The 110,467-nt window shown below is 72.3% G+C and carries 113 protein-coding genes (1 of these 113 cut by a window edge); 59 read left to right on the top strand and 54 right to left on the bottom strand.

Features of this window, described 5'->3' with window-relative positions:
• On the top strand, positions 1-259 hold the 3' portion of the coding sequence (locus ACZ63E_RS29205; protein WP_465339462.1) for a cytochrome P450. It extends 1,046 nt beyond the left edge of the window; only the last 259 of its 1,305 coding nucleotides appear in the window; the start codon falls outside the window, past its left edge; the stop codon is at positions 257-259.
• Positions 256-909 carry a TetR/AcrR family transcriptional regulator C-terminal domain-containing protein gene (locus tag ACZ63E_RS29200; RefSeq protein ID WP_465339311.1) on the top strand — a complete coding sequence of 218 codons (654 nt, stop codon included), beginning with the start codon at positions 256-258 and terminating at the stop codon, positions 907-909. Before ACZ63E_RS29205 ends, ACZ63E_RS29200 begins: the two co-directional genes overlap by 4 nt.
• A gap of 7 nt (positions 910-916) precedes the next feature.
• Here the strand turns inward: ACZ63E_RS29200 and ACZ63E_RS29195 are convergent, their stop codons facing one another.
• The 8 genes from ACZ63E_RS29195 to ACZ63E_RS29160 form a co-directional block, all read right to left on the bottom strand.
• Complete coding sequence (locus ACZ63E_RS29195) at positions 917-1,570, bottom strand: GTP pyrophosphokinase (protein WP_465312298.1); 654 nt, start codon at positions 1,568-1,570, stop codon at positions 917-919.
• A 280-nt stretch (positions 1,571-1,850) separates the two neighbouring features.
• Positions 1,851-3,143 carry a hypothetical protein gene (locus ACZ63E_RS29190; RefSeq protein WP_465339310.1) on the bottom strand — a complete coding sequence of 431 codons (1,293 nt, stop codon included), beginning with the start codon at positions 3,141-3,143 and terminating at the stop codon, positions 1,851-1,853.
• A gap of 191 nt (positions 3,144-3,334) precedes the next feature.
• Entirely contained in the window at positions 3,335-4,210 is an 876-nt protein-coding gene (locus tag ACZ63E_RS29185) for an LLM class F420-dependent oxidoreductase (protein ID WP_465339309.1), read from the bottom strand.
• A 74-nt stretch (positions 4,211-4,284) separates the two neighbouring features.
• Entirely contained in the window at positions 4,285-5,421 is a 1,137-nt protein-coding gene (locus tag ACZ63E_RS29180; protein ID WP_465339308.1) for an adenosylhomocysteinase, read from the bottom strand.
• Between the two features lie 129 nt (positions 5,422-5,550).
• On the bottom strand, positions 5,551-5,913 hold the full coding sequence (locus tag ACZ63E_RS29175; protein WP_465339307.1) for an Imm8 family immunity protein: 363 nt from the start codon (positions 5,911-5,913) through the stop codon (positions 5,551-5,553).
• Positions 5,914-5,929: 16 nt separating this feature from the next.
• A complete protein-coding gene (locus ACZ63E_RS29170) occupies positions 5,930-7,216 on the bottom strand; it encodes an alpha/beta hydrolase fold domain-containing protein (protein WP_465339306.1) in 1,287 nt (428 codons plus the stop codon).
• Positions 7,217-7,274: 58 nt separating this feature from the next.
• Positions 7,275-7,754 carry a hypothetical protein gene (locus ACZ63E_RS29165; protein ID WP_465339305.1) on the bottom strand — a complete coding sequence of 160 codons (480 nt, stop codon included), beginning with the start codon at positions 7,752-7,754 and terminating at the stop codon, positions 7,275-7,277.
• A gap of 350 nt (positions 7,755-8,104) precedes the next feature.
• On the bottom strand, positions 8,105-9,112 hold the full coding sequence (locus tag ACZ63E_RS29160) for a hypothetical protein (RefSeq protein ID WP_465339304.1): 1,008 nt from the start codon (positions 9,110-9,112) through the stop codon (positions 8,105-8,107).
• 61 nt (positions 9,113-9,173) lie between these two features.
• Here ACZ63E_RS29160 and ACZ63E_RS29155 point away from each other — a divergent pair, with 61 nt between their 5' ends.
• A complete protein-coding gene (locus ACZ63E_RS29155) occupies positions 9,174-9,752 on the top strand; it encodes a TetR/AcrR family transcriptional regulator (protein ID WP_465339303.1) in 579 nt (192 codons plus the stop codon).
• Here ACZ63E_RS29155 and ACZ63E_RS29150 read toward each other — a convergent pair.
• Positions 9,728-10,507 (bottom strand): helix-turn-helix transcriptional regulator, encoded by a 780-nt coding sequence (locus ACZ63E_RS29150; RefSeq protein ID WP_465339302.1) that lies wholly within the window; start codon positions 10,505-10,507, stop codon positions 9,728-9,730. The genes ACZ63E_RS29155 and ACZ63E_RS29150 overlap by 25 nt on opposite strands.
• A 79-nt stretch (positions 10,508-10,586) precedes the next feature.
• On the opposite strand from ACZ63E_RS29150, the gene ACZ63E_RS29145 reads away from it, so the two are divergent.
• Positions 10,587-11,660 carry an alcohol dehydrogenase catalytic domain-containing protein gene (locus ACZ63E_RS29145; protein WP_465339301.1) on the top strand — a complete coding sequence of 358 codons (1,074 nt, stop codon included), beginning with the start codon at positions 10,587-10,589 and terminating at the stop codon, positions 11,658-11,660.
• Between the two features lie 13 nt (positions 11,661-11,673).
• The gene (locus ACZ63E_RS29140; RefSeq protein ID WP_465339300.1) at positions 11,674-12,660 is read left to right on the top strand and encodes a hypothetical protein; all 987 of its coding nucleotides are present in this window, start codon (positions 11,674-11,676) and stop codon (positions 12,658-12,660) included.
• Between the two features lie 756 nt (positions 12,661-13,416).
• Here ACZ63E_RS29140 and ACZ63E_RS29135 read toward each other — a convergent pair.
• On the bottom strand, positions 13,417-14,304 hold the full coding sequence (locus tag ACZ63E_RS29135) for a LysR family transcriptional regulator (RefSeq protein ID WP_465339299.1): 888 nt from the start codon (positions 14,302-14,304) through the stop codon (positions 13,417-13,419).
• Between the two features lie 148 nt (positions 14,305-14,452).
• On the opposite strand from ACZ63E_RS29135, the gene ACZ63E_RS29130 reads away from it, so the two are divergent.
• Positions 14,453-15,316 carry an LLM class flavin-dependent oxidoreductase gene (locus ACZ63E_RS29130; protein ID WP_465339298.1) on the top strand — a complete coding sequence of 288 codons (864 nt, stop codon included), beginning with the start codon at positions 14,453-14,455 and terminating at the stop codon, positions 15,314-15,316.
• Between the two features lie 31 nt (positions 15,317-15,347).
• Here the strand turns inward: ACZ63E_RS29130 and katG are convergent, their stop codons facing one another.
• The 3 genes from katG to ACZ63E_RS29115 all read right to left on the bottom strand — a co-directional run bounded on the left by katG (position 15,348) and on the right by ACZ63E_RS29115 (position 18,591).
• Positions 15,348-17,576, bottom strand: coding sequence for a catalase/peroxidase HPI (gene katG / locus ACZ63E_RS29125; protein WP_465339297.1), 2,229 nt, complete (start codon positions 17,574-17,576; stop codon positions 15,348-15,350).
• A 28-nt stretch (positions 17,577-17,604) separates the two neighbouring features.
• Entirely contained in the window at positions 17,605-18,036 is a 432-nt protein-coding gene (locus ACZ63E_RS29120) for a Fur family transcriptional regulator (protein WP_465312314.1), read from the bottom strand.
• Positions 18,037-18,105: 69 nt separating this feature from the next.
• Positions 18,106-18,591: a pyridoxamine 5'-phosphate oxidase family protein gene (locus ACZ63E_RS29115; protein WP_465339296.1), complete on the bottom strand. Its 486-nt coding sequence runs from the start codon at positions 18,589-18,591 to the stop codon at positions 18,106-18,108.
• A gap of 128 nt (positions 18,592-18,719) precedes the next feature.
• Between ACZ63E_RS29115 and ACZ63E_RS29110 the strand changes: the two genes are divergently transcribed.
• From ACZ63E_RS29110 to ACZ63E_RS29095, 4 genes are all read left to right on the top strand, one after another.
• The gene (locus tag ACZ63E_RS29110; protein WP_465339295.1) at positions 18,720-19,043 is read left to right on the top strand and encodes a hypothetical protein; all 324 of its coding nucleotides are present in this window, start codon (positions 18,720-18,722) and stop codon (positions 19,041-19,043) included.
• Positions 19,040-19,162, top strand: a complete 123-nt coding sequence (locus ACZ63E_RS29105) for a hypothetical protein (protein WP_465312317.1) — start codon at positions 19,040-19,042, stop codon at positions 19,160-19,162. Before ACZ63E_RS29110 ends, ACZ63E_RS29105 begins: the two co-directional genes overlap by 4 nt.
• A 76-nt stretch (positions 19,163-19,238) precedes the next feature.
• On the top strand, positions 19,239-19,868 hold the full coding sequence (locus tag ACZ63E_RS29100) for a TetR/AcrR family transcriptional regulator (protein WP_465339294.1): 630 nt from the start codon (positions 19,239-19,241) through the stop codon (positions 19,866-19,868).
• A gap of 77 nt (positions 19,869-19,945) precedes the next feature.
• Positions 19,946-20,791, top strand: coding sequence for a S1 family peptidase (locus tag ACZ63E_RS29095; RefSeq protein ID WP_465339293.1), 846 nt, complete (start codon positions 19,946-19,948; stop codon positions 20,789-20,791).
• On the opposite strand, the gene ACZ63E_RS29090 is transcribed toward ACZ63E_RS29095, so the two are convergent.
• Positions 20,792-21,664, bottom strand: coding sequence for an AraC family transcriptional regulator (locus tag ACZ63E_RS29090; protein WP_465339292.1), 873 nt, complete (start codon positions 21,662-21,664; stop codon positions 20,792-20,794).
• Between the two features lie 87 nt (positions 21,665-21,751).
• On the opposite strand from ACZ63E_RS29090, the gene ACZ63E_RS29085 reads away from it, so the two are divergent.
• The 4 genes from ACZ63E_RS29085 to ACZ63E_RS29070 are packed head-to-tail and all read left to right on the top strand — an operon-like array spanning position 21,752 to position 25,597.
• Positions 21,752-22,684 carry an MBL fold metallo-hydrolase gene (locus ACZ63E_RS29085; protein WP_465339291.1) on the top strand — a complete coding sequence of 311 codons (933 nt, stop codon included), beginning with the start codon at positions 21,752-21,754 and terminating at the stop codon, positions 22,682-22,684.
• Positions 22,685-22,689: 5 nt separating this feature from the next.
• Positions 22,690-23,571, top strand: coding sequence for a LysR family transcriptional regulator (locus ACZ63E_RS29080; RefSeq protein ID WP_465339290.1), 882 nt, complete (start codon positions 22,690-22,692; stop codon positions 23,569-23,571).
• Between the two features lie 57 nt (positions 23,572-23,628).
• Positions 23,629-24,690, top strand: coding sequence for a tartrate dehydrogenase (locus ACZ63E_RS29075; protein WP_465339289.1), 1,062 nt, complete (start codon positions 23,629-23,631; stop codon positions 24,688-24,690).
• Positions 24,691-24,706: 16 nt separating this feature from the next.
• Complete coding sequence (locus ACZ63E_RS29070) at positions 24,707-25,597, top strand: alpha/beta fold hydrolase (RefSeq protein ID WP_465339288.1); 891 nt, start codon at positions 24,707-24,709, stop codon at positions 25,595-25,597.
• Here the strand turns inward: ACZ63E_RS29070 and ACZ63E_RS29065 are convergent.
• The gene (locus ACZ63E_RS29065) at positions 25,587-26,402 is read right to left on the bottom strand and encodes a hypothetical protein (protein ID WP_465339287.1); all 816 of its coding nucleotides are present in this window, start codon (positions 26,400-26,402) and stop codon (positions 25,587-25,589) included. The two genes, ACZ63E_RS29070 and ACZ63E_RS29065, sit on opposite strands and share 11 nt — an antisense overlap.
• Before the next feature lie 243 nt (positions 26,403-26,645).
• Between ACZ63E_RS29065 and ACZ63E_RS29060 the strand changes: the two genes are divergently transcribed.
• Positions 26,646-27,053: an STAS domain-containing protein gene (locus tag ACZ63E_RS29060; RefSeq protein ID WP_465339286.1), complete on the top strand. Its 408-nt coding sequence runs from the start codon at positions 26,646-26,648 to the stop codon at positions 27,051-27,053.
• Here the strand turns inward: ACZ63E_RS29060 and ACZ63E_RS29055 are convergent.
• From ACZ63E_RS29055 to ACZ63E_RS29045, 3 genes are read right to left on the bottom strand one after another with little or no spacing between them, the layout of a single operon-like run.
• The gene (locus ACZ63E_RS29055) at positions 27,050-27,190 is read right to left on the bottom strand and encodes a hypothetical protein (protein ID WP_465339285.1); all 141 of its coding nucleotides are present in this window, start codon (positions 27,188-27,190) and stop codon (positions 27,050-27,052) included. The genes ACZ63E_RS29060 and ACZ63E_RS29055 overlap by 4 nt on opposite strands.
• A 35-nt stretch (positions 27,191-27,225) precedes the next feature.
• Entirely contained in the window at positions 27,226-28,050 is an 825-nt protein-coding gene (locus ACZ63E_RS29050) for an alpha/beta hydrolase (protein WP_465339284.1), read from the bottom strand.
• Between the two features lie 45 nt (positions 28,051-28,095).
• Positions 28,096-29,331, bottom strand: coding sequence for an NAD(P)/FAD-dependent oxidoreductase (locus ACZ63E_RS29045; protein ID WP_465339283.1), 1,236 nt, complete (start codon positions 29,329-29,331; stop codon positions 28,096-28,098).
• Positions 29,332-29,507: 176 nt separating this feature from the next.
• Between ACZ63E_RS29045 and ACZ63E_RS29040 the strand changes: the two genes are divergently transcribed.
• Positions 29,508-29,831: a hypothetical protein gene (locus tag ACZ63E_RS29040; protein WP_465339282.1), complete on the top strand. Its 324-nt coding sequence runs from the start codon at positions 29,508-29,510 to the stop codon at positions 29,829-29,831.
• On the opposite strand, the gene ACZ63E_RS29035 is transcribed toward ACZ63E_RS29040, so the two are convergent.
• The gene (locus ACZ63E_RS29035) at positions 29,727-33,020 is read right to left on the bottom strand and encodes a TM0106 family RecB-like putative nuclease (protein ID WP_465339461.1); all 3,294 of its coding nucleotides are present in this window, start codon (positions 33,018-33,020) and stop codon (positions 29,727-29,729) included. The two genes, ACZ63E_RS29040 and ACZ63E_RS29035, sit on opposite strands and share 105 nt — an antisense overlap.
• A 116-nt stretch (positions 33,021-33,136) precedes the next feature.
• Here ACZ63E_RS29035 and ACZ63E_RS29030 point away from each other — a divergent pair, with 116 nt between their 5' ends.
• The gene (locus ACZ63E_RS29030) at positions 33,137-34,294 is read left to right on the top strand and encodes an NAD(P)/FAD-dependent oxidoreductase (protein ID WP_465339281.1); all 1,158 of its coding nucleotides are present in this window, start codon (positions 33,137-33,139) and stop codon (positions 34,292-34,294) included.
• 25 nt (positions 34,295-34,319) lie between these two features.
• On the opposite strand, the gene ACZ63E_RS29025 is transcribed toward ACZ63E_RS29030, so the two are convergent.
• From ACZ63E_RS29025 to ACZ63E_RS29015, 3 genes are read right to left on the bottom strand one after another with little or no spacing between them, the layout of a single operon-like run.
• Positions 34,320-34,766, bottom strand: coding sequence for a VOC family protein (locus ACZ63E_RS29025; protein WP_465339280.1), 447 nt, complete (start codon positions 34,764-34,766; stop codon positions 34,320-34,322).
• Entirely contained in the window at positions 34,750-35,463 is a 714-nt protein-coding gene (locus ACZ63E_RS29020; protein ID WP_465339279.1) for an SDR family oxidoreductase, read from the bottom strand. The genes ACZ63E_RS29025 and ACZ63E_RS29020 overlap by 17 nt, the downstream gene beginning before the upstream one ends.
• Before the next feature lies 1 nt (position 35,464).
• Positions 35,465-36,334, bottom strand: a complete 870-nt coding sequence (locus ACZ63E_RS29015; RefSeq protein WP_465339278.1) for a DUF427 domain-containing protein — start codon at positions 36,332-36,334, stop codon at positions 35,465-35,467.
• A gap of 94 nt (positions 36,335-36,428) precedes the next feature.
• Here ACZ63E_RS29015 and ACZ63E_RS29010 point away from each other — a divergent pair, with 94 nt between their 5' ends.
• From ACZ63E_RS29010 to ACZ63E_RS29000, 3 genes are all read left to right on the top strand, one after another.
• On the top strand, positions 36,429-36,932 hold the full coding sequence (locus ACZ63E_RS29010; protein WP_465339277.1) for a CGNR zinc finger domain-containing protein: 504 nt from the start codon (positions 36,429-36,431) through the stop codon (positions 36,930-36,932).
• A gap of 11 nt (positions 36,933-36,943) precedes the next feature.
• The gene (locus tag ACZ63E_RS29005; RefSeq protein WP_465339276.1) at positions 36,944-38,650 is read left to right on the top strand and encodes an MOSC domain-containing protein; all 1,707 of its coding nucleotides are present in this window, start codon (positions 36,944-36,946) and stop codon (positions 38,648-38,650) included.
• A 72-nt stretch (positions 38,651-38,722) separates the two neighbouring features.
• Complete coding sequence (locus ACZ63E_RS29000) at positions 38,723-39,847, top strand: glycosyltransferase (protein ID WP_465339275.1); 1,125 nt, start codon at positions 38,723-38,725, stop codon at positions 39,845-39,847.
• On the opposite strand, the gene ACZ63E_RS28995 is transcribed toward ACZ63E_RS29000, so the two are convergent.
• Entirely contained in the window at positions 39,822-40,820 is a 999-nt protein-coding gene (locus tag ACZ63E_RS28995; RefSeq protein WP_465339274.1) for an alpha/beta hydrolase, read from the bottom strand. The two genes, ACZ63E_RS29000 and ACZ63E_RS28995, sit on opposite strands and share 26 nt — an antisense overlap.
• Before the next feature lie 64 nt (positions 40,821-40,884).
• On the opposite strand from ACZ63E_RS28995, the gene ACZ63E_RS28990 reads away from it, so the two are divergent.
• A complete protein-coding gene (locus ACZ63E_RS28990; RefSeq protein ID WP_465339273.1) occupies positions 40,885-41,439 on the top strand; it encodes a TetR/AcrR family transcriptional regulator in 555 nt (184 codons plus the stop codon).
• 12 nt (positions 41,440-41,451) lie between these two features.
• Here ACZ63E_RS28990 and ACZ63E_RS28985 read toward each other — a convergent pair whose 3' ends face one another.
• Positions 41,452-42,042 carry a hypothetical protein gene (locus tag ACZ63E_RS28985; RefSeq protein WP_465339272.1) on the bottom strand — a complete coding sequence of 197 codons (591 nt, stop codon included), beginning with the start codon at positions 42,040-42,042 and terminating at the stop codon, positions 41,452-41,454.
• A 101-nt stretch (positions 42,043-42,143) separates the two neighbouring features.
• Here ACZ63E_RS28985 and ACZ63E_RS28980 point away from each other — a divergent pair, with 101 nt between their 5' ends.
• Complete coding sequence (locus ACZ63E_RS28980) at positions 42,144-42,275, top strand: hypothetical protein (RefSeq protein WP_465312340.1); 132 nt, start codon at positions 42,144-42,146, stop codon at positions 42,273-42,275.
• 50 nt (positions 42,276-42,325) lie between these two features.
• On the opposite strand, the gene ACZ63E_RS28975 is transcribed toward ACZ63E_RS28980, so the two are convergent.
• Entirely contained in the window at positions 42,326-43,807 is a 1,482-nt protein-coding gene (locus ACZ63E_RS28975; protein WP_465339271.1) for a TetR family transcriptional regulator C-terminal domain-containing protein, read from the bottom strand.
• Positions 43,808-43,918: 111 nt separating this feature from the next.
• Between ACZ63E_RS28975 and ACZ63E_RS28970 the strand changes: the two genes are divergently transcribed.
• Entirely contained in the window at positions 43,919-45,799 is a 1,881-nt protein-coding gene (locus ACZ63E_RS28970) for a primary-amine oxidase (RefSeq protein WP_465339270.1), read from the top strand.
• Here ACZ63E_RS28970 and ACZ63E_RS28965 read toward each other — a convergent pair.
• Positions 45,796-47,223, bottom strand: coding sequence for a DNA alkylation repair protein (locus ACZ63E_RS28965; protein ID WP_465339269.1), 1,428 nt, complete (start codon positions 47,221-47,223; stop codon positions 45,796-45,798). The genes ACZ63E_RS28970 and ACZ63E_RS28965 overlap by 4 nt on opposite strands.
• Before the next feature lie 56 nt (positions 47,224-47,279).
• Between ACZ63E_RS28965 and ACZ63E_RS28960 the strand changes: the two genes are divergently transcribed.
• A complete protein-coding gene (locus ACZ63E_RS28960) occupies positions 47,280-47,507 on the top strand; it encodes a hypothetical protein (protein WP_465339268.1) in 228 nt (75 codons plus the stop codon).
• Positions 47,508-47,513: 6 nt separating this feature from the next.
• On the opposite strand, the gene ACZ63E_RS28955 is transcribed toward ACZ63E_RS28960, so the two are convergent.
• The 4 genes from ACZ63E_RS28955 to ACZ63E_RS28940 form a co-directional block, all read right to left on the bottom strand.
• Positions 47,514-48,470, bottom strand: a complete 957-nt coding sequence (locus ACZ63E_RS28955) for a catechol 2,3-dioxygenase (protein WP_465339267.1) — start codon at positions 48,468-48,470, stop codon at positions 47,514-47,516.
• A gap of 10 nt (positions 48,471-48,480) precedes the next feature.
• Positions 48,481-49,533, bottom strand: coding sequence for a 4-oxalomesaconate tautomerase (locus tag ACZ63E_RS28950; RefSeq protein WP_465339266.1), 1,053 nt, complete (start codon positions 49,531-49,533; stop codon positions 48,481-48,483).
• On the bottom strand, positions 49,530-50,234 hold the full coding sequence (locus ACZ63E_RS28945) for a 4-carboxy-4-hydroxy-2-oxoadipate aldolase/oxaloacetate decarboxylase (protein WP_465339265.1): 705 nt from the start codon (positions 50,232-50,234) through the stop codon (positions 49,530-49,532). The genes ACZ63E_RS28950 and ACZ63E_RS28945 overlap by 4 nt, the downstream gene beginning before the upstream one ends.
• 202 nt (positions 50,235-50,436) lie before the next feature.
• The gene (locus ACZ63E_RS28940; RefSeq protein WP_465312349.1) at positions 50,437-51,111 is read right to left on the bottom strand and encodes a GntR family transcriptional regulator; all 675 of its coding nucleotides are present in this window, start codon (positions 51,109-51,111) and stop codon (positions 50,437-50,439) included.
• Between the two features lie 75 nt (positions 51,112-51,186).
• Here ACZ63E_RS28940 and ACZ63E_RS28935 point away from each other — a divergent pair, with 75 nt between their 5' ends.
• Together ACZ63E_RS28935 and ACZ63E_RS28930 are read left to right on the top strand one after the other, a co-directional pair.
• Positions 51,187-51,963, top strand: a complete 777-nt coding sequence (locus tag ACZ63E_RS28935; RefSeq protein WP_465339264.1) for a DUF1932 domain-containing protein — start codon at positions 51,187-51,189, stop codon at positions 51,961-51,963.
• An 83-nt stretch (positions 51,964-52,046) separates the two neighbouring features.
• Positions 52,047-53,360, top strand: coding sequence for an MFS transporter (locus ACZ63E_RS28930; RefSeq protein ID WP_465339263.1), 1,314 nt, complete (start codon positions 52,047-52,049; stop codon positions 53,358-53,360).
• Between the two features lie 12 nt (positions 53,361-53,372).
• Here ACZ63E_RS28930 and ACZ63E_RS28925 read toward each other — a convergent pair whose 3' ends face one another.
• Entirely contained in the window at positions 53,373-53,861 is a 489-nt protein-coding gene (locus ACZ63E_RS28925) for a MarR family winged helix-turn-helix transcriptional regulator (RefSeq protein WP_465339262.1), read from the bottom strand.
• Between the two features lie 62 nt (positions 53,862-53,923).
• Between ACZ63E_RS28925 and ACZ63E_RS28920 the strand changes: the two genes are divergently transcribed.
• Positions 53,924-54,301, top strand: a complete 378-nt coding sequence (locus ACZ63E_RS28920) for a DUF6069 family protein (protein ID WP_465339261.1) — start codon at positions 53,924-53,926, stop codon at positions 54,299-54,301.
• Here ACZ63E_RS28920 and ACZ63E_RS28915 read toward each other — a convergent pair.
• Positions 54,298-54,939, bottom strand: a complete 642-nt coding sequence (locus ACZ63E_RS28915; RefSeq protein ID WP_465339260.1) for a TetR/AcrR family transcriptional regulator — start codon at positions 54,937-54,939, stop codon at positions 54,298-54,300. The two genes, ACZ63E_RS28920 and ACZ63E_RS28915, sit on opposite strands and share 4 nt — an antisense overlap.
• Before the next feature lie 148 nt (positions 54,940-55,087).
• On the opposite strand from ACZ63E_RS28915, the gene ACZ63E_RS28910 reads away from it, so the two are divergent.
• Together ACZ63E_RS28910 and ACZ63E_RS28905 are read left to right on the top strand one after the other, a co-directional pair.
• Entirely contained in the window at positions 55,088-56,320 is a 1,233-nt protein-coding gene (locus ACZ63E_RS28910; RefSeq protein ID WP_465339259.1) for an oxygenase MpaB family protein, read from the top strand.
• A 185-nt stretch (positions 56,321-56,505) separates the two neighbouring features.
• Positions 56,506-57,414 (top strand): hypothetical protein, encoded by a 909-nt coding sequence (locus ACZ63E_RS28905; RefSeq protein ID WP_465339258.1) that lies wholly within the window; start codon positions 56,506-56,508, stop codon positions 57,412-57,414.
• A 46-nt stretch (positions 57,415-57,460) separates the two neighbouring features.
• Here the strand turns inward: ACZ63E_RS28905 and ACZ63E_RS28900 are convergent, their stop codons facing one another.
• From ACZ63E_RS28900 to ACZ63E_RS28890, 3 genes are read right to left on the bottom strand one after another with little or no spacing between them, the layout of a single operon-like run.
• Positions 57,461-58,819, bottom strand: a complete 1,359-nt coding sequence (locus ACZ63E_RS28900) for an MFS transporter (RefSeq protein WP_465339257.1) — start codon at positions 58,817-58,819, stop codon at positions 57,461-57,463.
• Between the two features lie 28 nt (positions 58,820-58,847).
• Entirely contained in the window at positions 58,848-59,756 is a 909-nt protein-coding gene (locus ACZ63E_RS28895; protein ID WP_465339256.1) for an amidohydrolase family protein, read from the bottom strand.
• Positions 59,753-60,778, bottom strand: coding sequence for an amidohydrolase family protein (locus ACZ63E_RS28890; RefSeq protein WP_465339255.1), 1,026 nt, complete (start codon positions 60,776-60,778; stop codon positions 59,753-59,755). Before ACZ63E_RS28890 ends, ACZ63E_RS28895 begins: the two co-directional genes overlap by 4 nt.
• A gap of 696 nt (positions 60,779-61,474) precedes the next feature.
• Between ACZ63E_RS28890 and ACZ63E_RS28885 the strand changes: the two genes are divergently transcribed.
• The 9 genes from ACZ63E_RS28885 (at position 61,475) to ACZ63E_RS28845 (ending at position 72,399) form a co-directional block, all read left to right on the top strand.
• Positions 61,475-61,921 carry a peptidase inhibitor family I36 protein gene (locus ACZ63E_RS28885; protein WP_465339254.1) on the top strand — a complete coding sequence of 149 codons (447 nt, stop codon included), beginning with the start codon at positions 61,475-61,477 and terminating at the stop codon, positions 61,919-61,921.
• Positions 61,922-61,931: 10 nt separating this feature from the next.
• Positions 61,932-62,807 carry a hypothetical protein gene (locus ACZ63E_RS28880; protein ID WP_465339253.1) on the top strand — a complete coding sequence of 292 codons (876 nt, stop codon included), beginning with the start codon at positions 61,932-61,934 and terminating at the stop codon, positions 62,805-62,807.
• A gap of 286 nt (positions 62,808-63,093) precedes the next feature.
• Positions 63,094-64,254 (top strand): carbohydrate-binding protein, encoded by a 1,161-nt coding sequence (locus tag ACZ63E_RS28875; RefSeq protein ID WP_465339252.1) that lies wholly within the window; start codon positions 63,094-63,096, stop codon positions 64,252-64,254.
• Positions 64,255-64,342: 88 nt separating this feature from the next.
• Positions 64,343-65,632, top strand: coding sequence for an extracellular solute-binding protein (locus tag ACZ63E_RS28870; protein ID WP_465339251.1), 1,290 nt, complete (start codon positions 64,343-64,345; stop codon positions 65,630-65,632).
• Positions 65,633-65,725: 93 nt separating this feature from the next.
• Positions 65,726-66,646 carry a carbohydrate ABC transporter permease gene (locus tag ACZ63E_RS28865; protein ID WP_465339250.1) on the top strand — a complete coding sequence of 307 codons (921 nt, stop codon included), beginning with the start codon at positions 65,726-65,728 and terminating at the stop codon, positions 66,644-66,646.
• On the top strand, positions 66,643-67,461 hold the full coding sequence (locus tag ACZ63E_RS28860; RefSeq protein ID WP_465339249.1) for a carbohydrate ABC transporter permease: 819 nt from the start codon (positions 66,643-66,645) through the stop codon (positions 67,459-67,461). The genes ACZ63E_RS28865 and ACZ63E_RS28860 overlap by 4 nt, the downstream gene beginning before the upstream one ends.
• A complete protein-coding gene (locus tag ACZ63E_RS28855; RefSeq protein ID WP_465339248.1) occupies positions 67,461-68,960 on the top strand; it encodes a beta-N-acetylhexosaminidase in 1,500 nt (499 codons plus the stop codon). Before ACZ63E_RS28860 ends, ACZ63E_RS28855 begins: the two co-directional genes overlap by 1 nt.
• Positions 68,961-69,013: 53 nt before the next feature.
• A complete protein-coding gene (locus tag ACZ63E_RS28850) occupies positions 69,014-69,712 on the top strand; it encodes a GntR family transcriptional regulator (RefSeq protein WP_465339247.1) in 699 nt (232 codons plus the stop codon).
• 302 nt (positions 69,713-70,014) lie between these two features.
• The gene (locus ACZ63E_RS28845; RefSeq protein ID WP_465339246.1) at positions 70,015-72,399 is read left to right on the top strand and encodes a DUF7617 domain-containing protein; all 2,385 of its coding nucleotides are present in this window, start codon (positions 70,015-70,017) and stop codon (positions 72,397-72,399) included.
• An 82-nt stretch (positions 72,400-72,481) separates the two neighbouring features.
• On the opposite strand, the gene ACZ63E_RS28840 is transcribed toward ACZ63E_RS28845, so the two are convergent.
• The 4 genes from ACZ63E_RS28840 to ACZ63E_RS28825 are packed head-to-tail and all read right to left on the bottom strand — an operon-like array spanning position 72,482 to position 77,128.
• Positions 72,482-73,255, bottom strand: coding sequence for an MHYT domain-containing protein (locus ACZ63E_RS28840; RefSeq protein WP_465339245.1), 774 nt, complete (start codon positions 73,253-73,255; stop codon positions 72,482-72,484).
• 11 nt (positions 73,256-73,266) lie between these two features.
• The gene (locus tag ACZ63E_RS28835) at positions 73,267-73,659 is read right to left on the bottom strand and encodes a DUF742 domain-containing protein (protein WP_465314576.1); all 393 of its coding nucleotides are present in this window, start codon (positions 73,657-73,659) and stop codon (positions 73,267-73,269) included.
• Entirely contained in the window at positions 73,656-74,153 is a 498-nt protein-coding gene (locus ACZ63E_RS28830) for a roadblock/LC7 domain-containing protein (protein WP_465339244.1), read from the bottom strand. The genes ACZ63E_RS28835 and ACZ63E_RS28830 overlap by 4 nt, the downstream gene beginning before the upstream one ends.
• Positions 74,150-77,128, bottom strand: a complete 2,979-nt coding sequence (locus tag ACZ63E_RS28825; protein ID WP_465339243.1) for a sensor histidine kinase — start codon at positions 77,126-77,128, stop codon at positions 74,150-74,152. Before ACZ63E_RS28825 ends, ACZ63E_RS28830 begins: the two co-directional genes overlap by 4 nt.
• 482 nt (positions 77,129-77,610) lie before the next feature.
• Here ACZ63E_RS28825 and ACZ63E_RS28820 point away from each other — a divergent pair, with 482 nt between their 5' ends.
• Positions 77,611-78,873: a low temperature requirement protein A gene (locus ACZ63E_RS28820; protein WP_465339242.1), complete on the top strand. Its 1,263-nt coding sequence runs from the start codon at positions 77,611-77,613 to the stop codon at positions 78,871-78,873.
• Positions 78,874-78,886: 13 nt separating this feature from the next.
• On the opposite strand, the gene ACZ63E_RS28815 is transcribed toward ACZ63E_RS28820, so the two are convergent.
• Positions 78,887-79,252, bottom strand: a complete 366-nt coding sequence (locus ACZ63E_RS28815) for a WHG domain-containing protein (protein WP_465339241.1) — start codon at positions 79,250-79,252, stop codon at positions 78,887-78,889.
• Between the two features lie 427 nt (positions 79,253-79,679).
• Between ACZ63E_RS28815 and ACZ63E_RS28810 the strand changes: the two genes are divergently transcribed.
• A complete protein-coding gene (locus ACZ63E_RS28810) occupies positions 79,680-79,931 on the top strand; it encodes a hypothetical protein (protein WP_465339240.1) in 252 nt (83 codons plus the stop codon).
• Here the strand turns inward: ACZ63E_RS28810 and ACZ63E_RS28805 are convergent.
• Positions 79,876-80,301 (bottom strand): STAS domain-containing protein, encoded by a 426-nt coding sequence (locus ACZ63E_RS28805; protein WP_465339239.1) that lies wholly within the window; start codon positions 80,299-80,301, stop codon positions 79,876-79,878. The two genes, ACZ63E_RS28810 and ACZ63E_RS28805, sit on opposite strands and share 56 nt — an antisense overlap.
• Before the next feature lie 364 nt (positions 80,302-80,665).
• Here ACZ63E_RS28805 and ACZ63E_RS28800 point away from each other — a divergent pair, with 364 nt between their 5' ends.
• The 6 genes from ACZ63E_RS28800 to ACZ63E_RS28775 are packed head-to-tail and all read left to right on the top strand — an operon-like array spanning position 80,666 to position 86,876.
• Positions 80,666-82,222, top strand: a complete 1,557-nt coding sequence (locus ACZ63E_RS28800; protein WP_465339238.1) for an acyl-CoA synthetase — start codon at positions 80,666-80,668, stop codon at positions 82,220-82,222.
• Entirely contained in the window at positions 82,219-82,995 is a 777-nt protein-coding gene (locus ACZ63E_RS28795) for a crotonase/enoyl-CoA hydratase family protein (protein WP_465339237.1), read from the top strand. Before ACZ63E_RS28800 ends, ACZ63E_RS28795 begins: the two co-directional genes overlap by 4 nt.
• Positions 82,992-84,875, top strand: a complete 1,884-nt coding sequence (locus tag ACZ63E_RS28790; RefSeq protein WP_465339236.1) for an acetoacetate--CoA ligase — start codon at positions 82,992-82,994, stop codon at positions 84,873-84,875. Before ACZ63E_RS28795 ends, ACZ63E_RS28790 begins: the two co-directional genes overlap by 4 nt.
• Positions 84,872-85,759 carry a 3-hydroxyacyl-CoA dehydrogenase NAD-binding domain-containing protein gene (locus ACZ63E_RS28785; RefSeq protein WP_465339235.1) on the top strand — a complete coding sequence of 296 codons (888 nt, stop codon included), beginning with the start codon at positions 84,872-84,874 and terminating at the stop codon, positions 85,757-85,759. Before ACZ63E_RS28790 ends, ACZ63E_RS28785 begins: the two co-directional genes overlap by 4 nt.
• 13 nt (positions 85,760-85,772) lie before the next feature.
• Entirely contained in the window at positions 85,773-86,639 is an 867-nt protein-coding gene (couO, locus tag ACZ63E_RS28780; protein WP_465339234.1) for a 4-hydroxyphenyl-beta-ketoacyl-CoA hydrolase, read from the top strand.
• Between the two features lie 36 nt (positions 86,640-86,675).
• The gene (locus ACZ63E_RS28775; protein WP_465339233.1) at positions 86,676-86,876 is read left to right on the top strand and encodes a DUF2188 domain-containing protein; all 201 of its coding nucleotides are present in this window, start codon (positions 86,676-86,678) and stop codon (positions 86,874-86,876) included.
• Here the strand turns inward: ACZ63E_RS28775 and ACZ63E_RS28770 are convergent.
• The 4 genes from ACZ63E_RS28770 to ACZ63E_RS28755 form a co-directional block, all read right to left on the bottom strand.
• Positions 86,867-87,280, bottom strand: a complete 414-nt coding sequence (locus tag ACZ63E_RS28770; protein WP_465339232.1) for a hypothetical protein — start codon at positions 87,278-87,280, stop codon at positions 86,867-86,869. The two genes, ACZ63E_RS28775 and ACZ63E_RS28770, sit on opposite strands and share 10 nt — an antisense overlap.
• A gap of 178 nt (positions 87,281-87,458) precedes the next feature.
• A complete protein-coding gene (locus tag ACZ63E_RS28765; protein ID WP_465339231.1) occupies positions 87,459-88,181 on the bottom strand; it encodes an ATP-binding protein in 723 nt (240 codons plus the stop codon).
• Between the two features lie 198 nt (positions 88,182-88,379).
• Complete coding sequence (locus tag ACZ63E_RS28760; RefSeq protein ID WP_465339230.1) at positions 88,380-88,997, bottom strand: class I SAM-dependent methyltransferase; 618 nt, start codon at positions 88,995-88,997, stop codon at positions 88,380-88,382.
• Positions 88,998-89,026: 29 nt separating this feature from the next.
• Entirely contained in the window at positions 89,027-89,500 is a 474-nt protein-coding gene (locus ACZ63E_RS28755) for a carboxymuconolactone decarboxylase family protein (RefSeq protein ID WP_465339229.1), read from the bottom strand.
• A gap of 140 nt (positions 89,501-89,640) precedes the next feature.
• On the opposite strand from ACZ63E_RS28755, the gene ACZ63E_RS28750 reads away from it, so the two are divergent.
• Positions 89,641-90,519 (top strand): RNA polymerase sigma-70 factor, encoded by an 879-nt coding sequence (locus ACZ63E_RS28750; protein WP_465339228.1) that lies wholly within the window; start codon positions 89,641-89,643, stop codon positions 90,517-90,519.
• Here ACZ63E_RS28750 and ACZ63E_RS28745 read toward each other — a convergent pair.
• Both ACZ63E_RS28745 and ACZ63E_RS28740 read right to left on the bottom strand, forming a co-directional pair.
• The gene (locus ACZ63E_RS28745) at positions 90,508-91,572 is read right to left on the bottom strand and encodes a WD40 repeat domain-containing protein (RefSeq protein ID WP_465339227.1); all 1,065 of its coding nucleotides are present in this window, start codon (positions 91,570-91,572) and stop codon (positions 90,508-90,510) included. The two genes, ACZ63E_RS28750 and ACZ63E_RS28745, sit on opposite strands and share 12 nt — an antisense overlap.
• Positions 91,573-91,581: 9 nt before the next feature.
• The gene (locus tag ACZ63E_RS28740) at positions 91,582-91,716 is read right to left on the bottom strand and encodes a hypothetical protein (RefSeq protein ID WP_465339226.1); all 135 of its coding nucleotides are present in this window, start codon (positions 91,714-91,716) and stop codon (positions 91,582-91,584) included.
• Between the two features lie 38 nt (positions 91,717-91,754).
• Here ACZ63E_RS28740 and ACZ63E_RS28735 point away from each other — a divergent pair, with 38 nt between their 5' ends.
• Both ACZ63E_RS28735 and ACZ63E_RS28730 read left to right on the top strand, forming a co-directional pair.
• Entirely contained in the window at positions 91,755-92,582 is an 828-nt protein-coding gene (locus ACZ63E_RS28735; RefSeq protein ID WP_465339225.1) for an NAD(P)H-dependent flavin oxidoreductase, read from the top strand.
• A 112-nt stretch (positions 92,583-92,694) separates the two neighbouring features.
• Positions 92,695-93,102 carry a DUF6892 domain-containing protein gene (locus ACZ63E_RS28730; protein WP_465339224.1) on the top strand — a complete coding sequence of 136 codons (408 nt, stop codon included), beginning with the start codon at positions 92,695-92,697 and terminating at the stop codon, positions 93,100-93,102.
• A 6-nt stretch (positions 93,103-93,108) separates the two neighbouring features.
• On the opposite strand, the gene ACZ63E_RS28725 is transcribed toward ACZ63E_RS28730, so the two are convergent.
• The gene (locus tag ACZ63E_RS28725) at positions 93,109-93,813 is read right to left on the bottom strand and encodes an alpha/beta fold hydrolase (RefSeq protein ID WP_465339223.1); all 705 of its coding nucleotides are present in this window, start codon (positions 93,811-93,813) and stop codon (positions 93,109-93,111) included.
• 121 nt (positions 93,814-93,934) lie between these two features.
• Here ACZ63E_RS28725 and ACZ63E_RS28720 point away from each other — a divergent pair, with 121 nt between their 5' ends.
• The 8 genes from ACZ63E_RS28720 (at position 93,935) to ACZ63E_RS28685 (ending at position 103,616) form a co-directional block, all read left to right on the top strand.
• Positions 93,935-94,504: a TetR/AcrR family transcriptional regulator gene (locus ACZ63E_RS28720; protein WP_465339222.1), complete on the top strand. Its 570-nt coding sequence runs from the start codon at positions 93,935-93,937 to the stop codon at positions 94,502-94,504.
• 52 nt (positions 94,505-94,556) lie between these two features.
• Positions 94,557-96,536, top strand: a complete 1,980-nt coding sequence (ligD, locus tag ACZ63E_RS28715; RefSeq protein WP_465339221.1) for a DNA ligase D — start codon at positions 94,557-94,559, stop codon at positions 96,534-96,536.
• 75 nt (positions 96,537-96,611) lie between these two features.
• A complete protein-coding gene (locus ACZ63E_RS28710; RefSeq protein ID WP_465339220.1) occupies positions 96,612-97,004 on the top strand; it encodes a hypothetical protein in 393 nt (130 codons plus the stop codon).
• The gene (locus tag ACZ63E_RS28705) at positions 96,997-98,544 is read left to right on the top strand and encodes a multicopper oxidase family protein (protein ID WP_465339219.1); all 1,548 of its coding nucleotides are present in this window, start codon (positions 96,997-96,999) and stop codon (positions 98,542-98,544) included. Before ACZ63E_RS28710 ends, ACZ63E_RS28705 begins: the two co-directional genes overlap by 8 nt.
• 241 nt (positions 98,545-98,785) lie before the next feature.
• On the top strand, positions 98,786-99,637 hold the full coding sequence (locus ACZ63E_RS28700) for a geranyl diphosphate 2-C-methyltransferase (protein WP_465314551.1): 852 nt from the start codon (positions 98,786-98,788) through the stop codon (positions 99,635-99,637).
• Positions 99,638-99,666: 29 nt separating this feature from the next.
• A complete protein-coding gene (locus ACZ63E_RS28695) occupies positions 99,667-100,782 on the top strand; it encodes a family 2 encapsulin nanocompartment cargo protein terpene cyclase (RefSeq protein ID WP_465339218.1) in 1,116 nt (371 codons plus the stop codon).
• A 39-nt stretch (positions 100,783-100,821) separates the two neighbouring features.
• Positions 100,822-102,225 carry a family 2B encapsulin nanocompartment shell protein gene (locus tag ACZ63E_RS28690; protein WP_465339217.1) on the top strand — a complete coding sequence of 468 codons (1,404 nt, stop codon included), beginning with the start codon at positions 100,822-100,824 and terminating at the stop codon, positions 102,223-102,225.
• A 5-nt stretch (positions 102,226-102,230) separates the two neighbouring features.
• Positions 102,231-103,616: a family 2B encapsulin nanocompartment shell protein gene (locus ACZ63E_RS28685; RefSeq protein ID WP_465339216.1), complete on the top strand. Its 1,386-nt coding sequence runs from the start codon at positions 102,231-102,233 to the stop codon at positions 103,614-103,616.
• Here the strand turns inward: ACZ63E_RS28685 and ACZ63E_RS28680 are convergent.
• Positions 103,547-104,383, bottom strand: coding sequence for a methyltransferase (locus ACZ63E_RS28680; RefSeq protein ID WP_465339215.1), 837 nt, complete (start codon positions 104,381-104,383; stop codon positions 103,547-103,549). The two genes, ACZ63E_RS28685 and ACZ63E_RS28680, sit on opposite strands and share 70 nt — an antisense overlap.
• A 133-nt stretch (positions 104,384-104,516) precedes the next feature.
• Between ACZ63E_RS28680 and ACZ63E_RS28675 the strand changes: the two genes are divergently transcribed.
• Positions 104,517-105,407, top strand: a complete 891-nt coding sequence (locus ACZ63E_RS28675) for an NAD-dependent epimerase/dehydratase family protein (RefSeq protein WP_465339214.1) — start codon at positions 104,517-104,519, stop codon at positions 105,405-105,407.
• Positions 105,404-105,754: a darcynin family protein gene (locus ACZ63E_RS28670; protein ID WP_465339213.1), complete on the top strand. Its 351-nt coding sequence runs from the start codon at positions 105,404-105,406 to the stop codon at positions 105,752-105,754. Before ACZ63E_RS28675 ends, ACZ63E_RS28670 begins: the two co-directional genes overlap by 4 nt.
• Here the strand turns inward: ACZ63E_RS28670 and ACZ63E_RS28665 are convergent.
• The 5 genes from ACZ63E_RS28665 to ACZ63E_RS28645 are packed head-to-tail and all read right to left on the bottom strand — an operon-like array spanning position 105,751 to position 110,425.
• Complete coding sequence (locus ACZ63E_RS28665; RefSeq protein WP_465339212.1) at positions 105,751-106,752, bottom strand: proline racemase family protein; 1,002 nt, start codon at positions 106,750-106,752, stop codon at positions 105,751-105,753. The two genes, ACZ63E_RS28670 and ACZ63E_RS28665, sit on opposite strands and share 4 nt — an antisense overlap.
• Positions 106,752-107,663 carry a dihydrodipicolinate synthase family protein gene (locus ACZ63E_RS28660; protein WP_465339211.1) on the bottom strand — a complete coding sequence of 304 codons (912 nt, stop codon included), beginning with the start codon at positions 107,661-107,663 and terminating at the stop codon, positions 106,752-106,754. The genes ACZ63E_RS28665 and ACZ63E_RS28660 overlap by 1 nt, the downstream gene beginning before the upstream one ends.
• Positions 107,660-108,946, bottom strand: a complete 1,287-nt coding sequence (locus ACZ63E_RS28655; protein WP_465339210.1) for an FAD/NAD(P)-dependent oxidoreductase — start codon at positions 108,944-108,946, stop codon at positions 107,660-107,662. Before ACZ63E_RS28655 ends, ACZ63E_RS28660 begins: the two co-directional genes overlap by 4 nt.
• A complete protein-coding gene (locus ACZ63E_RS28650; RefSeq protein WP_465311771.1) occupies positions 108,943-109,218 on the bottom strand; it encodes a (2Fe-2S)-binding protein in 276 nt (91 codons plus the stop codon). The genes ACZ63E_RS28655 and ACZ63E_RS28650 overlap by 4 nt, the downstream gene beginning before the upstream one ends.
• Positions 109,219-109,273: 55 nt before the next feature.
• Positions 109,274-110,425 (bottom strand): NAD(P)/FAD-dependent oxidoreductase, encoded by a 1,152-nt coding sequence (locus ACZ63E_RS28645; protein ID WP_465339209.1) that lies wholly within the window; start codon positions 110,423-110,425, stop codon positions 109,274-109,276.
• Positions 110,426-110,467: the final 42 nt, after the last annotated feature.

The raw sequence follows: 110,467 nt of genomic DNA, 5'->3' as shown, positions 1-110,467 counted from the left end.
CGGCGCGAACCGCGACCCCGGCGTGTTCGCCGACCCGGCCGTCTTCGACGTCACCCGCGCGGGCGCCCGCGACCACGTGTCGTTCGGCGCCGGGCGCCACCACTGCCTGGGCGCGTCGCTGGCCCGGATGGAGGGCGAGATCGGGCTGCGGACGATCTTCGGCCGCTTTCCCGGCCTGCGGGTGCTGCCCGGCGGCCGTCGTCGTCAGACGCGCATCCTCCGCGGGTACGAATACCTGCCCGCGGTGCTCGCCGCGTGACGGGCCGGCGTGGCCGTCCGCCCAAGGACGCCGACGGCGCCCTGTCGCGGGAGCGGATCCTGCGGGAGGCGCTCGCGCTCGTCGACGCCGACGGGCTCGAGGCCGTCAGCATGCGCAAGCTCGCGCGCCGGCTCGGCGTCGACCCGATGAGCCTCTACAACCACGTCGACGGCAAGGACGCCCTGCTGGACGGGGTCGCCGAGGTCCTGCTCGCCGCGATCCCCGCGCCGGTTCCCGGGCGCGACCTGCGGGCGACGATGTCCGAGCTCGCCCACGGTTTCCGCGCGGCGATGCTCGGCCACCCGCGCGCGGCGCCGCTCGTGCTGACCCGCCAGCTCGCGTCGATGACCGCGCTCGCCCCGGTGGAGGCCGTGCTCGGCCCGCTGCTGGCGGCGGGGTATCCCCCGGACCGCGCGGTGCACGGGCTGCGCGCGGTGCTGGCGTTCCTGATCGGGACGCTGATGCGCGAGGTCGACGCGGCGCCGACGTTCAGCGGCGCCGACCCACCGGGCGCCCAGGACCGGCTCGCGGACCTGACGGGATCAGGGTTGCCGGCGGTTTCCGCGGCGGCGCCGTACCTCGCGGTGTGCGACCACGAAGCGGAGTTCGAGTTCGGGCTGGGCATCCTGCTGGACGCGCTCGCGCCGTGACGGCTCGTCAGCGGATGCGTTCGTACAACGCCGCCATCCGCGAATCGAGGTCCGCGGCCGTCCGGGCCGCGGCAGCGAGCTCACCGGCGAAGTCCGGCGGGACGCTGTCGCGGTATTTGTAGGACAGCTTGTGCTCCACCGCGGCCCAGAAGTCCATCGCGATGGTGCGCAGCTGGACCTCGACCTTGACCTTTTCGACGCGGTCGGACAGGAACACCGGGATGCGCACGATCAGGTGCAGGCTGCGGTAGCCGTTCGCCTTCGGCTTTTCGATGTAGTCCTTGGTGCGCAGGAGTTCGACGTCGTCCTGGGCGGTGAGCATGCGGGCGACCGCGAAGACGTCGTCGACGAACGGGCAGACAACGCGGATCCCGGCGATGTCGTCGAGGGCGCCGGCCGCGGAGACCCAGTCGTCACCAAGACCGCGACGGTGCACTTTTTCCTTGATGGCCTCCGGCCGCTTCACGCGGCTCGTGATGTGCTCGATCGGGTCGTGCCGGTGGACGAAGTCGAACTCCTCGCTGAGGATCCGCAGCTTCGTCATCAGCTCTTCGATGGCGAACTTGTACATCAGGAGGAACCGCGGGAGCTGCCCGGCCACGGCGAGCTCGTCGGCCGCCTCGCGCAGGGAAGTCTCGTCGGCCGCCGGGTCGGTGGTCACTGAAGCCTCGTGCTGTTGTCGGTCGTGGGTCCGAGCTCCAGGTTACTGGGCTCCCTCGGGATAACGATCGGCGACGGGCCGGGGTTCCCGCTGGTCACCGGATCGGGGTGGAAAAGGTGCTGTTCGGGGGGTGGTGTCGCCTCAGTTGCGGTCGGGCGCGGGCCGAGGTGCTGGTGCCACCTCGGCCGGGCCCGGCTGTCCTGGGAGCCGGTGTCACCTCGGCCCGGACCAGGTGCGGTCCGGGCCGAGGCGGGCTTGCGGTTTTCGGTTGTCGGTGAAGTCAGCGCCCCATGGGGACGGTTGCGGCCGTGACGGACGCAACGCACTTGGCGGCGATGGCGCCCGCTTGCTCGATCGCGGCCTGGTCGTTCGCGGCCTGGTCGCCGGCGCCTTGGTCGGCGGTGGCCATGCCGTCGGCTGCTGCGCTTTCGTCGGCCGCCTTGCCGGTCGCTGACTTGCCCGCGGCCTTGCCTGCCGCGGCCTTGCCTGCCGCGCCCTGGTCGGCCGCCTTCTTGCCGGTGCTCTCTTCGGCGGCCATGCCCTGCTGGCCGGCCGCTGCGGCGGGATCGGCCTGGGCGACACACTCGAGGAGGGCCGCGCAGTCCTGGGCGGAGACCGCGGCTTGAGCCGCGTTCTCCTGCTGGTCCACCATGCCGTTCTGGGCTGCGGCCTGGTCCTGGGCATTCATGCCGTTCTGGTCGGCCATGCCGTTCTGGTCGGCAGCCTGGTTCTTCGCGGCCTTGCCGCCACCAGTCATGCCGTTCTGGTCAGCCATGCCACCCTGGTCGGCCGCCTGGTCCTTGGCGGCCTTGCCGCCACCGGCCATGCCGTTCTGGTCGGCCATGCCGTTCTGCTGGTCAGCGGCCTTGCCGTTCTGGTTCGCCATTCCGTTGGCGTCCGCCGTCCCGGTTGCCTGGGTCAGGCATTGCTGGACCACCTGGCAGGCCTGCTCGCCCGCCGCGTTCTGGTCGGCCGCGTCCGCTGCCGCCGCGCCCTGGTCGGCGGCCATGCCGTTCTCGTCGGCCGCGCCCTGCTGAGCAGCCTTGCCCTTCTGCTTGGCCTGGCCGGCGGCCATGCCGTTCTCGTCCGACGCGCCCTGGTCGGCGGCCATCCCGTTCTCATCCGCCGCACCCTGCTCAGCGGCCTTCTTCTTCGCCTTACCGGCGCCCATCCCGTTCTCATCCGCCGCCGCGCCCTGGTCGGCCGCGTCGTTCTTGGCGGCCGCCTGGTCCGCCAGCCCGGCCACCTCCGTGCACGCCGCCAGCGTCGCGTTCGCCGCCACCGCTCCGTCGCAGCCCGCCGCCGTGCGGCGTTGCTGGATCTGGTCGACCACCGCCTGGCGGTTGGCTGTCCGGGCCTCGGACTGGGCGTCCGGGGCGGCCTGCTGACCTGCGATGAAAGCGAGATTGTTCTGCAGGGCCGTGTCCAGCCCTCCGCAGTCTTCGGTGGCCGCGTTGCCGGCCGGGCTGCTCAACGCGATTGCCGTCGCGGTCGCTCCCGCGATTCCCAGCAGTGCGGCGAGTCCGATCGTCGCCGGTTTGCGGTGTCGTCCGGTAGTGCGCACTTGGGGCATCAAGCCCCTCCTCTCTGGTCGCCACCTCACCCCGGCACACGGGCGGGACGACCAGAGCGGTTCATCCGGATTTTCCCGTTACCACCAAGGAAAATCCACTGTGGACAGGACGAACCCCGAACCGGCGGTCCACCGGTTCGGGGCCCTGCCTACCAGAGCCGGAGTAAGCGCGGTGTCAACGCGCGCCCCCGTCAGCCGAGGTCCGCCAGCTGCGGCACGGCCGGCGCCATGCCGTCGATCCACGCCGCCGGCGACCCCGTCGTCGGGGTGACGATCACCGTTCCGACCCCCAGCTTCGCGAAACCCGCCATCGCGCGGACGAACTCGTCGCGCGTGTCCGGGCCCGGCCGCGGGTTGTTGGCCAGGATCGTCTTGCGGATGTCGTCGTAGTCGCGGCCGACGTCGTCGCAGTGGCGCCGCAGCACGTCCAGCTTGTGCGCGACGTCCTCGGGCGAGGTGCCGAAGAGGTTGCACGCGTCGCCGTACTGCGCGACGAGCCGCAGCGTCTTGCGCTCGCCGCTGCCGCCGATCATCACCTTCGGCTGGTTGATCGGCTGCGGCGAGCAGAGCGTCTCGGCCAGCTGGTAGTGCTTGCCGTCGAACGGGCCGTTGTCCGCCGGGTCCCACATCTGCCCGCAGATGCGCAGCGTCTCCTCCAGCCGCTCGAACCGTTCGGCGATCGGCGGGTACGGCACCCCGAGCCCGGCGTGCTCACGCTCGAACCACGCCGCTCCGACACCGAGCACCGCGCGCCCGCCCGAGAGGACGTCGAGGGTCGTGACGATCTTCGCGAGCAGCCCGGGGTGCCGGTAGGTCACCCCGGTGACGAGCAGGCCGAGGTCGATCCGGGACGTGTGCGCGGCGAGGAAGCCGAGCGTCGTGTACCCCTCCAGCATGTTCGCCTCGGCGGGGAGGCCGGTGGGCTCGATCTGGAAGTAGTGGTCCATGAAGGACAGCCACGTCGCCCCGGCCTCCTCCGCCGCGGCGCCCACGCGCGCGAGCTCACCGGCGATGGCGGTGGTCCCGCCCTCGATGTCGAAGATGGGGAGGTGGAAACCCAGGTCCATGAGACGTTCTCCTGACGTGCGGTCGGCGTGCCCGCCACGCTAGGACCTGGAGCGCGCTCCAGGGCAAGCCCCGGCTACCGCAGCCGCGCCACCAGGTCGGTGGCGATCCGCCGTTCGACCGGCCCGGGCACCGCCTGCACCCCGGCGGCGAGCCCGCCCGCGGCCACCGCCGCCAGGCTGCGGACCTGCAGCGTGAGGCCGAGATCCATGGCCTGGATGGAGTTGCCGTTGGCGGCGGTCAGGTTGAGCATCCGGCCGTGGTCGAGGACGACGACCTCGCGGCCGTCGGCCAGCACGTGCCCGGTCCGGCGGCCGGGCTCGCCGTACTCGACGGTGCGGACGGTCGCCGCGCGCAGGGCGTCCGCGTCGATCTCCCACGCGAAGTGGCCGACCCCGGCGAGCAGCGCGCCGTCGGCCAGGACCGCCAGCTCGGCCTCGCCGACCACCCCGGGGGCGCCGGTCGCGGTGAAGACCGCCTGCGCGCCGGGCAGGACCTCGAGGGCCGGGCCGACGCGGTGACCGTCCAAAATGGCCTGCAGCGCGCGCATCGGATCCGTGTCGCACACCGAAACCCGCGCGCCGAGCCGCGACAGGGTGTCCGCGACGCCCTTGCCGCACGGCCCGTAACCGAGCACGGCGGCGCGCATGCCCGGCACCATCAGGTTGGTGGCGTTGAGGAATCCCTGAACGACGCTCTGCCCGACGCCGAACTCGTTCTCCACCAGCAGTTTCAGCCGCGAGTCGTTGATCACGACAACCGGGTGTCCGACCTGCTTCTCCCGCAGCCGGATCCCGCCGGTGGTCGTCTCCTCGGTGCCGCCGAGGTAGCCCGCGGGGACGCCGGACCCGAGCAGCGACAGGGTGAGGTCGGCGCCGTTGTCGAGGGTGAGGTCCGGCTCGCACTCGAGGACCTTCGCGACGTTCCGGGCGTGGGCGGCGTTGTCGTCGGCGCGGCGCGTGTGCACCCGCGCCCCGAGCGCCCGCAGCGCGCCGGCGACGTCGTCGTGGGTGGTGCCGGGTGACCCGGTCAGCGTGACTTCGACGCCGGCGCGGGCCAGCAGGGTGACCAGGGCCGCGGTCTTGGGCTCGACGTGCAGGCACATGGCGAGCCGCCGCCCGGCGAGCACCGGCGCGGTCTCTTCGACGGCGGCGGTGGTCAGGGGCATGTGCTTGAGCGCCCACTGGGTTCCGGCGTGCACAAAAGAAGGCATGGCTTTCCTAGCGGTTGAATGAGAAAGGGGACCCGGAAGCGGGGCCGGTCAACCGTAGAAGTCGCAGCGGTACGAGTGGTCGCCGAAGATCGGCGCCACCAGACCTCGTCCGCTCATGGCCTCAAGCTATCAGGGCGTGTGGTCCTCGAACTCCCAGCACCCGTACCGGGCCAGCCGCTCGGCGGCCTCGTGCCAGTTCGCGCCGACGCACCCGGCCACCAGGCCCTCGAAGTACGCCACCAGCGCGGGCCAGTCGTAGTGGTGGACGATCACGTGGTGGCGAAGCGAGATCGGCCCGCTCGCCACCTCCTCGCGCAGCCACCCCGGCGTGCACACGACGAACTGGAACGACTCCTCGCCCGGTTCCCCCTCCGGGCCCGCGATCAGCTGGACCAGGACCATGAACCGCTCCGGGTCCGCCGGGACGAACGACTCGGGCGGATCGGCGTCGGGGGTCATCAGGTACTTGATCTCGGGACGCACCGTGGGCATGCGGCCAGTGTGCCCCTCAGCCGGCCGCGGCGGCCAAGAAGCCGGCGACGTCCGGGTTCGTCGTGACCGGGACGCCCGCCGCGCGCAGGTGGTCCGCGAACTCCGCCGACTTCCGGCCGCCTTCGGCGATCAGGAACGGCGGGGCGCCCACCGCCGGGTACGCCAGGGGGCTCGCCGCCCGCAATGTCGACGGTGAGCGGCCGAGTGCCACCAGTACCGACGCCCGGGTCACCGGGTCGAGGCCCGTGAGGTCGAACTCGGCCGGGGCCGCCAGCGCGGCCACCGCGCGGACCTTGCTGTCCTGCCCCGGGTACTGGCCGGTGTCCGGCCCGGGCGCGACGCCGAGCAGGGAGGCCAGTGTGCCGCCCGCGCCGGCGCCGACCGCCGTGACGCGGGCCGGGTCGATGTTCAGCGCCGCCGCGTTCGCCTTGAGGAACCGGACGGCGCAGCGGGTGTCGGTGAGCGCCGCCGGCCAGGGTGCGGCGGGCGCGAGGCGGTAGTCGATCGACGCGACGGTGAAGCCGCGGGCCGTCAGCTCGTCCCGCAGCGGGGTGAGCCGGGACCCGGCGAGCTCCGCGCCCGGTCCGGCGGGCCTGCGGTCGCCCGAGATCAGCCCGCCGCCGTGCAGGAAGAGCGCCACCGGCGCCGGCGGCCCGCCCGGCCGCGGCCGGGCGACGTCCATCGCCAGCGGCACGCCGGCGGGGCGGCAGTACTCGACCGTGGCGCCGTCGAGCAGCGTCGACGCGGTGGGCGCCGTGATGCCCGCTCCGGCGGCGACGGTCCCGGCCGCGCCCGTCGCGAACACCACCAGCAGCACCGGGAACAGCACGATCCACGCCGACACGCGCCGCAGCGCCGACGGCCGCGGGTGCGCCCGGCGCCGGGCCACGACGAGGAAGCCGAACACCGCCACGACCTGCAGCCCGGCCGCGACGTAGTCGGTGAAGCCGACCACCGCGTCGGCGGGCTGCCAGGGGTCGAGGCGCACCAGCAGCCCGAGCGGCCGGCTCGCCACCCACACCGCCAGCGACGTCGTCGCGGCGAGCGCGGCGGCGTGGGCCGTCCTGCGGGTCGGCCACCCCAGCACCGCGAAGACGGCCACCAGCTCGAGGGTCGCGACCAGGGCGAACAACATGGCGTACAGCTGCCAGACCCGCCACAGCGCGGGCACCGAGACGGCCGGGATCAGCGCCCCGCCCAGCGCGGCAAAAGCGGCCGTGACCAGCACCGGACCGCGTCGCAGGAGGGGCACGGCGGTCGTCGACGGGTGGTGGACGCCCCGCTGCCCGTCGACGACCTTCATACCGCCAGTGTCACCCGGTACCGGCCGGCACCGCCACGGCTCCGGCGGCGCAGCGCGGTTACTTCCGCGACGCCGTGTAGTTCCGGAACAGCAGATACGTGTCGAGGATGTCGGAAGAGGCGCTCTGCACCGAGCGGTAGATCCCCCACTTCGGGCGGACGTAGTCACCCTGGTCGGGGACGTTGACGCTGCTCATGCTGCCCTGCGCGGCCACCGGGGCGCCGGTGCCCGTGCCGTTGCGGATGACGGCCGACGCCTTGCCCTTCGAGCCCGGCGTGAACGTCCATTCGATCGTGATCCACTTGTCGCGCAGCGGCGCGAAGTCGGTGGCCGCGATGCTCGGCGAGCCCGAGTTGGCGTAGGCGCGCGCGTTGAGCATCTCCTTGCCGCCGCTGCGGGTCAGGTCGAGCGTCACCCACGGGCCGCCGTTGGTCGACGGTGTCTTGGTCTGGAAGATGTGGGTGAACTTGCTGGTGCCGTGCAGCGAGCCCGGGATGTACATCTCGTAGGAGAGCGTCCAGGTCTCGCCGTCGTGCATCGGTCGCCCTCGACCACGACGTACTTGCGGTCGGGGTGGTGGTTGCCGCGGTCGGCTTCGATGCCCTCGAAGGCCTTCAGGCCGTCGGTGGCGGGGTTCGGGTGCCACAACGGCGCGGCTTCGGCGATCGGGCTAACAGAAGCGGCACGGTGAGGGCGGCGACGGCGAGCGCCGTCCTGCGGGGGAATTCCGGCATCGTCGGTGTGTCCTTCCTGACGACAAGTTCGGCAGGGGTGCACATCGGTCGGCGGACGGACCCGGAAACCGGGCTGGACATCCGATGTCTTACCTCGCGAAGCTAGCGCCTTCCGGTGTTCGTTGGCAAGATGCTCGCCCAATTGGTTGATGATTCATCTGATGGATGTGGAATAGCAGTCCGCCAGCGCGCCGAACGCCGCCTTCGGCGCCCACGGCACGCCCGGGTACGTCTCCCCCGCGCCGTCTTCCAGCAGCTTCACCACTCCCCAGCTCGCCATGTCCAGGTCCGTCCGCGGGTCCGCGCGGTGCACTAGGCCATAACAGACGAACGTGCACGCGAAAGCCGCGTCGACGCCCTCCGCCGCGAAGATCTCCAGCAGCTCCCGGAGGTACTGCGCCTGCTCTTCCTCGTCCCGGACGTACTCGCCCTTCAACCGCACCGGGACGTCACCTTCGTACTCCAGGATTTCGCCGCACCGCGCGCCGAGGTCGGCCGCGCCGCGGTAGGGCGTCACGCCGAACTCCGTGATCGCCACCGGTTTGCCCGACGCCACCAGCGCGCGGACGCCCTCGCGGTAGCCGTGCGCGACCTCCTTCGAGCGGTGCGCGTCCACCGAGACGATGTCGAACGGCGTCCAGTCGACCCGCTCCAGCGGAACCGCCGCGTACGTAACGCGCCCACCGAACCGCTCGCGGACCGCAGGGACCGCGCGGGCCAGGAAGGCGTTCACCCGCCCGGACAACCCGGCGATGAGCTCCCGCGACGCGAGCAGCCCGGCCAGCCGCTCCCCGATCCCGTCCCCCGGCAGGAAACCGTGGTTGAACAGGCTCAGCTCGGCCCCGGTCACGAACACGATCTCCGCCCCGGCCGTCCGGAGGCGTTCGGCTCGTGACGCGCCGTCGGCGAGCAGCGCGAGGATCTCCTCCGGCGTCCGGTCCATCGGGAACGGCGAGAACCACACCTCCAGCCCCAGCGCGGCCGCCTCGCGCGCGGCGAACTCGATCCGGTCGAGGTCGGTGCCGATCAGCCGGACCGCCGTGCAGTGCAGGTCGTCGCGGATGACCGCCAGCTCACGCCGGACCAGCTCGGCGTCGAAGGGCCGGTTGAACCGCCCGTTCAGCTCCAGCCCGGTGTCGTAGCCGATGCCTTTGGCTCTCACTGTTCCTCCCGGAATTTAGGGTACGGTCCGTACCGTACCCTAGGACGGTAGAGTGACGCCCATGGCCGAGAAGACCCGGCGCCGCGGCGCCGAGCTGGAAGAGGCGATCCTGCGCGCCACCGCGGACGAGCTCGCCGAGGCCGGCTACCCCGGCCTCACCATCGAGCGGGTGGCGCAGCGGGCCGGCACCAACAAGAACACGATCTACCGCCGCTGGCCGAACCGCGCCGCGCTCGGCGTCGCCGCTTACCGGCTCCTGGCCGAGGACACCCTGAAGCCACCCGACACCGGCAACCTCCGCGAAGACGCGCTGACGCTGTTGCGGACGATCAACTGCGGCCAGACCTCGCCCGCCGCGCGGATCCTGCGCGGTCTCCTGACCGGCGTCGGCGAGGAGCCCGAACTCCGCGAGCAGCTCTACGAACAGGCCGCCGAGGGAGGCGCGAAGACCTGGCTCACGATCGTCGAGCGGGCCGTCGCGCGCGGCGAGGCACGGCCTGAAGCCCGGCACCCGAGGGTTGCGACGGTCGCGCTCGTGTTGCTGCGCAACGAACTCCTGACGCGCGGACTGACCACAGTGGACGACGGCGTGCTCGTCGAGATCGTCGACGAGGTCTACCTGCCGCTGGTGGGCGCGTAGATCGTGACCCGCAGCTCCGGGTCCTCGGCGGCCTGGAAGACCGCGTAGTCGAACACCGCGGGCCCGGGCACGAACAACGTCTTCCGGCCGGGTCCGCTGCGGCCGACGTCGTGGCGGTCCCACCACGTCGCGAACTCCGGGCAGCCGGCCCGCAGCCGCGCCGCGAGCCCGGTGAACGCCGGGTCGCCGGCCCACAGGTCGTGCGCGGCGCGGAACTGCGCCACGGCGTGCTCGGCCTGCGCCGCCCAGCCGTCGCCGAACAGCCGCCGGCCGCGCGTGCCGAGCAGCAGGAAGACCAGCACGTTCCGGTCGGCTTCCGGTGCCGCGCCGAAATCGGTGAACAGCTCGGCCGCGGCGGGGTTCCAGGCCAGGACGTCCCAGCGGCGGCCCGTCACGTACGCGGGCTCGCTCAGTCCTTCGACGAGCCGGCGGGTCGCTTCGGGCACCTGCTCGCGGCGAAACGGGGTCCGGGCCGGGTTCCGGGCCAGCGCCCGCAGGTGCGCGCGCTCGGCGTCGTCCAGCCGCAGGGCGCCGGCGAGCGCCTCGACCGTCTCGGACGACGGGCTGACCGTGCGGCCCTGCTCGAGCCGGATGTACCAGTCGACGCCGATGCCGGCCAGCTCGGCGACCTCTTCGCGGCGCAGCCCCGGGGTCCGGCGACGGCGGCGGTCTGGCAGCCCGAGCGCCGCCGGGTTCAGCCGTTCGCGCCGCGACCGCAGGAACTCCCCCAGCCCGGCGCGGGCCACCTCCGGCATGACAACCTCCGTGGCACTCGGCAGTCCCAGGATGATACCAGGCCTGGATAGCCGGCCCCGGTTCGCCGACGATCGAGGCATGAGAGCCGCGATCCTCGAAGAGTTCGGCAAACCCCTGTCCGTGCAAGACATTCCCGCGCCGGCGCTCGGCACCGGCGAAGTGCTGGTCGACGTCGTCGCGGCGGGCGTGCTGCCCTACGCGGCGGAGGTGTTCCGCGGCGAGCGGAACTACCAGCTGACGCTGCCCGTCGTGCCCGGCGCCGGCGCGGTCGGCCGGGTGCGCGCGACCGGCCCCGACGCGACCCGCCTGGCACCCGGCGACTGGGTGCTGTGCGACCCGGCGATCCGGTCGCGCGACGACGCGCTGACCCCGGACATCACACTCCAGGGCCTGAGCGCGCGCGGGGACGGCGGCCTGTTCCTGCAGCGCCACTTCGGGCACGGCGCGTACGCCGAGCAGGTGCTCGTCCCGACCGAGAACGCGGTGCCGCTCGGGCCGGTCGACCCCGCCGACGCCGGCCGGTGGACCGCGCTCCTGCTCTGCCTGGTGCCCTACGGCGGCTGGCTCGCGGCCGACCTGCGGCCGGGCGAGACGGTGCTGGTCAGTGGCGCCACCGGGAACTTCGGGAGCGCGGCCGTCGCCGTCGCGCTCGCCATGGGCGCGGCGTGCGTGGTGGCGCCGGGCCGCGACGAAGCCGTCTTGGCCGACCTGGAGCGCCGGTTCGGCGCCCGCGTCCGGACGGTCCGGCTCACCGGCGACGGCGACACGGACCGCCTGCGCCGGGCGGCCCCGGGCCCGATCGACGTTGTGCTCGACCTGCTGCCGCCGTCGGCGAGCACCGCGCCGGTGCGGGCCGCGGCGATGGCGGTCCGCGAGGGCGGCCGGGTGGTGCTGATGGGCGGTGTCGGCATGCTCGGCGGCGCCGACCTCGCCCTGCCGTACCCGTGGCTCATGCGCAACGGCATCACGGTGCGTGGCCAGTGGCTGGCCCCGCGGACGGCGACCACGAGCCTGATCGCGCTGGCCCGCGCCGGCCTGCTGGACCTCGGCCAGTTCGCCGTCACGGAGTTCGGCCTCGACGACATCGCGCGTGCCCTCGACCACGCGGCAAGCGGCCGCACTCGCTTCGCCCTCACGGTGATCCGGCCGTGAGTACGGTCGAAGGATGACCCGGCTCGCCCGCCACGAGAAGCTCGCCGCAGCGCTCGAAGACTCGCCCGACGACCTCCTCGCCGGCGCGCGACCGCTCGGCACCGGGATCGGCGGGTCGGCCTGGCAGCTGAGCGTGGCGGGCGAACCGGTCTTCGTGAAGCGGGTCCCCCTCACCGACGTCGAGCTGGCGAACCCCCGCTCGACGGCCGACCTCTACGGGCTGCCGCCGTGGTCGCACTACGGCGTCGGTTCCGCGGGCGGCGGGGCCTGGCGCGAGCTGGAAGCGCAGCTGATGGCGACCGCGTGGGTCCGCGACGGCGCGTGCGAGAACTTCCCGCTCCTGCACCACTGGCGGCTCCTGCCCGGCCTCCCGCGGCCCCGCACCGACATCGAGGCGGACGTCGCGTTCTGGCACGGCGACCCGGGCGTCCGGCGCCGGCTGGAAGCACTCGCCGGAGCCACCACCGACCTCGTGCTGTTCCTCGAGCACCTGCCGCACAGCCTCGCCCACCGGGACGGCGACGACCTGCCGCTGGAGCGGGACCTCCGGCAGGTCACGGAGTTCCTGGCCGGGCAGGGTGTCCAGCACTTCGACGCGCACTTCGCCAACTTCGTCACCGACGGCGAGCGGCTTTACCTCACCGACTTCGGCCTCACGGTGTCACCGCGGTTCGAGCTTTCGGACACCGAGGCCGCGTTCCTGGCCGAGCACGCCGACCACGACCGGGCCTACGTCCTGACCCATCTGGTCAACCGGGTCGTCCGGGGCCTCGGCGAGTGGCCGGATGCCCGTGCCCGCAACACTTTCGTCCGCGACCACGCGGCGGAGCACCCATCGCCGCTCCTGCGCCGGTACGCCCCGCTCGCGGCGGTCGTCAACGACTTCTACTTCGCCCTGCACACCGAAGACCGGCGGACGCCGTACCCCGCCGGGGAGATCGCCCGGCAGCTGGAACGCGCCGGTTTGCCCGTGATTGCCGGGCTCACTACTCGCGAGTAAGGTCCGGGGCCATGCGCGCTGGGCGACCGTCCCCGACCGCACGGCACTCGCGCTCGCCGTCGCCGCGCACCATCTCGCGGCGTTCAAGAACCAGGCGCGGGACCAGGAGTCGTTCCGCGAACTGCTGGGCGGGTCCTCGCGATGCAGGCCCGGCGGCGCCCGCTCGTCCGGCTGTTCCGCGAGCTTCCGGAACGCAGCCGGCGCCAGTACACCCACGCCTTGATCGCGTTGCTGCGCCCGGCTTTCGAAGAGGCTCAGCGCACGGGCCGGGTCCGGGCGGACCTCGAGCCCGCGGATCTGGCGCTGCTGTTCGAAATGCACGAAGCGGCCTTGGTGGCGGGCCCGGCGCCACGGACTGAGGCGACGCACATCGACACTGCGAGCAGGAAAACGCTTCCCGCGCACGAGAAGTGCGCCCGCCGAACCGCGGCGAGCCGGGGCACGGGCCCACCCGCGTCCCGGCTTCACCCTGGTGGAGCACACAAAAGGGGGTTGACCGGCGAGTGTCGTGGGTATCTCTACCCCACGGCACCGGCAGTCGATCACCGGCCCGGCCGCCTCCTCCCACCCGTCACATCCGGTCCCGCGGAGCACATCATGACGAACGATTCAGGAGCCTGGCACGACAAGTTGCAGCGCGCGCAGGAAGCGATCCAGCGCAAGCGGGCGGAACAGACCCGCAGCACGGCGGGCGCGTCCGCCGCGTCCCGATGACCCTTCGAGTATCCACAAAGGACACACGGCACCCCGCACCCTTCAGCCGGGCGTTCCGGTGAGCAGCGCCTCCGCGTACTTGCGGAACGCCGCCACGAGCCCGTTCCGGTCGTCCGCGCGCGACGCCACCGCCACGTGGGCCGGTTCGACGTCCTCCAGCGGCACCGTCGTCAGGTCCGGGCGCAGGCTGCCGACGGTGCCCGGGCCGGCCGGCACGATCGCCACCGCCTGACCGCTCGCCACCAGCTCGAACTTGTCGTCCAGCTCGGCCAGGCGCGGCCCGTCCGGGGCCGGGCGCCCGTCGGGGCGGGGGTCGATGCGCCAGAACGCGTCCCACGCCGCGTCGGCCGCACGGGGCAGCGGCTCGTCCGCGATGTCGTCGAGCGTCACCGACTCCTTGCCCGCCAGGCGGTGGTCACGCGGGAGCAGCAGCACCCTCGGCTCGTCGTAGAGAACCGTCACGTGCAGCCGCGCCGAGGGCAGCGGCAGCCGGACCACCGCCACGTCGACGCGGTGCTCCAGCAGCGCCGCGCGGGCGTCGTCCCACCGCAGGTGCTGGGTGCGCACCTCGGCGTCGGGGTGCTGGCGGCGCAGCTCCCGCACGGCCGGGGTGACGACCAGGTTCGCGATGTAGCCGACAGTAATCCGGCGTGGCCGGGCGGCCGACCGCGCATGCGCCGCCGCCGCGGCCGCCGACCGCAGCACCTCGAGGGCCAGCGGCAGGAAGGCTTCGCCGGCTTCGGTCAGCCGGGTGCCCTGCGGGGTCCGGTCCAGCAGCCGCGCGCCCACCTGCTGCTCCAGCCGGATGATCTGACGGCTCAGCGACGACTGCGTCAGGTGCAGCTCGGCGGCGGCGCGGCCGAAGTGGCACCGCTCGGCGAGCACGGTGAAGCCGCGCACCAGCCGCAGGTCCAGATCCGGGTCGGGCATGTCCTCAGCGTAACCCGGCGCGCCAGTCGGCCCGAAGCCCACGACCTGCGGTGATGCGCGAATCGCGTCACGCTGCGCGAAACGCTCATTGGACCTGGCACGCTCCGTGACCCCACGGTGGAAGGAGACACTTCGCGGAGGACACTTGATGAAGGACCTGGGACCGATCGGCGTCTACCTGCCGATCTCGTTCACCAAAACCCCGTCGGCCGACGCGCAGCGCGACGGCGCCCGGCGGCTCGAAGACGCCGGCTACCGGACCGTGTGGACGAACGAGGTCGTCGGCGGCAAGGACGCCCTCGTGCAGCTGGCGCTCCTGCTGGCCGCCACCGAGCACCTCACCTTCGGCACCGGGATCGCGAACATCTGGGCCCGCGAACCGCAGGTGCTGCACGCCGCCGCGGCGCAGCTCGCGGACGCCTTCCCGGACCGGCTGGTGCTCGGGATCGGGGCCGGCCACCCGGCGCAGGCCGCCGCCGCGGGCCGGGACTACGGCCGCCCGCTGGAGACCGTGCGCGGTTACCTGACGCGGATGGACGAGCAGACCTGGCCGCCCGCGCCCGCCGCGGCCTACCCGCGGATCCTCGGCGCCAACGGCCCGAAGATGCTGGCCCTGGCCGCCGAACTGACCGACGGCGCCTTCCCGGCGAACCTGCCGCCGGAGCTCACCGCCGAGGCTCGGGCGGCACTCGGGCCGGGCAAGCTGCTGGTGGTCGGCCTGCCCGTCGTCACCGGCGGCGCCGAGGCGGCGCGCGAGAAGGTAACCGGGAGCCTCGGCATGGACTGGTACCGCAAAGCCGTGGAACGGCTGGGGTATTCGGCCGGCGACGTCGACACGCTCGCCGGCGCGGTGGTCGCCGAGAGCGAGCCGGACGCCATCGCGGCCAAGGCGCGCGCCCACCTCGCGGCAGGCGCGGACCACGTGGTCCTCATGCCCCCGACGACCGACGACTTCACCGCCGACGTCGAGACCCTGGAACGCCTCGCGCCCGCGACCGGCGCCCTCGGGTGAGGGGCCGGCCGCGGGCGCGGCGTGCGGGAACTCAGACCAGGTCGTACCGGTCGGCGTCCATGACCTTCGTCCACGCGGCGGCGAAGTCGCGGACGAACTTCTCCTTCGCGTCGTCGCTGGCGTAGACCTCGGCCACGGCGCGCAGCTCGGAGTTCGAGCCGAACACCAGGTCGGCGCGGGAGCCGGTCCACTTGACCTCGCCGGTGGCGCGGTCACGGCCCTCGAAGGTCTCCTGGTCCTCCGAGGTGGACTTCCACTCGGTCTCCATGTCGAGGAGGTTCGCGAAGAAGTCGTTGGTCAGCTTGCCCGGCGTCCCGGTGAACACGCCCAGCGCGGACTGCTGGTGGTTCGCGCCCAGCACCCGCAGACCGCCGATGAGCACGGTCAGCTCGGGCGCGCTCAGGTTCAGCAGGTTCGCGCGGTCGACCAGCAGGAACTCCGACGGCAGGCGGTGGCCCTTGCCGCGGTAGTTGCGGAAGCCGTCGATCGTCGGCTCCAGCGGCGCGAAGGACTCCGCGTCGGTCTGTTCCTGGGTGGCGTCGGTGCGGCCCGCGGTGAACGGCACCGTGATCGTGACGCCGGCGTCCGCGGCGGCCTTCTCGACCGCGGCGGCGCCGCCCAGCACGATCAGGTCGGCCAGCGAGACCTTCTTGCCGCCGGACTGGGCGGAGTTGAAGGACTCCTGGACGCCTTCCAGCGTGTGCAGGACCTGCGCGAGCTGGTCGGGCTCGTTGACCTCCCAGCCGCGCTGCGGCTCGAGGCGGATGCGGGCGCCGTTCGCGCCACCGCGCTTGTCACTGCCGCGGAACGTCGAGGCCGACGCCCACGCGGTCGAGACGAGCTGGCCGACGGTCAGGCCCGAGTCCAGCAGCTTCGCCTTGAGGTCCGCGACGTCGGCGTCGGAGACCAGTTCGTGGTCGACGGCGGGGACGCGGTCCTGCCAGATCAGTTCTTCGGCCGGCACCAGCGGGCCGAGGTAACGCTGGATCGGGCCCATGTCGCGGTGGGTCAGCTTGTACCAGGCGCGGGCGAACGCGTCGGCGAACTGGTCCGGGTTCTCGTGGAAGCGCTTGGAGATCTGCTCGTAGACCGGGTCGACGCGCAGCGACAGGTCGGTGGTCAGCATCGTCGGCTTGCGGGCCGGGTCGCCGGCCTCCGGGCCGGGGATGGTGTCCTCGGCGTCCTTCGCCACCCACTGGTGGGCGCCGGCCGGGCTCTTCGACAGCTCCCACTCGTAGCCGAACAGGTTGTCGAAGAACTGGTTGCTCCACTGCGTCGGCGTGGAGGTCCAGGTGACCTCGAGACCGCTCGTGATCGCGTCCCGGCCCTTGCCGCTGTTGAAGGTGTTCTTCCAGCCGAGGCCCTGCTCTTCGATGCCCGCGCCCTCGGGCTCGGCGCCGACGTACTGGTCGGGGTCGGCCGCGCCGTGGGTCTTGCCGAAGGTGTGGCCACCGGCGATGAGGGCGACGGTCTCCTCGTCGTTCATCGCCATCCGGCCGAACGTCTCGCGGATGTCGCGGGCCGCGGCCAGCGGGTCCGGGTTGCCGTTCGGGCCTTCGGGGTTGACGTAGATGAGGCCCATCTGGACCGCGGCGAGCGGGTTCTCCAGGTCGCGGTCACCGGTGTAGCGCTCGTCGCCCAGCCAGGTGCGCTCCGGGCCCCAGTACACGTCCTCGTCCGGCTCCCACACGTCGGCGCGGCCGCCGGCGAAGCCGAAGGTCTTGAAGCCCATGGTCTCCAGGGCGCGGTTGCCCGTGAAGATCATCAGGTCGGCCCAGGAGACCTTCTGGCCCCACTTCTTCTTGACGGGCCAGAGCAGCCGGCGTGCCTTGTCGAGGTTCCCGTTGTCCGGCCAGCTGTTCAGCGGCGCGAAGCGCTGCATGCCGGCGCCCGCTCCCCCGCGGCCGTCGTCGATGCGGTAGGTGCCGGCGCTGTGCCACGCCATGCGGATCATGAACGGCCCGTAGTGCCCGAAGTCGGCGGGCCACCACTCCTTCGAGGTGGTCAGCACCGCGTCGACGTCGCGCGCCAGCTCGTCGAGGTCGACGGTCTCGAACGCGGCGGCGTAGTCGAAGTCCTCGCCCATCGGGTTCGCGACGGCGGGGTGCTTGCGCAGGATCTTCAGGTTGAGCTGGTTCGGCCACCAGTCGCGGTTGTCCGCGCCTTCGGTCGGGTGGTTGCGACGCCCGGCCGAAACCGGGCAGCCGCCGGCGGCCTCTTCGTTCAGCTCGCCAACCTTGGCGTCAGCACTGTCAGACACAGGAATCCTTCCGGGACGGGAACAACGTTCAGGAACTCGGCGCGGTGGAGCAGTCGGGGCACAGGCCCCGGTAGACGACCTCGGCTTCGTCGATCACGAAGCCGTGGGCGTCCGACGCGGTCAGGCAAGGCGCGTGGCCGACGGCGCAGTCGACGTCGGCGATGGCCCCGCAGGACCGGCACACGACGTGGTGGTGGTTGTCCCCCACGCGGGCCTCGTACCGGGCGACGGAGCCGGGCGGCTGGATGCGCCGCAGCAGCCCCGCTCCGGTGAGTGCCCGCAGGACGTCGTAGACGGCCTGGTGGGACACTTCCCCGAGACCTTCGCGCACGGCCCCGATGATCGAGTCGGTGTCGGCGTGCGGGTGCCCGTGCACCACGGACAGCACCGCCAGCCGTGGACGCGTGACGCGCAGGGACACCTCGCGCAGCATCCGCTCGAACTCCGTGGTCGTGGGCACAAGGGCGAGTCTGCCGCATTTTCTGGAATGAATCAAGAATAGCCACCCGGCCGTGTCGCGACGCTCCCGCTACAGCCGGGCCCGGTGGTCCTTCGCCAGGCCGTGCAGCGCGCACGGCTGCCCGGGAGCACGCGGGCACAGCACCCACGACTCCGTCGGCGTCGCCACGTAGAGCCGGTACGGCGACGACCCGGTGACGTCGTCCCGGGCCAGCTCCGACGCGCCGTCGTCGTCACGCCGGGGGTAGCACCCGAGCAAGCGGTCGAGCTCGGCGTCCGCCGCCTCCCGGGCTTCACCCACCGCGTACACGGCCCGGCCGTGGTACGGCGCGACCGTCGAGTCGAAGACGACCAGGCTCACCCGCGGACGCTGCGCGAGGTTGCGGGAGTGGCGGGCATCGGACTCCGAAACCCACACGAAGGTCCGGTCGTCGGCCGGGGCGAAGTACACCGGAGACGTCCACGGGCCGCCGTCGGGGTCGGTCGTGCCCAAGGTCAGGTAGCGGTTGGCCGCGAGGAGGGCGCGAGCGTGCGCCGCGAGCGTGTCGTCCGTCATCAGGGCCCGGATTCTGCCACCGATCCGGTGAGACGGAGATCACGAGCCACCGGGTTTACCCGAGATCGCAAGGGGTAAACGTCGGACGTCCAGGGTTCTCTCAGCTGCTTCCGACCAGGAGTCGTTCGATGACCAGCGTCCTCACGGACTTGGAGAGCACCGGCCCGGTCCCGCGCCCGCGCCGCACCGACGCGCTCGCCGAGCTCGCCCGCCTCGCGGCGCTGGCCGAGCTCGCGAAGCGCTCGTCGCCGTCGCTGATGCACCACGCGATTCTCGCCGGCACGAGCGCCGCGGCGGTGGCCGCGGCCGCGAAGCTCGACGTCGCCGAAGCCCACGTCCGCTGGCACCAGTGGGCGGACACGGCGGTCGGCGTCGACGAGTACCTCCGCGTGCACGCCGCGTTCGCCGAAGCCGTCATCGCCCGCCACGCCGCCCTCGAGGAGCTGACATGACCGCGCCCGCCGCGCCGGAGACCCACGTGACCCTGGCCGACCTGGCCGCGCTCGGCACCGCCGCGACCGAGCTGCTGGCGGAGATCACCGAGCAGCTGGCGGCCGTGACGCTGAAGTAGTCGAGGACGTCGCGGGGCTCGGCGATCGTCGTTGCGTAACGACCACTGCTCGTAACGGATCGGCTAGGGTCGGGCCATGGCGGAAGCAACCGAGGAAGCCGGGCCGCGCCCCGGCGGCCGTCCCCGGGACGCGGCGCTCGACGAGGCGATCATCCTGGCCACCCGGGACCGGCTGGTCCGCGACGGGTATTCGCTGATGACCATCGGCGACATCGCGGCGGACGCGAAGGTCAGCCGCCCGACGCTCTACCGCCGGTGGGCGACGAAGTTCGAGCTGGTTGTCGACGCGCTGGACTACGGTTTCCGCCGGCAGCGGGGCCTGTACACGGTGGACCTGGCGTGGCTGGAGCCGCGGGAGGCGTTCACCGAGGCCGTGCGCCGGCTGGACCCCGCGTACTTCAACCCGGACGCGATGGTGCTCATGGGCAACTTCGCCGGCGAGGCGATCCGCACCCCGGAGCTGCTCGGCATCCTCCGCGAGCACGCCGTCGAACCGCGGGTCACGCTGGTCGAGAACGTGCTGACGCAGCTGCAGGAAAGCGGCGCGGTCCAGGACGGCGTCGACAAGCACACGATCGCGACGATGTGCTTCGGCAGCTACTTCGCCGCCTTCCACCGCGGCGAGCCGACGGACGGGATCCCCGAGGCGGTCGTCTCGGTGCTGTGGCCGGCGATTGCCGCAAAACCGGCCCGCCGGCGGCGGTGAGGTCTGCGTCACACAGCCTGAGCGGGGCAAACGCGGTCCACTCAACCAAACCGGCGTCCCGCACGTGTATTCGAGGTGTGAGGCGAACTTCGGATCGACGACGGCTGTTCCGGCCGGGGGTCACCGCGGTCGCGGTGCTGGCGGGGGCCGGCGTCGCGTTCGCGCACACGGCTTTGGCCGCGGCGCCCCCGCTGCCCGCTTTGGCGGCGTCACCCCACGCACACAGCCTGCCGGATCCCGAGGCGACGTCCGCTCCCCCCGCGCCGGTGCTGCCGTTCAACGCCAAGCTGACGTCGGCGGACATCCCGGTCCCGGGCGGCGGCGTCCGCGACGGCGCGTGCAGCGGAGCGCTGGTGGCGCCGCAGTGGGTGGTCACGGCCGGGCACTGCTTCCACGACCTGAAGGACGCCCGCATCGGCGGCCGGCCGCGCTACACGATGACGGTGACGGTCGGCCGGCTCAAGGACAGCGACCCGGGCGGCCACACGGCGGAGGTCGTCGACGTCCGGCAGTCACCGCTCAACGACCTGGCGGTGGCGAAGCTCAGCGCGCCGGTCGAGGGCATCACCCCGGTGACGCTGGCGGAGCAGCGCCCCGCGGTCGGCGAGGAGCTGCAGTTCGCGGGCTGGGGTTCCCACTCGGCGACCGTGCTCGGCCCGTCCGACCACCTCAAACGCGGGCACTTCCGGGTGTCGGGCATCGACCGGACAACGTTGGAGGCGCAGCCGATCGGCACCCGCACGGTCGACAACGGCCCCTGCCCGGAGGATTCGGGCGGCCCGTTCTTCGTCTCGGACGACGACGACCGGACGGGCACCCTGGTGGCGATCGTGAACACCGGGCCGCCGTGCCCCCAGCCGGGTCCGGAGACGATCGCGAGGGTCGACGTCGTGGCGGACTGGATCCGCGAGCAGATCGGCTGACTAGCGAGCCGTGCGGTAGGCGCCCGGCGCGACGCCGAACTGCCGCTTGAAGGCGTGCGACAGCGCAAAAGGCGACGCATACCCGACTTTCGCGGCGATCGACGGCAGTGGCAGGTCCGTCTCCCGCACCAGCCGCGCCGCCGTCGTCAGCCGCCACCAGGTCAGGTAAGTCATCGGTGGCCGGCCCGTCAACGCCGTGAAGCGGCGGGCCAGCGTCGCGCGGGAAAGGCCGACCCGGGCCGCCAGGTCCTCGACGCGCCACGGGGCCGCCGGGTTCGTGTGCAGCTCCTCCAGTGCCGCCGCGACTTCGCGGTCGCGCAACGCCTGGGGCCAGCCCGCCGCCGGGTTGCCGTCGAGCCACGCCCGGATCAGGTACACCAGCAGCAGGTCCAGCAACCCCGTCAGCACCGTCGTGTGGCCCGGCCGCCGGTCGGTCACCTCCGCGCCGAGCAGGTCGATCGCCGCGCGGAGCTCGGGGTGGCCGCCGACGCGGGCGGGCAGGTGGACGACCTCGGGCAGCGTCGCCAGCAGCGGGTGCCGCCGGGCGTGGTCCAGCCGGTACTTGCCGCACAGGAACTCCGTGCGGCCGCCCGGCTCCGGGACCGCCGTCTCGAACGGGACCGCGCCGGCCGTGTCCGGGGTGGCGGACAGCGTGTGCGCGCCGCCGTGCGGGACGAGGACCGCGTCGCCCGGGCCGAGCGGCACCGGCTCGCCGCCGTCCGGCACCAGCCAGCCGCTGCCGCGCAGCAGCACGTGGAAGCCCGCCCCCTCGTACGGCGCGAAGCGGTAGCACCAGCCGTCGCCGGCGCGCAGCCGGTTCGACGTCGGCTGCCCGATCCGCACCGCGGCGATCGCGTCGCTCAGGAGGTCCACGCCGTCATCGTAACTGTGAGACGTTCACGTATCAGAGCGAGCAAATAGAGCATGGGAACGCTCATTGCGTCATGGCAGCGTGGAGTCATGCACATCGGTGAAGTCGAAGTCCTGAAGGTCCTCGAGTGGCAGGGCGAGATCGCCCCGGCGCGGACCATCGTCGCGGGCAGCCCGGACGGACTCTGGCAGGACAACGCGGGCTGGCTCGCGCCCGACCACTGGAACCCCGCCACCGGCGGTTACCGCGGCGCGGTGCAGACCTGGGTGCTCCGCAGCGAAGGCCGGGTCGTGCTCGTCGACACCGGTGTCGGCAACGACCGCGACCGGCCGCAGATCCCCCTGTTCGACCACCTGGCGACGCCGTTCCTCGACCGGCTCGCCGCCGCCGGCGTCCGCCCGGAGGACGTCGACGTCGTGGTGAACACCCACATCCACTACGACCATGTCGGCTGGAACACCGAGCGCCGCAACGGCGACTGGGTGCCGGCCTTCCCGAACGCCACCTACCTCATCCCCCGCGCCGACCAGGTCTACTTCGACCCCCGCAACGCCCACCGCCGGCCCGCGCCCCGCGACGAACGCGAGCGGCTGCGCCGGGACGGCAGCCTGCTCGTCTACGCCGACAGCGTCGCGCCGGTGCTCGGCCGGGCCGTGCTGTGGGAAGGCAGCCACCGCATCGACGGCAACCTCACGCTCGCGGCCGCGCCCGGCCACACGCCCGGCTCGTCGGTGCTGCGCCTGGCCTCCGGTTCCGGCCGCGCGGTGTTCGTCGGCGACCTGCTGCACAGCCCGGTGCAGATCCTCGCGCCGGAGCACAGCAGCTGCTTCTGCGAAGACCCGCGCCAGGCCGCGGAAACCCGGCGAAGCGTCCTGGAACGCGCGGCGGACACCGGAGAGCTCGTCGTGCCGGCGCACTTCGCGGGTCCCGGCGCGGCCGAGGTCCGCCGGGACGGCAGCCGGTTCACCATCCACCGATGGGCTCCTTCGGAAGGATCACCGGCGGTTCCTCTGCGAGACTGACCACCATGGACGCCCGGCAGCTGCGCTACTTCCTCGCGGTGGTCGACCACGGCAGCGCGAACAAGGCCGCCGCGGCGCTGTACGTCGCGCAGCCGTCGTTGTCCCAGGCCGTCCGCGCGCTCGAACGCGACCTCGGGCTCGAGCTGTTCCACCGCGTCGGACGCCGGCTCGTGCTCACCGACGCCGGCACGGCGCTGATCGAGCCCGCGCGCCAGGTCGTCCGCGGCCTGGCGACGGCCCGGTCGAGCGTCGAATCCGTGGCCGGCCTGCGGGTCGGCCGGGTGGAGATCGCGGCGATGCCGTCGCAGGCCGTCGAGCCGCTGGCCCGGATGATCAAGGCCGTGACCGACGAGCACCCCGGCCTGTCCGTGGCCGTGCGGGCCGCGTTCACCGCGGCCGAAGTCGTCCACCAGGTCCGAAGTGGACAGACCGAGCTGGGACTGCTGGCCGCCGCCGACCCGCCCGCCGCCGCGGGGGTCGAGCTGCGGCCGCTCGGCCGGCAGCGCTTCGTGCTCGTCGCCCCCGCCGACGGGCCGTTCGCGCCGGAAACCTTGGTGCGCCACGAAGATCTCACCGGGCAGCGGCTGATCGTCGGCCAGCCGGGCACCGGGATGCGGCGCTTCGTCGACGAGATCCGCGCCGCCGGCGTGGAGCTGACCGAGGTCGTCGAGACCGAGCACCGCGAGGCCGTCCTGCCGCTCGTGCTGGGCGGCGTCGGGGTCGCGGTGCTCGCCGACTCCTGGGCGCCGCTGGCGCGCCAGGCGGGTGCCCTGGTCCTCGACCTCGAACCGGCACGCCACCTCCACCTCGCCCTGGTCAGCCGGACCGGCGAGCTGAGCCCGGCGGCGAGCGCGTTCCTCGCGGTCGCTTATAAGCCGGGCCGATAACGCCGGGTGGAACCCGGTCTTGGACGCGGGCGGTGCCGGGGTGATGCGATCAGCGGCATGGTCACCCACCGCATCGCGCTCATCCCCGGGGACGGCATCGGCCCGGAGGTCACGCCCGCCGCCTGCCGGGTGCTCGACGTCGTCGGCAAGCGGCACGGCGTCACGTTCACCTACGACGAGTTCGACTGGTCGTGCCGGCGCCACCTCGAAGCCGGGGCGATGATGCCCGCCGACGGGCTCGACCGGATCCGCCACCACGACGCGATCTTCCTCGGCGCCGTCGGCGACCCGGCGGTGCCCGACCACGTCTCCCTGTGGGGCCTGCTGATCCCGATCCGCCGCGGCTTCCGCCAGTACGTCAACCTGCGGCCGGTGAAGGTCTTCGAGGGGCTCGAGAGCCCGGTGCGGCGGGCCCGGCCCGGCGAGGTCGACCTCGTGGTCGTGCGGGAGAACGTCGAAGGCGAGTACAGCGAGATCGGCGGCCGGCTCGGCCGGGGCTTCCCGGACGAGATGGCCGTGCAGGAAGCCGTGTTCACCCGGGCCGGCACGACCCGCGTCGCCGATTTCGCCTTCCGGCTCGCCGGTGCGCGCCGGGGGCGGCTGACGTCGGCGACCAAGTCGAACGGCATCGTGCACACCATGCCGTTCTGGGACGAGCTCGTCGCCGAGACCGCCCGCGCCCACCCGGACGTCACGTGGGACTCCGAGCACATCGACGCCTTGTGCGCCAAGCTGGTCCTCGACCCCGGGCGCTTCGACGTCCTGGTCGCGTCCAACCTCTTCGGCGACATCCTCAGCGACCTGACCGCCGCCGTCGCGGGCGGTATCGGCCTGGCGCCGGCGGCGAACATCAACCCCGAGCGCGAGTTCCCGTCGATGTTCGAGCCGGTGCACGGCTCCGCGCCGGACATCGCGGGCCGCGGGATCGCCAACCCCCTCGGCGCCATCTGGACCGCGGCGCTGCTGCTGGAGCACCTCGGCCACGGCGAGGCCGCCGCCGAGGTCGAGCGGGCCATCACCGACGTCCTCGCGAAGACGCCGGTGCGCACCCCCGACCTCGGCGGCACGGCGACCACCGAGACCTTCACCCGAGCCGTCCTGGACTTCACCGCCGCCTGAAAACCGGAGCCCGTCCATGAGTGTCCCGCTGCCCGCCTCCTTCACCACCCACCAGGTCGACGCCGACGGCGTGCGGATCCACTGCGCCGTCGGCGGCGCCGGGCCGCCGCTCCTGCTGCTGCACGGGTATCCGCAGACGCACCTCATCTGGCACCACGTCGCCCCGCTGCTGGCCGCGACGCACACCGTGGTGCTCGCCGACCTGCGTGGGTACGGCGACAGCGCGAAGCCGCCGCCGACCCCGGGTGACGCCGAATACGCCAAGCGGGCGATGGCCCGCGACCAGCTCCTGGTGATGAACGCGCTGGGGTTCGGGCGCTTCGGCGTCGCGGGCCACGACCGCGGCGGCCGCGTCGGGCACCGGCTCGCCCTCGACGCGCCGGACGCGGTGTCGGCGCTGGCCGTGCTGGACATCGTCCCGACCCGGCACGCCTTCGAGCACGCCGACACCGCGTTCGGGCTCGGGTACTTCCACTGGTTCTTCCTCGCCGCGGGCCACGGGATCCCGGAACACCTGATCGGCGCCGACCCGGAGTTCTGGGTCACCGCGCGGATGACCGCCCGCCACCACGGCGGCACGCCCTTCGACCCGGCCGCGGTCCGGGAGTACGTCCGGTGCTTCGCGGACCCGGCCGCGATCGCGGCGTCCTGTGCGGACTACCGCGCAGCCGCCGGCGTCGACCTCGAGCACGACCGCGCCGACGCCGGGCGCCGGATCCCGATGCCGCTGCTCGCGCTGTGGGGAGAACACAGCTTCGTCGGCCGGAGCTACGACGTCCTGGACGTGTGGCGGGAGTACGCGGCCGACGTCCGCGGGCACGCGCTGCCGAGTGACCACTACCTGCCGGAGGAACAACCCGAACGGGTGGCCGCCGCGCTCGGGGACTTCTTCGCCGTCACCGGCTGAGGACGGTGCGGGCGGTCAACCGGCCCTTCTCCGGCTCCCGCGCGACCTCCCCGGCCGCCACCGCGGCGGTCAGCGCGCCGGCGGTGTCCTCGGCGCGGTAGATCCTCTCCAGCAAGGTGAACCGCTGCAGCTCCGCGACGGTGCACCGGACCCGGCGGTCCACTTCGGACAGCAGGGCGCGGCGCAGCGGGAGCAGCTGCGGGGTCAGCGAGATGTCCACCAGGGTGTGCTCGGTGTCGCGCGGGTCGCGGTAGCGGATGCCGGCGAACTCGTCGACGGCCCACAGCTCATTCTTGAAGGTCGCGAGGTGCTTGCTGTCCGCCGTGGCGAACACGAGCACGTGCGCGCCGCCGTCGCCGGCCACCAGCTCCACCACCACCGCGCACCCGAGCCCGGCCGCCCGCAGCCGGTCACGGTGCTCCTCCCCCGCCTCGGCCGTCGTCAGCACGACCTCGTGCGCCTTGCCGCGCAGGAGCGCCGGTGGCCACCCGGCGCCGGACAGGTGCGCGAGCATCGGCCCGGCGACTTCGACGTCGTCGAGCGCGGCGACCGTCCGGACGCTCAACCCGGCGGGCGCGGCCGGCGCCTCCTGGCCGACGAGGACGGCTTCCAGGTGGTGGTCACCGAGGCGGTCGGTGAACTCGCCGAACACCCGGAACGCGTCGGCCGCGAAGCCGCCGCATTCGACGTAGGTGCCGCCGCGCTGCGAGCGCAGGACGGTCGCGGTCCAGGCGTCGAGGTACCGCACCAGCACGTCCCGCTCGACGATGACGTGCGGGTCGGGGCGCCGCGCGCGCTCGGCCACGCTTCCGGTTCTACCGCACCCGCCGGTGGCGCACCAGAGCGCCGGCTCAGCCGCGGCGCAGCCCGAACCAAAGGTAAATCGTTGACGCCGGAGAGAAGGCAACCGTCGACCAAGGCGTAGGCTGAGGGAATCGCGGTTCAACCGGTAGCCGCCCGTTCCCCGCGCGCGTCGTCCGCGGGGCTCCGGGAGACGGGCACCCGTTGTGCCGGCTTCCCGGCCTTACCTCGCCTCGAGGAGGCCTGCGTGCTCGACCAGCTCACCGCTCCGCACTCCCGGGTGGACGTTCCCGCCGCGCTCGCGCTGCGCGTGACCGCCACCGCGGAGACCACCACCGTGACCGCCCGGGGAGAAATCGACCTGGCCGCCGTCGCCCGCCTGAGAACCTGCCTGGCCGAAGAGACCGGACTGGCGCCGCGAGCGCTGCTCCTCGACCTCTCGGGCGTGACCTTCTGCAGTGCCCGGGGCGTCACCGAGCTGCTGGTCGCCGCGTCGGAAGCGCACGTCAGCGGGGTGCCGTTCGCGATCGTCGCGGCGCACCGCGCGGTGCTCCGGCCGCTCGCCGTGCTCGGGCTCGAACGGACTCTGCCGGTCCACCGCAGCGTCGACGACGCGCTGGGCTGGCTGGCCGTCCTGCCCCGCCTGCGTTCCTAGAGGTGGATCGCCAGCCAGAGCGCCATCCACGCGAGACACCCGAGGGCGCCGCCGACCCCGAACGCCAAAAGCACTCGCCGCAACGCCGCGATCGTCCCGGCCCGGCCCGTCATTTCGGTGATTCCCGCATCAGCCATGCCCAAAAGATTCCCGGGTCCCGGACGGGCAAACGTCACTTCCGGGGATAGCCGCGCTCCACGAGCGACGTCACGGCGTCGACCACCTGCGGACCTTCGACCAGCACCGGGTCGTTGTGGTCGGCGCCGGGCACCTCGACCAGCCGGGCGGACGCCGCGGCGGCCACCTCCCGGCTCTGGGCGGGCGCGACGAGCGAGTCGCGGTCGCCGAGGACGACCACCGTCGGCACCCGCAGGCCCGCGACCGTGTCCCGGACCGGGAACCGGTCGCGCAGCAGCAGCCGCACGGGCAGGAACGGGTAGGCCTCGGCGCCCACCGCGGCCAGGTCGGCGAACGGTGAGCGCAGGACCAGTCCGGCCGGCGGGAACTCGCGCGCCAGCTCCGTGACCACGGCGCAGCCCAGGCTCTCGCCGTAGAAGACGAGCCGTTCGCGCGACACCCGCCGGTCCTCGACCAGGAAGCGGTGGGCCGCGCGGGCGTCGAGCGCCAGGCCGGCTTCGCTCGGGTCACCCGGGTTGCCGCCGTAGCCGCGGTAGTCGAACAGCAGCACGGCCAATCCCGCGTCGGCGAGCTTCGCGGCCAGCGAGGCGCGCCCGGCCCGATTGCCGCCGTTGCCGTTGGCCACCAGCACGGTCGCGGCCGGGTCCCGGCCCGGCGGGTGGACGAACCAGGCGCCCAGCTCCAGGCCGTCGGCTGTGTGCAGGCGGACGTCTTCGGCACCGGGCAGCGCCTTCGCGGCGGCAGGCGGCGGTGTGGTGTCCGGCAGGTAGATCAGCCGCCGCTGGAACGCCCAGAAGAGCGCGAGCACCACCACGACGACCACCAGGATCACCAGCAGCACCTGCACGGCGACGGCCATCGGGCCAGGCTACTGCGGCGGCACGGCGAGCGAGGCGCACGCGCCTTACGACCCCCGCGGCCGGAGAGTGTCCAGGTCGGCCAGCAACGCCGTGGCCGCGCGCCGGCCCGACACCAGCGCGCCCTGCACCGACGGCGTGTCCCGGTGGTCACCGCAGACGTACCGGCCCGGCGCCACCCGCACCGGCCGCCGCACCGGCGCGCCCGGCCCGAACACCGGCAGGGCCCGGGGTATTGCGTAAGTGCCGACCAGTCCCCAGTCGCGCGTGTCGACGCCGTAGAGGTGCGCCAGCCGCGCCCGCACCCGCGGCTCCAGGCCCGCGTCGGCGTGGCCGGGCACCGACGCCGTGATCAGCGCCGACCCCGCCGGGGCGTACCCGGGAGCCACTTCGCTGAGCACCGCGGTGTTGATCAGCAGCTCGTCGAGCCCGTCGACGAGCAGGGTCGGCGACCGCAGCGGCGATTCCGCGGCGGAGTAGTAGAACGTCGTCACGGCGTGCCAGCCGGGCGCCTCGACCCCGGGCAGCAGCCGCGCCGCGGTGTCGCCTTCCGTCGCCACGACGACCGCCCGCGCGGGCAGCTCACCCGCGCTCGTGCGCACGCCGTCCGCGGTGACTTCGGTGACCTCGACACCGGTGCGGACCACGTCCGTCGGCAGCATCGCCGCCAGCTGCCGCGGCAGCGCCTGCATGCCGTCCGTCGGCAGCACCCCGCCCCCGCGCAGGAAGCTGCGCCAGATCAGGTGGAACATCCGCGCGGAGGTGTCCAGCGCCGGATCGAGGAAGACCCCGGCGAGGAACGGCCGCAGCACCTGCTCGACCGTGTCCGGTGACAGGCTCCGCAGCTCCTCGGCGGTGCTGCGGCCGCCGTCGTCCCCGGCGACCTTCAGCACGTCCCGGGCGGCCAGCACCGCCAGCCGCACGCTGTCGCCGGGGTGCCTCGCGGCGAACCCGGCGACCCCGCGCAGCGCGGACACCCCGTGCCCCGGCCCGGCCAGCAGACGCCGTCCGCTCGGCGTCATCGCGATCGTGCCGCGGGTGAACGGGCGCGGCCGCAGCGCCGCGACGTCGGCCAGCCGCCGCAGCGCCGGGTAGGCGGGCAGCAGCACCTGGAACCCGCGGTCGAGCCGGAACCCGTCGACGACGTCGGTGCGGACCCGGCCGCCGACGTCGTCCCCCGCCTCAAGCACCGTGGCCCGCACTCCGGCCCGGTGCAGGGTCACCGCCGCGCTCAGCCCCGCCAGGCCGCCACCCACGACGACCACCTCGGACGCACCCGTCATGCCCGCTCCCTCCGTCCGACGGAGAGTGCCCGGTCCGCCGGCGATCAACCGGTCACCGGCGAAAACCACCGCCGACCGGCGCTCCGGTGCCGCTCGGCGCACACCCATCCCCCATCCTGTTACGGATCACGGCCGGTGCGCGACACCATCGTCGAACCAGACGGGAAGCGTGGTCGATGGGTGAACGGGAAGTGCGGCTGCGGCTGGGCATCCGCGCGGTCTCGGTGCCGGCCGGGCACGCGCGTGAGGTGGTGGAGTACGCCGGGGTGACGGTGCTGCGCGTCGAGGACGGCACGGCGGTCGAGCAGGCCTGGGTGCCGGTCGGCACGGCGCCGACGTACGCCGACGACGAAGCGCTGATCGCCGCGTGGCACGCCGCGCTGCAGTGGACGAAGTCAGCCGAGCGGCCACGGTGCGGCTGCGGACATCAGGCCGATCATGCCCGCGACCAGGCGCATCTGCTCCACGGTCCGGATGTCGGCCTCGACGAGCCGCGGTGAGCACACCAGCACCGCCAGTGCCTGCGCCCGCGAAAGCGCGACATTGAGCCGGTTGCGCGAAAGCAGGAAGTCGAGTCCGCGGGGCAGGTCGACCGCCGACGACGACGTCATCGTGGTGAGCACGACCGGCGCCTCCTGGCCCTGGAACCGGTCGACCGTGCCGACCCGGACACCGGGGAACCCGGCGTCGGCCAGGGCGCGCGTCACCGTCCGGGCCTGCAGGTTGAAGGGCGCGACGACGACGATGTCGGCGTCGCCGAGCGGCCGGGTCTCGCCGCGGTCGGTCCACGGCCGGCCGTGCAGCCGCGTCACGACGTCCACGACGGCGGCCGCTTCCTCCACCGAGCGGGTCGTGTTGCCGTGGTGGTCGACCTCGGTGAGGTACAGCCCCGCCTCGATCCCGCCGAGGGCGCGCTCGGCCGCCGACGGGTGGGCGTGCAGGCGACCGGCGTAGGACAGGTTCGACACCGGCTCGCACACGGCCGGGTGCATGCGCCGGGTCTCGTCGAGGAAGTACCCCAGCGCGGGCGGCATGATGTCGGCCTCGCCGATGAGGTGCCCGAGCGCCGACGCCTCCGCGCCCGCCGGGTGCGTGCCCTGCACGACCTGGGGCAGCTGCTGCGGGTCGCCCAGCAGCAGGACGTTCTTCGCGCACATCGACACGGCGAGCGCGTCGGCGAGGGCGAACTGGCCGGCTTCGTCGATGATCAGCAGGTCGAAGGGCTCTTCGCGGATCGCCGCGTTGGCGAACGTCCACGCCGTGCCGCCGACCAGGTGCCCGGTGTTGTTCTCCTCGCGCCACTTCACCAGCGCGGGGTTGCTCTTCGGCTGCTCCCACGGCGCCGCCGGGTCCGGCGTCCGCTTCGCCCGCTTCGCGCACGGCAGGCCCGGCGCGGTCTTCTTGGCCGCGCTGAGCACGTTCTCCACGGCCTTGTGGCTGGTGGAGGTGACCGCGACGGTCCGCCCGGCGCGCACGAGGTGGGCGATCAGCTTCCCGGCGAGGTAGGTCTTGCCCGCCCCCGGCGGCCCCTGCACCGCGAGCGCCGACCCGTCGAGCGCGTCGACGGCCTCGATCACGGTGGCGACCAGGTCGTCCCCCGGCTCCGGCAGCGGGGCTCCCCCGCGCAGCCGCGGCGGTGTCCGGCGCAGCAGGTCGACCCCGGGGTGGTCCGGCAGCACCGGCAGCGCGTCGACGACGAGCCGGGCGAGGTCGGCGACCGCCTCGTCCTTGGGCGAGGGCCGCACCGGGCTGCCCGGCAGCACCGCGGACGGCCGGTCCGTGGTCGTCGCGTCCGGCGGGCAGCTCTCCTCCAGCGTCAGCTCCACGGCCGACGCGGCGACGACCTTGGCGTCGCGGGCGGTGTCGCCGTAGCGCAGCCGGACGTCGTCACCGGGGGCGAAGGGGTGCGGCCGGTCGGGGTCGCACGCGAGCTGGAGGGTCCGCTTGGCGTTGCGGACGCGCCCGGCCGGCGGCACCCACTCCCCCGCCTCCAGGGAGACCGGCACGGTGCAGGCGGTGTCGACCTCGAGGTCGCCCAGCGGGGCGGCCAGCTGCCGGAAGTACTCCCACCACGCGGGGTTGGTCTCCCGGCGGTGGTAGCCGACGGACGCCGCGAGCAGCGCGCGGGCCCGCTCGTCGGCGGTGAAGGCGCCCGGGTCGTCCGGCAGCCCGTCGAGCAGCGGGTCGACGAGCGCGGCCAGCGCCGCCGCGCGTTCGGCGCGCCGCTCGGCGGCGAGGTCCTCCTCGGTCTGGCGGATCAGCGCGTCTTCGGCGGACTCTTCGACCGGTTCCGGGAGTTCGATGCCGGCGTCCGCGCGGACCTGATGGAGGAACTCGAACAGGCGCAGGGCGGAGACGCAGTCGTACTCGGTGTTCTCCGCGATCCCGCGCAGGGCCTCCTCGGCGCGTTCCGGCTGCCCGGACAGCGTCAGGTACTCCTCGTAGGCGTCGACGTCCGAGAGCGCGGTCTTGCCGCCTTCCCGCGCACCGGGCAGGTAGAGCGCTTCGAGGTACCGGATCGAGTACGACCGCTGCGACACCCGCAACGCCTTGCGCACCACGGTGTGCAGGTCCACGACGGCGCCGCCGCGCAGCAGCTGGTCGACCTCCTCCTCACGCGTCCCGTGCACCGCCGCGAGCCGCTTGATCGCGGTGACCTCGTAGGGCGCGTAGTGGTAGACGTGCGAACCGGGGTGTTCGGTGACGCGGGCCGTGGCGAAGTCGACGAACTCCTCGAACGCCCGCTTCTCCTGGGCGCGGCTGTGCGCCCAGAACGGCGTGAACCGCCGGTCGCCGTCGGTGGTGACCGCGCCGAAGAGGTACTCCAGCCCTTCGCCCGCCAGCGCGTGCGGATCACCCGCGAGGTCGAGGAAGACGTCCCCCTCGGCCGGCGCGGGCAGTTCGGCGAGGGCCTCGGGGGCGACGATCTCGTACGAGATGTCGCCGGTGGTGTCCTGCCGGACCTGGAGCGCGGCCTGGGCGCGCAGGTTCGCGTACGACGTGGCCGACAGGTCGCGCGGGCGGTCGGCGGGCCCGGCCGCGGCGAGCGCGTCGATCGAGCCGAGCCCGGCGGCGACGAGCTTGCGGCGCTGGTCGGTCCGCATCCCGGCCACGAGCGAAAGGTCGCGGTCGGCCTCCCGGGCCGTCGTGCAGTGCTGGGCGAACCCGCAGCCGGCGCAGGCCGGGCGTTCGTCGGCCCAGAGGCGGTCCGGCAGCCGGGGTTCGCGGCCGTGCAGCCGGGTCCGCAGGCGGTCGACCAGCGGCCGGAAGTCGTCGACGCGCAGGGTGCGGACCCCGCCGTCGCCGAGGCGCAGGTGCATGAGCGGGCCGGCGGGCCACCCGCCGCGGCGCAGCGCGTCGGCGAACGCGGTCAGCCGGACGACGGCGGCGGGCTCGGCGAACCGGGCCGGGGTGGTGTCGTGGACCTCGTAGCGGCCTTCGCCGTCCAGGACCAGGAGGTCCGCGTGGCCCGAGAACTCCCCGTCGTGCAGGACGGCCTCGTGGATCACCATCGCGCCGGAGCGCAGGGCCTCCTCGGTCGCCTTCGCCGCGTTCCGGCGGTCGGCAGCCGGCCGGCCGGGCCCGGGAACGGGCCGGGGCGCGCCCGGCAGGCCCGCGGCCAGCGCCTGCTTCAGGATGCTGCGGTGCTCGCATTCGAGCAGGTCGGCGAGGTCGGCTGGGGTGTACATCGCCGCGAAGTCTGACACGGCCGGCTCCCCCGGCCGGAGCACACGGTGGTCGACACGCCGGTGTCACAGCCCGCGCCCGGCCGGTGTCTTGAGGCCGACGAGCGAAGGAGACACCCATGAACACCGAAGTGGTCGTGATCGGCGGCGGGTACGCGGGCGTGATGGCGGCCAACCGCCTGACGCGGCGCGACGACGTCCGCGTCACCCTGGTCAACCCGCGCCCCGACTTCGTCGAGCGCATCCGCCTGCACCAGCTCGCCGGCGGCACCCACCCCGCGCGCACCGGCTTCCGGGACGTCCTGGCCGCCGACGTCCGGCTGGTCGTCGGCACGGCCACCGCGATCGACCCGGCCGCCCGCACCGTGACCCTCGCCGACGGCGACCCGATCGGCTACGACTACCTGATCTACGCCGTGGGCAGCCACGACGCCCGCTCGGACGTGCCCGGCGCGGCCGAGTTCGCGCACCCGCTGACCACTTTCGAGCAAGCGCAACGGCTTCACGCGACGCTCGAAGCCGCTCCGGGCGCGGCGGTGACGGTGGTCGGCGCCGGGCCGGCCGGCATCGAGACCGCCGCCGAGCTCGCCGAGAACGGTCGCGCCGTGACCCTCGTCTGCGGCGGGGAGCTGGGCCCGTACCTGCACCCGCGCGGACGGCGTGCGGTGGCTCGCCAGCTGGCCAGGCTCGGCGTCACGGTCCTCGGCGACGCCACCGTGACGGCCGTGACCCGCGAGGGTGTGCGGCTCGACGACGGCCGCGCGGTCGCGAGCCCGGTGACCGTCTGGACCGCCGGGTTCGGGGTCCCCGACCTGGCCGCGCGCAGCGGGCTGAGCACCGACCTCGCCGGTCGCCTGCGCACCGACGAGACGCTGACCAGCGTCGACGACGACCGGGTGATCGCGGCCGGCGACGCGGCGTCGCCGTCGGACCTGCCGTTCCGGATGGGCTGCCAGTCCGCGGTGCAGCTCGGCCCGCAGGCCGCCGAGACCGTGCTGGCCCGGATCGCCGGCGCCGAACCGGCGTCGATCGGGGCCGGGTTCGCCGGCCAGTGCCTGAGCCTGGGCCGCGGGCGCGGCGTCTTTCAGTTCTCCCACCGCGACGACCGGGTGGTCGGGCTGTACGTCGGCGGCCGCCTGGGCGCGAAGCTGAAGGAGATCGTCTGCCGGAGCACGGTCTGGCAGCTGGCTTACGAGGCCCGCAAGCCGGGGGTGCGCAAGTGGTGGGTCCACGACGGCAAGCGCGAGGCCCGGCTGCGGGAACCGGCGCGCGCCTGACCCGCCGGACCTCGGCGTGACGCGGCTACCGGTCCGCGTGCCCGCTTTCCTGGACCACCCACGTGTTGCCGTCCGGGTCGGCGAAGCCGAAGAAGCTCGCGTGGTCCCTCCGGTCCGGGTCCACGCCCGGCGCGTAGTCCCCTTGCCAGTCCACGGACTTCTTGTGCCGCAGCGCGTCGACCGGCACCCCGCGGCCGGCCAGCGCGCGGTGGGCCGCCTCGATGTCGGACACCACGAGGTAACCGGCGCGGGCCGACCCGGGGGCCGCGTCGGTCAGCCCGGTGCCAAGCTGGACCGACGCCGCCGAGCCGGGCGGGGTCAGCTGGACCACGCGGAAGCCGTCGTTCGGCTGGTAGTCGACGTCGAGGGTGAAGCCCGCTTGCTCCGTATAGAAGCGCTTGGCGCGGTCCACATCGGACACCGGAAGGGTGAGGACTTCGAGGCGGAACTCCAGCTCAGACAAGGGGTTCACCCCCGTCGACCCCGAGGGACACCCCAGTCAGGAAGGTGCTGCCCAGCGCGAAGACCACGGCTTCGGCGATGTCTTCGGCGCGCCCGACACGGCGCGCGGGGCTGGTCGCAGCGCGCGTGGCGAACAACGCGGCCTTCTTCTCGTCCCCGAGGGCGTCGTACGCGCCGGTGTCGATCGTGCCGGGTGAGATCGTGTTCACCCGGATCGGCGCCAGCTCGACCGCGAGCCCCCGCGTGAGCACGTCCACCGCCGCGTTGGTGGCGCCGACGGCGAGCATGCCGACCGCCGGCTTGCGCGCGGACGATCCGGAGAAGAAGACGAAGGAGCCGTCTTCCGGCATGCGCGGCGCGAAGTGCTTGGCCAGCAGGAGCGGGCCGAGCACCTTGACGTCGAACGACCTGAGCACCGTGTCGTGGTCCAGGTCGCCCACCGTGCCGCGGGCCCGGGCCGACGCGGTCGAGACGACGTGGTCGACCCGGCCGAGCTGCTCGGCCAAGGCCGCGACGGCGGCTTCGTCGGTCAGGTCGACGGCCGCCGCGGTGACGTCCGGGTCGTCGTACGCCCGGGCCAGTGCCGCTTCGTCGCGCCCGGCGACGACGACCTTCGCCCCGGCTTCCCGCAGCGCGAGTGTCACCGCCCGGGCGATGCCGCTGCCACGGCCGACGACGAGCACCCGGTGATCCTTCAGTGAAGTCATCTCAGTTCCCTTTCGCGGCGAGCAGTTCGTCGGGGTCCAGGCCGCGGTCGATGCCGTGCGGCGTCACGGTCTGGCCCGGTTCGAGAGCGAGCTTCCGGCCGTCGAGGGTCACCTCGACGACGTCCGGTTCGAACGACACGAACCCGGACACCCGCTCGACCTCGGGCCACGCCTCCGGGTACGACCAGGCGGCGCGCTTGCCGGACCCGATGTCGTAGTACCCGGCCAATCCCTTGTAGGGGCAGAACGTCTGGCCGTCGACCGGGGTCAGGGCGTCGAGGTCGACGTCCTCGCGCGGCACGTACCAGCGCGGCGCGAAGCCGGACTCGTAGAGCACGACCGGCCGGTGGGTCTCGGCGACCACGCGGTCGCCGTCACGCACGACGAGGTGGCGTGAGGTCTGCCGGATGTCGACGCGGTGGTACGGGTCGGCCGCGTGCCCGACGATCCGCTCGTCCTCCTCGTAGAACGCCTCCATCGCCCGCCAGGCGAAGGCGACGCGGTCGCGCAGGACGTCCGCGTGGCCGGGCAGGCCGGTGTGCCGCCAGGCTGCGCGCGGCGCCTGCTCGCCGGCCGCCCGCACGGTGAACCACCCGGTCGGGCCGAGGTCGCGGTGTGTCGTCGTCCGGTCTTCCGCCACGAGCGCGTCTTCGCGGACGTCGGCGAGCGGGAAGTACGCCACCGGGTACCGGCCGGGTTCGTGCAGCAGCACGACGTCTTCGCTGTCGGCGATCCACTCCCCGCCGAACCGCACGCGCATCCGCCGCCGCAGCGGCTCGGCGAACAGCATCCGCTCGGGCAGCGGCTGTTCGACCAGGAAGTGCCCCACCGCCCGGGTGGCGAGCGGTCCCTGCTGCCAGGCCAGTCCCATCGTCTCGCTCCTAACCTTTATCGCTTGGTTTGATGGTTAGACACACAACCACCCGTCGTGTAACCTGTCAAGGGTGAGTTTGGAGGTTAGAACGATGGTGGACGAGAAACTGCTGCTCGACCTGCTGAACACCACCCCGGTGCGCGACGGGGTGCCCGGCGACGACCTCGCCGGCGCCGCGGCGGGCCACGACTGGCTGGCCGCCCACGGGCAGCCGGCAACCGACGACGAACACCGCGCGCTGCTCGAAGCGCGGTCCGTGCTCCAGCGGATCGTGCGCGGCGAGGCCACGCCCGCTTCGGCCGCCCGGTTCGTCGACGACGTGAGCTACCGGGCCGCGTTCGGCGACGACGGTGTCGAGTGGCGGCTCGACGTCCCGCCGGGCCGCTCGGCCGCCGCGCGGGCCGTGCTCGCGTGGGACGAGCTCACCAAGGCGAGCCCCGGCCGGCTGCGCCCGTGCGCCAACCCGGAGTGCCGGCTGTTCCTCATCGACCACAGCAAGCCCAACAGCGCCCGCTGGTGTTCGATGGCGGTCTGCGGCAACCGCATGAAGGCCCGGCGGCACTACCAGCGCTCCCGCCCGGGCGCGGCGGACTGAAGGAGACGACCGTGGCGCGCCTGGTTTCACTCAACGTCGGGATGCCGAAGGACGTGCCCTGGCAGGGCAAGACCGTCCACACCGGAATCTTCAAGCACCCCGTCCCCGGCCGGCTCATGGTCCGGCGGCTCAACGTCGACGGCGACGGCCAGGGCGACCTGGGCGGCCACGGCGGCGAGAACCGCGCGGTGCTCGTCTACCAGCGCCAGTCCTACGCGCACTGGCGGCGTTTTCTCGGCCGCGACGACCTCGAGGACGGCCAGTTCGGCGAGAACTTCACCGTCGACGGCCTCCCCGACGACGAGGTCCACATCGGCGACCGGTACCGCATCGGGGAGGCCGAGTTCGAGGTCACGCAGCCGCGCGTCACGTGCTTCCGCGTCGGGATGCGCCTCGGCGAGCCGCGGATGCCGTCCCTGCTGGTCGCGCACCACCGGCCCGGCTTCTACCTGCGCGTCATCACCGAAGGCCACGTCGAGGCGGGCGACGAGATCGTCCGCACCCGGACCGGCCGCCACGAGCTGAGCGTCGCCGACGTCGACGCGCTGCTCTACCTGCCCGGGCGGGACACCGAGGCCCTGCGCAAGGCCGTCGACATCCCGGCGCTCAGCCCCGGCTGGCAGGGGTCCTTCCGCGACCTGCTGGCGGCGGCGCCCGCGCCGGAGCCGAGCGGGTGGCGGGGTTTCCGGCCGTTGCGCGTCGAGCGGATCGTGCCCGAAAGCGCCACCGTCGCTTCGATCCACCTCGCCGCCGTCGACGGCACGCCACTCCCCCGGCCCGTGCCCGGCCAGTACCTCACCCTGCGCGTCCCCGGGGCCGGCGACCCGGCGCCGGTGCGCAGCTACTCCCTGTCGGCGGCGCCGTCCGACCGGGAGTACCGCATCAGCGTGAAGCGCGACGGGCTGGTGAGCGGCTACCTGCACACGCGGCTGACGGCGGGCGCGGAGGTCGACGTGGCCGCGCCGCGGGGCGACTTCGTCCTGACCGGCGACGACCGGCCCGTGCTCCTGGTCTCCGCGGGCATCGGTGTCACGCCGGTGCTGGCGATGCTGCACGCGCTCGCCGCGGACCGGACCGAGCGGGAGGTCCGGTGGCTGCACACGACCCGCTCGGCGGCCGAGCACGCGTTCGCCGCCGAGGCGCACGAACTGCTGGAGAGCCTTCCGCACGGCCACGAGAACGTCTTCTACACCGCCGAAGACCCGGCGCCCGGTGGCCCCGGCGCCACCCGCGGCCGGCTGAGCGCCGACACGCTGTCCACTTTGGACCTACCCCTCGACGCGACGGCGTACCTGTGCGGCCCGGACGCGTTCATGACCGCGATGCGCGAAGCCCTGGTGAAGCTCGGCCTCGACCCGGCGAACGTCCACAGTGAACTGTTCGGCGGTGTGTCCGCGATCAACCCGGGCATCACCGACGCCGTCCGCACCACCCCGCACCCGCCCACGGGCGCGCCGGGCACCGGCCCCGCCGTCACCTTCGCGCGCAGCGGGCTCACGGTGCCGTGGAACGACGGTTACCCCAGCCTGCTGGAGCTCGCCGAGGCGTGCGACGTGCCGACGCGCTGGTCGTGCCGCACCGGCGTCTGCCACACGTGCGTGACGCCGGTGCTGTCCGGTGTGGTCGGTTACGAGCCAGAACCGCTGGAACCGCCCGCGGACGGTGAGGCGCTGGTCTGCTGCGCCCGGCCGCTCGACGCCGTCGTCCTGGACCTGTGACGGGGCAGGAAAGTCCGCCCGATCGGTCACGCGTGTCCCGCTAGGCTGGGGTCCGGAGCCGAGGGGGCGCTTGTGCGGGTGTTGCTGACGGGGTTGCCGATCCGGTCCCACCTCCTGCCCGCGCTGGTGCCGCTCGCCCGGGCCGCGCAGGCCGCGGGCCACGAGGTCGCCGTCGCCACCGGCCGGGCGGCCGCGGCCGACGTCGAACGGCACGGGGTGCCGGTCGTGGTGCTGCCGGCCTTGCGCGCGCCTGGCGAAGTGACGCCGGAGCCTTCGGTGCTGGAGAAGCTGCGCCGGTGGCGGCCGGAGGTCACCGGGCCGCTTTCGGTGCCCCTGTTCGACGACACGATGACCGCGGGGGCGGCCGCGGACATCGTGGAGGCGGCGTGGCGCCCGGACGTGATCGTGCGCGAGACCAACGAGTACGGCGGGCTCCTGGCCGCCGAGCTGCTCGGGGTGCCGTCCGCGGTGGTGGACATCGCGCCGCTGGTCACGCGGCTCGTCCCCGATCTTCCCGGCCGGCTGGACGCCGTGCGCGGGCGGCTCGGCCTGCCGCCCGGCGGGAGGGCCGCCCGGCTGACCGCCGGCCTGCTGCCCGAGCCGTGGTACCCCGAGGAGCTGCGCGGGCCGGGACACTGGTACCACCGCGTCCCCGAACCGGCCGTGGCTCCGGCCGAGGACGGCCCGCGGGTGCTCGCCGCCTTCGGCTCGAACCTCCTTTCCTTGCTGGGGCCGGAATCCGAGCTGATGTCGACCACTGTGGCGGCGCTGGGTTCACTCGGGGTCCGAGCCGTCGTCGCGCTGGGCAGCGACGAGGCCTTGGCGTCGTGGACCGGCCCGCGCCCGGCGAACGTCGAGCTGGCGGGGTTCGTCCCGCAACGCGCGTTGCTCGCCGCGTGCGACGTGTTCGTGACGCACGCCGGGTTCAGCGGTGTGCGTGAGGCGCTGACGGCCGGGGTGCCGATGGTGACGGTGCCGTTGTTCGCCGACCAGCCCGCGAACGCCTTGCGGGTGCACGAAGTGGGTGCCGGGCTCCAGGTCGACGCCGCCGGACTCACGCCGGAAGCCTTGGCCGCCGCGGTTTCGCGCGTCCTCGACGAGGCTTCGTTCCGCTCGGCCGCGGAGGGTTTCCGGCGTCGAGTTCTCGAACTTCCGCCGATCAGCGGCTTCGTCACCGAGCTGAAAGCCTTGGCGTGACGACTCCCGCGGCTTCCCGAGCGGGGTGCAGCCGTTCCCGCAGGAACGCGACCACCTCGCGGCGCGCGGGCCGGGCGGCCGGGACCAGGCCGGGCACGCTCAGGAAACTGTGGATGGCCCGGGCATAACAGCTCAAGCGCGCGTCCGTCCCGGCTTCGCGGAGCCGCTCGACGTACCGGCGGCCGTGGTCTTCCGCGGCGTCCAGCGCGCCGGTGACGACCAGCGCCGGGGGCAGGCCGGCGAGGTTCTCGGACTTCACCGGTGACACGGTCCGCGCGTCGAGCCCGGGCGGCACGCTCAACCGGCGGGCGGCGCTCCATTCGGAGATCGACAGGCCCGGCTGGCCGGAGTTCGCGGCGACCGACGGGTAGTCGTGCGCGGTCCCGGTCCAGTCCGTGCTCGGGTAGACCAGCACCTGGGCGTGCAGCGGCAGCCCGGCGTCGCGGGCGCGCAGCGCGACGAGGGCGGCGAGCGTGCCACCGGCACTCTCCCCGAGGACGGCGACCGCGCCCGCGTCGACACCCCAGCCGAAGGGGTCTTCGACGAGCCGGACGAGCGTGTCGTACCCGTCGTCGACCGGTGCGGGCAGCGGGTGCTCCGGCGCGAGGCGGTACTCCACCGAGACCACGATGGCCGGGCAGCGGGCCGCGATCCGGCTGTTGAGCCAGTCGTTCTGCGCGGCCGTGCCGACGAGGAAACCCCCACCGTGGAAGGAAAGGACCAGCGGCAGCGGCCCGGTGGCCCGTCTCGGCCGGTGGACCCGCAGCATCAGCCGGCGGCCCGGCAGGTCGAGGGTCGTCTCCTCGATGCGCGCGCCATCGTCGGGCAGCCCGGTGACGATCCGCGTGACGCGCGCCCGGCGCACGCGGTTGACCTTCTCGCGCGCGGCGATCACCTCGGCGTCGGTGAACGTCTCCCAGTCCACGGTGTCCCTGAGGACGATCCGGGCGCGCAGCGGTGCCTTGGCTCGCATGGTCTTCTCCTTCGGCCGGATTACGCTACCGGCGGTAGCGTAATTACCAAGGTAGCCTGTCCCGGTGCCGGCCTCCACCTCTTCCGCACCCGGGCGGCCCCGTAACGACCTCGACGCGACCGTGTTCGCGGCGACCCTGCGCTCGGTGCACGAGCTCGGCTACGCGGGCGCGACGATGGACCGCATCGCGGCCGAAGCGGGCGTCGCGAAGACGACGCTCTACCGGCGCTGGCCGTCGAAGGGCGCCCTGATCACGGACTGCCTCGTCGCCGCACTAGGCCCCGCGCCCCTCGACGGCGCGGGCTCGGACGAGATCGTGGCGTCGGCCATCCACTGGGTGGCGGCGAAGATCGGCGAGCCGGGTGTGGGCGGCGCGTTCGCGGGTGTGTTCGTCGACGCCGTCAGCGATCCCGCCCTCCGCGAAGTCCTCTCCACGCGGCTGCAGGACCCCTACCGGCTGGCGCTGCAGGAGGCGCTCGGCGAGCCGGAGCACCGGGTGCTGTTCGTCATCGACGTCATCGTCGGCACGCTGCTGCACCGGATGGGCATGACCGGCCGCCCGATGGCCGAGGCCGACGTCACCGAGCTGGTCGAGATGATCCGGCGCGTCCTGCGTTAGCCGTCCCGCCGGTCAGAGGCAGGGCGGCCGGTAGCCGTCGATGCGCAGGCCGCGGAAGTCGAGCCGGTTCGGCGTCTTGCCGACGAAGACCAGGCCGCGCGCCTCGGGCAGCGCGGAGGCGAACGAGTAGGTGGGCGTGCCCAGCTCAGGCAGCGAAGTCCAGTTGCGCGGCGCGAAGCTGAAGAACTTCGTCACGAGCTTTCCACGCGTCGACGGCACGAGCGTCAGCCATTTGTCGCCGCCGCTCCAGTGCGAGGCCGGGCGGAGCTGGACGTAGAGGTCGTCGGTGGCGCTGTAGGTGAGCCAGAACCCGGCCGAGTGTGAGAGGTCGGCCTGCGCCTCGAACTGGTTGCCGAGCCACACGACGGCGACGTGCCACTCGGCGTTGAGGAAGTCGATCTTGGCCGCGTAACCGTGGCGCTCGCGGACAAGAAGGGTCCCGGTGGCCGGGACGGTGGTGCCTTCACCGCTGGCGAGCCACTGCTGAAGGCGGTCGATCGAGGGTGTCGCGCACTCGCAGTTCGGCTTCCGAGCGGCCTCCGCGGCGGGGGTGATCAGGGAAAACACCAACAGGGAGGCGAAAACCGCGAGCATCCGGCGCATGCCGGGGAAGTTAGCACACGGGATGTGCCGTGCGTCACGGAATGCCCGGCGATCTTGGGCGCTACACAGAAGTGGAAACCGTTCGGACCCCAGGGAGTGCCATGTCCGCCACCACCACGCCGGAAGAGACGGCGACCACGCCGGTCGTCCCCGTCCTCGACGACTTCGACTTCCCGCTCACCGACGGCGCGGCCTGCCGCATCGACGACCCGGACTGCGAAGCCTGCCAGTGACGGATCCCCGCCGGTCTCCCTCGGGGACCGGCGGGTCCTAAAAGGTTTAATCAGAGCCGGTGACTGACCCAGTCCTGGGCTTGCGCTCGTTCCGCGAGCGCGGCCAGGAGGGTGTTGATCGCGCTCAGCTCGTCGGGGTTCAGCAGCCCGGCCCACCGGGACTCGCGCCGGTTGTGTTCGTGGAAGGTGGCTTCGAGCCGCCGCTTCCCGGTTTTCGTGAGGGACAGGACAACGCCCCGGCGATCACGAGGGTCGGGCGCCCGGTCAACGAGCCCGGCGGCATCAAGGGTCTTGGCGAGGCTGGAGACGGCGGCCCGGCTCATCCCGGCCACCTCGGCGGCCCGCCCGGCTTCCTGCGGCCCGGCGACCCAGACGGTGAAGAGCAGCCGAAAGGCCGACCAGCTCCACCCGGCGGGCCGGTGCACGGTGGACTCCAGGTCGTAGACGACGGTGTTCGCGACGCGGTGCAGCAGGAGCACCATGGTCATGGCTCGCCGGTCGGTGTCGGGCAGGCGACCGGCGGCGGTGCCGACGGCGGTCTGGGCGAAGGAGAGAAAGTCGGCGGCCTCTCGTCTCGCGGCACCCTGGGCTCTGCCGATCGGCTCACCGTCGGCCAGGTCTGGGATAGCAGGCACGACCGCGGGCTCAACGCCGACCGAAGCCGAACTCACCCCGTCATTGGCAGGATCCGCGACCGCGAGCACGCTGCCAGGCTCAACGCCAGCCGCAGCCGGACCCGCCTCGCCATCGGCGAGATCCGCGACCGCAAGCACCTCCCCAGCCTCAACGCCGACCGCAGCCGAACCCGCCCCGCGACCGGCGAAGCCGATGGTTGCGACTTCCCGCACGCCGCCAGAGTCCTCCCCGGCGTAGCCCCTCAAACCGGCCGCACCACCGCCCAACCCACGACCAGCGAAATCGCCCCCCTCACCGACAACCGCAGGCGGGGCGAGGCCGTCGAGAAACGCTTCCACCACTCGCCGCTGCAACTCCGGTGTTGTCACGCCCGGGGTCAGCAACGCGTGGACCTGCAAGCCGTTCAACATCGCGAGGAGCTGCTCCACCAGCACCTCGTCCCCCACCGGCGACATCACCGCCCCCGCCGACCGCCCCTCGCGGAGGAACCCCGCCATCCTCTCGCGCCACTCCGTCATCGCCGCAACGAACACCGACTCCAGCTGCGCCTCCGCGAGCGCGCGCTGCCAGAACGGCAGCACCACCCGGGCCTCGAGCTCCGTCACCTCGTCCGCGGGCAGGACCTCGCGGCAGAACACCCGCAGCCCCTCGAGCCCGGTCGCGGCGCCCAGCCGGCCGGCGATGCGGGCGTTCGTCGCCTCGAAGACGTGCGTGAACGCCGCCTTGACGATCGCGTTCTTGTCCGGGAAGTAGTGCTTCAGCGCCCCGTGCGCCATCCCCAGCGACGCGGTGATCTCCCGCATCGTCGCCGCCTCGATGCCGCGCTTCGCGATCAGGCGCCACGTCGCCTCCGCGATCTCCGCGCGGCGCCGGTCGTGGTCGATCTGCTTCGGCACGGCGCACCTCCCCGGGCCGTCTGTACCGGTGAAGTGACCGCCGGCCCTGGTGTTCGCGGCGGGTTTGCCGCACTCTTCAGTCTACACGTGGAGAAAACAGGGAGCCGCCCGATGTCCGACGTCCATCCGCTCGCCCCGCTGACCGCCGACGAGATTTCCGCCGCCCGGCAGGTGCTCGCCGACGCCGGTCTGCTCCCCTCGACCGCGCGCGTGGTCTACCTCGGCCTCGAGGAGCCGCCGAAGGAAGCCCTCTACGGCGGGCAGCCGGCCGACCGCGTCGTCCGGGTGCTGCTGCACGACGTCGCCGCGCACGGCGGCCACGACGTCCTCGTCTCCCTCACCGCCGAGAAGCTCGTCGCCGAACGCCGGCTCGACCCTGAGACCGACGGCCAGCTGCCGGTTCTCGACGAAGAGTTCGGGCTGGTGGAACAGATCCTCGCCACCGACGAGCGCTGGCTGGCCGCGCTCGCCGCCCGCGACCTCGACGTCGCCGAAGTCCGCGTCGCCCCGCTCTCGGCCGGAGTGTTCGAGTATCCCGAAGAAGTCGGCCGACGCATCCTGCGCGGCCTCGCCTTCGTCCAGCGCCACCCGAAGGACCACCCCTGGGCCCACCCCGTCGACGGCCTGGTCGCCTACGTCGACGTCGTGGCGAAGACCGTCGACCAGGTTATCGACACCGGCGTGGTGCCGGTGCCCGACGAGTCGGGCAACTTCGACGACCCCGCCGTCACCGGCCCGCCGCGGACGTCGCAGAAGCCGATCGAGATCACCCAGCCCGACGGCCCCAGCTTCACCCTCGACGGCCATCACCTCGAGTGGGAGAAGTGGTCGCTGCGTATCGGGTTCGACGCCCGGGAAGGCCTGGTGCTGCACCAGATCACCTTCGACGGCCGCCCGATCGTGCACCGGGCGTCGATCGCCGAGATGGTCGTGCCCTACGGCGACCCGTCGCCGGTCCGGTCGTGGCAGAACTACTTCGACACCGGCGAATACCTCATCGGCCGGTACGCCAACGCCCTCGAGCTGGGGTGCGACTGCGTCGGCGACATCACCTACCTCGACGCGGTGATCGCCGGCGAGTCCGGCCACCCCCGCACGCTGCCGAACGCGATCTGCCTGCACGAAGAGGACTTCGGCATCCTCTGGAAGCACACCGACCTCTGGGCGGGCTCGGCGGAGACCCGCCGCCAGCGCCGCATGGTGCTGTCGTTCTTCACCACCGTCGGCAACTACGACTACGGCTTCTACTGGTACCTCTCCCTCGACGGCACCATCGAGTGCGAGGTCAAGGCGACCGGCGTCGTGTTCACCTCGGCCTACCCCGGCGCCGGTTACCCCTACGCATCGCAGCTCGCGCCCGGCCTCGGCGCGCCGTACCACCAGCACCTGTTCAGCGCGCGCCTGGACATGATGGTCGACGGCCCGGCCAACCTCGTCGAGGAAGTCGACGTCGAGCGTGTGCCGGCCGGCCCGGGCAACGAACGCGGCAACGCCTTCACCCAGCGGCGCACGCCGTTGCGCACCGAGTCCGAAGCCCAGCGCCTCGCCGACAACCGCAAGGGCCGCGTCTGGCACATCTCGAACCCGGGCTCGCGCAACCGGCTCGGCGACCCCGTCGCGTACGCCTTGCTGCCGGAGGGAAACCCCGAGCTGCTGGCCGACGAGGACTCCTCCATCAGCCGGCGCGCGACCTTCGCGACCAAGCACCTGTGGGTCACCCGGTTCGACCCGGCCCAGCGGTACGCGGCGGGCGACTTCGTCAACCAGCACCCGGGCGGCGCCGGACTGCCGGAGTTCGTCGCCGGCGACCGCGACATCGACGGCCAGGACCTCGTCGTCTGGCACACCTTCGGGCTGACGCACTTCCCGCGCCCGGAGGACTGGCCGATCATGCCCGTCGACCGCACCGGCTTCCGGCTCCGGCCGGTCGGCTTCTTCGACCGCAACCCCGCCCTCGACGTGCCTCCGACCCGGAACGCGTGCCACGGCTAGGGACCCGCCAGCAGCTCGAAGTCCGCCCGGCCGGAGCGGACGCCGTTGATCTGCAGCTCCAGCGCGTGCGCGCCGGGGTGGTAGCGGCGCGTGGTGATCACCCGGAAGGAGTGCTCGCGGCTCAGCTCGTAACTTTCGCCCGGCCCGAGGACCTGCGTGGTGAGCTTGAACGTCTTGCCGGTCGTGGTGCCGTTCGCCTTGCGGTGGTGGACGACGTAGTCGATCGCGAGGCGGGCGGGCTCGGCGTCGAGGTTGCGCACGGTGGCCCGGAAGGTCAGCGCCGCCCCGATCGCCACCGCGTCCGCCGACAGCAGCGGGCCGGTCACGTCGACGCGCGCGGGCGCGAAGCCGAGCAGGCCGAGCGCGCCGGAGTGGCCCTGCTTGACAAGCGTGCGCAACGCGTGCCGCACGAGTTTCCCTGTCGCAGCGGGGTTTTCGCCCGGTTCGGCCAGCCACTCCGCGGCCGTCGCGACGACCAGCTCCGGGTCGCGGCGGCTGATGTCGTTGAGGTGGTTGGCGACCGAGCGTCGGACGTACTCGCTTTCGTCGCGGTACAACGCGTTCAGGATCGGCAAGGTCGCCTTCGGCTCGGCCAGGATCCCCGGCACCCGCACGGCCCACGGCAGCATCGGCCGGGTCCCTTCGGACGCGAGCCGCCGGACGTCGTGGCTCTCCGAATCGGTCCAGCCGATGATGACGCCGAGCGCGCGATCGAGGTCGTGGTCGAGCAGGATCCGCAGCGCGAACTCCGAGGTGAGCCGGGGAGTGAGCTCCGCCAGCAACGCGAGCGCGTCGTCGAACGCTTCAACACTCCCCTGTTCGACGGCCTTGACGGCGACCGCGCTGGTGACGGGCCAGATCAGCCAGCCGGTGAACGTCGGCGCTTTCTTCGCCGCGACGCGCATAGTGGCGGCGAAGGAGGCGTAGTCACCGGGCAGGTCTTCAAGTAGCGCGTCACGCAGAAGGTCGCTTCGCTCGCGAAGCGACAACGGCGCGAGAGCGGCCTCCGCGGCGGCGACGGCACCCGGTTTCGACCGCGGCACCGCGACGCGCAGGGCCGCCGCGAGATCGCGCACGGTGCGCGCGCCGATCAGTTCGTCGGCGAATGGCATGAAGACCTCCGGTCGGGCAGCGGGTCGAGCACGGCGATCATGACACGGGGGTACGACAGTTTCCGCGCGCTCACGCCGCCGGACCCGGTTCGTCTCGCGGACGACCGCCCAGGCGTCCGCCACCGGGCCCAGGTGCGCGAGCTTGTCCGGGTTGGTGTTGACGAGCTTGCCGTCCTGGTCGCGGAAGAGCGCGCCGGGCTGGCCGTTCAGCTCGCGCGCTTCGATGGAGCCGCCGATCCGGGCGAACGGCGTGACGAGCCCCGCCAGCACCCGGGCCACGTTCTCCGCGCCGAACAAGCCGTGCCCCCACAACCGCCTACGAACTCCTCGTCACGGCCTTCCCCGGCGCCCCGAAGCCGGACACGGCGGTGCGGCGGTTCACCGGCGAGTGCACGGCGCCGGCCACCGCCGTCGCGCCGGACACCCGGCTGTGCGAACTTCCCGACCGGGAGAACGACGGCCCGCCACAGCACGAAGTGCGGCTGTTCGTCACCAAGCAGGCCCACGGCCAGACCCGCCTCGCGGTCCTCGACCTGCAGGCGACGCGCCAGGACGTCTACCCGGTGCTCGCCGGGCTCCTGCACGACCGGCTCTGACCGCGGTCAGGCGACCGGCGGGGTGCCGTGGGTGTGGAACGACTCGATCGTCTTCAGGCCCCACGCCTGGCCCTTGGCCCGCTCGGCCTCGGTCCACGTGACCGGCTCCCAGTCGGGCGCGAAGATCAGCCGTCCGGTGGGGTTGCACAGCTCGATCCGGTTGCCGCCGGGTTCGTAGAGGTAGAGGAAGAACGTCTGCTGGATGGCGTGCTTGTGCGGCCCGGTCTCGATGTGGACGCCCGCGTCGAGCGCGATGTCGGCGGCGCGCAGGATGTCCTCGCGCGTGTCCGTCGCGAAGGCGATGTGGTGCAGCCGACCGGTCGTCTTGGTCCAGTCGTCGGTGTAGACGAGGTCGTAGGACTTCTGCGCGAAGTGCGTCCACTGCCCGGAGATCACGCCGCTGTCGAGCCGGATCTGCTCGGTCACGCGGCCGCCGAGGACGTCGCAGACGAACCGGCCGTTCGTCTCCGCCGCCTGGGCCAAGTAGTTGACGTGGTCGAGGCGCCGGACGCCGACCCCGCGCGCCGGGTACGCCTGCGCCTGGTTCTTCAGCGCGGGCCGCAGGTGTTCGGGCGGCTCGTACCGCTCGGTCTCCCAGTAGAGCTCGAGCTCGTGGCCGTCCGGGTCGCGGAAGAGGTAGGTCGGGCCGATGCCGGTGTCGCCGTCGACCCAGCCGATGCCGAGGCCGCGCTCCTCGAGGGCGGCGACGCGCCGCTTGAGGGCGTCCTCGCTCGAGGTGCGCAACGCCGTCCGCCCGACGCCGGAGGTCTGGGCGGCGGTGAGCTTCAGGCTGTGGTGCTCGTAGTCGTCCCAGGTGCGCAGGTACACCGAATCGCCGTCGGCGCCGTTTTCGGTCAGCCCGAGCACGCGGACGAAGAAGTCCAGGCTCTTCTCCGGCTCCGGGGTGCGCAGTTCGACGTGCCCGAGGTGCGCGATCTCGTGGCGGGGCGAGGGATCGGGCATGGCTGTCTCCTCAGGAGCGCGGGAAAACGTTGCCGTCGAACAGTTTCCGCGCGGTGCGGATGACCGTCGAGCGGCGGACCCGGGGCGGGGTCACCGTGGTGTCGAGCTTGATGCCGACGGCCAGCTTCCCGCTCGGGTGCTCGATTTCGACGGGCTCGCCGCGTTCCAGGAGCTCGCTGCCGATGGCGCCGTCGAGCAGCAACGCCGTCACCACGCTGACGCCGCCGAGGACGCCGATCGAGGGGTGCGGCTTGACCGGGATGAACGTCCGCGTGCAGATCGCGCCGCCGTCCCGGGGCGCGGCGACGAGGGTGGTCTTCGGGATCGAGCTGCCGCTGACGTCGCCGAGGCCCATCAGCTTCCCGGCTTCGACGCGAAGGGTGTCGATGCGCTCGGCGAGCCCGGGATCGGCCAGCTCGTCGGTGGTTTCGTAGCCGGTGATGCCGAGATCTTCGGCGCGCGCGACGACGACCGGCATCCCGTTGTCCACACAGGACACTTCGATGCCGCCGACGTCGTCGCGGACGTTGCCGGTGGGCAGCAGGCTGCCGCAGACCGAGCCTTCGGTCTCGGTGAAGTCCAGCTCGACGGGGGCGGCGGTGCCGGGCACGCCGGAAATGGCGGTGCCGCCGCGGTAGTCGACTTCGCCGCCGGGAGTGGCGAAGGTCGAGACGGCGACGGTGCCGGTGTTGAGCAGCCGCACGCGCACGGTGGTGCGCTCTTGGCCGGCGGCCACGAGCCCGCGCTCGACGGCGAACTGGCCGACGCCGGCGAGCAGGTTGCCGCAGGTCTGGCGGTCCGAGACGGTCGGTTCCTCGACGCCGAGCTGCAGGAACAGGTAGTCGACGTCGTGGCCGGGTTCGGTCGCGGTCGAGACGATGGCGACCTTGCTGGTGACCGGCTGGGCGCCGCCGACACCGTCGATCTGGCGCGGGTCCGGGGTGCCCATGATCCGCAGCAGGAGATCGTCGCGTTCGGCCGGCTCGGCGGGCAGGTCTTCGGCGAGGAAGTAGGCGCCCTTCGACGTTCCCCCGCGCATGAGCATGCAGCGCACGCCGGTCATGCCCGCTCCTTCTCGTACTCCTCGGCGGTCAGGTACCGGACGCCCAGGCTGTCCAGCTTCTCGCGCAGGCCGTACCGGTCGAGCCCGAGCTGGCCGTTCGCAAAGGCTTCCCTTGCGGCGGCTTCCTTTTCGAGCCTGACTTGGCTCGCTTCGAGTCCTGTTTGGACGTCCTCGCGGCGGACGCGCATGACTCCATCGTCGTCGGCCAGGATGGCGTCGCCGGGCCGGACGAGCTGCCCGCCGAGGACGACGGGGACGTTCACGGCGCCGGCGGTCGCCTTCACGGTGCCCTGGGCGCTGACGGCCGCCGACCAGACGGGGAAGCCCAGCTCCCGCAGCTCGGCGACGTCGCGGACGCCGGTGGTGGTGACCAGGCCGCGGACGCCGCGGTGACGCAGGGCGGTGGCGAAGAGTTCGCCGAAGAGGCCGTCGGTGCAGGGCGAAGTGGTGGTGACGACGAGAAGGTCGCCTTCCCGGCACTGCTCGACGGCGGCGTGGATCATCAGGTTGTCCCCGGGCCAGCACAGGACGGTGACGGCGGTCCCGCCGACGCGCGCGCCGTCCTGGATCGGCCGAAGCTCGGAGCCGAGCAGCCCGGACCGGCCGAGCGCCTCGTGAACGGTGGCAACGCCGTAGCCGGCGAGACGAGTCACCTGCTCTAGGTCGGCGCGCGGCGGATCGGTGATGATGACGGGCTTCATACGAGATACGGTACGGTTCGGTTGACGAAATTGTCAACAATTTTGGCGAGGATGATGGTGGGCAAGGTGGCGGAGAGACTGTGAACAGGGAGAGAGCGGCCTCGGGCGGTGCCTTGCCCGCCCTCCAGCCACCGCAGTGAGTGACTCATTCATGTCACCAGGCGCCATGAATGAGTCATTCACGTCGCCACACCACGCCGAGTCACGGGTGAAGCGGGGAGACCTCCGCGTCCGCCGCCTTGAGGGCCTCGATCACGCTGGCCAGGTGCACCCGCGCCGCCTCCGCGGCCCGCTCGGGATGGTGCGCGCAGATCGCGTCGATGATCGCCAGGTGCTCCGGGAGCGAAACCTGCGGCCGGCCCGGGCGCATCGCCAGCCGGAACTGGTGGCGCACGCTCTGGCCGCGCAGTCTCTCCAGCACCTGCGCCGCCGTGTGCTGGCCGCTGATTTCGCGGACCCGGCGGTGCAGCCGCTGGTTGAGACCCGAATACCCGACGACGTCACCGGTCGCCACCGCCGCCTGCATCCGTTCGCCGAGCTCCTTCAGCTCGCCGACCTCGGCGTCGTTGATGCGCTCGGCCGCCTTCGCCGCGCACAGCGACTCGAGCATCATCCGGACTTCGGAGATCTCGACGGCCTCCTCCAGCGACACCGCACGCACCCGGGCGCCACGGTTCTGCACTCGCTCGACGAGCCCCTCGTTCGTTAGCTCGATCAGCGCGGCCCGCACCGTCGCCCGGCTCGCGGCGAACTGACCGGACAGGTCCGCCTCCACCAGCCGCTGGTTGGGCACGAACTCGCCGCGGACGATCGCGTCGCGGATGGCCGCCACCACGGAACGCTCCCCCGGCTGCCGGTCCGCAGCACTCTCGGTCATACCCCGACTCCGTTTGTTGACAATTTTGTCGAGAACATCGTGTACTCGATCGTAGCTTGTAGAGAGGATTCTGCTATGACCGGAACCATCGCGGTACTGGGACTCGGCGAGGCGGGCAGCGCGCTCGCCCGGGACCTGGCCGCCGCCGGGGCCGTCGTGCGCGGGTACGACCCCGCCGTTCCCGCCGCCGAGGGGGTGGTCACCACCGGCTCGGAGGCCGAAGCCGCCGACGGCGCCGACCTGGTGCTCAGCGTGAACAGCTCGGCAGCGGCCGTCGGCGCGCTCGAAGCCGGCCTCGCCAGGATCAAACCCGGCGCGGCCTGGGCGGACCTCAACACCGCCTCCCCCGGCACCAAGCGCAGGCTGGCCGGCATCGCCGCGGACCACGGCGTGCCGTTCGCCGACGTCGCGATCATGGCGCCGGTCCCGGGCCGCGGCCTGCGGGTCCCGATGCTCACCACCGGCGCCGCGGCCGACACCGTCGCCACCACGCTGAACGCCCTCGGCGCGGCGGTCGAGGTGATGGCCGGCGAGGCCGGGCTCGCCGCCGAACGCAAGCTGCTGCGCAGCGTCTTCTTCAAGGGCATGTCCGCCGCGGTCGTCGAGGCCCTGCTGGCCGCCCGCGCCGCGGGCTGCGAAGACTGGCTGCGCAAGATCATCGTCGACGAGCTCACCGGCGCCGGCGCGTCCACTGTGGACAGGTTGGTCGACGGCTCTTTCAAGCACGCCGTCCGCCGCACCGCCGAGATGGCGGCCGCCGCGGAGATGCTCGGCGAGCTCGGCGTCCGCGCAGACATCGCTGGCGCGGCTCGCGACCAACTTTCACACCTAACCGACTCACAAGATTGTTAACAATTTTGCCGCGAGTCTTGTGTTCAATATCTCAGCCGATGTAGTTTCGGACACCTTCGCAGCCCCGGACGAAAGGGACGAAGATGTCCGCAGGAGTCACCAGCGGCCCCGCCGCCGCATCGGTCCGGCTGTCCCTCCGGGTGACCGCGTTGTGCTGGGTCCTCGTCCTGCTCGACGGGCTCGACCTGTTCGTCTACGGGGCGACCCTGCCGGGTGTGCTGGCCGACAAGGACTTCGGTCTGACCCCGGTCAGCGGCGGCACCATCGGCAGCCTGACGACGTTCGGGATGATGCTCGGCGCCCTGACCTCCGGCATCATCACCGACCGCATCGGCCGCCGGAAGATCATCATCACCGGCGTCACCGTCTTCTCGCTCGCCGCAGCCGCCTGCGCCGCCGCCCCCACGGTCGAGTTCTTCGGCGCGGCCCGGTTCGTCGCCGGCCTCGGCCTCGGCGGCCTGCTCCCGTCGGCGATCGCCATGGTCATGGAGTACGCGCCGGCCTGGCGCAAGAACCTCGCCGTCACCACGGTGATGACCGCCCACCAGGCCGGCGGCGCACTGGCCGGCGCCCTCGGAACGACGCTCGTCCAGTCGCTGGGCTGGCGTTCGGTGTACTGGCTCGGCGCGCTGCTGCTCGTCCCGGTTCTCCCGGCGATCGCCCTCCTGCTCCCGGAGTCGCTGACGTTCCTGCTGACCAAGGGGAAAACCGCACGCGCACAAGCGATCGCGGCCAAGTTCGCCGTGCCGCTCGAGGCGTTCGCGCCGGAGCCGGCCGTCGACCGCCGCGGCGGCCTGCGCGGCCTGTTCACCCCGGCCGTCCGGCTGACGACGCTCCTGTTCTGGGTCGCCTCCTTCGCCGGACTATTGCTGGTCTACGGCGTCAACACGTGGCTGCCGACGATGATGCGCGGCAACGGCTACAACCTCGGCTCCGCGATCAGCTTCCTCCTGGTGATCAACCTCGGCGGCATCGCGGGCATGCTCGTCGCGGGCCGGCTCGCGGACCGCTTCGGCGCGCGGCCGGTCGCGATCATCTGGTTCGCGCTCACCGCGTGCGGGGTCGGCCTGCTGGCGCTGCGCATGCCGCTCGCCGTGACGTACGTGGTCGTGTTCCTCACCGGCGCCTGGCTGTTCAGCGCGCAAACACTGATCTACGCGGCGGTGGGCGCCTACTACCCCGCCGACAGCCGGGCCACGGCACTGGGCTGGGTGTCCGGGGTGGGCCGGCTGGGCGCGGTGTTCGGGCCGTGGCTGGGCGGTGTCCTGGTCGCGAGTGGACTGTCCACTTCGGGCTTCGCCGTCTTCGCGGTCGCCGGTCTGCTCGGCGCGGTGATGGTGGCCCTGGTGCGTCAGAAAGCCCACCGCAGCCACGTCCCGGCGACGCAGAACGCTTGACCGCGCCGGAAACTACTGCCGCAGGAACTTCGTCGGCAACCCGAGCGCCTCGACGACCCGCTCGATGGCGCCCCCGAACTGTTCGAAGTCCTCCCCCAGCGGCTCGACGACCAGCCGGCGCACGTTCGCCACGTGCGCCGGCGCCGACGCGTCGAGGTGCGCGCGCCCGGCGTCGGTCAGTTTCGCCACGGTGAAACGCCGCCCTTGCCCCGTGCACACCGTCCGCGTCACCCAGCCCCGGTCTTCGAGCCGCGCGACCGCGTGCGAAATCCGCGGGAGCGACCCGTTCGCCATCTCCGCGACTTCGCTCATCCGCAGTGTTTCTTCGGGCACGACCGCCAGGCGGGCCAGGATCATGTACCCGAGCAGCGTGAGGTCGGCGTCGCGCAGGAGCTGGCTTTCCAGCGCCCCGGGCAGGTTGAGTAGGACCTTCGCCAGGTTGACCCACACCCGTTCCTGCCGGCTGTCGAGCCACTCGACCTGCTGCTGTCCGTTGTCCACCGCTTGACTTTAACACGCAACCCAACCTATCTTGGGTTTAACACGCAACCCAAGGAGGAGCGATGACCACCGCTGCCACACCCACCTCGGCCGTCGCCCTCCGGCTCGGCGTCGCCGCACTGGCGGCCCTCGCCGTGAACACCGCCATCTACCTGGTGGCCGCCGCGCTCGACGACGGCGGCATCGGCATGGGCCTCTCCCCCGCCTCGTACCTGCCGGCCACGGTCGTCGGCGTCCTGCTCGGCGCGGTCGGCTGGACGCTGATCGCCCGGCGCGCGCCGAAGGCCCTGCGCGTGGTCGTGCCCGCGGTGCTCGTCCTCACCTGGATCCCGGACGTCCTGCTCCTGACGGCCGGCGCGACGGCGGCCAACGTCGTCGGGCTGATGCTGATGCACCTCGTCGTCGCGACCGCGGTCGTCACCGCGATGCGCCGCGCCTAGCCCGCTTCCAGCATCGGCACCAGGAACTTCCGGGCCAGCGCCCGCACCTGCTCGTCGTCGTCGAGGTCGACGACGTGGCTCGGCGTCACCAGGAACGACGCCGAAACGCGGGCCATCAGCTCCGCGACGAGCTCCACGTCCACCTCGGCGGATACGGTTCCCGCGGCCTGCTCGCGGTGCAGCTGACCCGCGACGAACCGCTGCACCGCGGCGAGGGTGTGCCCGCCGTCGCTGATCATGGCCGGCACCAGCACGTCCGGCTCGACCGCCATCAGCCCGCCGATCAGGCGGTTGTTCCGAATCGCGCGCAGTGCGCTGGCAAATCCCAGCACGACCCGGTCGGCGGCGGTGGTGGCCTGCTCGATGTCGACCAGGAACTGGTCGAAGTACCGGCGGAACTCCCGCCGCACGACGTGTTCCACCAACGCGTCCTTGGTGGCGAAGCGCCGGTAGACCGTGATGCGGGAAACCCCGGCGCGCTTGGCGACGTCTTCCATCGTCGAGCGCCGGATCCCCATGCGGCAGAACTGTTCGAACGCGCCGTCGAGCACGCGCTCGGTCATCTCGTCGTGGTCGCCGGCGGGGCCGACGGCTTCGGCGAGCGCGCGTTCCAGCAGTGATTCCGGGCCCGGTGTCATCCCGCCGGATCGTACCGGTTCCACCGTCACCCCCGTTTGGTCCTGTCCTGCCGGGCCGGCCTGTGCTCTCCTGTAAAGATACGCGATTACATCTAGCGTATCACCGTATCAATTAGGAGCATCGCAGACTCGAAGAGGAGCTCGGCGCATGGACGGACTCAGTCGGCGGAAGATGTTGATCGCGGGCGGCGGGGCGCTGGGCGCGCTGGCCTCGCTGGGCGCCGCGGCCCCGGTCCGGGCGCTGGCGGACTGGACATGGGGACCGGCCGGCTCGGTCGCGGGCTCGGGCACCGGCGCCGATCCGCGCTGGGTGTGGGACGAGGAAGCGGATTCCCTGGTGGCGTCGATCATCGAGCGGGGTGATGTCGCCCGGGTCAACGCGCTGCTGAGGACGTGGAACCGCAACGACCAGCCGTTGCCGGCGGGACTGCCGGAAGACCTGCGGGCGTTCATCGAGAAGGCGCGTCAGCTGCCCGCGTGGGCCGACCGCGCAAAACTGGCCCGGGCGGCCGGTTTCACCCAGACCAAGGGCACTTATCTCCTGCTGGGGTACGGTCTGGGCAGCGGGATGATGAGCACCGCCATCCCTGGCGAAGCCCGCGCCGTCTACTACTCCAAGGGCGGCGCGGACATGAAGGACCGCATCGCGAAGACGACCAAGCTCGGCGTCGACCTCCACGAGCTGAACGCCTACCAGCCCGACGGCCACATCATGGTGACGGCGGTCAAGACGCGGCTGGTGCACGCCGCGGTCCGGCACCTGCTGCCGCAGTCCCCCGGCTGGTCGAGCACCGGCGGCGGGCGGATTCCGATCAGCCAGAACGAAATCCTCGTCACCTGGCACAGCCTGCCGACGTTCGTCATGCGCATGCTCACCGCGTGGCGGGTGCCGGTCAGCGCCGCCGAGTCCGCCGCTTTCCTGCACCTGTGGCAGGTCAACGCGCACATGCTCGGGGTCCTGGACGAGTACATCCCGGCGTCGTGGGAGGCGGCCGAGGCGCAGTCCCGGCAGATCCTCGACCCGGTCATGGGCCCGACCCCGGAAGGCATCTCGCTGGCGGACACGCTCCTCACGATGGCGAGCCAGGCGGCCGGTCCCGGCGCGCCCCTGGCGCGGCCCCTGCTCAACGCGCTGACCCGCTACGTGGCCGGCGACCAGGTCGCCGACTGGGTGGAGGTGCCGCGCGAGCCGGTCTGGGACCCGTTGATCCGCACCGGTTTCCCGCAGTTCGTGGCCCTGCGCGAAAAACTCGTCCCGCTGCCGCTGATCCCGCCGATCGCCTGGACGATCGACGAAGCGGTCCGGCAGCTCCTGATGTTCTACCTGTCCGAAGGGAAACCGGTGAGCATCGAGATCCCGGACACCAACCGGCCCGCCTGATTCTTCCTTGATCTGTCCGAAAAAGTTCCTTTCTTCCTTGATAGCGTTGGTGGCCGCCGGGCTGACCGAGGGAGACGTCTTTGAGCGGGAACCGCGACTACACCCGGGGTGACCGAGCGGCGTTGATCTCTCTCAGCCAGGGCAGCTGCTATTGGCCCGGTTGTGGCGCGCCAATCGTGCAGCACGTGGAAGGCAGGTACAGGCTCGCGCTCCAGATCGCGCACATCCACGCGCTGAAACCGACGGGTGAGCGCTACGACCCTGAAATGACCGACGAGGATCGTGACTCCTTCGACAACCTGATCTTCCTTTGCTACCTGCACCATCAAGTGATCGACGAACGCGGCGCCGCGACGAGGTGGCCGGCCCGGACGCTGCACCAGTGGAAGCAGGACCGCGAGCAAGGTGCCATCGAACGTGTCGAAGGACTGGAGCGTCTCACCGAGAAGCGTCTGGCCGAAGTCATCGTCGAGGCGTTCGAGTCGCGTCAGGAAGCCATCGTTGCCACCGTTGAGCGGCTCAAGAGAAGCGACACGGCGGCGCTCGCCCTCGTCAACGAACTTCGCGCCGAACTACGCGCGGCCCAAGTAGGAAACTCGGCACTCAACGTCAACGCCGTTGAGATGCTGTACCAAGCGGCAAGCCAGTTGAGCCAGCTGCAAAGCAGCGCGGAGCTCCTGGCCTTCGCCGCGCGCGAACTCGCGACCTTGGATGGGAACACAAGCGTGCTCCGCGAAACAGCGGGGCGGCTGGCACACCTCCCCACAACGGTGGATCGGCTGCAGAACACCACCAAGGAACTGGCCGGCGTGGAAACCGCCACGGGCCGCCTCCGGGAAACCGCCGCCAAGGTGGCCCACCTCCCCGCGACCGCCGAACAGCTCCAGAACGCCGCCAGTGATCTCACCACCCTCGAAGGCCACGCGGGAGTGCTCCGCGAAACAGCCGGACGGCTGGCACACCTCGCCACCAGCGCGGAGCAACTGTCGGCTGCTGCGGAGGAACTCAGCGACCTGGGAAGCGTCGTTGCTCAGCTTCGAAGCGTGGCGGCTGACGTCCGCGCTGCTGTCGCCGAACTGAACGACCACCGATGACCGCTTCCCAGCGCCAACACCGGTCGTACTGCTGCGCTGAACCGGCTCACGGCGCGGTCGGCACCGCCTCCGAAGCCGCGGGCTTCAGCCTCGCCTGCCGGGTCCGCGGCCCGAAGATCGCCAGCACGACCGCGCCGACCAGCCAGGTGCCGGCGATGAACAGGAACACGCTCTGGTAGCCGCTCCCGTTGTACAGCGCGGCGACCACCAACGGCCCGGCGGCGTTCGACAGCCGGCCGAGGCCGTAGGACACGCCCGTCCCGAGCGACCGGCCGCGCGTGTCGAACAGCTCCGGCGAGTACGCGTACCCGAGCGCGGTGTACCCGCGTTCGAACAGGTTCACCAGGAAGCCGAAGACGACGATCAGGACCGGGTTGAACGTCAGCCCGTAGAACAGCCCGCACAACGCGATGACCGTGCCGAACGCGACCAGGCACCACTTGCGCTCGAACCGGTCGGTGACCAGGGCCGCCAGGTAGGACCCGAGCGGCGCGCCGACCGTCGTGAGGGCGACGTAGAAGACCGACTTCTCGACGCTGAAGCCCTCCTTGGCCAGCAGGGTCGGCGCCCAGCTCGAATAACCGAAGAAGCCGATCGTCTGCGTCACCCAGAGGACGGTCAGCAGCAGCGTGGGGTACAGGTACTTCTTCTGCAGCAGCAACCGCAGCGGCGCCTTGCCCACCGGGGCTTCCTCGATCGGCGGCGCGGGCTCGGGCAGCGGGCCCTTCTTCGCCGCGACCTGGTCCTCGATCTCCCGCAGCACCGCGTCCGCCTTGGCGTGCTCGCCGCGGCTTTCGTACCAGCGCGGCGACTCCTTCAGGTGCCGCGTGAACAGCACGAGGAGGACGCCGAGCGCGCCCCACAGGTACACCAGCCGCCACGACCAGGAGTTGATCGGCACCACCGCGCTGGCGATCAGGTTGGTCACCGGCGTGCCGCAGATGCCGATCACGATCGCGTACGCCTGGTACTTGCCGCGGCTCGCCGCCGGATACAGCTCGCTGACGTAGATGACCGCGACGACCGTCATCGCCGACAGGCCCGCCGACGTCAGGATCCGGAAGACGCCGAGGGACACGATGTCCCAGGAGAACACCGCGGCGAAGGAGAAGACGCCGAACCAGATGGTCGTCCACATCAGAGCGTTCTTGCGACCCCAGCGGTCGGCGAGCTTGCTCGCGATGACCGAGCCGAAGAACATGCCGACGAACGACAACGAGGTGACGTAGGCGACCTGGTCGACCGTCACACCCCAGAGCTTGATCAGCTTCGGCGCGGTGGTGGCGAAGCTGTTGATGTCCGCGAACTCGAAGAAGTAGGCGAACGAGACGGCGAGCAGGGTGATCTTGTGGAACCGCGAGATCGGCAACCGGTTCAGCCGGTTCAGCGCGTTGGCGTGCTGCATTGCATGCCCTTCAAGGGTTTCAGGGGTTTCAGGCGGTTTCGCCGGGCCAGTAGAGGCGCATCGGGTTGTCGACGAGCAGTTTTCGTTGCTGCTCGGCGGTTTCGGCGATCTGCGGGACGTAGTCGACCAGCAGGCCGTCGTCGGGCATGTGGTTCTTCAGGTTCGGGTGCGGCCAGTCGGTGCCCCACAGCACCCGGTCCGGGAACTCGGTCACGACGCGCCGGGCGAACGGGACGACGTCGGTGTAGGCGTGCCGTTCGCCGTCGAGCGCCGGCGGGCCGGTCACCGTGAGGCGCTCGGGGCAGCTCACCTTGACCCAGACGTCGTTGCGGTCGACGAACTCCAGGAACCTCGCGAACTCCGGGCCGTCGACGGGTTTCGTGACGTCGGGGCGTCCCATGTGGTCGATCACGAGCGGCGTGGGGAGCTCGCCGAAGAAGTCCTCGAGGTCGGGCAGGTCGGCGGCCTCGAAGTAGAGGACGACGTGCCAGCCCAGCGGGGCGATCTTCTTCGCGATCGTCGTCAGGTCCTCATGGGGCGAGGCGTCGACGAGCCGTTTGACGAAGTTGAACCGGACACCGCGGACGCCTTGGGCGTCGAGTTCGCGGAGTTCTCTTTCGGTCACCTCGGGCCGGACGGTCGCGATGCCGCGCGCCCGGCCGTCCGCCGCCCGCACGGCGTCGAGCATGGCGGAGTTGTCGGCGCCGTGGCAGGTGGCCTGCACGATGACGTTGCGCACGACGCCGAGGTGGTCGCGCAGGGCGAAGAGCTGGTCCTTGCTCGCGTCGCACGGTGTGTACTTGCGCTCCGGCGCGAACGGGAACTCCTGCTGTGGCCCGAAGACGTGGCAGTGCGCGTCGACGGCGCCATAGGGCAGCTCGAAGTCCGGTGTGGACGGATCGGCATACCAGTCGAGCCAGCCGGGCGTCTTGGTCATCGGCCTTGTCCCTTCAGGAGGGCGTCCAGCCGCGGGTAGACGGCGCGGGCGTTGTGCTCCCGGATGGCGGCCCAGTCCTCTTCGGACAGTTTCGCGGCTTCGGCGTACCGGCGGGTGTCGTCGAAGTGGTGGCCGGTGCGTGGGTCGACGCTGCGGACGGCACCGACCATTTCGGACGCGAACAGGATGTTGCGCGCCGGGATGACGTCGAAGAGCAGGTCCGAGCCCGGCTGGTGGTAGACGCAGGTGTCGAAGAAGACGTTGCCCAGCAGGTGGTCTTCGAGCTCCGGCTTGCCGAGCGCCATCGCGAGGCCGCGGAAGCGGCCCCAGTGGTACGGGACCGCGCCGCCGCCGTGCGGGATGACCAGCCGCAGCGTCGGGAAGTCGGCGAAGAGGTCACCCTGCACGAGCTGCATGAACGCGGTCGTGTCGGCGTTGAGGTAGTGCGCGCCGGTGGTGTGGAAGGCGGGGTTGACGCTCGTGCTGACGTGCACCATCGCCGGGATGTCGTACTCGACCATCTTTTCGTAGATCGGGTACCAGGACCGGTCGGTGAGCGGCGGGGCCGTCCAGTGGCCGCCGCTCGGGTCGGGGTTGAGGTTCAGCGCGACGGCGCCGTACTCCTCCACGCAGCGGGTCAGCTCGGGGAGGCAGGTGGCGGGGTCGACCCCGGGCGACTGCGGGAGCATCGCGGCGGGGACGAACCGGTCCGGGTAGAGCGTGCTGACGCGGTGGCAGAGCTCGTTGCAGATCGACGCCCACTGCGCCGAGGTCTCGAAGCCGCCGACGTGGTGGGCCATGAACGACGCCCGCGGCGAGAAGATGGTGAGGTCGATGCCGCGCTCGTCCATGAGCCGCAGCTGGTTCGGCTCGACGGTTTCGCGCAGCTCGTCGTCGCTGATGCGCAGGTCGGCCCAGGCGGGGGCGGGGGTGGCCCCGTCGAGGGCGGCGATCTGCTGGTCGCGCCACGCCGCGAGGGCGGGTGGGGCGGTGGTGTAGTGGCCGTGGCAGTCGATGATCACTGGTGTTCCTCGTCGCTCCGCATGCTTGATACTCGCACACTAATCGTTGATGAAATTGTTGACAATATCTGCGACGAGGTTGTGACGGAGGGTGGGTGATGGGGACGGGCGGTGACGATCTTGCGGTGGTGTGGGCAGCGGCGCGGCGACTTGGGCGATCCGCTGCGACGGCTTGAGCGGTACCCGCGGCGGCCTGGGCGGTCCCCCGGCAGCTTGCGCGGTCCCCTTCGGGAGCTTGGGCGAGTGACCAGCGAGCTTGTAGGAAGCGCCCGCGAGGATGGGGCGAGCCGCGCCCGCGCAGCAGCGGAGACCGGTCGATCGGCCCCGGAGGCGAACAAGGCTGAAGGCAAGCGGAGACCGGTCGATCGGACCTCGGCGGCGAGCAAGGCCAACGGCAAGCCGAGCCGGACCGCGCCCGCCACTGCGTGGCGGGTGTGGCGGGGTGCGGTGCGATGCAGTGCGGTGCGATGCGATGCGATGCGGCGCGGGTTCAGGATCACCACGACCGCCGTCGGCACACTGGGGCCTCAGAGCCGGCCGCGCCCAGGCTCAACCGGCCGACCCACGCCCCCGCACTGCGCCGATCGAGTGAACCCCGCGCCTCCCGATAAACCGTCTCCTCGCCCGGCAGTGAACCGGGCGAGCGGCGACCGTCCCGGTCGGCCGGAGACGCCACCCCCGGCGATTGGGAGACTCATGCGCGCGACACGGGCACTGATCGGCCTCACCACCCTCGTCACCGCCCTCACCGGAACGGCCCTCGCGGCGCCGGCCGCCTCTGCCGCGACTCTCCACGACTGCCCCGACCTCTTCTTCTGCTTCTACTTCAACAGCAACTACCAAGGCGCCCACGCCACCTACACCTACTCGGACGGCAACCTCGACAACGAGATCTTCCGGTACGGCGGCACCAACGGCCGCGGCGTCCAGGTGAAGAACAACGCCGCCTCGGTCGTCAACAACGCCGAGTGGACCGCGACCGTCTACTACAACAGCGGCTGCAACGGCAGCTTCGCGTCGCAGTCGTTCGCCGCGTTCAGCGGCGGCAACTTCACCTCGACCATGAAGAACAACAACGCGAGCTTCAAGTGGCCTTCCGGACCGGTGCTCTTCAGCGACTGCGCCCAGCGCGACCAGGACTAGGACTAGGACGGTGGCCGCGTCCGGTCGATGCCTGGCCGCCGTCGCGCTTCTCGCACTCGCCGGTTGCGCGGCGGCGCCCGCCGCCACACCCGGGTTCGATCTCGGCGCCGCGCTCGCGAAAGTGCCCGCCGACTTCTCGACCGTGCACGGCAGCGACCTCCCCCTCGACCGGTCGCTGCTGACTCCGGTCGAGGAGCTCGAGGTCATCAAGGCGCGCACCACCCTCGTCGAGCGATGCCTCGCCGCCCACGGGATCACCTTCGCGTTCGCCCCCGTTGATCCCGTCCGGGACGCCGCCAAGCCGCGGCGGCACGGGCTCGTCGACATCGACGAAGCCGCGGCCTACGGCTACCGCGACCCGTCGGTGTTCGCCAAACCGCCCGCGGCGCCGGCCCCACGACCGTCGCCGGAGGTCGTCGCGGTGATCACCGGTACGGCTACCGGGGACGTCGGTGGCCGGGCCGTTCCGGCCGGGGGCTGTGCCGGTGAGGCCGACCGGACGCTCGCGCCCGACGCGAAGCCCGGCCAGGAGCCGGTCGGGTTCGGGCTGAGCGGCCGCAGCCACGAGATCACCGGGACCACCCCGCCAGTGACCACGGCCGCCGCGAAGTGGTCGCAGTGCATGGCCGCGGCCGGGTTCCGCTACGCCGGCCCGGACGCCGCCGTCAACGATCCCGCCTTCAGCTCGGGCCGCGCCTCCGCGCACGAGATCGCCGTCGCCACCCAGGACGTGCGGTGCAAGCAGCACGTCGGGTGGGTCCCGACGTGGGTCGGGGTCGAGCGCGCCGTCCAGGACGTGCTCAGCCGTCCCTACGCCGGAGTCCTCGCTCGCGAGCAGCAGCACAAGGAAAAGCAGCTCGCGGTCGCACGCGGGATCAACGGCTGAGTCCACAACGGACAGTCGCATCAGGACTCCAGTTCGCGCGCCCCGCCGGTAGGTCGTGACGGCCGGGCACAGCAGGTCGTGCGCGACCCGGCGGTCGAGCCGAACGCCGCCATCGAGGCCGAGCGCGGCCGCCTCCGAGGCCTCCCTCGGAGGCGCAGCGCGCCAAAAATTACCAAAGGTAAGTTTCGACGGCTCCTTGACTTTACCAATGGTCAGGAGGAGAGTCCTCGCCACCTGATTCGTCTAGACCAATCGGCGCTCCCCGCATCCCCGTAGGAGGAGACCCATGTCCCGCAGAATCCGGACCACCACCGCCGCCCTGACCAGCCTCGCGACCGTGGCCGCCACCGCCATGGTCCTCTCCGGCGGGGCCGCCGCCAGCCCCGCCGCCGCCGCCGACTGCGGCGTCCTGTTCGACGACTTCCGCTACAGCTCCCCCACCGACCCCGCGTTCGGCGGCGCCGGCTGGACCACCCGCAACGACGTCGGCAGCCCCGGCGTGCCCGGCGCGCGGTGGCTCACGAGCAACATCAGCTTCCCGACGGCGAACGGCGAGCGCGTCGCGCAGCTGACCGCCACCACCGACGGCAGCGCGGCGGGCACCACGCACGCCGAGCTCTACCAAAACCAGCTGCGCTTCTTCGACGGCACGTACGCCAGCCGGGTCCGCTTCACCGACGCGCCCGACAGCGGCACCGACGGCGACCACGTCAACGAAACGTACTTCACGATCTCGCCGCTGCGGTACGACCGCGACCCGCTCTACAGCGAGCTCGACTTCTCCGAGTACCTGCCCAACGGTGGCTGGGGCGGCTCGCAGGCCAACTACCAAACCAGCTGGTACACCTACTGGAACAGCCCGACCTGGGACGGCCTGCGCACGTCCACCGCGCAGAACCGCAGCATGGCCGGCTGGCACGACATCGTCACGCAGGTCTCCGGCGGGCATGTGAAGTACTTCATCGACGGCGTGCAGACGGCCGACCACACGACCGACGCCCAGGGCAACCCGGTGTACCCGCGGACGCCGATGTCGATCAACTACAACATGTGGTTCATCGACACCGCGGGCCACACGAGCGGGAACAGCGTCTACACCGAACAGGTCGACTGGACGTACTACGCGGGCAACCAGGTCGTCTCCCCGGCCGACGCCGTCGCGAAGGCCGGGCAGTACCGGACCGCCGGGACGTCCCATGTGGACACGGTCAACGGCTGCACCACGCCGACCACCCCGACCACCCCCACGACCCCGACCACGCCCACCACGCCGACCACGCCGACCCAGCCCGCCAACTGCTCGACGGCGGCGGAGTGGGACTGGGGCACGGTCTACCTCGGCGGGCAGCGGGTGAAGCACAACGCCCACCTGTGGCAGGCCAACTGGTGGACGCAGGGCTCCGAGCCGGGCCTCACCGCGCAGTGGGCCGACCTCGGCCACTGCTGACCCCGCGGACCGGCCGCGGACCGGGCGCCAGGGACCAGCCCGGGCCGCGGCCCCCTCCCCACCCACCCCTCACTCCCCAGGAACCTCCATGCGCAGACGCATCCTCGCCGCCGCACTGGCCGTCACCGCCGTGACCGCCGGCGCCTGTGGCACCGACTCCGCTCCCGCCGCGCCGAACGCGCCGGACGGGAAAGGCGGCCAGCTGACCGTCTGGCTGATGAACGGCGACCTGAGCGACAAGGCCACCGCGGCGATCAACGCCGCCTTCGAGAAGGCCACCGGCGCCAAGGTCACCGTGCAGATCCAGGAATGGGACAACATCAACACGAAGATCAGCACGGCGCTCGCCCAGGACAACACCCCGGACGTCATCGAGATCGGCAACACCGACGTCCCGCTCTTCGCCGCCAACGGCGCGCTCACCGACCTCACTTCCCGCAAGGACGAGCTCGCCGCCGGCCAGACCTGGCTGCCCGGGCTCGCCGGACCGGCCACTGTGGACGGCAAGGTCTACGCCGCTCCCCTCTTCGCCGGCAACCGGGCGGTCATCTACGACAAGCAGGTCTGGGCCGACGCCGGGGTCACCGCCGCGCCGAAGACCTTCACCGAGCTGACCGCCGCCCTCGACAAGGTCAAGGCGAAGCACCCGGCCGCGGACTACTCGACCTTCCACTTCCCCGGCAAGTACTGGTACGGCGCCCTCCAGTTCGTCTGGGACGCCGGCGGGCAGCTCGCCACCGAGAAGGACGGGAAGTGGGCCGGCGCGCTCGAAAGCCCCGACGCGCTCAAGGGCCTGCAGGCGTGGAAGGACTTCCAGGCCGCCTACTCCTCCCCCGCGTCGCGCAACGTCGACACGAAGGCGCCGGACCAGGCCGCGATCTTCTCCGCGGGCGGCGCGGGCGCCATCCTCGACACGAGCGTCAACACCGTGGTCAAGAACAAGCCCGAGCTGAAGGACCGCCTCGGCACCTTCCCGTTCCCCAGCGCCACCCCCGGGAAGACGCAGCCGGTGTTCCTCGGCGGGTCCGACCTGGCGGTCGCGGCCAAAAGCCGCAACCAGGACCTCGCCCTCGCCTACCTCAAGGCGGCGGCCGACCCGGCCGTGCAGCGCGAGGCGATCGTCGGCATCGACGGCTGGACGCCGATCTCGACCCAGCTGATCGACGAGGTCACCGCCACCCTGCCGCCGCTGAACGCCGCCTTCGCCACCGCGGCGAAGTCCAGCGTCGCGACGCCCGCCGCCCCCGGCTGGGCAACCATCGAAAGCGACAAGTCCATCAACACCTTCTTCGCCGACATCGCGACCGGACGCCGGCCGATCGCCGACGCCGCCCGGGACTTCGACGCCCACCTGACCGAGGCCCTCAACGCCCACTGACCGGCGGGGTGGCCCGGCCGACTGCCGTCCCCCACCGGGCCGCCCCGCCCCTTCGCGAAGGAGTTCCCGTTGGTGGTAATCGAGAAAGCCCGCGTGACCGTCCGAAGCAGACCGGCGGCGCCCCGCCGTCGCCGGTCGCTGCTGCCCTACGGCCTGCTGCTGCCCGCGACCGCGCTGCTCGGGCTCGTCCTGGGGTATCCCCTGGTCCGGCTCGTGGTCATCTCGCTGCAGGACTACGGCCTGCGGTCGCTGTTCACCGGCACCACCACCTTCGCCGGCTGGGACAACTACGCCGAAGTGCTCGGGGACGACCAGCTGCTCCCGGTCCTCGCGCGCAGCGTCGGGTTCTGCGCGGCGCTCGTCACCGGCACGCTCGTGATCGGCTTCTTCGTCGCGCTCCTCTTGCAGCGCCTGGGAAAGGGCATGCGCACGGCCGTCACGATGTGCCTGATCGCGGCCTGGGCGCTGCCGAACGTGGCGTCCACTCTGGTCTGGCAGTGGCTCTTCCAGCCCGGCTACGGCGTGGTGAACTGGCTGCTCACCCGGACCGGTCTCGGGGACTTCACCCAGCGCGACTGGACGACCACGCCGGCGTCGGCGTTCACGCTCGTCTGGCTGCTCGTCGTGTGGCAGTCGGTCCCGTTCGTCGCGCTCACGCTGTATGCGGGCCTGGCCCAGATCCCGCGCTCCTACTACGAAGCGGCCGCGCTCGACGGCGCCCGGCCGTGGCGCGTCCACCGCACGATCACCTTCCCGTTCCTGCGCCCGATCTTCGGCCTGGTCACGATCCTCTCGGTGATCTGGGACTTCACCGTGTTCAACCAGATCTGGATCCTCACCCAGGGCGGCCCGAACGACGGCACCACGACGCTGGGAATCTGGACGTTCACCCGCGCCTTCAGCCGCAACGACTTCGGCCAGGGCGCGGCGATCGCCGTCGTCTCGGTCCTGCTGCTGGTCGCGATGACCGCGGTGTACGTACGCCGACTCGTCCGCTCCGGGGAGGACCTGTGATCCGCCGCGCCGGTCGCAACACCGTGGCCGCTCTCTTCTGCCTGGTGTGGATCTTCCCGGTCTACTGGATGGTGCTCACCGCGTTCAAGCCCGCGGGCGCCATCCTCAGCCCCACGCCGGACTTCCTGCCCTTCGACATCACCCTGGCCAACTTCGCCGACGCCCTCGCCAAGCCGGGTTTCGTGCAGGACCTCGTCAACAGCGTCGTGGTCGTCGTCGCGGTGGTCGCGCTGTCCATCGTGGTCGCCTTCCTGGCCGCGACAGCGTTGACGCGCTTCCGGTTCTTCGGGCGCCGCAGCTTCCTCATCGGTGTGCTGGTGCTGCAGATGGTGCCGGTGCCCGCCCTGGTGATCCCGCTGTTCCTCGGCCTCAAGAGCGTCCACCTGCTCGACACGCTCTTCGGGCTGATCCTCACCTATGTGGCGCTCGTGCTGCCGTTCACGATCTGGACGTTGCGCGGGTTCCTGCACGGCATCCCGGTCGAACTGGAGGAGGCGGCGATGGTCGACGGCGCGACGCGGGCCCGGGTGATGCGGTCGGTGCTGCTGCCGCTCGTGCTGCCCGGGCTGATCGCGACGAGTGTGTTCGCGTTCATCACCGCGTGGAACGACTTCCTGTTCGCCTACGTGATCATGAAGGACAGCTCGGGCTACACGCTGCCGGTCTGGCTGGTGTCGTTCAGCACCAGCACCGGGACCGACTACGGCGGCCTCATCGCCGCGTCGACGCTGTTCGCGCTGCCCGTCGTCGTCTTCTTCGCGCTCGTGCAGCGCCACCTGGTCGAGGGCATGACCGCGGGCGCGGTGAAGGGCTGATGATCATCCCCCACCCCGTGCAGCTCGTCCGCCGCCCCGGCTCCTTCCTGCCCGCCGGTGGCCTGCGGGTCCTCGCGAGCGACGGCGCCGAGGACGCGGGCCGCCTGCTGGCCGGCTACCTGCGCCGGCCGACTCTCCCCAGTGGACCGTCGATCCGCGTGACCCTGGTGCCGGACAACGGGTTCGGCCCGGAGGAGTACGAGCTCGACGTCACGCCGGTGGGCGCGCTGCTCACCGCGGCCACCGAAGCGGGCCTGCGCAACGGCGTGCAGACCATCCGGCAGCTGGTGCCGCTGCACGGCCCGCCGCGGCTGCCCTGCGTGCACGTCCGCGACGCGCCCCGGCTGCCCTGGCGCGGGGCGCTCCTCGACGTCGCCCGGCACTACCTGCCGACGGAGTTCCTGCGCGAGTTCGTCGACCTGCTGGCGTTGCACAAGTACAACGTCCTGCACCTGCACCTCACCGACGACCAGGGCTGGCGGATCGAGATCGACGGCAGGCCGCTGCTGACCGAGATCGGCGCGTGGCGCAGCGAGTCGATGGTCGGCGCCGCCGGCAGCGGGGTCTTCGACGGTGTCCCGCACGGCGGTTTCTACACCCGGCGCGAGCTGCGCGACCTCGTCGCCTTCGCCGCCGACCGGGGCGTGGAGGTCGTGCCGGAGATCGACCTGCCCGGGCACGTGCGCGCCGCGCTGGCCGCCTACCCCGAGCTGGGCAACCGGCCCGACGTGCGGCTGCCGGTGTGGACGGAGTGGGGCATCAGCCCCGACATCCTCGGCGTCCACGACGGCGCGCTCGCCTTCTGCCGCGAGGTGTTCACGCAGGTCGCGGACGTCTTCCCGGCCCGGCACCTGCACATCGGCGGGGACGAGTGCCCCACGACGCAGTGGGAGACGAACCCCGCGGCCCTCGAGCGGGCGGCGCGGCTCGGGCTGAGCGACACCGCCGAGCTGCACCCGTGGTTCCTCGGTGAGCTGCACCGCGTGCTCGCGGACCTGGGGCGTCAGGCGGTGTGCTGGGACGAGACCGGGCACGCGGCGGGCCGGCTCCCGCCGGAGCTGGTCGTCACCGCCTGGCGCGACGCCGCGCACGGCGCACTCGCCGTGGCCCGCGGCCACCAGGTCGTCATGGCGCCGCACACGTCGACCTACTTCGACTACCGGCAGAGCGAAGACCCCGGCGAGCCCCCGCGCGAGCCCGTGACGACGCTCGAGGACGTCTACCGCTTCGACCCCCTCGAAGGCGGGCTGCCGGTCAGCGACGGGACCGGGCCCGGGGTCCTGGGCACGCAGGCGCAGCTGTGGACCGAGCACGCGCCGACCCCCGACCACGTGCGTCACCTGGCGTTCCCGCGGCTGTGCGCGCTGGCGGAACGGGCGTGGTCGCCACCCGGACACGGTTATGCTGAGTTCCACCAGCGCCTCACCGCCCACCTCGAGCGGCTGCGTGCCCTGGACGCCCTGCCGAAGGAGCGGGTCCGGTTCGCCGGCGCGCTATGACTATCCGGGAAGACGGTGCCTTGACCGCTGAGCCATCCGGGGCTTCGCCCACCGTGAAGCGCGACCGCGTCCGGCGGCACCTGCTCAAGGTGATCGAGAACGCCGGCCCCGGCACCGGGCTGGCGTCGGAACGGGACCTGGCCGCCGAACTGGGCGTCTCGCGCCCGACCGTGCGCGCGGCCATCGACGAGCTGACCCGCACCGGGCTGCTGGTGCGCCAGCGCGGCCGCGGCACGTTCACCAGCCCGCAGAAGGTCACCCAGGAGCTGGCGACGGTGCTGGCCGTCCCGCCCGCGGAAGGGCACTGGACCAGCCGGGTCGTCGCGTTCGGCACCACGCCGGCGTCGCGGTCCCTCGCCGCGGACCTGGAGCGGGAGCCGGGGACGCCGGTGCTGCGCGTCACCCGGGTCCGGCACGTCGACGACGAGCCGATCGCGATCGAGCAGCTCGCGCTGCCCGCGTCGCTGGTGCCCGGGCTGTCGCCGGTGGAGCTGGAGACGGGCAACTTCTACCGGCTGCTGCGGGAGCGGTTCGGGATCGCCGTGCAGGACGCGGTGCAGACCATCGAGCCCGCCGTCACCAACCCGGAACAGGCGGAGCTGCTCGAAATCGCCGTGTACGCCCCGATCCTGCACATCGAACGGCTGACGCGCGACACGACGGGCCGCGTGGTCGAGCTGACCCGTTCGGTCTACCGCGGCGACCGGTACCGCATCACGTCCAAACTTCGCTTCGACGCCGAATCGGGCTGAGGCGCCGCGGGAACACATCCGGAAAATAATTCTTCGTCCGGTCGCGGATCCGGGGGTTCTTAGCCTCCACTCATTACCTGAACGAGTGAATCGGGGCCGACATCCGGGTGGCCGTGCCCCGGAACCGGCTCGAGACGGCGGATCTCCGCCATTTCGGCGTGATAACAAACTGCGCTGTTGGCTTCGCCTTTCTGGCGCCCGAGTGAGAGCACTTCAACTGCCCGGAAACCGCGGCCTAGGCTTTTGCTTCGGCCGGGAAAACGTTTCCCGGAACTCCACCGCGAAGGAATCGAGGACCATTCATGCGAAAACGCATGCTGGGGGCGGTCCTGCCCCTGGTGCTCGTGACGGCCACCGCCGCCCCGCTGCCCGCGACCGCCGACCCCGCGCCCGCCGCGGTCTCGGCGCTGGCGAAGTCCGTGCAGGGCACCGGATCCCCGGCCGCCCACGGTGCCACCCCGAACTGGGTCGTCGGCTACGAGGACCACGCCACCGGGACCGGCGCGGCCGCCATCACCGACGCGGTCGGCGCGGGCCAGGCCTTCCAGTCCGGTTCCCTGCACGCGCCGCCGGGCTGGACACCGTCGTGGTCCACTGACGGCAGCACCTTCGCCGGCACCGAACCCGCTTCCGGCGTCACCGCCGTTCGGGCGACGAACCCGGACGCCGGCCCCGACGCGACGTCGTTGTCCGCCGCGCTCACCCCGCCCGTGCAGGCGGTGACGACCGCGACCGGCGGCGACGGCTTCTCGCCGATCCTCTACCGCACCCCGGGCGGCGTCCTGCAGGCCTGGAACATCTACCACCACCTCGGCGCGACGTCGCCGAAGGTCGTGTGCACCAACCTCGCCACCGGGCAGCGCTGCCCGGGCGGCACCTGGCCGAAGGTGCTCAACACCGCGCCGGGCCCGCTCGGCACGCTGGGCGCCGGCGACATCGCCAGCACCATGGTCGAGCAGTACGTGCACGACCCCGCCACGCCCGCGAAGGTCTACTACCCCGCCGTCGCGGCCGCGTCGGTCGGCGTCGGCTGCCTCGACATGGCCGCCGCGGCCAACTGCGGGTACTGGGCGCTGGCCCCCACCGGCGGGTCGCCGCCGGTGAACAGCATCGGCGGGTTCGTGCAGAGCGGCCCCAACCTCTACGGCGTCGCCAGCAGCGGCGCGGTCGTCTGCTGGACCATCGCCTCCCAGAGCGCCTGCGGCGGCCAGCCGTACGCGCCGATCGTGCCGGCCGCCAACCAGCCGTACGTCTACGGCGCGCCGGCCCTGGTGGCGGGCAAGGTGTTCGCGTCGACGTCGAGCCCGGGCACCGCGCAGCAGCCGTCGCTGGGCTGCTTCGACCCGTCGACGGCCACGGCGTGCGCCGGCTGGGCGTCGTCGAGGCCGACGGGGCCGGCCGGGAACTACAACTACAACGCCTACACGGCCTTCAACACGACCGGCGACGCGGTCGGCGCGTGCGCGTCGACGACCGGCGGCACGAACGTCACGACGTGCTACGCGCTCGACGGGTCGACGCTGGCGGCGCCGGCCGGCCCGGCTTCGCTGCCGGGCGGGGTCTACGTCTTCCCGCCGGAGGTCGTCACCGACCCGAACGGCCACGTCCGCAGCTACCTGCCGATCTGGAACGGCGGCTACCCGGGCGCGACGCTGTGCCACGACTGGACGACGGCGTCGGCGTGCGCGGGCCTGCCGGCCGTGATCACGCACGGCGTGGCCACGCGGGACTACGGGTACACGTTCGACCCGCCGTCGGGCTGCCTCATCGGCCTCGGCGACGCGGGCGTGCTGTTCTCGATGGACCCGGCGACGGGAGCGACGCCGTGCGTCCGGTCGGGCGGCCAGGTGACGCTGCGCCCGGGCGACTTCTACTGCGACGGCGGTTCGCACGTCCAGGGCTACACGGCGGCGCGGCTGACCGGCGTCGACCCGGCGAACGTCGACTTCGCGGCGTCCCGGGTCACGGTGGTGGACCAGGCGAACGCGGTGGTGCCGACCCCGGGCTTCGCCCCGGACGGCTCGGTCGACCTGACCGGCGTGTCGGTGGCGGCGCACCCGTCGATCACGGTGACGACAACACTGGTGCTGCACAACGGAACCGGCTTCAGCGGCCGCCTGGTCGTCGACTACGCGGGGGACGCGCCACAGCTGTGCTTCCGCACGACGATCGCGGCGGACTGCGCGGTGACGTCGGTGGCGAACACGGCGACCGGCACGGACTCGACGGGTTCGTTCACGTCGAACACGGTGACGCTGCCGGTGGCGCCGGGCTCGTCGTGCACGCCGAACGTCAAGGTGGAGAAGGAGATCTGCACGTCCGCATCGGCTTCGAAGTGCGGACCGGGTGGCGCCGGGCCGTGGGCGAAGCAGGCGGGGGTGGGTCTGCTGGGCCTGCTGAACGCGACGGCGTACTGGCGGATCACGGTGACGAACCTCGGGCCGGTCGGGATCACGTCGGCGCAGGTCGTGGACAACGTGGAGCCGTCCTGCCAGACGGGTCCGTTCACGCTGGCGGCGGGCCAGGCGAAGCAGGTGTACTGCTCGACGTACGCGTTGCTGAGCCTGTTCCCGATCACGAACCAGGCGAAGGTGAGTTACGTGCCGGTGAACGTTCCTCCGGGGACTCCGCCGTCGCACACCGGATGGTCGTCGGCGAAGGCGTGTTCGCTGCTGTGCATCCTGTAGGGGGTTGAGGTGACGGCCCGCGGGGAAGTTCCCCCGCGGGCCGTTCCCGTTCGAGCCGAGGAGTGCCGTGGCCGCGACCAGCTCACACTGTGACGGGTTCTTCCGCCGAAGCCACCGAATCCGCCGCGGTCTCCGGGGACACCGCCGGCGCCATCAGCACCGCGCACAGCGGGACCGCCATCGCGATCGCCGCCACGACGAACACCGGGAACAGGAACGAGAACACCTCCACGCCCGCCGGGTCCGGGGCGCTCATGTCCATGGTCATCCTGACCGCCGCCATGCCCGTGTAGTGCATGCCCGTGACCGCCGCGGCCATGATGAAACCGGCCAGCAGCCGCAGGGACAGGCGGTCGAGGAACACCGCGAACCACAGGGCCGCCGTCGCCGCCACCACCGCGATCACCACCGACAGCGCCACCAGGAAACCGTCGTAGCCGAAGTCGCCCTTCACGCGCAGGGCGGACATTCCCGTGTAGTGCATGACATTCACGGCCAGTCCCGTGATCACGCCACCGAGGGCCAGCCGCCACCAGCCGAACTTCGCGCGGCCGCCCACCACCAGCAGGCCGGCGAACACCGCCGCCACCGACAGCAACGCCGAGAGCACCGTGCGGAAGACGTCGTAGCGCACCGGCATGCCCGGGGTGCTGAAGCCGAGCATCGCCACGAAGTGCATCAGCCAGATGCCGACCCCGCCGATCGAGATCGCCGCCAGCACCAGCCAGCGGATGCGGTGCCGCTCGTTCGCCGCGTGGCGCGCCTGCACCGCGCACGCGAGGCCGAGCGCGCAGCCGACCACCGACGTCAGATAAGCGAGCACGAGCAGCCAGTGCCCGAGCGCGAAGTGCTCCATGGTGAGTCCTTTCAGAGGTCGCGCAGGCCGTGCAGCACGCGCTCCATCAGGTCGTGGCGGTCGCCCCAGCTGGACGTGTCCGACAGCGTGTCGCGGACGATCACCAGCCGTTCCTCCATCAGGTCCGAGACGAGCACGCGGACCACGCCGAGGGGCAGCCCCAGCAGCGCGGCGATCTCCATCAGCGACCGCGGCCGGACGCACAGCTCGGTGACCTGCGCGAACGCGCTCGACGACTGGTAAGCGAGCTCCGCGCGGCCGGCCGCCGTGGTCTCGACGAGCGCTTCGACCGCGATCTCCACCGACGGCGCCGTCCGGCCTTCGGTCCAGGCGTAGGGGCGGGCCAGCGCCGGGCTGCGGCGCGGCTCCCCTTCGTCCGGGCCGGGCGGCGCGTACCCGGTCACCGCCGGTCCTGGGCCACCGGCATCTCGCGCGCGGGCACGTCGACCTTCTGCCCCACCCGCTCGACCAGCATGGTCATCTCGTAGCCGACCAGCCCGATGTCACAGCCGGTCGAGGCGAGGACGACCAGGTTCGAGCCGTCGCCCACGCTCATCAGCAGCAGGAAACCCTGCTCCATCTCGATCACCGACTGCACCACCCGGCCGGCGGTGAACAGCTCCGCGGTGCCCAGCGACAGGCTCGACAGCCCGGCCGCGATGGCCGCCAGCTGGTCGGCGCGCTCGCGCGGCAGGGTGTCGTCGGCCGCCACGAGCAGCCCGTCGGCCGACACCAGCACCGCGTGCGCGACCCCCGAGACGTCCTGGACGAACCCGTTGACCAGCCAGTTCAGCGTCGCCGTCCGTTCGGGCGGCGGCGGTGCGGGGAAGGCCAGCGTTCCGGTGTGGCTCCGCGCCGACGCCTCGCGTCGCAGATGCACGTCGGGAAGTTCCGTCATCGGGGTTCCACTCCGTCCTCTCCGGATTCTTCGGCGCGGGCCGCGGTCTGCTGCCGGGCCGCGCGCATGCCCTGGTAGTGCCGGGACAAGCTGTTGCGGACGGCGGTGGCGTCGCGGAACGCCCCGCTCGCCTGCCCCCGCGCGCGGGGCAGGGCCGCCCCGGGCGCGAGCTGGGCCCCGGGCCGCCGGGTGGGCAGGCCGGCGTCGGTCAGTTGCTGAACCGCGGGCTTGAGAGCGTTTTCCGCGGCCTGGCGCGCCTGCTCGGCCGGGCCGCCCCAGTCCGAGACGCGCGCGGCGGGCAGTTCGGCGTTCGCCGCGTGTTTCGCCGCGCCGGGTTCCGCCGAGGCGGACCGGTTCGGCGGCGCCACGCGCCGCTGGATCGAGGTCGGCCAGTCGGCGCCCGGGATCCCGCCGGGCTCGGCCACGCCGGAAGGGTCCGACGAGCCGGTGGCGACCGGGAACACGCCGGAGTCGCCGGGAGTCGGGGAAGCTGCGGCCGGGTCGGCCAGTTCTCCGGAGACGGCGGACTCGGCCGACGAGGACCGGTCACCCGAAGCGGCGGCAGAGTCGGCGGCGGCTTGGCGTCGAGCCGCGACGGCCCGATCCGCACCGGACTCGCCCGGCGGGCGACCAGCCGACGCAGCACGATCCGCACCCGCGGCCGCCCGATCCGCGTTGGAGTCTCCCGCCGAGCGACCAGCCGAAGTCGCCCGATCGACGCCCGATACAGCCCGATCCGCGCCGAGTTCCGTCGCCGACCGACCAGCCGACGCAGTCCGATCCGCACCGGACTCCGCCGCCGACCGACCGGCCGAAGCAGCCCGATCCGTGCCGGATTCTCCCGCTCCATGCCCGTTCTTCGGCGATCCCTCCGCCGAACCATCCGGCTCCCCGTCGAAGTCCGCGGCGGCGTGCCCGTTCGCGGGCGGCCACTCCACCGGACTGCGCCGCAGCACCGGCTTCGCGCCCGGCTCGGTGAACCAGCTCGTCACGACCTGCTCGAAGATCGGCGTCGACGCCTGGGCCGGCACCACCGGGGGCCGCGCGTGTCCGTTGCGGTGCGCGGACTCCAGTGCGAGCCGGCTGCCGCCGATCGGGCGGGCGAGGTCGGCGATCACCAGCGCGCCCGGCACGTGGACGCTCGCCGTGACCCCCTGGTGCCGTGTGCCCGGGCCGGTTGCGCGAAGGCGGACCGTCACGCCGTGCAGCGCGGCGAGCCGGCCGACCACGAACAGGCCCATCCGGCGGGTCGTCTCCGGGCCGACCGTCGCCGCCGCGGCGAGGCGGGTGTTGACCGACTCGAGCTCGGCGGCCGTCATGCCGAGGCCCTGGTCGACGACCTCGATCAGCAGGCCGCCGTCGGCGCCGCGGTCGGCGGTGAGCGCCACCTTGTGCTCCGGCGGGGAGAACCGCGTCGCGTTCTCCAGCAGCTCAGCGAGGATGTGGATGACGTCGGCGGCCGCTTCCGGCTGCACCGAGCTGCGTGGCGCGTTGCCGAGCGCAACCCGCCGGTAGTCCTTGACCTCCGAGGTCGCGGCCCGCAGCAGGTCGCGCGTGGGCACCGGCTCGCGGCCGTGCCGGACCGGGCGGCCGCCGGCGAGCACGTGCAGGTTCTCGCCGTTGCGGCGCAGCCGGGTGGCGATGTGGTCGACCCGGAACAGCTCGTCGAGCCGGTGCGGGTCCTGCTCCCCCGCCTCGAGGTCCTCGATGATCGTCAGCTGCTGCTCGACCAGCGACTGGCTCCGCCGTGACAGCGTCATGAACATCTCGCTGACCTGCTTGCGGAGGTCGGCCTGCTCGACGGCGAGCCGGACGGCCTGGCGGTGCATGTCGTCGAAGGCGTGGGCCAGCTGCCCGATCTCCTCCTCGGTCCGGATGCCGACGGCGGGCACCGCGCGCCAGTCGACCTCGGTGCCGTCCCGGACCTGGCGGACGGTCTCCGGCAGCTGTTCGTGCGCCGCGCGCAGGGCCGCCGCGCGCAGCCGGCGCACCGGCGTGACGAGCGAACGCACCACCAGCAGGGCGATGGCGAGCGCGCCGAGCAGCGCGCCGAGGACCAGGGCCGTGTCCCGCAGGGAGTCCGCGCGGGCGTCGTCCGCCGCCAGGGACACGTTCGAAGACAGCTTCGCCGTGACGTCGTTCAGCACGGCCGTGACGCCGGTGGCTTCGGCGGTGATCGAGGGCAGGGACGACGCGAGCGTGCTGTTCCCCGGGTTCTGGGCGGCGTCGAGCCGGCCGTCGGCGGAGCTCGTCGCCGCGGTGAACCGGGCCAGCAGGTCGCCCGTCAGCTGGTGCTCGGCCTGTTCGCGGAGCACCTCCTGCTCGGCCTCGGTCCGCACGACGGCCGGGCGCAGCGAAGCGTCGTCCGGGCTGGCCTGCGCCGCCCGCGCGTAGGTCTCTTCGGTGGCGAGCTCGCCTCGCAGGTGCACCAGCAGCCGGGCGGTTTCCGTGCCGACGGCGGTCTCGCTCCCGACGTCGGCCGGGATGAGCGCGGGCACGAGGTCGCCGAGGGTGGCGATGACGTCGTTGTAGCCGGCGGCCTTGGTGCGGACGTCGCCGACGCCGGCCCCGGCCGCCCGGATCCCGGCGAGCTTGCCCAGCACCGTGTTCAGCGTCCGGCCGGCGTCACCCGGGAGCGGCGCGAAGCTCGTGTCGCGCTGGATCGCGGCCACCTTCGCGTCCACGGTGGCGGTGAGCGTGGCCGGCGCGCCGGCCGGGACGGCGACCGCGGCGACCATTTCCTGGCCCAGCGAACCGGTCAGGTCGATCGTGTCGCGCAGCACCGGCAACCGGTCGCGCGCGGCGGTGAGCTCGGTGGCCCGGTCGAGCTCACCCTGGATCCGGACCTCCGCGAGCGCCACGGCCACCAGGACGGGCAACAGCAGGACGACGCTGATCTTGGTGCGGACGTTCCAGTTGGCCGGCCACCACGCGGCGTCCGCCGCGCGGCGGACCGTGGACCTGCTTTCGTGCATGGCGGAACCGCTCGATTCCCAGCCGTGCGGCTGACTTCGAACTCGGACAGGACGAGGAGACCCCAAGCCGACCAAGGACGTCCGAGCGAACCGGGCACCGGCTCCCGAACCGGTGGAATCGCCTCTCTCCCGAGCCGGGGAAGACGTGGCGTTGATCGAGCCGACCAGCAGAGAACATCACGCCCGGCACCCTTGTCAACCCTAAGCATCGGCGTTTCGAAGGGCCGGTATTGAATTCTTTCCCCGGCTCACGCATTGTGTTCCGGCGGTCGCTGCTTGCACACCGTACAAGAGTGTTCACCCAGCTCCAGGGCCTACTGGGCAGTAAAGGACAAGGGTCGGCAGAATTACCCACAGGAGTTGCCGCGGCCGGGCCGGAGAACATTCAGTGGCGAAGTCCGCCATTGTTCGAATGGTGTGTTATTAATTCCCGCGCCGCCCGGGTGAGCCTGCTGGCGCGCCGGACGGCAGAATCGACCGCTGTGACGAACGGGACGGATGGGGTGGAGACCGACACGGCCGGGCACGGCAAGCGGGTCGGGTGGGTCGAGCTGTACTTCGACCTCGTGTTCGTGTTCGCGGTGGGTCAGGTGGCGCACGGCATCGTCGCCGAGCCGCACCCGGCGCGGGTCGGCGCGGCGCTGGGCCTGTTCGCGACGCTGTGGTGGACGTGGATCGGCTTCGCCGTGCTCTACAACCGCCGCGGTGACGACAGGAGCGCCGTCGACCGGCTGTTCGTGCTCGCCGGCACCATCCCGTGCGCGATCGCCGCGACCCAGGCCCACCACGTCTTCGACGGGCACCCGGCGGTCTTCGCGGCGGCCATGGCCGGGGTCCGGCTGATCCTGGCGGCCGCGCACCGGTGGCCGGCCCGCCCCGGGCTCGACCAGCGCCGGATCAGCTGGGGTTACACGTTTTCGGCCGTCCTGTTCGGCGTCTCGACGCTCCTCCCGCAGCCGTGGGTCTACGTCCTGTGGGCGTTCACCCTGCTGCAGGAGGCGGGGTTCCTGCTGCTCGGCGGCCGTCCCGAACGCCGGCGCGGCGAGCCCCGCGAGCGACCGACGCGGGCGGCGCGGATGCGGGAGATGTTCGCCCCGCCGCGCGACCCGGGCTTCGCGGTCGACCCGGCCCACCTCGCCGAGCGCTTCGGGCTCTTCATGATCCTGCTGCTCGGCGAGCTGGTGATCACCGTCGGCACGGCGGCACTCGAGCGCCCGGCCGACGACACCGGCTACTGGCTCGCCATGGCGGGCGGGCTGGTCCTGGCCGGCGCGCTGTGGTGGGTGTACTTCACCTCGGCCGCGGAGTTCAACGAACGCATGCTCGACGTCTCCGGCGGCAACCCCGCGCTCGCGTACTCGCTCTACGCGACCGGCCACCTGGCGCCCGCCTTCGCGCTCGTGCTCGTCGCGGCCGGGGTTAACCTGTCGCTGCACGAGTCCCCGCCGCACGCCGCGTCCTGGTTCACCACCATCGGGCTGACGATCTACCTGGGCGGCACCGGGGTCTTCACGGCGGGCCCCCGGCGCTGGTACCTCGGCGTGGCGCGGATCGTGGCGCTCGCGGCGACGGTGTGCCTCGCCTTCCTGGACCGGGTGCTGCCGGCGCCCGCGGTGGTCGCGGTGATCGCCGTCTGGGGCGTCGGCGCCGCCGCCGCGTCGTCGGCGATCCGGCACCGGGCGCTCGACCGTTTCGGCGAGAACCCGCTGGAGTTCCTGCAGCGCCTTGCCGAAGGGCGCCACTGACGCCCCGGCGCCGTCAGGGCAGGCCGGCGAGGTCGGCCGGCAGGGCCATGTGGTGGGCGAAGTACTCGGCCCGCGCCTGGATGAGGTCGTCGAGCCGGCCGAAGACCTCGAAGTTGACCAGGCCGAACAGGTGCGTCCACGCGACGCACACGCGGTCCAGCCGTTCCTCCGACAGCCCGCCGGACTGCGCCTCGATCAGCAGGCGCAGATCGGCGCGGACCGGGGCCGGTATCGGCGACCCGGCGGGCACCTCGCCCGGCGCTTCGGCCACGATGGCGGCGAGCGCGAGGACGACTTTGGCCGCCGGGGCCACGGTTTCCTGCGGGGCCGCGTAGCCCGGCACGACGAGGCGGACATGGGCGGCACAGCCCGAGAGCACCCGAACTCGACGAGACCGGTGTTCTTATTCGAGAGCATCGTTCTCTCACTTCGTCGTGGAGGCGATCCCGGTTCCTGCACGTTGTTGTCGGCGCCGCTCCCGTCGGCCCGGGCGCTGGACGGCGTCGAGCGGGTCGCCACGGACGGCTGTGGGCCGACGCGCCGGCCGCGCACGAGACCGGCCGGATCCGCACGGCCGAGGTGCGCGGGTCGGACCACCTGGGCACAAGAACGGCCGACAGCCAGGCATAGGGACGGACGGCCGTGGCACGCGCCGACCGCGCCGGCGGTCTCGGTCCGCCGGCTCGCCACCCGCGCCGCCGAGCTCGCGGGCGTGCCGACGGCCCCTGTTGCCAACCCGGCCAAAGGCAGGCCGACCCTCGAGCGGCAGGTAACCGTTCCTCCGAGAGCCATTCGGCCGTACGACGATGCCCGCCGTCGCCCTGCGCCTCGCCGGGGTCTTCACCCCGGCGGCGCGGGAGATGGTCGAGGTGCAGTACCCGCTGCGCGGCCCGTTCGTCCTCGGCTCGTCGGCCGCGACGGCGGCGTTCGGCATCGAGCCGACGCCGACCGACGACGCGCTCCGCGAGACGATCGACGGCCAGCGTGAACCGGTGACCGGCGTCAGCTCTGGCTGGGGATCTCCGTCGCGCGCTCCCAGCCGGACGGCAGCCGGCTGAGCTTGAGCGCGTGGTCGAGCCCGCTGGCCGCGAGCGCGCGCCGGACGATGCGGTTGTCCCCGAGGACGATCCGCAGGGTGGCGTTCTCCCGGACGGTCCGGGCCTGGATGTCCCCGAGGACGGCGAGCCCGTCGCCGTCGAGGAAGTCGACCGCGGAGAGGTCGAGCACCAGGACCGGGAACCGGCGATGCGCCCACGTGCTCAGCGCCGAGCGGAGCTGGGGAGCGCTGTCTTCGTCGAGGGCGCCGCGGATCCGGATCATCACCGCGCCGAAGTACGGGCGGATCACTTCGATGTCGAACGCACTGCGCGGCACACGCGCCGACGGCGTTACGGGGATCGCCGTCGCGGGGGGCTGGACGACTAACATCAATACACGCCTTCATTCTCTGATGACGTGACGAGCGGGCCGCACCGGCCCACTCGAACGCTGGCAAGTCGGAGGGGGAGCGGCTTTCGGAGCCCAGCCGCCACTTCGCAGCCTAGCCTTTGATCCAAACGGCGCAACCCCGCCAACGGCCGAACCCGGCACGCCCGCACGCGGCCCGCCCGGCCCTGCGCCAAACCACCCGGCCGGGTGAACTCCGGCGTCCCTTGACAGCGACGCCGACCTTGCGCATCCTGACACGTATCAGGGTTCCTTATATCCAGGCTTCCGGAGCTCCGCCGCGACCGCGAGGGAATTCAGGTGTGGCAACAGGAACCCTGTCACCGGCGTGAAGGAGGCGACTGCCGTGACCCGTTCCCCCGGCCCGGCCGACTTCGGCCTGGGCAGCTGGCCCGCGCGGCGGGCCCGGATCTCCCCCGGCCGCACCGCACTCGTCGGACCGGACCGCACGTTGACGTACGCCGGGCTCGCCGACCGCGTCGAGCGGCTGGCCGGCGCGCTCACCCGGCTCGGCGTCCGCCCCGGCGACCGCGTGGCCTACCTCGGGGTCAACGCCCTGACCGTGTTCGAGACGCTCTTCGCCACCGCGCGCTGCGGCGCCCTGTTCGTCCCGCTCAACTACCGGCTCTCCGGCACGGAAGTCCGGTACATGCTCGACGACAGCGGCGCCTCGGTGCTCGTGCACAGCCCGGACACCGGCCCGCTCGTGCGCGACGCCGGTCCGCTGCCGGAGACCGTGCGGCACGTCCTGGCGACGGACCCGGCGGGCGGGCCGGACTTCGAGGCGGAGCTCGCGGCGGGCGGCACCCCGCCGTCGGCCGAGGTCCGGCTGGAGGATCCCTGCCTGCTGCTCTACACCTCCGGCACCACCGGACGGCCGAAGGCGGCGGTGCTCACCCACGGGAACCTCACCTGGAACACCGTCAACCAGCTCGCCCACCTCGACGTCCTGGGCACCGACAAGGCGCTGTGCATCGCGCCGCTGTTCCACTGCGTCGGGCTGGGCCAGATCACGCTGCCGACGCTGTTCAAGGGCGGCAGCGTCGAGCCGGTCGCGAAGTTCGAGCCCGGCGCGGTCCTCCGCCGGATCGGCGGAGCCGGGATCACGAGCTTTTCCGCGGTCCCCACGATGCTGGAAATGCTGTGCCGGCACGAAGACTGGGACCGCACGGAGCTCGGCTCGCTCACCTGCGTGCTCTACGGCGGCTCGCCGGTCGCCGAACGCGTCGCCCGCGCCTGGCTCGACCGCGGGGTGAAGCTCCTGCAGGGCTACGGCATGACCGAAGCCGCGCCGGGCGTCTCCATGGCCACCCACGAAGGCACGCTCGACCACCCGGTCGCCGCCGGGGTGCCGCACTTCTTCACCGACTTGGCCGCGCTCGGCCCGGACGGCACGCCGGAACCGCTGGGCGGCTCGCCCGCCGAACTGCTGGTGCGCGGCCCGCACGTCTTCGGCGGTTACTGGCGCCGGCCCGAGGAGTCGGCCGCGAGCTTCGCCGGCGACGAGTGGTTCCGCACCGGTGACGTCGTCCGCGTCGACGAGGACGGCTGGGCCCACGTCGTCGACCGGGTCAAGGACCTGATCATCTCCGGCGGGGAGAACGTCTACCCGGCCGAGGTGGAGGCGGCCGCGCTCCGGCTCGACGAGGTCGACGCGTGCGCCGTCGTGGGAGTGGCCGACGAGCGCTGGGGCGAAGTCGGCGCTGCCTACGTCGTCCTGCGGCCCGGCGCGCGGCTGGACGCGACGGCGTTCCGCGCCCACCTCGAGCGGCACCTCGCCCGCTTCAAGGTCCCGAAGCACGTGCAGTTCACCGAGGCGCTGCCGCGCAACGCCACCGGCAAGATCCGCCGAGTGGAACTGCGCGCCCGCGCCGCCGAAACCTTCCCGAACGGACCCGCATGACCACCGCTCTCCTCCCCCCTTCCCTGCGCCTGGAGCTCAAGGACGACGTCGCCGTGTTGTGGCTCTCGCGCCCGGCGAAGCGCAACGCGCTCGACGACGCCACCGTCCTCGGCCTCGAAGCGTTCTTCGGCGCGCCGCCGCCGGGCGTCAAGGCCGTGGTGCTCGCCGCGGACGGTGACCACTTCTCCGCCGGGCTCGACCTTTCCGAGCTGACCGAGCGCGACGTCTTCGAGGGCCTGGAGCACTCGATGATGTGGCACCGCGCCTTCGAGCGGCTCGAACGCGGGCGCGTCCCGGTGGTCGCCGTGCTCCGCGGCGCGGTGGTCGGCGGCGGGCTGGAACTGGCGGCGGCCGCGCACATCCGCGTCGCCGAGCCGTCGGCGTTCTACGCGCTGCCGGAGGGCCAGCGCGGCCTGTTCGTCGGCGGCGGGGCGTCGGTGCGGGTGCCGCGGCTGATCGGCGCGCACCGGATGGCCGACCTGATGCTCACCGGCCGGGTCCTCGACGCCGACGAAGGCCACGCCGCCGGGTTGTCGCATTACCGCGTCGACGACGGCTTCGAGCACGCACTCGGCCTGGCCCGGCGGATCGCCGCGAACTCGCCGGTCACGAACTTCGCCGTGCTGCAGGCGCTGCCCCGCATCGCCGAGGCCAACCCGGCCGAGGGCTACCTGATGGAGGCGCTGATGGCCGCCGTCGCCAGTGGCAGCGGCGAGGCGAAGGAACGGATGCGGGCGTTCCTGGACGGCCGCGGCGGGAAGGTGGGCCGATGACCGAGATCGAGCGGTACCTGGCGTGGCTCGCCGAGCGTGGCCACGCCTTCGACGACTACGCCGCGCTGCACCACTGGTCGGTGACCGACCTCGACGGCTTCTGGAGGTCGATCAAGGACTTCTTCGGCGTCCGCTTCCACTCCCCCGCGTCGAGCGTCCTGCCGGACCGGCGGATGCCCGGCGCCGAGTGGTTCCCCGGCGCCACCCTCAACTACGCCGAGCACGCGCTCGGCGGTCCCGCGGACGACGTCGCCGTCATCGCGTACTCGCAGACCCGGGACCGCGTCGAGCTGACCTGGGGGCAGCTGCGCGACCAGGTCGCGCGGGCCCGCGCCGGGCTGATCCGGCTCGGCGTCGGCCGCGGCGACCGGGTCGTGGCGTACCTGCCGAACATCCCCGAGACCGTCGTCGCCCATCTCGCGGTCGCCGGCCTGGGCGCCGTCTGGGCCTCCTGCGCGCCCGAGTTCGGCGCCCGCTCGGTGGTCGACCGGTTCGGCCAGATCGAACCGCGGGTGCTGCTGACCGTGGCCGGCTACCGCTACGGGAGCAAGGACGTCGACCGCCGCGCCGAGGTCGCCGAGATCCGCGCCGGCCTGCCGACCGTCGAGCACGTCGTCCACGTCCCCTACGGCGGCCACGACCTCCCGGACACGCTCGGCTGGAGCGACCTGCTCACCGAAAGCGCGCCCGGGTTCGAGCCGGTCGGCTTCGCGCACCCGCTGTGCGTGCTGTTCTCTTCCGGCACCACCGGCAAGCCGAAGGCGATCGTGCACGGCCACGGCGGGATCCTGCTGGAGCACCTGAAGAACCACGGCCTGAGCTGGGACCTGCGCCCGGGCGACCGGATGCTGTGGTTCTCCACCACCGCCTGGATGATGTGGAACGCGCTCGTGTCGGGGATGCTCACCGGCGCGTCGATCGTGCTCGTCGACGGCCACCCGCTGCACCCGGACCTGGCCTGGCAGTGGCGGCTCGCCGCCGAGACCCGCGCGACGCTGATGGGCGCGAGCCCGGGCTTCCTGATGGCGTGCCGGAAGGCGGGCCTCGACCCGGCCGCGTCGTATGACCTGACCGCGCTCCGGCAGATCGGGGCGGCGGGCAGCCCGCTCCCGGCCGAGGGCTACCACTGGGTGCGGGAGGTCTTCGGACCGGACGTGCTGCTCAACGTCGGCAGCGGCGGCACGGACGTGTGCAGCGGGATCGTCCAGGGCGGCCCGCTGCAACCGGTGCTGGCCGGTGAGATCTCCGGGCCCTGCCTCGGCGTCGCCGCGAAGGCGTTCGACGAGCACGGCGCCGAAGTGATCGGGGAGCTCGGCGAGCTGGTCATCACCGCCCCGATGCCGTCCATGCCGGTCGGGTTCTGGGGCGACACCACGGGTTCGCGCTATCGCGAAACGTACTTCGGCACCTATCCCGGCGTCTGGCGCCACGGCGACTGGATCCGGTTCTCCCCCGGCGGCGGCTGCGTCATCACCGGCCGCTCGGACGCCACCCTCAACCGCGGCGGCGTCCGGCTCGGCACCGCGGAGTTCTACGCCGTCGTCGAGGAGCTGCCGGAGATCGACGACTCGCTCGTCGTGCACCTCGAAGACCCCGCGGGCGGCCATGGCGACCTGCGGCTCTACGTCGTGCTCCGGGACGGCGCGGTCCTCGGCGATCCCTTGCGCCGCAAGATCGTCACGGCGTTGCGCGGCGCGCTGTCGCCGCGGCACGTGCCGGACACGATCACCGCCGTCCCGATGGTCCCCCGCAACCGCACCGGGAAGAAGCTGGAGCTGCCGGTGAAGAAACTGCTGCTCGGCGCCCGGGCCGAGGACGTCGTCGGCCGGGACGTGCTGGCCGATCCGACCGCCCTCGACCCCTTCGGAGCGCTCTCGTGAGCACCGTCGCGGTGGTCGGCACCGGCGTCATCGGCGTGAGCTGGGCGAGGCTGTTCCTCGCGCACGGCCTCGACGTCGTCGCGACCGATCCGGCACCCGATGCCGAAGAGCGGCTGCGCAGTGCGCTCGAAGGCGCGGATCGGCTGCGGTTCACCGCCGACGCCGGTGAAGCGGCCGCCGCCGCGGACTTCGTGCAGGAGAACGGTCCTGAGCGCGAAGACGTCAAGCACGCGCTGTTCGCCGTCCTCGACGAAGCCGCGCGGCCGGACGTGGTCCTGGCGAGCAGCTCGTCCGGGCTGCTGCCGAGTGTCATCGCGCGCGGCTGCCTGCGCCACCCCGAGCGGGTCGTGGTCGGGCACCCGTTCAACCCGCCGCACCTGATCCCGCTCGTCGAGGTCGTGCCGGGCCGCGACACCGCGCCCGAGGTCGTCGACCGGGCCGTAGCGTTCTACATCTCGGTCGGGAAACGGCCGATCCGGTTGTCGCGCGAGCTGCCCGGGCACGTCGCGAACCGGCTGCAGGCCGCGCTGTGGCAGGAGGCCTACTCGCTGGTCGAACGCGGTGTCGCGACGGTCGCCGACATCGACACGGCGATCGCGTACGGGCCCGGCCTGCGCTGGGCCGTGCTCGGCCCGTTCCTCACCCAGCACCTCTCCGGCGGAGCGGGCGGGCTGGCGCACGTCCTGCGCCACCTCGGGCCGCCCACCGAAGAGTGGTGGCGCGACCTCGGCCGCGTCCACCTGACCCCGGAGCTCGCCGAGACGCTCGTCGCCGGGGTCGACGCCGAGCTGGCCGGCGCCGACGAACGTTCCCTCGTCGCCGCGCGCGACGCCGTCCTCGACCGCCTGCTGGCCGCCAAGGCCGCGCAGCCCGACCTGCCCTGAAGCCGGAGCTCCCATGGACCTTTCCGCACTGACCGCCATCGACGTCCACACCCACGTCGAGCAGGACGGCCACGGCTGCTTCGCGCTCGACCAGGACCTGCTGGACGCGTCCGCGAAGTACTTCCACGCCGGCCAGGACCGCACGCCGACGGTCGCCACGATCGCCGAGCACTACCGGGCCCGGAAGCTGGCCGCGGTCGTCTTCACGGTGGAAGCGCCGGCCGCGACCGGGCACCCCGCGCTGTCGAGTGAGGAGATCGCCGACGCGGCCGCCGAGCACCCGGACGTGCTCATCCCGTTCGGCTCGGTCGACCCGCACGCCGGGAAGGCCGCCGTGCACCGCGCGCGGCGGCTGGTCACCGAGCACGGCGTGCGCGGGTTCAAGTTCCACCCGAGCCTGCAGGCGTTCGAACCGAACGACGTCCGGCACTACCCGCTGTACGAAGCGATCGCCGAGCTCGGTGTGCCGGCGCTGTTCCACACCGGGCAGACCGGGATCGGCGCGGGCCTGCCCGGCGGGCACGGCATCAAGCTGCGGTACTCGAACCCGATGCTGCTCGACGACGTCGCCGCCGACTTCCCGGAGCTGACGGTCATCCTGGCGCACCCGTCGGTGCCGTGGCAGGACGAAGCGATCTCGGTCGCGACGCACAAGGCGAACGTCTACATCGACCTGTCCGGCTGGTCGCCGAAGTACTTCCCGCCGCAGCTGGTCCGCGCCGCGAACACGCTCCTGAAGCGGAAAGTGCTGTTCGGCTCGGACTTCCCGGTGATCACCCCGGACCGGTGGCTCGCCGACTTCGCCGCGCTCGAGATGAAGGACGAAGTGCGGCCGCTGATCCTCAAGGACAACGCCGTCCGGGTGCTCGGGCTGGCCTGAACGTTTGGCCGGTCCGTCCGCGGGCATCCGGGCGGTATGGCCGAAGGTGACGTGCACACCTACTTCGAAGACGGGCTCTGGAAGAACCGCGTCGAGGGTGGCGTGCGCGCGTCCAACACCTCGCCGCGGCGCACCGACGCCGTGCTCTCGGGCCGGCTGATCGCGAAGAAGCGGCGGGTCGGGCACGTGGTCCACACGCCGGAGGGCGACGTCGAGACCGAGCGCGACTACCGCTGAACCTCGACGCTGCCGGCGAGCCACGCCCCGCGCCGGGCCGGCACGGTGATCTCCTCGAAGTCGTCGTCCGGCGGCAGCAGGACCAGGAGCACCCGCCCCGCGCTCCGGGCGAGCTCGGTCCACGCCCCCGGGGGCCGGCCGGCGGTCACGGACCGGTCGTGCGCCAGCACCGTCGCCGTCTCCGGGTCACCGGTGAGCTCGAGGCGGCACTGGACGCTGAACGGCCAGAGCCCGCTGCGCCACTCCCACGGCGCGGGCAGCGTGAGCCCGGCCGGGACGAGCAGCCGGAAGAGGTTCAGGTGGTCGAACGGGTCGTCCGGCTGCAGGAAGAGCGCTGGATGGGTCACCTGGCCGTCATAGGTCAGCAGTTCGAACAGCGCTCGGCACGGCAGCGGGTGGGCCATGGCGGTCTCCTCCGGCGAAGAGGACCGGATACCCGCCGTCGGCGCCCACAACCGGATTCCACTGTGGACAAAAAATCCACTCCCGCTCGGCGAAGGCTGGGGGTTACCTGCGAGCGGAAGCGGACATCCGTTACAACGCGCGGAAAGCGGTGGTGTTCCCGGACGTGACGCACGTCCCTCACCCGCGGGCCAGCACGGCCCAGACGGTCTTGCCGCCCGACCAGGCGCGGCTGCTCCCCCACATCCGGGAGACCTTCGTGACCATCCGCAGGCCCAGTCCCGTCTCGATCATGTCGAGACCTTCGCGCAGCACGGCCGGGCGCGTGCTTTCGTCCGCCACCTCGACGCTCAGCCGCCCGCAGCGCAGGTCGAGCCGCAGCCGCGGCACCGAATCGGTGTGCCGCAGGGCGTTCTCGACGAGCTCGGTCGCAACCAGCTCGGCGTCTTCGGCCAGTTCGGGCACCCGCCACTCGGCGCAGGTCCCCCGCACGAACCGGCGGGCGCGCGCCGAGGCGAAGGGCGACCGGGCGAGCAGCCGCGCGGCGAGCCGCCGCACGGGCCGGGCGAGCGCGGCTTCCGCCGTCGGGACGTCCGGGTGGACGAGCAGGCGCCGGTCCAGCGCCGCGCGGTGTTCCGGCCGTCCGGTGACGACGGCGACGGGAACGGCCGGCCAGTCCCCGACCCGCAGCGCCACGAGCAGGAAGACCCCCGCCAGCTCGGGATCGGGGATGTCGAGCTCTCGGATGTCGATCAGCAGGCCGTCGGCCGCCTCGGCCGCGATCTTCAGCAGACCGTCGCGGACCTGCGGGTAGGTGGTCCGGTCGAGCACCCCCGTGACCGAGGCTGTCGTCGTCACGCCGTGGTGGGGAACGACCCGCACCGAATTCCGCCGGGCAAGCATCGGTGACCAACCTCCTCGTGGCCGGAAAACCCGGCCACCCGGTCGGATATCCGGTTCGGAACCGCTCAAACACGGTCGTTTCGGCGGCGCCGGCGTGGGGTATCCGCTGGGTCTGTTCCGATCTGGATGCGATCGCGACTCATGACGACGCTGCGGCGCTGCTCGATGGGTTGGACGAGAGCCCGTTGGCGAAGCTGTTCAGCCAGCCTTTCGGGCCACCAGCCGCTCGACCAGCCCCACCTTGAACCGCTCCCGCCGCTCCACCGGCAGCCCCATCGCCTCGACCAGCTTCAGCGGCCGACGGCGGAAGTGCTCGCCTGCCAGTGGCACGCTTGCCAGCTCCACCAGCCACTGCATCACCCGGACCGGCCACACCGACGACACCACGTGGTCGACCAAAATCAACCGCCCGTCCGGGCGCAGGACGCGCGTCATCTCCGCCACCGCCGTCGCCGGGTCCGGGATCGCGCACAGGCCGAACGTGCACAGCACCGTGTCGAACGACGCGTCCGGGAACGGGAGCTCGTGCGCACTCCCCTCCCGCAGCGTCACCAGGCGATCGAGCTCGGCCGCCCGTGAACGGGCCAGCGCCAGCATTCCCGCGCTGAGGTCGAGGCCGGTGAGCTTCACCTCGGCCGGGTAGAACGGCAGGTTCAGCCCCGTGCCGACGGCGACCTCCAGCACCTCGCCCGAGGCCTGCGCGCAGGCCCATTCCCGTGAGTCGCCGAAGAGGCGGCGGTCCCAGACGCCCATCTCCGCGTCGTAACTGCCGGACTTGCGGTCCCAGTACCGCCGCCACCGCTCGGCCTTCGTCATGCCCCCCAGCCAACCACGCCGGGGAGCCGTCAGCCGAACATGCCGAGCTCGTACGAGCCGCCCTGCTGGTGCAGGATCACGCCGAGCCGGTTGGCCGCGTTCACCTGGGCGACCAGCGCGACCAGCGCCGCGGTCCGGTCGTCGTCGAAGTGCTTGCGCACCTGCGCCCACGTGTCGTCGGAGACGCCGGGGGCGGCGTCGGCGATGCGGGTGCCTTCCTCGGCGAGCGCCAGCGCGGCCCGCTCGTCCTCGGTGAACACCGTGGCCTCGCGCCAGGCGGCGACCAGGTTGATCCGGACCGCCGGCTCACCGGCGCCGGCGAGCTCCTTCGTGTGGACGTCGACGCACCAGCCGCAGCCGTTGATCTGGCTGACGCGCAGCGACACCAGCTCCTGGACGACCTTCGGCAGCGACGACTGGACGATCGCCTGGCTCGCGGTGCCGAACCGCTTGGCGAACTTGAGGCCGATCTCGTTGTCGGTCAGGGTGAAACGGGGTTCCATGATTCGTCCTCATTCGTCGGGAACTTGACGACCACGAGATGCCGGGCCACCCCGGTTCCGTGACAGTGACGACCGTCACCGTCACACCGCGCCCGCCGCCGGCATCTGATGGGAAACTCCGCGACGAAGAGGAGCCACCCATGGCCGACCCCGCCACCGACGCGTTCCTCGCGCACCGCAACCTGCTCTTCACCGTCGCCTACCAGCTGCTCGGCTCGGCCGCCGACGCCGAGGACGTCCTGCAGGAGACCTGGCTGCGCTGGACGGGCGTGACCCTCGCCGACGTGCGCGACCAGCGCGCCTACCTCGTCCAAATCACCACTCGCCAGGCACTGATGCGGCTGCGGACGCTGGGCCGCCGCAAGGAGTCCTACGTCGGCCCGTGGCTGCCCGAGCCGCTGCTGACCGCGCCCGACGTCGCCGAGGACGTCGAGCTGGCCGACAGCGTTTCGATGGCGATGCTGCTGGTGCTCGAGACGCTCACCCCGGCCGAACGGGCGGTTTTTGTGCTGCGCGAGGTGTTCGACCTGGCCTACGAGGAAATCGCCGCGACCGTCGGCAAGAGCCCGGCCGCGGTCCGCCAGATCGCCCACCGGGCCCGCTCGCACGTTGCGGCACGCCGGCCGCGCGGCGCCGTCTCCCCGGCCGCGACCCGGGACGCGCTCGCGGCGTTCCAGCACGCGGTGGAGACCGGCGACCTGCGGCAGCTGCTCGACATCCTCGCGCCGGACGTCGTGTTCCTCGGTGATGGCGGGGGCATCGTGCAGGCGGTGCTGCAGCCGGTCGTCGGGGCGGACGAGGTCGCTCGTGCGCTGACCGCGGGCGTCCGCAACTTCGCCGCGGGCTCACTGCGGGCGGCCGACGTCAACGGTTACCCGGCGCTGATCCTCCGCATCGACGGCGCGGTCGACACCGTGCTGGCCGTGCGCCTCGACGAAGGGCTCATCACCGGGCTGTACGCCGTGCGCAACCCCGAGAAGCTCTCGCGGCTGGAAGCGGAGACGACGCTACGGCGCTGACCGCGCGTCGAGCGCCGCCCGCAGCCGCAGCCAGGTCGGTTCCGGATCGAGCGACGCCGGCACCTGCTCGAGGTCGTCCTCATCGGACACCTCGGTGGTCGCCGCCAGGAACTCGGCCACCTGCGCGGCACCGGGATCGGGCTCGGCGGCCTTGCCGAGCACCACCAGCTCGTCCCCCGCGGCGGCGACCAGCCCGCCCGTCCAGGTGGTGGCCAGAGCGGTCACCGGCGAGCCGGACACGGTGTGCTCGACGGTCGTCCCGCCGTCGAAGTCGATCCCGAGGAGCGTCCCGTCCGCCGCGCCGATCCACAGCGCGCCGGCGCCGAACGCGACGGCTCGTCGTGGGCCCGGATCCGTCGCCAGGACCCGGCGCAGCGACGGGAACTCGAACACCTGGAGCAGGTCTTCGTAGGCGTTGCCGGTGATCGCGAGGTACCGCCCGTCCGGGCTGAACATCGGCGGCCCGTAACCGTCGACGTCCAGGATCAACGCCCGGCTGCGGACCCCGGTCCCCGCGCCGGGCTCGGCGAAGACGACGAGGGTGGCGCCCTGGTCACTGCGCAGCGTGGCCAGCAGTCCCCCGGCGGGGTGTGCGGCCACGCCGGTGTCCCACCGCGGCCCGGCGGTGAGCGCGCCGGACCCGAGGTCGAGGACGTCGGACCGGTTCCAGGCGGTCGGCTCCTCGCTCGACGACGGCGACGCCCACAGCGCGCGGCCGTCCGGCGCGAACGCCAGGCTGTGGTACATCGAAGAGTCCACAGTGGACATCCCGGCCGGGGTCCACCGCCGGGTGCCCTCCTCGTTCGCCACCACCAGCACCGGTTCGCCGGGATGCCAGGCCGCCGCGGGGGTCCGCCAGTGCCGTTCCCACGGCTTGGCGGCGTCGTAGGCGGCGCCGGCGCCGATCGTGGCGAGCAGACCGCCCTCGTGGTCGAGAACGTGCACCGCGGGGCGGTCGTCGTCGAGGCAGGCGAGCAGGGGCAGCCGCGGGTGGGCCAGCACGCGTTCGACCGGGTGCCCGGCCGGAACGCGGGCCGTCGTCTCGAGGGTCACCCCGCCAACTTAGCGGTGTTTCTCCTTGATGTCCTTCGCTTTCACGCCCACCAGCAGCACGGCCACCGCGAGCAGCACGATGCCGGAGCTGATCACCAGGCCGAGCGAAAGGCTGCCGGTCGCCGCCTGGATGAAGCCCAGCAAGGACGGCGACGCCGCGGCCGCGAACGAGCGGGCTCGGCGTGGTGGCGGCGGGCCCGATGCGGCTGCCCGACCTGGACCGCGTGCTGACGGAGGTGGCCGCGGGCACCGACAAGCCGTGGGCGGTCAACCTCCCGCTGTACCGCGCCGGGGTGGACGAGGTGATCGACCTGGTGCTGCGGCACGAGCCGCCGGTGCTGATCGCGTCGCAGGGCGGCCCACGGCGGTACCTCGGCCGGTTCCACGACGCCGGGACGCGCTGCCTGCACGTGGTGGCCGGGGTTTCCCACGCCCGCAAAGCCGCCTCGGCCGGCGTCGACGGCCTGGTCGTCGTCGGCGCCGAGGCCGGCGGGCACCCACCGCCCGCGATGGTCGCGACGTCGGTGCTGGTGCGAGCGGTGGCACGCGCGGTCGACGTGCCCCTGATCGCGTCCGGCGGCATCGCGGACGGCGCGGGCCTGGCGGCGGTGCTCGCCCTCGGCGCGGGCGCGGCCCAGTTCGGCACGCGGTTCCTGGCCAGCACGGAGTCCTCCGTGCACGACGCCTACAAACAGGCGGTGGTCGAGGCCGGGATCGACACGACCCGCACGGTGGGCCACGGCCTCGGGGTCATCCGCGCCCTGGACAACGACTTCACGGCGCGGATGCTCGCGCTCGAGGCTGCCGGCGCCGAGGAAGCGTTGCGGCGGAAGACGTTCCAGGCGTCGACCCTGCGCGACGCCGCCCTGCACGGCGACGTCGCGGAGGGCAAGCTGGAGGCCGGTCAGTCCGCCGGGCTCGTCGACGAGGTCCTGCCGGCGGCGGAGATCGTGGCCCGGATCGTCCGGGAGTACCGGGCGGCACGCGACGGCCTCCCGCCGATCACCTGAACGTCACACCGCGGCGATACTGTCGGGCGTGCTCGAACAACCGCCCCACCGGATCGGATTCGCCGTGACGTCCTGGTTCCTCGCGGTGCGGTGACTGCGTTACCTTGCGGGCGTGTTCCAGGACTTCAACTTCAAGCTGGTCGTCGTCGACAAGCTGATGTACCAGGACAAGACGCTGACCCCGGCGTTCCGCTTCGCCGACCTGGTCCCCGGCGGCGACCCCTGGCTGCACGCCTACCACCGGGGGCTCGCCTACCAGGTGCAGCCCGAGGCCCGCGAGTACTTCGAGGCCCTCGAGATCAGCCCCGCGCTGCTGGCCACGGTCGACGAGCTGATCCTCGACGGCGGCCTCTCGGTGTACCAGGAGTGCAGCCCGGTCTGGGACGGCGAGGACGACCTGTTCGACATCACGTCGCTGGCCGACCTCGCCCTGCTCCCCCACCTGCGCCGGGTGGTCAACTCGGAGTTCCTGGGGCCGCTCCGCGCCGAGCTGGGCTCACACGGCGTCGAAGCGGCCTAGGAGCGCTCACTCTGTGGCGGTCGCCGCTGCCACGATGACCTCCGCGACCACCGCCGGCTGCGACACCGCCACCGCGTGCGAGGCGTCGACGTGCCGGACCGTCGAGGACGCGCGCTCGGCCATGAACTGCTGGGCCTGGGCCGGGATCGCGTTGTCCTGGTTGGCCACCAGCGTCCACGAGGGCAGCTTCGTCCACGCCGGGGTGCCTTCGAACGGGGCGGCCAGAGCCTGCTGCGCGACCGGGCGCTGGGTGACCGCCAGGACCGCCGCGGTGGCCGCCGGGACGTCGGCCGCGAAGACCTCGGCGAAGTCGGCCGGCTTGATGGACAGCTCCGGCTCGCCGTTGTGGACCAGGACGTTCGTGGTCTCCGGGCCGAGCTTGGCGCCCGGGTAGCGGCCGGACAGCTCGAAGACGCTCTCGCCCGCGTCGGGCTGGAACGCGGCGATGTAGACCAGCGCCCGGACGTTCGGCGTCTCGGTCGCCGCCCGCGTGATCAGCGCGCCGCCGTAGGAGTGGCCGGCCAGGACGACCGGGCCTTCGACACCCTTGACGACGTCGGCGACGTATGCGGCGTCGGACTCCACGCCGCGCAGCGGGTTGGCCACCGCGACCACGGGATAGCCCTGTTCCTGCAGCTTCGAGACGACGCCGGTCCAGCTGGAGGAGTCGGCGAACGCGCCGTGGACCAGGACGACGGTGGGCTTGCTCATGGCTGGCTCCTTAGAGAGAATGATCGGTCTTTCTGCTAGCTACTCTGGCGCGCGAACCCCTTGAGCGCAATGTGACGAAGCCGATCTGGCAGAACGATCAGTCTTTCTCTATGCTCGCGGGATGAAGTCCGGCGAGGTGCACCCGAAGGACCGGCTGCTCGCGACCGCGTCCCGGCTGTTCTACGCCGAAGGCATCCACGCGGTGGGAGTCGAGCGCCTGGTCTCGGAGGCGTCGGTCACGCGGGCGACGTTCTACCGGCACTACCCGACCAAGGACGACCTGGTGGCGGCTTACCTGACGGCGACGAGCCGCCAGATCCGCGCGGCTGTCGAAGCCGTGAGCGCGGGCAAGCCGCCGCGCGAGGCGCTGGCCGCGACGCTGGGCGTCGTCGGCGACGCGACGTGCGGAGAAGACTTCCGCGGCTGCCAGTTCCTCAACGCGGCGGCGGAGTTCCCCGACCCGGAGCACCAGGTCCGCCAGGTGATCGACGACCACCGCACGTGGTTCTTCGGCGTGCTCCGCGACCAGGCGGCGGCCGCGGGCCACCCCGACCCCGACCACGCGGCTCGCGTGCTGGTCCTGTTGCGGGACGGCGCTTTGCACGGCGGCGAGCTGGACGACGCGGAAACGGTCCGCGCGACCTTGAGCCGAGCCGTGGAGGACCTGCTCCCCGGCTTCCGACCTGCGTGAACCCGGCAAAACTAGGCCGAACGGGTTACCTTGGGCGCGGAGGAGGTCGCGCATGGCTGAGCACGAGGTCCCGGCCTGGGTCGAGCCGATGCTGGCCAAGGCCGACGGCGGCCGGCTGCGCAGCGGCCCGGAGTGGGCCTACGAGTACAAACTGGACGGCTACCGCGCGGCCATGCGGATCGGCCCGGCCGGCACGACCGTGCTCACCAGCCGCAACAACATCGACTTCACCGCCGAGTTCGCCGACCTCGCCGGTGTCCTCGCCCCCGCGCTCGACGGCCAGGCCGCCTACCTCGACGGCGAAGTCGTCGTCTACGGCGAAGACGGCCGGATCGACTTCGAGCTCATGCAGGAACGCCGTGGCCGGTACGTCCGGCACCAGAGCGCCACCGTGGCCAAGCCGTTCGCCGACCTCCCCGTCCGGTTCCTCGCCTTCGACCTGCTCCGGCTCGGCGACCGCGACCTGCTGAAGGCGCCCTACGACGAGCGCCGCAAGCTGCTGGAAAGCCTGCCGATGCCCGATCCGCACCGCGTGTCCGTCGTCCGCGCGGTGACCTTCGACGAGCTCGACGCCGACCGCCGCACCCCCGCCGACTTCCTCGCCCACGCCGCGTCCGCCGGCTACGAAGGCGTCGTCGCGAAGCTGCGCAACTCCGCCTACGTGCCCGGGCAGCGGCCGGACTCCTGGCTCAAGCACCCGCTGATCCGGACGCAGGAGGTCATCGTCTGCGGCTGGCGCCCCGGCCAGCGCAGCTTCACCGGCACGCTCGGCGGCCTGCTGCTCGGCGCGCACGACCCGGACTCCGGTGACCTCGTCTACATCGGCGACGTCGGCACCGGCTTCTCCCAGGCCGCGCGCGCCGACCTCGTCGAGCGGCTGACACCTCTCGAACGCCGGACCCACCCGTTCGTCACGACGCCGCCGCGCGAAGACACCGTCCGCGCCCGGTGGGTCGAGCCGCGGCTGGTCGGGGAGATCGTCTTCCGGCAGTTCACCCGCGCCGGGCGCGTGCGCCACACCGCCTGGCGCGGCCTGCGGGCCGACAAGAAGCCCGACGACGTCCTCGCGCCGCGGGCGGTCCCCGTCGCCGACCCGCCGCCCCCACCGCCCGAGCCGGTCGGCCAGCGGATCACCGTGCAGGCAGGCAACCGGCGGCTGACGCTGTCCAATTTGGACAAGGTGCTCTACCCCGCCGACGGGTACACCAAGGGCGAGGTGATCAACTACTACTCCCGCGTCGCGCCCGTCCTGCTGCCGCACCTCGCCGGGCGGCCCGTGACGTTCATCCGCTACCCCCACGGCGTCGGCGGCGAGAAGTGGTTCGAGAAGAACGTCCCGAACGGCGCGCCCGGGTGGCTGCGCACGGTGCGCCTGCCGAGCACCGGCTCCCGCGGCAGCGGCGGCACGATCGACTACGCGCTGCTGGAGGAGCTGCCGGCGCTGGTGTGGGCGGCGAACATGGCCGCACTCGAACTCCACGTTCCACAATGGACGGTCGTCGGCGCCGAAAAGCAGCCGCCGGACCGCCTGGTGTTCGACCTCGACCCCGGCCCGGGCACGACGATCGTCGACTGCGCCCGCGTCGCCGAACGGCTGCACGACGTCCTCGTCGCGGACGGGCTCACGCCGTACGCGAAAACCTCCGGCTCCAAGGGAATGCAGCTGTACTGCGGCATCCGCACCGACGACCCCGCGGCGCCGTCCGCGTACGCGAAGAAGCTCGCCCAGCGGCTGGCGCGAGAGACGCCCGAGACGGTCACCGCGGTGATGGCCAAGGCGCAGCGGAGTGGCCGGGTGTTCATCGACTGGAGCCAGAACAACCCAGCCAAGACGACCGTCGCGCCGTACTCACTCCGCGGGCGCGACCACCCGACGGTGTCGACGCCGATCACGTGGGACGAGGTCCGCGCCTGCCGCCACGTGCTGCACCTGACGTTCACCGCGGACGAGGTCCTCGACCGCGTCGGCGAGCTCGGTGACCTGCTGGCCGGGCTCGACCAGAGCCGCGGCGCCATGCCTTCCGGGGCATGACGGCATACCACTTTTGATCTTCGACACCGCTGCTTCCCGGTCATAGCTTCGAAAGAGGCCGACCGAGGAGGAAGCGTGACAGCGAGGACGAGCCCCGCCGGGTGGGTGCTGCGGGCGGTGGCCGCGGCGCACGTCGTGGTGATCGCCGGGCAGCCGGTGTTCGCCGGGGTCTACCTGAGCGGGGACTACGACGGCCTGCGGCTGCACACGATCGGCGCGGACGTCGTTTCGTCGCTCGCCTACGTCCAGCTGGTCGTCACGATCGTCGTCTGGGCCCGGCTTCGGCGCGTCTGGCCGTTCCTCACCACCGTGCCGCTCGTGGCGGCCGAGACGGTCCAGTACTTCGCCGGGCTGGACGGCGCGCTGTGGCTGCACCTCCCGCTCGGGGTCACGACCATCGCGGCCCTCGTCGTGCTGACCGTCGCCGTGTGGCGGCGGCCGCTCGCGCGGGAGGCCGCCGATGCGTGACGGACTCACCCGCCGCCAGGTTCTCGGCCTTGGCGGTGCCTTCGGAGTGCTGGCGGTCACCGGGTTTTCGACGGCTGCCGCGCTGGCCCGGCGGCCGCCCGTCACCGGCGCCGAGCTGCGCAGCGCCGTGCCGCTGCCACCCGCGTTCCAGGTGCCGCTGCCGGTTCCCGCCGTGCTGAAGCCGACGAGCCCCGGCCGTTACGAGATCACCCAGCGCGTCGCGGAAGCCGAGGTCCTGCCCGGGATCCGGACGCCGCTGTGGACCTACGACGGCACCTTCCCGGGGCCGACGATCGAGTCGCGCCGGGGCCGTCCGGTCACCGTGACGCACCACAACGAGCTGCCCGTGCCGACCGTGGTGCACCTGCACGGCGGGCGGACGCCGGCGGCGTCCGACGGTTACCCGACCGACCTCGTGCTGCCCGCGGGCTGGACGAGCCACCACACGATGCCCGATCCGCGGGCGGTCACCACCACCCGGACCCGCGGCTACACCTTCCCGCTGGACCAGCGCCCGGCGCTGCTCTGGTACCACGACCACCGGATGGACTTCACCGCTCCCGCGCTCTGGCGCGGCCTCGCCGGGCTGCACATCGTCCACGACGACGCCGAGGACGCGCTCGGCCTGCCGGCGGGGGCACGCGAGCTGCCGCTGATGATCGCCGACCGCGCCTTCGCCGCCGACGGCACGCTCGACTACCCCTCGGTGGACGCCACGCTGCGGGAGCGGCCCGGCGTGCGGGAAAGCTTCCTGGGCGGCGTGCTCGGTGACGTCGTCCTGGTCAACGGCGCCCCGTGGCCGATGCACGAGGTCGACGCGGCCCGGTACCGGCTGCGGATCCTCAACGCGTCCAACGCCCGCCACTACGAGCTCGAGGCCGTCACCGACGACGGCCGCCGGCTCGCGCTCGTCCAGGTCGGCGCCGACCAGGGGCTGCTCGCCGCGCCCGTCACCCACTCCTCGCTGCCGATCGCGCCGGCCGAACGGTACGACCTGGTCGTCGACTTCGCCGGGATCCCGGCCGGCGGCCGCGTCCGGCTCCTCAACCGGCTCGGGTCCGGGCGCACCGCCGAAGTCATGGCCTTCGTCGTCGCGCGCGCCGCCCGCGACGACAGCCGGGTCCCGGCGGTCCTGTCGGCGGACCTGCCGTCCTGGGACCGGCCGGCGCGCACGCGGGAGTTCTCCTTCCGCGCCGGGCAGCTGGCCGACGGGAGCCACGGGTGGCTGATCGGCGGGCGCCCGTTCGACCCGGCCCGCACGGACGTCACCGTCCGGCTCGGCGACGTCGAGGTGTGGCGGCTGGTCGCCGACGTCCACCACCCGGTCCACCTGCACCTAGCCGGGTTCCGGATCCGGTCCCGCGGCGGGCGGGCGCCGCTGCCGCACGACGCGGGGCTCAAGGACACGATCTCGCTGCGGCCGGGCGAAGCGGCGGAGATCGTCACGCGGTTCGACGGGTACCGCGGACGTTATCTCTTCCACTGCCACAACGCCGAACACGAAGACATGGGCATGATGGCGAACCTCGAAGTCACCTGACACCGGCTGTCGCGGGCCGTCCCCTGTCCGGGGTGCGGACGATCCCGATCGTGGGGCCGGTGCGGGTGACGGACCACCGCGCGCACGGTCGCCGCTGGGCCAGACGGGCAAGGCCCGCGGAGCGCGAGTGAAGCTCCTTGTCCAGCGGAAACACTCCTCGCTAGCGTCGACGGCGAGGGGACGACACCGGGGTGCCCGGCGATCCCCTTGCCTGTCAAGGAAAAGGACGAGGAGCTCGCTGATGACCGCTACCGACCAGCCCGTGACCCGCACCGCGTACCAGCAGTCGGTCGCCGACTACTGGAACGCGGAAAAGGATCCGGTGAACCTCCGGCTGGGCGACGTCGACGGTCTCTACCACCACCACTACGGGCTCGGCGACTACGACCCGGCCGTGCTCGAAGCGCCGGAGGCCACGCGCGACCAGGCGATCATCGCGGAGATGCACCGGCTCGAAACGGCGCAGGCCGACGTCCTGCTCGACCACCTGGGCCGGGTCGCGCCGTCGGACCGGCTGCTCGACGCCGGTTGCGGCCGCGGCGGCTCGAGTGTGATGGCCCACCAGCGCTTCGGCTGCCAGGTCGACGGAATCTCCATCTCCGAGCAGCAGGTGCGGTTCGCGAACGAGCACGTCCGGCAGCGCGGGATCGACGGCTCCGTCCGCTACCACCTGCGGAACATGCTCGACACCGGCTTCGAGTCCGGGATCTTCCAGGGCATCTGGAACAACGAGAGCACGATGTACGTCGACCTGCACGAGCTGTTCGCCGAGCACGCGCGGCAGCTCAAGCCGGGCGGCCGGTACGTGACCATCACCGGGTGCTACAACGACGTCACCGGCGGCCGGTCGCGCGCGGTGAGCCAGATCGACCAGCACTACATCTGCAACATCCACGCCCGCGGCGACTACTTCAAGGCGTTGTCCGACAACGGTTTCGTCCCGATCAACGTCGTCGACCTGACGGCGGCCACGATCCCGTACTGGGAGCTGCGGGAGCGATCCTCGGTCGCCACCGGCGTCGAGAAGCCGTTCCTGACCGCCTACCGCGAAGGCAGCTTCCACTACCTGCTCATCGCCGCCGACCGCGTCTGAGGCAGGGGGCGGTCACGAGGGAGACGACCATGACCGGAACCGCACCCGCGTGTCCACAGTGGACCACCGGCGGGGCCGCGGGGCTGCTGGCGGGACCGTTCGGCCTCGGGACGTCGGCGGCGCGGATCGCGACGCAGTTCGCGCCGGCGCCCGGGCAGGATCCGGCGTACGCGTACCTGCCGTGGGGTGACGGCAGCGCGTCGCCGTTGTACTGCCCGGTGGTGGGCCGCGTCGACGACGGGCTCGCCGCCGAGGTCGACCGGCGGCTGGTCGCGTGGGCCGCGGACTGCGGCTTCACGGGGGCGGGCCTGGACCAGATCGCCGACGCCGGGTTCGGCCGGCTGGTGATGCTCGCCCACCCCGACTGCGACGACCCCGACCGCCTGCTCGTCGCCGCGCAGCTGAACGCGGTCTGGTGGGCGGCCGACGACTACTACGCCGACGACAGCACGCTGGGCGCGGCGCCGACCGAACTGCCGCCTCGCCTGGCGCTCGTCATGGCGGCCATGGACCCCGTCGCGCCTGCCGGGGAGTTCTCGGCGCCCCTCGACGAAGCCCTGCGGGCGGACCCGATCCTCGTCGGGCTCCACTCGGCGGTCGGGCACCTGGGCCGGCACGGCTCCCCTGTGCTGGTGCAGCGGGTCTGCTACGCGACGTTCTCGATGTTCGTCAGCTGGGACGCCTACGCGGCGTGGCGCCACACCGGCCGTTACCCGCCCGCTTGGGAGTACCTGGCGGCCCGCCAGCACGACAGCTTCTACACCTCGATGACGCTCGTCGACGCCGTCGGCGGGTACGAGCTGGCCGCGCCGTTCTACTACGACCCGCGGGTGCGGGAGGCGATGATGCGGGCCGGGACGGCGTCGGTGCTGGTCAACGACCTGCATTCGGTGGCGAAGGACGCTGCCGACGAGAAGCCGGTCTGCAACATGGTGCTGCAGATCGCCGCGGACCGGGGCTGCCCGGTCGAGGAGGCGGTCGAGGCGACCGTCGAGCTGCACAACAAGATCGTCCACGAGTTCGAGGACGGCCACCGGGCGCTGATGGCCGTCCCGTCGCCGGAGCTGCAGCGGTTCCTCGTGGGTGTGCGTTCCTGGATGGGCGGCGGCTTCACCTGGCACGCCACCAATCCCCGTTACCAGTGACCCGTTCCGACCGAAGCAACTGATTGGGTGGTTCTCGCTGTGACTGTCACCGACCCGGTGGAGACCGAACAGGCGCCGTTGAGCCTCGGACGGGCCGCGGCCCGCACCCTGGCCACCACGACCAAGTCGGTCCCGCAGATGCAGGGCATCTCCTCCCGCTGGCTGCTCAAACTCCTCAACTGGGTCGAGGTCTCCGGCGGCGCCTACCGCGTCAACCGCCGCCTGTCCTACTCCGTCGGCGACGGCCGCGTCACCTTCACCACCACCGGCGCCGACGTCCGTGTCATCCCACCCGAACTCGGCGAACTCGCCCCCCTGCGCGGCTACGACGACGAAGACGTCCTCACCGAACTCGCCTCCCGCTTCACCCAGCACGAATACGCCCCCGGCGACGCCCTGGTCGAGTTCGGGTCCCCGGCCGAGCAGGTGTTCCTCATCGCCCACGGCAAGATCACCAAGGTCGGCACCGGCGCCTACGGCGACCAGACCGTCCTGGGCACCCTCGCCGACGGCGACTACTTCGGCGACACCACCCTGGTCCGCACCGACGGGATCTGGGAGTTCACCGCCAAAGCCGTCACCACCTGCACCGTCCTGTCCCTCCCCCGCCAGGTGTTCGACGACGTCCTCTCTCGCTCCGAGACCCTGCGGGCGCATCTGGATGCTTATGTCGCGGGTGGGGCCAGTGCCCGCAACGACCACGGCGAAGCCGAAATCTCCCTGGCCTCGGGCCACGACGGGGAACCGACCCTGCCAGGCACGTTCGTCGACTACGACGCCTCCCCGCGTGAATACGAGCTGTCGGTGGCGCAGACGGTGCTGCGGGTCCATTCCCGGGTCGCGGACCTCTACAACCAGCCGATGAACCAGATCGAACAGCAGCTGCGCCTCACGGTGGAGGCGTTGCGGGAGCGGCAGGAACACGAGCTGGTCAACAACACCGACTTCGGGTTGCTGCACAACGCCGACTTCGCCCAGCGGATCCCGACCCGGACCGGGCCGCCGACCCCCGACGACTTCGACGAGCTGCTGGCTTTGGTGTGGAAGGACCCGGGGTTCTTCCTGGCGCATCCGAAGACGATCGCGGCGTTCGGGCGGGAATGCACCAAGGCCGGGGTGTATCCGGACGCGGTGGACCTGGGCGGGCATCAGGTGCCGGCGTGGCGGGGGGTGCCGATCCTGCCGTGCAACAAGATCCCGGTCACCGAGACCCGGACCAGTTCGGTGTTGCTGATGCGGACCGGGGAGCAGGCCCAGGGTGTGGTGGGGTTGCATCAGACGGGGTTGCCGGATGAGTACCAGCCGGGGTTGAACGTGCGGTTCATGGGGGTGAGTGAGCAGGCGATCATCTCGTATCTGGTGTCGGCGTATTATTCGGCGGCGGTGCTGGTGCCGGATGCGTTGGCGGTGCTGGAAAGCGCCGAAATCGGCCGGGAGAGCTGAGACCCGTGACGGTCACCGAAGAGGCGTCCGTGCAGCTGTCGCTGAGCGTCACAGCGGCACGGACCCTCACGACGACAACCAAAACCCTGCCGCAGATGCGCGGCATCACCACCCGCTGGCTGCTCTCCCAGCTGCCCTGGGTCGACGTCCCCGCCGGCTCCTACCGCGTCAACCGCCGCCTCACCTACACCATCGGCGACGGCAAAGTCAGCTTCTTCACCACCGGCTCCCGAGTCCAAGTCATACCCGCCGAACTCACCGAACTCGAACTCCTCCGCGGCTTCAGCGACGAACAAGCCCTAGCCGCCCTCGCCGACGCGTTCGAACAACGCGAATACGAACCCGGCGCCACCCTGCTCACCGCCGGGGAACCACTCGACACGCTGATTCTCATCGCCCACGGCAAAGTCACCCGCCACGGCCGCGGCGAATACGGCGACGAAACCACCCTCGGCACCGCCACCGACGGCGACCACCTCGGCGCCGAACTGCTCGCCCGCGACAACACCACCTGGACGTTCACCGCCCGCGCCGCCACCCGCGTCATCGCCCTCGTCCTGCCCGCCACCACCTACGCCCGCCTCAACGGCCGCTCCGAACCCCTGCGCGCCCACGTCACCGAAGCCATCGGACGACCACGGAAACCGCAGAACCCCAAAGGCGAAGCCACCATCGACCTCTCCGCCGGCCACGACGGCGAACCCATCCTCTCCGGCACCTACGTCGACTACGACCCCTCCCCGCGCGAATACGACCTCGCCGTCGCCCAAACCGTCCTGCGCGTGCACAACCGCGTCACCGACCTCTACAACCAGCCCATGAACCAGCTCGAACAACAACTCCGGCTCACCGTGGAAGCGTTGCGGGAACGGCAAGAACACGAACTGGTCAACAACACCGACTTCGGACTCCTGCACAACGCCGACCTCAAACACCGCCTCACCACCCGCACCGGCCCACCCACCCCCCTCGACCTCGACGACCTGCTCTGCCGCCGCCGCAAAACCAAATTCTTCCTCGCCCACCCCCGCGCGATCGCCGCGTTCGGGCGGGAATGCACCGCCACCCGCGTCTACCCCGACACCGCCCTGCTCGACGGGAAACGCGTCATGACCTGGCGCGGCGTCCCCATCCTGCCCTGCGACAAAATCCCCGTCACCGACACCGGGACAACCTCGATCCTGGCCATGCGCGTCGGCGAAGACGACGCCGGCGTCATCGGCCTGCGCCCCAAAGACCTGCCCGACGAATACCAACCCGGGCTCAACGTCCGGTTCATGGGCATCAACGACCGCGCGGTGACCTCCTACCTGGTCAGCGCCTACCACTCCGCGGCCGTGCTGGTCCCCGACGCGCTCGGCGTGCTCGACGACGTCGAAATCGGGCGCTGACCCTTGCGCCCCAGGAGGTGGAACACGCGGCTGAGCGCGCGGTAAGGGTCGCGGCGGCCGGCTTCGAACTCGACCGCCGCCACCCGCTCCGCGTCCGCGGGATCCGGTTCGGCGCCGGCGAACCCGAGCCAGTCGACGAACAGCCAGACTCCGTACCAGTCCTGCGGTTCCACACCCCGGCTTCGAAGGAGCTCGCTCAGTTCCTCGACCGTGTCGGCGCGGGTCGGCACCCCCAGCACGCCGATCTCGGTGGTGCGGTCGAACGCCGCCAGGGCGTCGTCCCACCGCTGTTCCAGCGCCGGCCGCACGGCCATCGTGTGGGCGTTGCCGGTCATGATCGAGACCAGGCCGCCGGGAGCGGCGCACCGGCAGAGCTGCTCGACGAGCGGCTCCGGCCGGTCGAGGTACCCGAGCACCCCGTGGCACAACACGGCGTCGAAGTGCCTCCCCTGCACCGCTTCTTCGGCGTTCTCACCCGCGGCGTGCACAAACGTCACCTTCGGACGGATGGTGTCGGTCAGCCGCTCGCGGGCCTTGTCCAGCATCGCCTCGGACGGGTCCAGCAGCGTCACGTCGTACCCGGCCCGGGCCAGCGGGAACGACTGGTGGCCGGCGCCGCCGCCGACGTCGAGCACCGTCGCCGGTGGTGGGGGCAGGTGCTCAAGCAGCTGGCGGTGCAGCACGTACGTGCGCACGCGCCCCTTCACCGTCGCGTAGGCGCCGTCGGCGAACTGGCCGGCCAGGGCGGCCCAGGTGTCCTCGCTCACCGCCCCAAACTACCGTTCACGCACTCCGATTTGCGTTCGACGCAATCATCCATTGCCAAAATTGCGTGGCACGAACACCATCGCGGCTCCTAACTTCGGACTTGTACCGAATTCCCCGAAGAAGGAGCAAGACATGCACGTGTTCGTCACCGGAGCGACGGGGTGGATCGGCGCGGCCGTCGTCGACGAGCTGCTCGGCGCCGGGCACGAGGTCACCGGCCTCGCCCGCTCGGACGACGCCGCACTGGCCCTCGGCAAGAAGGGCGCGCGGGTCCGCCGCGGCGACCTCGACGACCTCGACGGCCTCCGCGACGGCGCGCTCGACGCCCACGCCGTGGTTCACCTCGGCAACAAGCACGACTGGGCCAACCCGGCGGAGAACAACCGCACCGAGCGGGCCGCGATAGAGACGATGGCCGGCGCGCTCGCCGGCACCGATCGGCCGTTCCTGTTCGCCGGCGCGCTCGCGGGCCTGGTCCAGGGCCGGCCCGCGCTCGAGTCCGACGTCTCCCCCGCCGTCGGCCCGGACGCGATGCGCGGCGGTGGCGAGAACCTCGCGCTCGAGTACGTGGCCAAGGGGGTCCGGGTGGTCAGCGTGCGGTTCGCGCCGTCGGTGCACGGAGCCGGCGACCACGGGTTCCTGGCGGCCATCACCGCGGCGGCGCGCAAGCACGGCGTGTCCGCCTACCCCGGCGACGGTGCCACGGCGTGGTCCGCGGTCCACCGCCCGGCCGCGGCCCGGCTCGTCCGGCTCGGCCTGGAAAGCGCGCCGGCGGGGTCGCGGCTGCACGCCGTCGCCGAGGAAGCCGTGACGACGCGCGAGATCGCCGAAGCGGTCGGGCACACGCTCGACCTGCCGGTGGTGTCCGTCGAGCCGGAGCGGGCCGCGGAGCACTTCGGGTTTGTCGGCCGGTTCTTCGCGACCGACATGGCCGCGTCGAGCGCGGTCACCCGGGAGCTGCTCGGCTGGACACCGACCGGGCCGACGCTGGTCGAGGACATCAAAGCGGGTGCGTACGCGTGAAGGCGACCGTGACGGCGTTCATGCTGGTCAAGACGACACCCGAGTGGCTGGCCCTGACCGTCGAACAGCGGATCGAGGCCTTCCGCACCGAGGTCGTCCCGGTGGTCGAGGAGAAGACGAAGGGCGTCCGGTCCCGCTTCTACGACACCGAGTTCTACTCGGCGCGCGTGACCGACGTCTGGGTCTGGGAGGCCGTCGACCACGACGCCTACCAGCGCCTGGTCGACGCCCTGCGCGAAACCCCCTTCTGGGACCGGTACTTCGAGGTCGCCGAAATCCTCGTCGGGGTCGAAAACGGCTACGCCCGCACCTACGGGACGGACGCCGTCACGACCATCACCACCTAGAGGACAAAACCGGCGGGGAACGGGTCATCGGGATCGAGCAGGTAGGTGGCGGTCCCGGTGATCCAGGCCCGGCCGGAGAACTCCGGGACCACCGCCGGGACCCCGCCGACCGTCGTTTCGCCGACCAGCTCGCCGGTGAACGTCGTCCCGATGAAGGAGCTGTTCTCGAACGGCGTGTGCAGCGGCAGCTCGCCGCGCGCGTGCAGCTGCGCCATCCGGGCGGACGTGCCGGTGCCGCAGGGCGACCGGTCGAACCAGCCGGGGTGGATCGCCATGGCGTTGCGCGACACGCGCGCGTCCGAGCCCGGGGCGAGGAACTGGACGTGCTTGCAGCCGCCGATGAGCGGGTCGGCCGGGTGCCTCGGCGGCCGCTGCTCGTTGATCGCGCCCATGATCGCCAGGCCGGCGGTCAGGATCCGGTCCTTTTCGGACCGTTCGAACGGGATGTCCACTTGGGACAGGTCGAGGATGGCGTAGAAGTTGCCGCCGTAGGCGAGGTCGTAACGCACCTCGCCGAGGCCGGGCACGTCCACCACGGCGTCACGCTCGGCGAGGAAGGACGCGACGTTGCGGAGCTTGACCCGCTCGGCGCGTCCGTCGCGGACCGTGACCTCGGCGTGGACGAGCCCGGCCGGGGTGTCCAGGCGCACGACGGTCGTCGGCTCGGTCACCTCGACCATGCCGGTCTCGACCAGCACGGTGGCCACGCCGATCGTGCCGTGGCCGCACATCGGCAGGCAGCCGGAAACCTCAATGTAGACGACACCCCAGTCGGCGTCGTCGCGGCACGGCGGCTGCAGGATCGCGCCGCTCATCGCCGAATGCCCGCGCGGCTCGTGCATGAGGAACTGCCGGATGTGGTCGAGGTGCGCCATGAAGTACCGGCGGCGCTCGGCCATCGTGTCGCCGGGGATCGGGGCGACCCCGCCGGTCACAACCCGGGTCGGCATGCCCTCGGTGTGCGAGTCGACCGCCGTGATCGCGCGTGAGGACCGCACTACGCCACCCCCAGCGCGTCGAGCGCGCGGCCCATGTCGGCGCGGACCTGCTCGCGCTGGACGTCCGACAGCGGACCCCGCGGCGGGCGGCACGGGCCGCCGTAGCGGCCGACCAGGTCCATGCCGAGCTTGATGGCCTGGACGAACTCGGTGCGTGAGTCCCAGCGGAACGCGGCCACCAGCGGCTCGTACAGCGCCCGGGCCTCGTCGAGCTTGCCGGCGGTGGCGAGCTCGAACAGGCGCGCCGACTCGGCCGGGAAGACGTTGGGGAAGCCGGCGAACCAGCCGGTCGCGCCCATCAGCAGGCTCTCCAGGACGACGTCGTCGGCGCCGCTGATCACGGCCAGCCGCGGCGCGCGTTCGCGGATCTCCAGCACCCGCCGGACGTCCCCGGAGAACTCCTTGACCGCCACGACGTTGTCGATCTGCGCGATCTCTTCGAGAAGGTCGGGCGTGAGGTCGACCTTGGTGTCGAAGGGGTTGTTGTAGACCATCACCGGCAGGCCCACCGACGCCACGGCTTCGAAGTGGGCGACAACTTCGCGGCGGTTGGCGCGGTAGAGCGTCGGCGGGAGGCAGAGGACCCCGTGCGCGCCGTCTTCGGCGGCCGCTTCGGCCCAGTGCCGGGCCTGGTGCGCGCCGGGCCCGTGGACACCGACGACCACGATCCCGTCGGCGCCGACGGCCTCGATCGCGGTGCGGGCGACCCGGCGGCGTTCGTCGTCGGTGAGCGAGGAGTACTCGCCGAGGGAGCCGTTCGGGCCGACGCCGCGGCAGCCGTTGGCGACGAGCCAGCGGCAGTGCTCGGCGTAGGTGTCGTAGTCGACGGCCAGCCCGGCCGGGGCGGTGTCGTCGACCCGGTAGGGCAGCGCGGCCGCGACGACCACACCCCCGAGGTCGCGGGTGCTCATGGGTGGGTCTCCTTCGGGTCGGCGAGCTCGCCCAGGCGGATCGGCTGGGCGATCGGACGGTGGTGGCGCTCGGCGCCGCCGCGGAGCTCGGCGACGGCCGGGCCGCAGATCCGGCCCTGGCAGGGCCCGAGCCCGGCGCGGGTGCCGAGCTTGAGCGCGTGCGGGCCGGCGTCGGCCGCGTCTTTCAGGGTGCGGTAGGTGGTTTCCTCGCAGCGGCAGACGATCGTGTCGTCCCGCAGCCAGCCGGGCCAGGCGGCGCCGATCGGATGGGCCTTCGCGAGCCGGCTCGCGAAAGCGTGGGCACGGTTACGTGCGCGGAGGAGTTCCGGGCTCGGCGTGCCCCCGGCGGCGGCGCACCCGGCGACCGCGCCTTCGGCCGCGGCTTTCAGCGCACCGCCGATCCCGGTGATCTCCCCGGCGGCGAAGACGTTGGCGACGGTGGTGCGCTGGTCGTCGCCGACGCGGACAAAACCGCCGCCGAGCTCGCACCCGGCGGCGACGGCCAGTTCGGGTTGGGGGGTGAAGCCGTGCCCGACGCAGACGGCGTCGACCTGGAAGGTCTTTTCGGTGCCGGGCACCACGGACCAGTCCGCGCGGACGCGGGCGGTGACGGCTTCGCGGACCCGGTCGTCTCCGCGGGCCTCGACGACAACGCGGCCGAAGCGGTACGGGACGCGGTGGCGGGCGAGAGTCGCCAGGTAGTGGGCCAGTTCGCCGGCCTTGTCGGTGTGGAGACCCCATCCGTTGAGGACGGTCGTGGCGCGGTTGGCCTCGAGAACGGCCGCGACCTCGGCCCCGACGTCCAGGAGCGATTCGGCGACGGGCAGCAGAAAGGGCCCGGCCCCGGCGACGAGCACCCGCCGTCCGACGGCGACTCCGTCCCCCTTGGCCAGCGCCTGGGCGGCGCCCGCGGTGAAGACACCGGGGAGCTGCCAGCCGGGGAAGGGCAGGGTGCGGTCGTGGGCGCCGGTGGCGAGGACGAGCGCGTCGGGCTCGAGGACGAGTTTTTCGCGGCCGGTTCCGTCGGGTTCGCCGCGCAGGACGTGGACTTTCTGGTTTTCGAGGGCCCAGACGGTGGTTTCGGGCAGCCAGGTGCAGCGCTCGGGCACCCGGCGGCGTTGCGTCCGGCCGGCTGGCTGCCGGACGGCGGGCAGGGTCCGGTGGAACTGGCCGCCGGGTGCGTCGGCCTGGTCGAGAAGAGTGACTTCGGCCCCGGCGGCGAGCGCGTGCTCGGCGGCGGCGAGCCCGGCGGGCCCGGCGCCGATGACAAGGACGTGGGTCATGCGTCCTGCCTCGACTGGGTGCGGATGTCGTCCCCGTCGGCGGCCCGGCGACGGCAGGCCCGGACGTCGGGGACGCCGTTGACGGTGAGGAGACAGTCGAAACAGGCCCCGATGCCGCAGAAGACCCCGCGCGGCGCGCCGGAACGGGTGGTGCGCCAGGAGGTCCGGCCCGCGGCGAGGAGAATCCCGGCGACGGTTTGGCCCGCGATCCCGGGGACGGGCACGCCGTCGACGGTGATGTGGATCGGGATGTCGATGCGGGGGATGGTCATGCTGCCGCCTCGGTGAGCAGGAGGTCCGCCGGATCTCCGGTGCAGGGGCGGATGCTCATGCCGCCGCCTCCGCCAGCACCGCCGGGCGGTTCACCGTGAACTCCCCCACCGGCATCGAAGGCTCGACCCCCGTCAGCATCTCCCGCAACAACCTCGCTGTCCCCACGCTCAAACCGATTCCCGCGCCTTCATGCCCCGTCGCGTGCCAGAGTCCTTCCAGCCGCGGATCCTCGCCGAGCACCGGCAGATGATCGTCGACGTACGGCCGGAACCCGCCGTACACCCGCATAACCGCCGCATCCGCCAGCGCCGGGAACAGCCGCAGCGCCTTCGCCGCGATCGCGCTCAGGGCCTCCGGGTGCAGGCTCTCGTCGAAGCCCACGCGGCGGCGGGACGAGCCGATCAGCACCGTGCCGCCCCGGGTCGACTCCACCACCGCCGACGTCTGCAGCTCGCCCGCGTCCGAACCGACCGCGCCGACGTAGTCCGCGTCGTACACCTTGTGGCGGACCACTCCCGGCATCGGCGTCGTCACCAGCACCTCGCCACGCCGGGGCCGGACCGCGATGGGCGCGCCCAGCCGCTCCGACACCGGCCCCGCCCACGGGCCCGCCGCGTTCACCACCACGTCCGCCGGGATCACCTCGCCCGCCGCGCGGACTCCGGTGATCCGGCCGCCGGTCACCACCGCGCCCGTCACCTCGGTCTCCGTGCGCAGCCGCACCCCCGGGGCCGCGCGCAGCAGGGCCAGCGTCGCGCCGGCCGGCTGGACCTGGGCGTCCTCCGGGTAACGGACGGCCGCCGTCACCTCGCGGGTCAGCGCCGGTTCGGCCGCCGCCAGCTCCGCCGCCGACAACGGCTCGGTCCGCACCCCCGCCGCCGCTTGTGCCGCGGCGAACGCGGTCAGCGCGGCCGCCCCGGCTTCCGTGGTCGCGACGACGATGCCGCCCTTCGGGTCGAACTCGCACTCCTCGCCGAGCGACGCCGCCAGCTCCGGCCACAACCGCGCCGAAAGCTGCGCCAGCGCGAGCTCCGCTCCTGGCCCCTTGTCCGAGACGAGGAGGTTCCCTTCACCGTGCGAAGTGGTGCCACCCGCGGGCCGGCCACGGTCGACGACGACCACGTCGGACCCGGCCAGGCCGAGCTCCCGGGCGCAGGCCGCGCCGACGATGCCGGCCCCGATCACCACCACCCGCGTTCGGTTCATCGACCCTCCAGCGTTCGGTATAGCGAACGATCGGAGGGTAGA

It is taken from the genome of Amycolatopsis sp. NPDC104819 (genome assembly GCF_055583145.1).
This window is presented reverse-complemented; position numbering and strand designations above follow the sequence as displayed.

Bases quoted from the DNA above. Each gene is read 5' to 3' on its own strand.
- ACZ63E_RS29190 (WP_465339310.1), bottom strand. From the start codon at position 3,143: ATGCCCCAAGTGCGCACTACCGGACGACACCGCAAACCGGCGACGATC.
- ACZ63E_RS29185 (WP_465339309.1), bottom strand. From the start codon at position 4,210: ATGGACCTGGGTTTCCACCTCCCCATCTTCGACATCGAGGGCGGGACC.
- ACZ63E_RS29180 (WP_465339308.1), bottom strand. From the start codon at position 5,421: ATGCCTTCTTTTGTGCACGCCGGAACCCAGTGGGCGCTCAAGCACATG.
- ACZ63E_RS29175 (WP_465339307.1), bottom strand. From the start codon at position 5,913: ATGCCCACGGTGCGTCCCGAGATCAAGTACCTGATGACCCCCGACGCC.
- ACZ63E_RS29170 (WP_465339306.1), bottom strand. From the start codon at position 7,216: ATGAAGGTCGTCGACGGGCAGCGGGGCGTCCACCACCCGTCGACGACC.
- ACZ63E_RS29165 (WP_465339305.1), bottom strand. From the start codon at position 7,754: ATGCACGACGGCGAGACCTGGACGCTCTCCTACGAGATGTACATCCCG.
- ACZ63E_RS29155 (WP_465339303.1), top strand. From the start codon at position 9,174: ATGGCCGAGAAGACCCGGCGCCGCGGCGCCGAGCTGGAAGAGGCGATC.
- ACZ63E_RS29150 (WP_465339302.1), bottom strand. From the start codon at position 10,507: ATGCCGGAGGTGGCCCGCGCCGGGCTGGGGGAGTTCCTGCGGTCGCGG.
- ACZ63E_RS29145 (WP_465339301.1), top strand. From the start codon at position 10,587: ATGAGAGCCGCGATCCTCGAAGAGTTCGGCAAACCCCTGTCCGTGCAA.
- ACZ63E_RS29140 (WP_465339300.1), top strand. From the start codon at position 11,674: ATGACCCGGCTCGCCCGCCACGAGAAGCTCGCCGCAGCGCTCGAAGAC.
- ACZ63E_RS29135 (WP_465339299.1), bottom strand. From the start codon at position 14,304: ATGCCCGACCCGGATCTGGACCTGCGGCTGGTGCGCGGCTTCACCGTG.
- ACZ63E_RS29130 (WP_465339298.1), top strand. From the start codon at position 14,453: ATGAAGGACCTGGGACCGATCGGCGTCTACCTGCCGATCTCGTTCACC.
- ACZ63E_RS29115 (WP_465339296.1), bottom strand. From the start codon at position 18,591: ATGACGGACGACACGCTCGCGGCGCACGCTCGCGCCCTCCTCGCGGCC.
- ACZ63E_RS29110 (WP_465339295.1), top strand. From the start codon at position 18,720: ATGACCAGCGTCCTCACGGACTTGGAGAGCACCGGCCCGGTCCCGCGC.
- ACZ63E_RS29105 (WP_465312317.1), top strand. From the start codon at position 19,040: ATGACCGCGCCCGCCGCGCCGGAGACCCACGTGACCCTGGCCGACCTG.
- ACZ63E_RS29100 (WP_465339294.1), top strand. From the start codon at position 19,239: ATGGCGGAAGCAACCGAGGAAGCCGGGCCGCGCCCCGGCGGCCGTCCC.
- ACZ63E_RS29085 (WP_465339291.1), top strand. From the start codon at position 21,752: ATGCACATCGGTGAAGTCGAAGTCCTGAAGGTCCTCGAGTGGCAGGGC.
- ACZ63E_RS29080 (WP_465339290.1), top strand. From the start codon at position 22,690: ATGGACGCCCGGCAGCTGCGCTACTTCCTCGCGGTGGTCGACCACGGC.
- ACZ63E_RS29075 (WP_465339289.1), top strand. From the start codon at position 23,629: ATGGTCACCCACCGCATCGCGCTCATCCCCGGGGACGGCATCGGCCCG.
- ACZ63E_RS29070 (WP_465339288.1), top strand. From the start codon at position 24,707: ATGAGTGTCCCGCTGCCCGCCTCCTTCACCACCCACCAGGTCGACGCC.
- ACZ63E_RS29055 (WP_465339285.1), bottom strand. From the start codon at position 27,190: ATGGCTGATGCGGGAATCACCGAAATGACGGGCCGGGCCGGGACGATC.
- ACZ63E_RS29050 (WP_465339284.1), bottom strand. From the start codon at position 28,050: ATGGCCGTCGCCGTGCAGGTGCTGCTGGTGATCCTGGTGGTCGTCGTG.
- ACZ63E_RS29045 (WP_465339283.1), bottom strand. From the start codon at position 29,331: ATGACGGGTGCGTCCGAGGTGGTCGTCGTGGGTGGCGGCCTGGCGGGG.
- ACZ63E_RS29040 (WP_465339282.1), top strand. From the start codon at position 29,508: ATGGGTGAACGGGAAGTGCGGCTGCGGCTGGGCATCCGCGCGGTCTCG.
- ACZ63E_RS29035 (WP_465339461.1), bottom strand. From the start codon at position 33,020: ATGTACACCCCAGCCGACCTCGCCGACCTGCTCGAATGCGAGCACCGC.
- ACZ63E_RS29030 (WP_465339281.1), top strand. From the start codon at position 33,137: ATGAACACCGAAGTGGTCGTGATCGGCGGCGGGTACGCGGGCGTGATG.
- ACZ63E_RS29020 (WP_465339279.1), bottom strand. From the start codon at position 35,463: ATGACTTCACTGAAGGATCACCGGGTGCTCGTCGTCGGCCGTGGCAGC.
- ACZ63E_RS29015 (WP_465339278.1), bottom strand. From the start codon at position 36,334: ATGGGACTGGCCTGGCAGCAGGGACCGCTCGCCACCCGGGCGGTGGGG.
- ACZ63E_RS29010 (WP_465339277.1), top strand. From the start codon at position 36,429: ATGGTGGACGAGAAACTGCTGCTCGACCTGCTGAACACCACCCCGGTG.
- ACZ63E_RS28995 (WP_465339274.1), bottom strand. From the start codon at position 40,820: ATGCGAGCCAAGGCACCGCTGCGCGCCCGGATCGTCCTCAGGGACACC.
- ACZ63E_RS28985 (WP_465339272.1), bottom strand. From the start codon at position 42,042: ATGCGCCGGATGCTCGCGGTTTTCGCCTCCCTGTTGGTGTTTTCCCTG.
- ACZ63E_RS28980 (WP_465312340.1), top strand. From the start codon at position 42,144: ATGTCCGCCACCACCACGCCGGAAGAGACGGCGACCACGCCGGTCGTC.
- ACZ63E_RS28970 (WP_465339270.1), top strand. From the start codon at position 43,919: ATGTCCGACGTCCATCCGCTCGCCCCGCTGACCGCCGACGAGATTTCC.
- ACZ63E_RS28955 (WP_465339267.1), bottom strand. From the start codon at position 48,470: ATGCCCGATCCCTCGCCCCGCCACGAGATCGCGCACCTCGGGCACGTC.
- ACZ63E_RS28950 (WP_465339266.1), bottom strand. From the start codon at position 49,533: ATGACCGGCGTGCGCTGCATGCTCATGCGCGGGGGAACGTCGAAGGGC.
- ACZ63E_RS28945 (WP_465339265.1), bottom strand. From the start codon at position 50,234: ATGAAGCCCGTCATCATCACCGATCCGCCGCGCGCCGACCTAGAGCAG.
- ACZ63E_RS28940 (WP_465312349.1), bottom strand. From the start codon at position 51,111: ATGACCGAGAGTGCTGCGGACCGGCAGCCGGGGGAGCGTTCCGTGGTG.
- ACZ63E_RS28935 (WP_465339264.1), top strand. From the start codon at position 51,187: ATGACCGGAACCATCGCGGTACTGGGACTCGGCGAGGCGGGCAGCGCG.
- ACZ63E_RS28930 (WP_465339263.1), top strand. From the start codon at position 52,047: ATGTCCGCAGGAGTCACCAGCGGCCCCGCCGCCGCATCGGTCCGGCTG.
- ACZ63E_RS28920 (WP_465339261.1), top strand. From the start codon at position 53,924: ATGACCACCGCTGCCACACCCACCTCGGCCGTCGCCCTCCGGCTCGGC.
- ACZ63E_RS28915 (WP_465339260.1), bottom strand. From the start codon at position 54,939: ATGACACCGGGCCCGGAATCACTGCTGGAACGCGCGCTCGCCGAAGCC.
- ACZ63E_RS28910 (WP_465339259.1), top strand. From the start codon at position 55,088: ATGGACGGACTCAGTCGGCGGAAGATGTTGATCGCGGGCGGCGGGGCG.
- ACZ63E_RS28900 (WP_465339257.1), bottom strand. From the start codon at position 58,819: ATGCAGCACGCCAACGCGCTGAACCGGCTGAACCGGTTGCCGATCTCG.
- ACZ63E_RS28895 (WP_465339256.1), bottom strand. From the start codon at position 59,756: ATGACCAAGACGCCCGGCTGGCTCGACTGGTATGCCGATCCGTCCACA.
- ACZ63E_RS28885 (WP_465339254.1), top strand. From the start codon at position 61,475: ATGCGCGCGACACGGGCACTGATCGGCCTCACCACCCTCGTCACCGCC.
- ACZ63E_RS28875 (WP_465339252.1), top strand. From the start codon at position 63,094: ATGTCCCGCAGAATCCGGACCACCACCGCCGCCCTGACCAGCCTCGCG.
- ACZ63E_RS28870 (WP_465339251.1), top strand. From the start codon at position 64,343: ATGCGCAGACGCATCCTCGCCGCCGCACTGGCCGTCACCGCCGTGACC.
- ACZ63E_RS28855 (WP_465339248.1), top strand. From the start codon at position 67,461: ATGATCATCCCCCACCCCGTGCAGCTCGTCCGCCGCCCCGGCTCCTTC.
- ACZ63E_RS28845 (WP_465339246.1), top strand. From the start codon at position 70,015: ATGCGAAAACGCATGCTGGGGGCGGTCCTGCCCCTGGTGCTCGTGACG.
- ACZ63E_RS28840 (WP_465339245.1), bottom strand. From the start codon at position 73,255: ATGGAGCACTTCGCGCTCGGGCACTGGCTGCTCGTGCTCGCTTATCTG.
- ACZ63E_RS28830 (WP_465339244.1), bottom strand. From the start codon at position 74,153: ATGACGGAACTTCCCGACGTGCATCTGCGACGCGAGGCGTCGGCGCGG.
- ACZ63E_RS28825 (WP_465339243.1), bottom strand. From the start codon at position 77,128: ATGCACGAAAGCAGGTCCACGGTCCGCCGCGCGGCGGACGCCGCGTGG.
- ACZ63E_RS28810 (WP_465339240.1), top strand. From the start codon at position 79,680: ATGCCCGCCGTCGCCCTGCGCCTCGCCGGGGTCTTCACCCCGGCGGCG.
- ACZ63E_RS28805 (WP_465339239.1), bottom strand. From the start codon at position 80,301: ATGTTAGTCGTCCAGCCCCCCGCGACGGCGATCCCCGTAACGCCGTCG.
- ACZ63E_RS28795 (WP_465339237.1), top strand. From the start codon at position 82,219: ATGACCACCGCTCTCCTCCCCCCTTCCCTGCGCCTGGAGCTCAAGGAC.
- ACZ63E_RS28790 (WP_465339236.1), top strand. From the start codon at position 82,992: ATGACCGAGATCGAGCGGTACCTGGCGTGGCTCGCCGAGCGTGGCCAC.
- couO (WP_465339234.1), top strand. From the start codon at position 85,773: ATGGACCTTTCCGCACTGACCGCCATCGACGTCCACACCCACGTCGAG.
- ACZ63E_RS28775 (WP_465339233.1), top strand. From the start codon at position 86,676: ATGGCCGAAGGTGACGTGCACACCTACTTCGAAGACGGGCTCTGGAAG.
- ACZ63E_RS28770 (WP_465339232.1), bottom strand. From the start codon at position 87,280: ATGGCCCACCCGCTGCCGTGCCGAGCGCTGTTCGAACTGCTGACCTAT.
- ACZ63E_RS28765 (WP_465339231.1), bottom strand. From the start codon at position 88,181: ATGCTTGCCCGGCGGAATTCGGTGCGGGTCGTTCCCCACCACGGCGTG.
- ACZ63E_RS28760 (WP_465339230.1), bottom strand. From the start codon at position 88,997: ATGACGAAGGCCGAGCGGTGGCGGCGGTACTGGGACCGCAAGTCCGGC.
- ACZ63E_RS28755 (WP_465339229.1), bottom strand. From the start codon at position 89,500: ATGGAACCCCGTTTCACCCTGACCGACAACGAGATCGGCCTCAAGTTC.
- ACZ63E_RS28750 (WP_465339228.1), top strand. From the start codon at position 89,641: ATGGCCGACCCCGCCACCGACGCGTTCCTCGCGCACCGCAACCTGCTC.
- ACZ63E_RS28725 (WP_465339223.1), bottom strand. From the start codon at position 93,813: ATGAGCAAGCCCACCGTCGTCCTGGTCCACGGCGCGTTCGCCGACTCC.
- ACZ63E_RS28720 (WP_465339222.1), top strand. From the start codon at position 93,935: ATGAAGTCCGGCGAGGTGCACCCGAAGGACCGGCTGCTCGCGACCGCG.
- ligD (WP_465339221.1), top strand. From the start codon at position 94,557: ATGGCTGAGCACGAGGTCCCGGCCTGGGTCGAGCCGATGCTGGCCAAG.
- ACZ63E_RS28705 (WP_465339219.1), top strand. From the start codon at position 96,997: ATGCGTGACGGACTCACCCGCCGCCAGGTTCTCGGCCTTGGCGGTGCC.
- ACZ63E_RS28700 (WP_465314551.1), top strand. From the start codon at position 98,786: ATGACCGCTACCGACCAGCCCGTGACCCGCACCGCGTACCAGCAGTCG.
- ACZ63E_RS28695 (WP_465339218.1), top strand. From the start codon at position 99,667: ATGACCGGAACCGCACCCGCGTGTCCACAGTGGACCACCGGCGGGGCC.
- ACZ63E_RS28675 (WP_465339214.1), top strand. From the start codon at position 104,517: ATGCACGTGTTCGTCACCGGAGCGACGGGGTGGATCGGCGCGGCCGTC.
- ACZ63E_RS28660 (WP_465339211.1), bottom strand. From the start codon at position 107,663: ATGAGCACCCGCGACCTCGGGGGTGTGGTCGTCGCGGCCGCGCTGCCC.
- ACZ63E_RS28655 (WP_465339210.1), bottom strand. From the start codon at position 108,946: ATGACCCACGTCCTTGTCATCGGCGCCGGGCCCGCCGGGCTCGCCGCC.
- ACZ63E_RS28650 (WP_465311771.1), bottom strand. From the start codon at position 109,218: ATGACCATCCCCCGCATCGACATCCCGATCCACATCACCGTCGACGGC.
- ACZ63E_RS28645 (WP_465339209.1), bottom strand. From the start codon at position 110,425: ATGAACCGAACGCGGGTGGTGGTGATCGGGGCCGGCATCGTCGGCGCG.